Genomic DNA, 106,861 nt, shown 5'->3' on the forward strand with positions numbered 1-106,861 from the left:
TTAATGGTTAATGGTTAATGGTTAATGGTTAATGGTTAATGGTTAATGGTTAATGGTTAATGGTTAATGGTTAATGGTTAATGGTTAATGGTTAATGGTTAATGGTTAATGGTTAATGGTTAATGGTTAATGGTTAATGGTTAATGGTTAGTGAGGAAGGGGGATTTCAACTTTGATAAAGACAGTAATGGAGGTGTGGCGACGAAAAGACGAACAAAAGACGAACAAAAGACGGTGCGAGCCGCACGGGCAGATAGAGAAAAGAGGAACAAAACCTCTCTCTAACCTGCTCCAAAGGGGAAAATAAAGCGACGTAAAGACGAACAAATGACGAAGGGAAAGTGAAGGTAAGTTAAAGCTAAGATAGAGATAAAAAGAAGGTTATTAGTGGATTTCAACATTGCCAAAGGTTTGAAATTTTGGCAATGTTCATACAAACAACGGTGCGAGTGATACGGGCAGATAATGGAACAATGAAGGAGAATAGGTTTTGCGAAGTAATATAAGTGTTGAAATATAGGGAGTAGTTTGTAAGCGATTGATATATAATGTGTAATAAAAAAAGGAGAGACTCTATTGCAATAGGAAAATGATGGATTTATTTTTGGAAATAAATTATAGTACGAAGCTATGTGCTTTGCTTTGTGCATATTAATATAATCTTTCTATTTTATTATTGTGCACTTCATTTTCTATTTCAAATAAATTAATAGCTTGTTATTAATTAAAAGTTTTATTATCATAATTTTTATGCTATGTAGAATTTGTAAAATAAAATATTTTAAATTATTCTTTATGATAGATTTTTGAATGAAATAGAAAATAAAAAGATTGTTTATAGTTGTTTTTTCGAAATAATACGAAAATGCAATACTTTCTGTTTAATTCAAATATGTATGTAAATCAGTATGTTATATCTAAAATCAATATTTCATAAAATTTATATATAAAAAAACTTTATTAAATATTTGGTCATATCATTTTTTATTTGTTATTTTGCCCCGTCGATTAAAGAAGAATAAAAACTAAATCACAATTAAAACTAAGATACTATTTTAATAATGGATTTTAAACAATTAGAAAAACAATATCGCGATGAATTGTTACAAAACGTGATTCCGTTTTGGCTAGAGAAATCGCAAGACAAAGAATATGGTGGTTATTTTACTTGTCTTGACCGCCAAGGAAATGTATTTGATACCGATAAGTTTATTTGGCTACAAGGGCGTGAAGTATGGCTCTTTGCGATGCTTTATAACCGTGTAGAAAAACGACAAGAATGGTTGGACTGTGCTATACAAGGGGCAGAGTTCCTCAAGAAATACGGACACGACGGAAACCTAAACTGGTATTTTTCATTAGACCAACAAGGGAACCCTCTTGTGGAACCTTATAATATTTTCTCTTATACCTTTGCTACGATGGCTTTCGGTCAGTTGAGCATTGCCACAGGCAATCAAGAATATGCCGATATAGCCAAACGCACTTTTGATATTATCCTTTCCAAAAAAGATAATCCTAAGGGAAAATGGAACAAAGCCTACCCAGGCACTCGTTCGCTTAAAAACTTTGCCTTGCCTATGATTCTCTGTAATTTGGCATTGGAGATAGAACCCTTATTGGACGAGGCTTTCATCGAGAAAACGATGGATACTTGTATTCACGAAGTAATGGACGTATTTTTACGCCCTGAACTGGGTGGCATCGTAGTAGAAAATGTAAATGCTGACGGTTCGCTATCTGATACTTTTGAAGGTCGTCAGCTTACCCCCGGTCACGCCATTGAGGCAATGTGGTTTATAATGGACTTAGGCAAGCGTCTCAATCGTCCTGAGCTCATCGAAAAGGCGGTGCAAACTACTCTAAAAATGATTGACTACGGTTGGGATAAAGAGTATGGCGGTATCTACTACTTTATGGATAGAAAAGGCTGTCCGCCCCAACAATTAGAATGGGATCAGAAACTGTGGTGGGTACATATAGAAACGCTTATCTCGCTGATAAAAGGATATCAACTCACTGGTAATAAAGAGTGCTTGCAGTGGTTTGAGAAAGTGCATCATTACACTTGGGAACATTTTAAAGACCCTAAACATCGCGAATGGTGGGGGTACCTCAACCGCCAAGGCGAAGTGCTCTTAGACCTCAAAGGCGGTAAATGGAAGGGCTGTTTCCACGTACCACGTGGCTTATATCAAGTGTGGAAAACAATTGCAATGATTAATGGTTAATTGTTAATGGTTAATGATAAAAGACAAATAATGAACAGAAAAACTTTGATAAAGTCTAAGCTACTTTGCCAAAGTTTCCTGCCCGTGCGGCTCGCACCTTTGGCAAAGTCTGCACTATTCGTTTTATCTCTAATAATATTGACGGCTTGTACAGAAACCCAAAAAGAACAACCTATGAAAATTAATATTACAACACTTACCACCCAAGGCTTGGAAGGCGATTTGCAGAAAGGCGTTTCGGCTTCTTATGCTGCCCTGCTCAACGGTGAATTATTGGTAGCAGGAGGGTGTAACTTCCCTGATAAACTCGGGTTTGAAGGCGGAAAGAAAGTGTTTTATGATGAAATACTTCACTTCAATAAAACGCAAAACCAATGGCAAACAGTGGGCAAACTTCCTGAAGCAGCGGCGTATGGGGTATCGGTAGCGATTCCTGCTGGCTATCTGTGGATAGGAGGACAGACGGCTACACACTCTTTAGCTAATTGCTATAAGGTGCAGTATTCAAAAGAAAAAGGCATTACGCTTACTTCTTTCCCTTCTTTGCCTCAACCACTCGACAACTTTGCAGGTGCGAGTATAGGTAGCAAGGTGTTTGTAGCGGGAGGTAGTGCTTCGGGAAAGCCCTCTAACAAACTGTATTATATCGATACTGCTACTGATAAAGAGTGGCATCGCTTGCCTGATTTTCCCGAAGAGCCCAGTGTACAACCTGTATTAGTAGCGATGGAACAAGAGGGTGATACACACTTATTCTTGTTAGGAGGCTTTTTCGGGGGGGATACTACCCGCGTGCCTACTCTCTCTACTGCTGTGTGGAGGTATAGTGTGCAACAACGGCAATGGCAAAAAGTAGCTACACAAGAAAGTCCTGATAAAGTGCTATTTTCGCTCACAGGAGCTACAGCTTTGGCTATTGATAATCGCTATATTGCTTGTTTTGGAGGTGTAAATGCAACACTTTTCTTAAAAACCATCACCGACCTCTATCATATAGGTCGCGATACTACCCTCACTGATGAGACACGCAAGCAGAAAAACTACGATTATATGTCGCATTATATGACACAGCCTATTGAGTACTATGGTTTCAATAAAGAGTGTTATCTGTTCGATACTCACACGCAACAGTGGTCGGTGCTCGATACACAGACTGATTTCGCTCGAGCAGGTGCTACCTTAGTAGGCTCTCCAGATGAGTTTTACCTCGTGCAAGGAGAACTAAAACCCGGTGTACGTAGCAATAAAACTTTTAAAGTTGTGGTAAAATAGTATATACTTATTTAAGGGAGAGGCTATGTCTCAGAAATCAATCAAAAAAACAAAATCAAACAAACTTTTGTTAATCTGTTAGATTTCCCGACCGTAGGAAGGCTCTTTAACAAACCAATATAACAGTTGATACTATGAAAAACAGTAAAATATACCCTTGGATAGTAGTGGCATTGCTATGGGTGGTGGCACTACTCAATTATTTAGATCGACAAATGCTCTCCACGATGCAGGAGTCGATGAAAATGGATATCAAAGAGCTTGCTGTGGGAGAAAACTTTGGTAGGTTGATGGGAGTGTTCCTTCTTATCTACGGATTGATGAGCCCTGTGGCTGGTATTATTGCTGACCGCGTGAACCGCAAGTGGATGATTGTAGGAAGCCTGTTTGTATGGTCGGCAGTAACTTATGGTATGGGTTATGCGACAACCTTTAATCAGGTGTATTGGCTACGTGCCTTAATGGGACTCAGTGAGGCGCTTTACTTAGCTACTGCTCTTTCTATGATAGCCGATTACCATACTTCAAAAACACGTTCTTTGGCTATAGGTATTCATATGTCGGGGCTTTATGCAGGGCAAGCCTTAGGAGGCTTTGGAGCTACTATTGCCTCTAACTATACTTGGCATACCGTGTTTCACTGGTTTGGTATGGTAGGGATAGTGTATGCTTTCTTCTTGGTATTTACTCTCTTTGATATAGAGTGTAAACCACAAGCAACTACACAAACAACGTCAGCACCGAAAAACTCATTGTTGTCGTCGCTTGCCCTTGTGTTTGGCACTTTCTCTTTCTGGATACTCTTGTTCTACTTTATGGCATCGAGCTTTCCAGGCTGGGGAACTAAGAACTGGTTACCTACGCTCTTTGCTACTAACTTAAATGTACCAATGGCTACCGCAGGACCCATAGCAACAATTTCTATCGCTATATCTTCTTTCTTGGGAGTGCTCATAGGAGGTACATTGTCCGACCGCTGGGTACAGACAAATATCAAAGCGCGCATCTATACTAGTACTATTGGTTTAGGGCTTACCATTCCTGCTTTGATACTCATAGGTTTTGGTGAGTCGTATGTAGCAATGATAGGGGCAACCTTGCTTTTTGGTATTGGTTACGGAATGTTTGATACCAACAATATGCCTATCTTATGCCAAATTATTCCACAACAGCAACGCGCTACGGCTTATGGCATTATGAATATGGGAGGCGTATTTTCGGGCTATGCTGTTACCTTAATGCTTGGTACTTCTACCGATGCGGGCAACTTAGGAGCTGATTTTAGCAAACTCTCGGTGATTATCTTAATAGCCATTGTACTGATGTTGCTATTCTTAAAACCTAAGAGAGAATTGTGTGGAGAATAATAATCCCCAACCCCTCCCAAGGAGGAGCTAATTGAAATAGAATTATTAATAAACACTCTCCTTATTATTGCTTTTGAGGTTCCCCTTCCCCTTCCTTTTTGGGAGGGGAAGAAAGGAGAGGGAGAGGAATAAATAACTAAATAAAATGACATTTGAAAAAATTAATGGGCTAATAGTAGCGCCTTTTACCCCTTTCGACAAGAGAGGAGAAGTAAATTTAGACCCTATTGATCAGTATGCAAAACTCTTGCAAAAAAATGGATTGATAGGGGTATTTATCAACGGTTCGTCAGGTGAAGGCTATATGATGACGGTTGAAGAACGTATGAAGATAGCCGAAAAGTGGGTATCAGTAGCTCCCAAAGGCTTCAAAGTGATTGTACACTGTGGGGCTACTTGCATCAAAGATAGCTACAAAATGGCACAACACGCCCAAGAAATTGGAGCTTTCGGTATAGGGGCAATGGCTTCACCTTTTCCCAAAGCGGGTAGGGTAGAGGAGCTGGTGAAATACTGCGAGGAAATAGCTTGTGGAGCACCTAATCTGCCTTTCTATTTTTACCATATCCCTGCGCTCAATGGGGTGTACCTTCCTATGTTGCCTTTCCTTAAAGCAGCTGATGGACGTATTCCTAACTTAGCGGGTATCAAATACACCTACGAACCACTTTATGAGTACAACCAATGTATGTTGTACAACAATGGTAAATACGATATGCTCTACGGCTTAGACGAGACTATCCTCAATGCTCTTGTAATGGGGGGTGCTCGTGGTGGTATTAGCGGTACTGGTAGCTATATAGGCAAGGTATTGGTAGGTATCATAGATGAATACCACAAGGACAATATTGCCAAAGCTGCTGAGTTGCAAAACTACGCCCAAGACGTGATAAATGTAATTGCTAAATATCGTGGTAACATAGTGTGCGGAAAGCGTATAATGAAGTTGCTTGGTTTAGACTTAGGTATCAACCGTACGCCTTTCCAAAACATTACTGATGAAGAGGAAGCAGTTATTAAGAAAGAATTGGAAAGCATTGATTTCTTTAACAAATGTAACCAAATGTAGTATATATAAAATGTAACTAACCTACCACCCCATTGTATTTATAAAATCAATCAGTAAAAATTTAAAGTAATGAAGCAAAAGTATTTATTTAATGTATTCTTCTTGTTGTTTTTTACCACAATAGGTTGGGCGCAAGAGATAATAGTGAAAGGGACGGTTTCTTCTGATGAAATGCCGTTGCCAGGTGCTGCTGTAGTTGTGAAAGGTACCACACACGGTACCCAGACCGACTTTGAAGGGAACTATACCCTCACTGCAAAGGAGGGTGATATTCTTGTATTTAGCTTTGTGGGGTATACTACCCAAGAGAGAAGAGTAACAGGTAGTCGCCCTATTAATGTGTCGTTAAAGGAAGAAGCGAATGTATTGGAAGAAGTAGTGCTTACTGCTTATGGAGGTACACAAAAGAAAGCAAAAGTAACGAGTTCTATTGCTTCAGTGAAAACAGAAGTATTATCAACCGGTTCTTTTTCTAACCCTGCTCAAGCTCTTTCAGGAGCAGTGGCCGGACTTAGGGTAGCACAGACTTCAGGAAGTCCAGGAGCTGCTCCTACCTTAGTACTTCGTGGAGGTACTAATCTTGATGGTTCAGGCTCACCCCTTGTTATCATAGATGGACAAATCAGAGGGGGATTGAATGACATCAACCCCGATGATATTGAATCAATGGATATATTAAAAGATGCTGGTGCTACTGCTATTTATGGAGCAAGAGCTAGCAATGGGGTAGTATTGGTAACTACTAAAAAAGGTAGATTAGGTGTTTCGTCACTGAATGTAAAATTGAAGCACGGATTTGCTTATATGAATAACCAAGTGGAGTTTCTTAATGCACGTGATTATCTTTATTGGCAACGTACGGCGGTACGTAATAGTGCCCGTGTATGGCAAAATGCTTCAGGTGATTGGAAAGGATTTACTAACGAAGCGAGTTTAAGTGGTGCACAACCTTACGGTACTGGTAATATACACTTCAAAAGTATGACCGATGATACGGTATTAAATCCTAATGAAAGTGCTAATTCATATTGGTCTACTATGTTCTCAGAAAGCCTTTCGCCTTCTCAAAAACAAAAACTTCTTTCAGAAGGATGGCAAACGATGACGGATCCTATTACAGGTAAAGAGCTTATTTTTTATGATTTTGATTTCAAAAAGGCAGCTTTCCGTCCTTTTGCTCTTACTAGAGACTATTCGTTATCAATGACAGGAGGTAATGACAAAGGAAAATATTATGCTGGTTTGGGCTATTATAACCAAGAAGGTTTGCCTATCAAGAGTTGGTATAAGCGACTCACTGGTACTTTGAACGCTGAGTATAAGTTAAAACCTTGGCTTACTTCCACCAGCAACTTCTCAATAGCCTATGCTACTTGGTATAAAAATGTGAATACTTCTGCAGATGATGCCTATTTTGGACGTATGCTTTCAGCTCCTCCCACTCAAAAAGAAAAAGTAAATGGACAGATAGTAATGGGACGTGGTGGTGCTGACGGTAATCCACGTTTTTATGAAAATATATTTCTTCGTGATAATAATACCAATAAAATTAATTTCGGACAAAGCCTCAGGGCTGATTTGTATAAAGGGCTTTCATTAACAGTGAGTGGACAAGTGATGTTTGATGAAGAATATTATGAAAGCTTTAATAAAGACCACCAAACCTCACCAGGTAAAGCTGCTAATAACTGGAGTAGAACTAGAAGTACTTCAGCTAGCTTTAAAAGAACTATACGCCAAACTTATAATAGTATCTTAAACTACAAGTTTGATATAAAATCTCATCACTTTGATGCTATGGCAGGTTATGAGTATTACGACAGCTATACACGCGGGCTTAGTGCTTCAGGCTCAGAAGCACCTACCGATGAGTTCCAAGACTTAGGTTTGACTTCTAACAAAGAAGGTAAACGTGGGATAGATTCATATCATTATGGCAATAGAATCAAATCATATTTTGGACGTTTAAACTATGACTATGCTGATAAGTATTTGTTTTCATTTACTATTCGCCGTGATGGATATTCTCGATTGATTAATAACCGTTGGGGTAACTTCCCAGCAGCCTCTCTGGGTTGGATTATTACTCGTGAAGAGTTTATCCCTGACAATATAAAACGAGTACTTTCGTTTGCAAAACTCAGAACCAGTTTTGGTTTGAATGGTAATGTGCCAGATAAATTTATAGGTGATTATACCTTACAAGGTTCTTATGACACTAATAAGTACAATGGGGCAGTAGGCTATGTCATAGGTACTTTTCCTAATAAAGGACTTCGTTGGGAGAAAACGCGTACCTTTGAAGTTGGATTAGATTTAGGTTTTATCCAAAACCGTATCAATGCTAATTTTACATTGTACGATCGTTTGACAAGTGATAAGATACAGTCAATGACACTTCCACACTCATCAGGAGCTTCTGCTATCAATACTAACAATGGGTCTTTCAGAAACAGAGGAGTGGAGATAGAAACTAACTTCCGGATTATAGATAAGAATGATTTGCATTGGAGTTTAGCAGTAAATGCTGCTTATAACAAAAATACAGTAGTAAAACTACCTCATAACGGTTACCCTAATAACAGGCAAGATGCTATTGAGGTCTACAATCCTACCACAGGTAAAAAAGAATGGGTAGGAGGTTATCAAGAAGGACAAGAGCCTGGTGATATGTATGCTCACGAAGCGTTAGGTATATACCAAAATGAAGAACAAGTAAGACGCTTGGCTGATAATTTGGTTGATGAAACCGGATCTAAAAAACTATACGGACCTGCCGCTTGGGCAAGACTAAGCGATGCTGAAAAAGAAAAAGGACTTCCTATCCAGCCTGGAGATGTAATTTGGAGAGATGTGAATGGAGATGGTAAAATTGATAATTATGATTTAGTGAAAGCTGGTAATATTTACCCTAAATGGACAGGAGGTATCAATACTACCTTAAGTTATAAAAATATCCGATTCTCTGCCCGTATGGACTATGCGCTCAACTTCAAACAGCGCATCTCAATAGGTAACTCATTGCCTTGGTACTTAGGTAATATGCAAGGTACTTTTAACACTGTTAAACAGGTAAATGATACTTGGACACCTGATAATCCTACTGCTAAATATCCTAAATATTATTGGGCTGACCAGCTTGGTAAACGTAATTACTACCGTAGTTCAACAATGTTTATTTATGAAGGAAGTTACTTAGCCTTCCGTGAGATAGCTCTTAGCTATAATTTCCAAAAAGATATAGTTAGTAAAATGGGACTTGATAATTTAGAACTATCTTTGATAGGTCAGAACTTAGGTTACCTTACTAAAGCTGAAACTTATTCTCCTGAGGCTTTAGGGCAATCAAATTCAGGCTATCCATTGCCAAGGACTATTATCTTAGGATTGAATTTAACCTTTTAAAAAATGCAACATATGAAAGTTTTAAAATATACAACAATTATCGCAGGGCTATTGCTTACAGTCTCTTGTAATGATTTAGACCTTGTTCCAAAGGACTATAATGGTAGTGGTAACTTCTGGAAAAATGAAGCTCAAGTAGTAGGAGCTATCGAGGGAGTGCATAACCAATTTAGAAGCAATGATTTTAACTATTGGATAATGGGTGAAGCACGTGGAGGTACTATGGTGCCCGGTGGTACGTCATCATTAGAGCAGAATATATATTATTCCGATATAAAAATACAGAACTTTTCTGCTCAAAATCCTAACAATAGTTCTTGGTTTGACTTTTATGGAAAGATTTTTAATATTAACAATGCTATTAAAAATATTCTAGAAGCCAATTATTTAACTGAAACCAATAAGAATTATTATTTAGGGCAAATGTACGGAATGCGTGCGTGGTACTATTTTTGGCTTTACAGAACCTATGGGGGTGTACCCATTAAAACTGGAACTGAAATATTAGACAAGACGCCTAGTAGTGGTAAAGAATTATTTACGCCTCGTAGTACTCCAAAAGCTACTTTAGATTTCATAAAGACCGATATTAATAACTCTGAAAAATATTTTACAGATTCTAACAGAGTGAATAATTTTGATAGAATACATTGGTCATATTATGCTACCTTGATGCTCAAAGCCGAGATTTACCTTTGGTCAGCCAAAGTCACTACTGGTGACCAAGTTCCTTCAGCCTCTGATTTAGACACTGCTAAGGCAGCATTAGACAAGGTAGCTAGTTCAGGTAAATTTAGCCTTTTGCCTAACTATGCCGATGTATTTGCTTACAATAAAAAGCAAAATAATGAGATTATATTTGCAATGGCTTTTTTAGAAAATGAAGCAAGCACTCCGTTCAACTCATTTATGTATTACCCACCCAATTTTATCAATAAATACGATGAAACTGGGAAAGCTTTTCCTAATAACGACCCCTTGAAGATTCAGTCAGGGTTCTTATTCAATGAGTATAAATTTGAATTGTTTCAGGCTTTTGATGCTACTGATACCCGTAGAGCTACTACATTCCTATCGTTCTACTCTAATGCAGCTAAAACACAAGGGAGAGGGATAGCTCTCATCAAATATATAGGCTTTATAAACACAGCGAACACTCGTGTTTTCTCTGATGATATACCTGTATACCGTTATGCCGATGTACTGTTGATGTATGCTGAGATAGCTAATAAGCAAGGCTCTGACCCCTCTACTTATATCAACCAAATTAGACAGAGGGCTTATGGTTCAAATTATACTTCAGCTAATGCGTATACACATACTAACTTTGCTGATGGTGAGTTAGCTATCTTGAGAGAACGTGATAAAGAGTTTGTAGCCGAATCTAAACGCTGGTTTGATGTTCGCCGTCTACAAGATGCCTCTGGTAAACCTCTTGTATTTTCAAAAGAGGCAAGTTATGGTACAGTGGCAGGCAATGTAGAGCCTATACTGAATCAAAATACAGAAGCGCATAAGCTACTTTGGCCTATCAATTCTGATATTATCAGCAGAGATACACTCGTTACTCAAACACCTGGTTACAAATAAAGATAAAGATTTTTAGCTTTATTGAAGATGAAAACGGGGTTCCTTGTAAAAGGGGCTCTGTTTTCTGTTTTACATATTTCTTTCTCAAAAAAAGTACCTCTGCTTTCAATCATTGAGAGCAGAGGTACTGTCTATTTGCAGACTCTATATAGAGTCTATTTGCAGACTCTATATAGAGTATATAGAATGGTTCACTATTTTAGCTTCAACTCTTCCACTATCTTTTGGATTTTTCCGTCCAAAACCTTTTGAGTTGCTTCAAAAGCGTCTACACTGCTCAAAGGAGTGTTTACACTGAAATAAAACTTAATCTTAGGCTCTGTACCGCTGGGGCGTGCTGCTACGCGGGTACCCTTATCGGTGTGGTAGATGAGCACATTCGATTTAGGAACGTCTATATCTTCTACTTTACCAGTAAGTGGGTGGAAAGCCTTAGACGATTGGTAATCGCAAATCAGCGTTACTTTTTCTCCATTAATTTCCTTCAACGGATTTTCGCGCAAGTCTTTCATCATCTTAGCAATCTCTTCTGAGCCCGAAATACCTTTTTTCACTAAGGAAATGAGGTACTCTTTGTAGAACCCGTATCTGGTATAAGCGTGTAGCAATTCTCTGTAGAAGGAACTGCCTTTAGCTTTAGCAAATGCAGCAATCTCACAAGCCAATAGGGTCGCAGTTACGGCATCTTTATCGCGTACGAAATCACCAACCATATAACCGAAGCTTTCCTCTCCACCGCCTATGAAAGTGAGCTTAGGGAAATCTTTAATCATCTTGGCAATCCATTTAAAGCCTGTGAGTCCTTCTTTGTATTGCACTTTGTATGCATTAGCAATTGTGTGAACCATAGGAGTCGAAACGATAGTAGAAGCTACAAACTCGTTGCCTTTAAAGCCTTTTTTGCTTTGTTGTGCCAAGAGAAAGTCGGTCATCATTACCATTGTTTGGTTACCGTTAAGTAGCACCATTTTGCCGTGGAGGTCGCGAACGGCTATACCTATTCGGTCACAATCGGGGTCGGTACCTATTACGATATCAGCTCCTATTTGGTCTGCTTTTTTGAGTGCCAACGTAAGAGCTTCGGGCTCTTCTGGGTTAGGTGATTTTACGGTAGGGAAGTTGCCATCAGGTACAGCTTGTTCCTCTACGATGTGTACATTGGTAAAGCCAGCGCGTTTGAGCACATCGGGTACCATAGTGATAGACGTTCCGTGCAAAGAAGTAAATACAATTTTTAGCTTGTCTTTCTCAGGAGCATTGAAGTCGCCGTGTTTGATAGAAGCTTCGGCAAAAGCATTGTCAAGTTCTTTGTCGATATAGTGAATAAGACTCTCATCGGCGTTGAATTTGATGTCTTTGAAGTCAAGTGCTTCAATAGCTTTCATAATATCACCGTCTTCGGGTGGTACTGTTTGTCCGCCGTCTTCCCAATACACTTTATAACCGTTGTATTCTGGTGGATTGTGAGAAGCGGTAAGCACGATACCCGCTTGGCAGCCTAAGTAGCGTACTGTAAACGAAAGCTCTGGGGTAGGGCGGAGGTCAGAGAATAGGAATACTTTTATGCCATTAGCTGCAAATACATCGGCTACTATTTTGGCAAACTTCTTAGAGTTATTGCGACAGTCGTGAGCGATAGCCACTTTAATCTCTTGGTTAGGGAAGCATTTTTTGAGGTAGTTGCTCAATCCTTGGGTATTTTTGCCCAAAGTGTATTTGTTGATGCGGTTGGTACCAATTCCCATAATACCACGCATACCACCAGTACCGAACTCTAAGTTCTTGTGAAAGGCTTCGTTGAGCTCATCGGGATTTCCGTCGATGAGGGCTTGAACCTTGTTGCGGGTTTCTGCATCAAAAGTGTCAGAAAGCCACATTTTTGCTGTTTCAATACTTTTCATAAAATTAATTTTATATAGAGGCTGACTCTTGTTATATATTTTATCAGCGTTGTTTTTCGTTAGCAAAGGTACGAATAATTTTTAAATTAGCAAATCTGTCAGTTAGCAAATTCACTAATTTGCAATTTTTTCAATTGATGCCACCATTCGTATAACATAAACTCTAATTGCTTGTTGTCTTTTCGCTCTACAAGCCGGTGTGCTTCGGGTTTTTCCATTACATAGAAAGCCAAGGTGCCTATTTCTTCTTCTGTTAGGTGATGTTCATTTTTGAGGTAGTTGCCCATCTCATTTACGATGTAATGTGCCACCCTTAGGTTCTTTTCATTGATAACTTGTTGTTTGATAATCTTTGCCTTTCCGTTTAGGTGGTTGATAATTGCATTGAAGTTAAAACTCACATTTCCTACTAGTAATTTGTAGAGGGAGAATTTGTCTATTTGAAGAATATCTGTATTAGCGTACTTCCGTTTCTCTTCCCAAGTGCGTTCTTTTGGAGTGTGTTGTAAAATACCCAAACTCTGAGCAGTAATCTTAGGCTTTTCAGTAACACTCACTTCTTCTAATGCAATAGTAATATCAGTCATTTTCAAAACAACCAATCGCTGTAAATCCACTTGTGTAAGGCTGTGGTAAAGTGTTTTCTTGCCTACATACGTAGCTTTTAAGCTCTGTCCTTTGGTAGCGTCTATCGAAAAAGACCCCTCAGCATCGGTAGTAGTATAGTGCTGGTTGTCTATGTTTTGAATATGCACCCCTTCCAAAGGCGCATTGTTGTAGAATATCTTTCCTCTGATACGCGTCATTTCTTGCCCCCTCATCAAAAGCGGACTCATCAGCAATAATATGAAAAACCATAATCTCATTACTAAATTAATTGCCTGTCTGGCTCACACTGCCTGTGCGACTCACACTGCCTGTGCGGCTCGCACCTCGCACCTCGCACCTCGTACCTCTAAATCAATTTCATCTTCTTTGCTTTCTCCATCATAAAGGCTTTGGCAGCCTCGTATTCATTGGGGATTTTACCTTCTAAAATCGCTTCTTTTATCGCTTCTTTTAGCATTCCTACCGGTTGTGAAGGAGGTAAGTTGAACGTCTGCATTATCTCTTCACCGCTTACGGGAGGTTGGAAATTGCGAATGTGGTCTTTCTCTTCTACTTCCACTACCTTTTGGCGTACTATCTGGAAATTGTCGTGATATTTTTTGAATTTCTTAGGGTTTTTAGTAGTAATATCAGCTTCGCAGAGGGTCATTAGGTCTTCAAACTCCTCTCCAGCATCAAATACCAAACGGCGTACAGCCGAATCAGTAACGATATCATCAGCGATGATAATAGGGCGCGAACTCATCTTTACGATTTTCTGCACGTATTTCATCTTGTCGTTCAGAGGCATTCGCAAACGTTTGAAGAGGTGATATACCATTTTGCTCCCCACAAACTCGTGTCCGTGAAATGTCCAACCTATCTTCTTGTCAAAGCGTTTGGTAGGTGCTTTGCCAATGTCGTGTAAGAGCGCTGCCCAGCGTAACCAAAGGTTATCGGTGTTTTCTGATATATTATCCACCACTTCTAAGGTATGCCAAAAGTTATCTTTATGGCGTTGTCCGTCGTGTTCCTCCACCCCTTGCAAGGCGATGAGTTCTGGGAGGATATAGTGCAACAAGCCCGTTTCGTACAGCAATTTCAGTCCAATAGAAGGTTTAGCCGAAGCGAGTATCTTGTTCAGTTCCTCTACAATACGCTCGTTCGAGATGATTTTTAGCCGTTCCTTATTATCAGTAATAGCTTTTAGCGACTGCTTTTCAATCTTAAAATTCAGTTGGGTAGCAAACCTGATAGCACGCATCATACGCAAAGGGTCGTCTGAATAAGTAATATCAGGGTCTAAGGGGGTACGAATGAGCTTTCGTTTTAAGTCGTCTAAGCCGTCAAAAGGGTCGATAAGCTCGCCAAAAGTATCTCTGTTCAGAGAGAAAGCCATTGCGTTGATAGTGAAATCCCTACGATTTTGGTCGTCTTGTAGCGTGCCACTCTCTACATAAGGCTTGCGTGAGTTTGCCTCATAGCTTTCACGGCGTGCCCCTACAAACTCAATATCTAAGCCATCGGCTTTAATCATTGCTGTACCAAAGTTTTTAAATATTGATACTTTAGGAGCATTAGGCAATCGCTCAGCTACTTTTTCAGCCAACGAAATACCACTACCGATTGATACTACATCGATGTCTTTGGGAAGTTTTTTCTCTAATAAATAATCGCGTACAAAGCCCCCAATCACGTAACTTTCAACCGATATCTCAGCTGAAATATCGCTTATGAGTTTAAAAATAGGATTAGAAAGCGCTTCAGTATAGTTCATTAAAATTCGTTAATTGTTTTGCGAATGGCAACCAAACGCGTTAAAAGACCTTCAAGGAGGTCGAGATGTAGCATATTTGCCCCATCACTTTTGGCGTTAGCAGGGTCAAAATGGGTTTCGATAAAAAGTCCGTCGGCATTGTTCACAATAGCAGCGCGGGCAATGGTTTCAATCATATCTGGGCGACCACCTGTTACCCCACTACTTTGGTTAGGCTGTTGTAGCGAGTGGGTAACGTCCATTACTACGGGAGCAAACTTGCGCATCGTCGGAATTCCGCGAAAATCTACTATCAAGTCTTGATAGCCGAACATCGTGCCACGGTCAGTTATCAACGCTTTTTCATTGCCACTATCAAATACTTTTTGCACGGCAAATTGCATACTCTCAGGACTCATAAACTGACCTTTTTTCAAGTTCACTACCTTGCCCGTTTCGGCTGCTGCCACCACCAAATCAGTCTGGCGCACCAAGAAAGCTGGTATTTGCAGTACATCTACATATTCGGCAGCCATCGCCGCATCGCTCACCTGATGAATATCAGTAACAGTAGGAACATTAAAGGTTTGCCCTACTTTTTGGAGTATTTTTAGTGCCTTTTCGTCGCCTATGCCCGTAAACGAATCTACGCGACTCCTATTGGCTTTCTTAAAACTCCCTTTAAAAATGTAGGATATATTCAGTTTATGGGTGATATTCACTATATGTTCAGCAATTTTCATCGCCATATCTTCCCCTTCTATAGCACAAGGTCCCGCTAAGAGAAAGAAATTATCTTCTTTGTTTATCATTTTGTTTAATTGTTAGTTATAATTCTTTGAGGTTAGTAGCTTTTTCGTAATTTTTTATTTGTCGGTGGGGTTCGTACTGTTATTTGTCATTCATCATTGACCAAATAACATCGCCCTAATATTAGTAGTAAACAAGTTTACTGCAATCGCTAAAAGTATAACACCAAAAAGGTTGTGAATTACCGTAATGCCCTGTTTGCCTAAAAACTTCTCTATTTTCTCCGAAGATTTAAGCACTACATACACAATAATCATATTAATGAGGATTGCTACTATAATATTCTCTACATAAAACTTTGCCCTAAGGGAGAGTACAGTAGTGAGTGCCCCTGCTCCTGCCACCATAGGGAAAGCCAAAGGGACAATAGAGGCAGTCTCAGGCGTAGTACCTTTGTAGAGGGTGATACCTAAAATCATCTCTAAGGCGAGAAAAAAGAGAATAAATGCCCCAGCTACAGCAAATGCCTCAACCGTTACTCCAAACAAATTGAGTAATTGCTTGCCTATAAATAAAAACAGAATAAGCAAAATACCGGCTACAATAGCTGTTTTCTCAGATTGTATACGTCCTGCTTTTTTGCGCAGATTAATAATGATAGGTACACTCCCGATAATATCAACTACCGCAAAGAGCACCATAGTAGCAGAGATAATCTCCTTTACATCGAAATTCATAATCTAAAAAATTTGTGCAAAAGTACTAAAATAATTGCGAACGATGAAAAAAAAATCTCTCAATTTGTTAATTAATTGATTTACTAATATTTCAATATAACTAAAAGCTTTATTTCACCTATATCATAATACGATAAAAACGCTTTTTTACAATTATCATAGCCTCATCTTTCCTTCATCATTTGTTCGTCATTTGTTCATTTGCCCGTGTGGCTCGCACCGTCATTTGTTCGTCATTTGTTCGTCATTTGTTCGTTCATTGTTCGTTATTTCATTATCTGCTCTTGTGGCTCGCATTTTCCTTAGGCTTGATTCAGTTTCGCTCTATCTTCAAATAAGTCTTGTCTTTCAGACCGATAGTCTTTACCAATTTCTCTTTAAGGCTTGTCCCCCTTCGGGGGTTCGGGGGCTTCTCACTCGTCTTTTCTCTATCTGACCTTGTACCTTGCACCGTTTTTTGTATGAACTTTGCCCAAGTTTCAAACTTGGGCAAAGTTGAAATCTACTAATAACCTTCTTTTTATCTATCTTTTAGCTTTAACTTAGATTTATCCATCGTTCGTCTTTTGTTCGTTATAGACCCACTGTAGACCCACTGTAGACCCACTGTAGACCCACTGTAGACCCACTGTAGACCCACTGTAGACCCACTGTAGACCCACTGAAAAGCCACTTATTGTTCGATTATCCTGTAAGTTTCCTATAAGTTTTGTATATTCCTCTCCTAATTTCATCATTAATTCATTACCCCAAAATGCTCGTCGTGCTACAATTGCCCGTGCGGCTCGCACTACCTGTCTTTAATAAATAGAATACAGTAATGGTATCAAAAAATCTCAGAAAAATTTTAATATTTAGAAAATACAACGTACCTTTGTAGCGTTTTTAAAAGAAGATTATTTTAACTAATACAAACAAAATGAGTTATAGAATTGAAAAAGACACTTTGGGTGAAGTGAAAGTGCCAGCCGATAAATATTGGGGAGCACAAACAGAGCGTTCACGCAACAACTTTAAAATCGGTGCACCCGCTTCTATGCCGATTGAAATTATCCGTGGTTTTGCTTACCTTAAAAAGGCTGCCGCTTATGCAAACTTCGATTTAGGAGTGCTCTCAGCCGAAAAACGCGATGCTATCGCTCAAGTTTGCGATGAAATTCTCGAAGGCAAACTCAACGACCAATTCCCATTAGTAATTTGGCAAACCGGTTCAGGTACACAATCTAATATGAACGTGAACGAAGTGATTGCCAATCGTGCTCAAGTGTTGGCTGGTAAAAAAATAGGTGAAGGCGACCCCGTACTAAAAGCCAATGACGATGTAAACAAATCACAATCGTCTAATGATACTTTTCCTACCGGTATGCACATCGCTTGCTATAAAATGGTAGTTGAGAAAACTATTCCTGGTGTTCAGAAACTACGCGATACTCTCGCTGCTAAATCCGAAGCTTTTAAAAATGTAGTAAAAATAGGTCGTACGCACCTTATGGACGCTACACCACTTACTTTGGGACAAGAACTTTCTGGCTACGTATCTCAACTCGACCACGGTTTGCGTGCTCTTAAAAACACATTAGCTCACCTTTCAGAATTAGCTTTAGGAGGTACAGCCGTAGGTACAGGGCTCAATACCCCTAAAGGTTACGACGTGAAAGTAGCTGAATACATTGCTAAATTCACCGGTCTACCTTTTGTAACCGCTCCTAATAAGTTTGAAGCTTTGGCTTCTCACGATGCAATTGTCGAAAGCCACGGAGCTCTTAAACAATTAGCCGTATCGCTCAATAAAATTGCAAACGATATTCGTATGATGGCTTCAGGACCTCGCTCAGGTATAGGCGAAATCATCATTCCTGCTAACGAACCTGGTAGCTCTATTATGCCCGGTAAAGTAAACCCTACCCAATGTGAAGCTATGACAATGGTTGCAGCTCAAGTAATGGGTAATGATGTAGCTATTTCAATAGGAGGTACACAAGGTCATTATGAATTAAATGTATTTAAACCATTAATGGCTTCCAACTTCCTTAAATCAGCTGAGTTGATAGGAGATGTTTGTGTATCATTTGAAGAACACTGTGCAAATGGTATAGAGCCTAACTACAAACGCATTAAGGAATTAGTAGATAACTCCTTAATGCTTGTTACAGCTCTTAACACTAAGATTGGTTATTATAAAGCAGCCGAAATAGCGCAAACGGCTCACCGCAATGGCACTACTCTTAAAGAAGAAGCTGTGCGTTTAGGCTATGTAACTCCGGAAGACTTCGACAAATGGGTACGCCCTGAAGATATGGTGGGAAGCCTTAAATAAGTAATATAAAAAGTTTATAATATTTCAAAAAGGGGAAGCTATCTAATTGATAGCTTCCCCTTTTTTATATAAGTAACTGTATACTTGTTCTTATTTGTTAGGAATATGTTGCAATATCGCTAGTAAGAACTTCCAAAACTTCTGTACAGAAGCTATATTTACCCTTTCAGCAGGCGAGTGTGCCCCTTTGATAGTAGGACCAAAGCTCACCATTTCCATTTCGGGGTAATGGGTTCCTAAAATGCCACATTCTAAGCCTGCGTGGCAAGCTACAACATTAGGTGTTTCACCGAAGAGCGTTTTGTATTGTGCTTTTACAATCTTCAAGATTTCAGCATCTACTTTGGGCTCCCAACCTGGGTAACTACCAGTGTATTCTACTTCAAATCCAGCTAACTCAAAACTACTGCGAATCGTATCAGCCAAATCATATTTAGAAGTTTCTGAAGCTGAACGAGTGAGGCAATACACGTTTATTTCGCCGTCTTTAATTTGTACTCTTGCTACGTTATTACTGGTTTCTACAAGGTTAGCAATCGTCTGACTCATTTTGTACACCCCATTGAAGGCTGCGTAAAGAGCGCGTAATACATCTTCTTGTTCTTCTTCTTCCATTACTTTCTCAGGTACCGCAGTAGGTTCAAGTAATACTGTAAGAGTCGGTTCAGTTACTGAATACTCGTGTTGAAGTGCTTGGGTAAGTGTAGCTACTTCTTTTTTAAAAGCCATTTCGTCGTTCTTATTAATAGTTACCACCGCTACGCTTTCTCTCGGAATAGCATTGCGCAAACCGCCTCCATCTACACTTGCAATGTGCAAACCAAATTTCTCAGTACAAGTGAATAATATACGGTTCATCAGTTTGTTTGCATTAGCATAGCCCTTATGGATATCTGTACCACTATGTCCGCCGTGCAATCCTTTTATGGTAAGTGTATAGCCTACTGAATTATCAGGCGTATCTACCATGTCGTACTCTCTAAACGCCGATACATCTACACCACCGGCACATCCTATATCAATTTCGTCGTCTTCCTCAGTATCTAAGTTGAGAAGAAAATCACCAGAGAGCAATCCGCCTTTGAGCCCTTTAGCACCCGTCATTCCTGTTTCTTCGTCAATAGTAAAGAGAGCTTCAAGAGCAGGGTGGGGAATATCCTTACTTTGTAAGATAGTCATAATACTTGCAACCCCAATACCGTTATCGGCTCCCAAAGTTGTACCATCAGCACGTACCCAGTCGCCATCTACTAACATTTTGATACCTTCCGTACTAAAGTCGAACACCGTATCATTGTTCTTTTGGTGTACCATATCGAGGTGTGATTGTAACACTACTGTTTTGCGGTTTTCCATTCCTGCCGTAGCGGGCTTTTTAATGATTACATTGCCCGTTTCGTCTTGATAGGTATCAAGTCCTAAACTTTTGCCAAAAGCCACCATAAAAGCAATGACTTTCTCTTCTTTTTTTGATGGACGAGGCACGGCATTCAAGCTCGCAAAGTTCGCCCATAACTGTTTTGGTTCTAACTCTGTTATTTTCATTATATTTATTAATTATTAGTTTTTAGTTATCAGTTGTTAGTATCTAGTCGCTACGCTTTTACCTTTTACTTTTTATTCACATACCCAGCTCTGAGCCCTCGCTGGCTTTACCTTTTACCTAATCAGAACCAGTACCCTATATTAAACAGCCATATCGCTTGTCGTATTTCAGGTGAGTAAGTGCACTTCAGTTCTATAGGACCTAAAAAGCTCTCAATGCTATATCCTATCCCATACCCCGAATAGTCTGGGTATTTCTTCCACTCGAAACTCTCAAAAAGATTGTTGTCTGCTTTAGCAATATTCGCTAATAATAGCAAGTGTTGTTTCTTAAAGGGTTGGATATCTATTACCAATTCTGATTTTAAGTAGTTTTTAGCACCAATGCTCAAAAAATCATATCCGTAAAAAGGTGAATAGTTCGTAAATACATTCTTGTTATACCCTCCTAAAAAGAAGTCTAATGAGTATATATTAGAGCCTCCTATCGTAACACCACCTTCTAATCCTACTCGTGCGCTCAATCTTGGCAAGATAGGAAAAGCAAATGATAACTCTGTTTTACCCGTTGTAAATTTGTTAAAATCTGAGTAGTTAGAGGCAAGTGCATAAAAATTGAACTGTGTATTGAAGTACACCCCTCTACTGGGGAAAAAGCTATTGTTAAAGCTGTCGTATTTAAGATAAGAATACAAACTGCCTATATGACTCTTTTCCGAATACGAAGTCGCTGAACTTATTGAATGCACTTGCTCAGTATCAAACTGTATTTTGCGGTGCTCTACTCCTAAGCCAAATACAAAACCATTACCCAAAAGTGTTTGCAAATAGAGCTGATTTACCCAGTCGTAAGCCTCTACGTCCATTCGGTTGAGTTCCGACTGCTCTATTCGGTAGTTAGACAAGCGTTTTGTGTTCAGTTTTCGGTCGAATTGCACAAACTTAGACCGCAATCCATAACTGATGTAAAATCCCTTATCCACAAAATAATCAAACTGATAGCGTATGTTATCTCCTACAATAAGGTCGAGAGAAAGAAAATCACTGCTTTGTAAGAAATAGTTCCGAGTATAGTTCATCAAGAACCCTGTTTTTAGCAGATTGTCATAATGTATCCCAAATTTCAAAAAGGTGCGTTGCGGATTCTCTCTTAAATAAAAGTCTATATGTTCCCCTTCAAATGTGTGCCTAATCTGGTGATTGATAGAATGGAAATTGTTAGTAGCCATCAAGTTGTCGATTCCGTCGTTCAGTTGCTCGAACGAAATCTTACGGTTTAGATATTTCAAGTGTAGTTTACCGCGCAAATAACTACGCGAAAAGTGTTCGTTGTTATGAAAATGGACATCTTTTAAGTAAAAGGAATCTATCTTTTGTATTCGTTCTCTTTCCTCTGTATGTTTTTGTTGAGCTGCAATCTCACGCAATCTTGGTAGAAAATGTTCCGCTGCTATTTCGCCATTGTTGATGATTGTCTCTCCTTTATCAAACGAAATAACGTTGAATCCCTCTATATTAGGTTTGATGTACACATCGGTCTCTTTTATTTTTTTTGGCATATTATCTATCATTGGGAAGGTAGTAATCTGCGAAAAAATACTCAAAAAAGAGTTAATCTCCTCTCGTTTTGCTAGCGGACTCTGTACATCTACCCCTATGATAATATCCATTCCTTTTTTCTTAACTTCGTCTACGGGATAATTATCGGCAATACCACCATCGGTAAGCCATTTACCATCTATTTCTACCAAATCGAATAGCGAAGGAAACGAACCGCTTGCTTGTATCGCTTGAGGCAAGAAACCGTTTTCAAGTACTACGCCTTTACCTGTTTCTATATCCGTTGCTACACACAAGAAAGGAATGGGTAACTGCGAAAAATCATAGATTTCATTCACCGGATAGAGTAGTTTCACAAACTCGTTGTAGATGTTTTGTCCTTTTGATACCGCACGAGGCAACCCTACTTTGAAGTTATTGAAAGGTAATGCTACTGCATAACGGTCGTATATATAGCGCTCGTGTAATGATTTAGCACGGCGTGAAGTCTTGTCTTGCAAGAGTTTATCAAAGTCTAACTGACGGAAGATAGAGTCCAACTCATTAGCTGAATAACCCGCCGCATACAAAGCTCCTACCATAGCCCCCATACTCGTACCCCCGATGTAATCGATGCGCACCCCTGCTTCTTCCAACACTTTTAGTACCCCTATATGTGCTAACCCTTTCGCACCTCCACCGCTGAGTACCAATCCCACTTTTAAATCCTTTTTGTGGGTAGTATCTTGCGCACGCAGAAGAGGACTACTAAGTATCAGAAATATGGTTGCTAAGAATATTCTCATCCAATGAATTGCTTTTTAAAACAGGCACAAAGGTATAAAATAATTAACAAATAACAATATAAAAATGAGGATTAATTTTTTAATCACTCTATTTTACTCTCGATATGGTAATACCGTCCCGTATGGGGAGTAGCACTGTCTCTATACGAGGGTCTTCTTTTAGTTTTTCGTTGTAAGCCATTAAGGCTTGGGTATGTTTATCCGAAGGCTTTACTTCTTGCACTACTTTACCACTCCACAACACATTGTCAGAGAGGATAACACCTCCTGAGTTCATTTTCTCTATCACCAAATCAAAATAATGAGCGTAATTCTGTTTGTCAGCATCTATGAAAACAAGGTCGAAAGTAGTGCTGAGAGTAGGGATAATATCGGCTGCCTTGCCTAAGTGTTGCACAATTTGCGCCCCATAGCCACTCCGGTCAAAAAACTCCCTTTGCAGGTCAGTGAGTTCCTCTTTGATGTCGATAGTATGCAAAACACCATCAACTGCCAACCCTTCTGCCAAACAGAGGGTTGCGTAGCCCGTGTAAGTGCCTATTTCTAAAATAGTTTTAGGCTGTATCAATTTAGAGAGCAAACTGAGGAAACGCCCTTGTAAATGACCACTAATCATTCTCGGTTGCAATACAGTAAGGTAAGTGCGCCTACTGAGTTCTTGCAGTAAAGGAGGTTCGTTGTCAGTATGTTCGCAAGCGTAATTTTCTAAATCTTCTGATAAAAAGTGCATTGGTAAAATATTTTTTTGGCAAAGATAGCAATAATATTCAAAAAAGCTGTACCTTTGCCACAAAAGCCAAAGGTAGAGGAGATTGATAGAAATGTAGAAGAAGCGAGGTAAAGTACTTTTTATTTCCAATATAACAATAACTTTACTATACCTTTTCTTCGTTCATTGTTCGTCTTTTGTTCGTTCATTGTTCGTCTTTTGTTCGTTCTTTTGTTCGTCTTTTGTTCGTCTTTTGTTCGTCTTTTGTTCGTCTTTTGTTCGTCTTTTGTTCGTCTTTTGTTCGTCTTTTGTTCGTCAGAAGTCTATAAAAGTAAAACAATATAAAATTATAGAAACTCGCATCGATGGTCTCTATCCTTCCGACCACTTACCTGTATGGGTAGAATTACAACTGAAATAAACTTTTTAAAATAGTATGAAACAGTATTTGTCCGACCGTATCAACGCTATGGAAGTATCGGCTACCTTAGGAATGGCAGCCAAAACACGTGAACTAAAAGCCGAAGGCAAGGACATCATTGGTCTTAGCTTAGGCGAACCCGATTTCGATATCCCTGATTTTATAAAAGAAGCAGCTATCGAGGCAGTACAACAGAACTACAGCAAATATACTCCTATTGATGGTTATTTGGAATTGAGAGAGGCGATTTGCGAAAAGTTCAGGCGCGACAATAACCTTCATTACAAGCCGTCACAAATAGTAGTATCTACGGGAGCTAAACAATGCTTGGCAAATGTAGCCTTGGCGATGCTCAATCCCGGTGACGAGGTGATATTTCCTGCTCCTTATTGGGTGAGTTATAAGGAAATAGCTAAAATGGCAGGAGGCGTTCCCATAGAGGTTCACACAACCATTGAGAACGACTTCAAAATAACTCCTGCTCAGTTGGAGGTGGCTATTACTCCTAAAACTAAAATGGTATGGTTCAATACCCCTTGTAACCCCAGTGGTTCTATATACAGCAAAGAAGAATTAGAAGCTCTAGCCGTAGTGCTTAGAAAACACCCTAACATCTTTATTCTCTCTGATGAGATTTATGAGTATATCAACTTTACCAATGAGAGAGTAACCAGTGTAGCCGAAATCGACGGACTCTATGAACGTACCATCACCGTAAATGGAATGTCCAAAGCCTTTGCAATGACCGGCTGGCGTATAGGCTATATGGGAGCTCCTGAATGGATTGCTAAAGCCTGTACCAAAGTACAAGGACAAATAACCAGTGGTGCTAATGCCATAGCTCAACGCGCTTCTATTGTTGCCCTAAAAGCACCTAAGAGCAAAATACAATATATGGTAGACGAGTTTAAAAGGCGTAGAGATTTGGTATTACAACTCCTAAGTGAGATTGACGGGTTCAAACTCAACGTCCCCGAAGGTGCCTTTTATGTCTTCCCCGATGTATCGTCTTTCTTTGGCAAAACCCTAAGAGGTCGCAATATCCATAACGCAACCGACTTCTCTTTATATCTGTTAGAAGAAGCAATGGTAGCTACTGTTACGGGTGAAGCCTTTGGTGATGCTAATTGTATTCGCTTTTCGTATGCCGCTTCTGAGAAAGACCTACGAGAAGCTATAAGACGTATAAAAGAGAGTTTGCAATAATTAAAAACACTTTTTCAGTTTTGGTTTGCACATTCAATTAAAAATAGTACTTTTGCGCCTAAAAAATAAACGACTAAAGAATCATTGTAAAATTAAAGTAGTGTTATGGCAATAGCAGATAGCAAGACTATTAAATACTTAAAGTCTTTTTACATAAAAGATTATCTTATTATCATCTTAGGGCTTATATCATATGCGATAGGAATTACAGGCTTTATAATGCCTAATGGGATAGTAACGGGAGGTTTGGCAGGTATCTGTCTTATCCTAAATTATAAGTTAGGAGCTGACTTGGCTATTACCTATTGGATTATCAACTTTATACTCTTGGTGATAGGCTTTAAAGCAATGAGTAAGCAATTCACCTACCGAACACTCATCTCTATAACTATTCTATCGGGATTGATTTGGGCTGGGAAAGAGTATTTAATGCCTTATTTTATAGAACACCCTCCTTTGAGAGACGACTTCTTAAACGTAATTATGGGAGGATTGCTATGCGGTACAGGTTTAGGATTGGTCTATTCAGCTAACGGAAGTACAGGAGGCACTGATATAATAGGCTTTGTTATCACCAAGTATTACAGCATCAGTATAGCGCGTATTCTTTTGGTGGTCGACGTGTGTATCGTGCTATCGTCTTTCTTCATTTTGGAACGCCAAGACAATTCACTCGAAAAGACTATTTATGGACTTATCCTCTTACCACTGATGTGGCAGATGGTAGAAATTGTTATCAATGGAGCAAGACAGTCGGTGCAGTTGTTTATCTTCTCTAAACACTATGATGAGATTGCAAACCACATCAATAGTGAACTCAAACGCGGTTGTACTATTATCGATGGGGTAGGTTGGTATTCTAAATCCTCGCAAAAAATAGTGATTGTAATAGCTCGCCGTACAGAGGCTACTTCTATCTTCCGTTTGGTACGAACAATAGATCCTGCTGCCTTTGTAACGAAGACCAACGTAATGGGGGTTTATGGTAATGGTTTTGATAAATTAAAGTAAAATATTTTTCAGGTTTTATAAAAAGTACTATATTTGCACGTTCAAAACAAAAAAGAATGATTCAGAGAATACAAACTATTTATATGCTGTTGGTAGTGATTGTAGCTACCGTCGCCGTCCCGATGCTTTTTAGTATAGATTGGCTTAGGAGTATCTTATTAGGGATAACAGCAATATTGGCTCTATACACCATATTTAAATATAAGAAAAGAAGTGTTCAGCAGTGGCTTAACTGGCTGAACGTCCTTATAAATTTTACTTTACTAGGAATATTTGTATATCGAATGCTAAACTCATCTGGAGAAGGCTTGCTTTCGGAGAAAGGTGTTGGGGTTTTCGTACCCGTGCTTTCTATCGTTTTTTTGTTTTTAGCCAACAAGGCTATCAGACGGGACGAGAAGCTCGTAAAATCAGCAGACCGATTGCGATAGACCTATAATCTTAGTAGTGTTGTGCGTTAAAAAAATCCTAAGTGTTTAAACTTAGGATTTTTTTATTATCTTTGTGCCCTATTTATTAAATAAATCAGATAATGAAAAGAACATATGCAGGTATTCCAACAGAAAATGCAACGCTGGAAAACTCAAAAGTAATGCTAGTAACAGTACCTTATGATGGTACGTCTACTTGGGGCAAAGGAGCTGATAAAGGACCTGAACTGTTTTTAGATGCCTCAGAAAATATGGAACTATACGATATTGAAACAGATACCGAACCTTATCTCAACGGAGTGTTTTTAGCAGGTGAAGTAAGCGAAAACAGTTCGCCAGAGGCAATGACACAAGCGGTTTATGAAAAGACCCAAGAACTATTGAAGCACGAAGATAAGCTCTTTACTCTTTTTGGTGGAGAACACTCAGTGTCTATTGGTTCTATACGTGCCGTAGGTGAAAAGTATGAAAAGCTTACAGTATTGCAGCTTGATGCCCATACTGATTTGCGCCCTGAGTATCACGGTTCGACCTCTAATCACGCTTGTGCCGTATTTGAAGCTAACCAAAAACATAAATTAGTACAAGTAGGTATTCGCTCGATGGATGTAGAAGAAAAGCAATATTTACCAAAAGGACGTGTATTTTTCGCTCACGAAATAGCTAAAAATAAAGAGTGGATTGATGATGTACTCGACAAAGTATCGGGGAATGTATATATCACGATAGATTTAGACGCTTTCGATCCTGCTATCGCACCTTCAACAGGCACTCCTGAACCAGGAGGATTACAATGGTACCCTACTCTTAAACTCTTACGTAAAGTGTTTAAAAAATGCAATGTGGTAGCGTTTGACATTGTAGAACTAATGGATAGTCAGCAGGCTAAGCCTACGGCTTTCTTGGCAGCTAAACTTTATTATAAGATGTTAGCTTATTATTTTAAATATAGAAGTAAGAAAAAAGAAAATAAAGGTATAGAAGAGTTTTTTGCAAAGAAGGGATAAATTAATGATTATAAATAACAAAAGAGGCTATTTGATTTTTCAAATAGCCTCTTTTGTTTATCCTTTTAGTACTTGATGTAAGAATTTATCGAAAATAATCTTAAACCATTCAGTATACCGATGCGGGTGCTTAGCAATATCTTCCTTTATCTTTTCTGGAAGTTCCCAACGCCAATCGGCTACTTCTTCAGGGTTGATAGTAGGGGGGGCGTTATAGTATCCTATGAGAATATGGTCGAGTTCGTGCTCTGTAAGCCCGTTATCAAAAGGGGCTTTGTAGATAAAACTCAATATATCGGTAAGTTCAGTAACAAAACCCATTTCTTCTTGTAAGCGACGCTTGCCTGCTTCAATAGTTGTCTCGCCCTGACGTGGGTGACTGCAACAAGTATTCGTCCACAAGTTAGGCGAATGATATTTGCTCGCAGCTCTTTGTTGTAGCATAATCTCCCCTTTATCGTTGAGTATAAATACCGAGAAAGCCCTATGTAATAAGGCTTTTTGGTGTGCTTCAAGCTTCCCCATTAAGCCTATAGGAGTATCGTGTTCGTTCACTAATATTACTTGTTCTTCCATATTTGCAAATAGGAGTACTTATTTTACTTCCATTCTATCGCCTTTTTCAATTCCCCATTTATCGGACAATCCTCCATTGATTTCTAATACATACATAGCAGGTTTCTCTGACGGTAAAGAAGTTTCGTCGTAAGGGCGAGCGTTTTTAGCTATACTTACCACCTTTTTATCTTTATCTAAATAGATGATATCCAAAGGTATTTCAGTATTTCTCATATAGAAAGAACGAGGAGCTTCTTCTGGAAAAATAAACCACATTCCTTGATGTTCGTCCATTGAAGAGCGGTACATTAGCCCTAAGGCACGTTCCTCATCATTTTTAGCAAATTCAACTTCAATAGTTTGGATAAGAGAGTCGTTTTTAAAGATAGAGACTTCACCGTCCCGAGTAAAATCAATATCCTGAGGAGTGATTTCTATTTCTTGCACTCTATTACTCTCATTAGAGAAGAAACGAGGTAAAATAAGAGCAATAGCTGCTAAGGCTACCAATACTAATGCTACAGTTACAAAGTGTTTTCTAAAAAATTGCATTCTAATTATAAAATTTAAATTTTAACTCTAATTAAGTTCTAAAATGTTCACAAAATTAATATTAATACTTACGTGTTTCGATGCGATTTCTGAATAACAAGTAGAAACCTGCTAAGATAAATGGAATACTGAGCCACTGACCAGTAGAGAGCAAGCCGAGAGAGCTTTCGAAACCTCCTTGACTTTCTTTTACAAATTCCACTGCAAAACGAATACTCCACAAGGCTACTAAAAATAGTCCAAAGATAAAGTAAGGTTGGTCTTTTTTGTCAGTTTTCCAATACACGTACCACAATACCCAAAACAAGCAAAAATAGCCAAAGGCTTCGTATAATTGTGCAGGGTGTTGGTAAGGGATAGAAGCTAAAATATCAGCATAACGGGGGTCGTGAGCAATGAGTTTATAAGCAGTTTGAGGATCGGTTTGTTCAGTAATAGCCATTGCTCGACGGGGAGAGATAGCTCCGCCTTGTACAAATTTCACCCCTAACGGATAAGTATTGCTTACTATTTTGCCGTTGATTTCGGAATTGAAAAAGTTACCAAAACGCACAAACATACCTCCGATAGTGATAGGAATCACCACACGGTCTAATATCCACGATAGGCTAATATCTTTATACTTACGTACATACAGTATCATTGCGATAATAATACCTACGGCAGCTCCGTGACTTGCTAAACCTGAAAAGCCTGTAAGCTCCCAACCGCCACCGGGTTTCTCTTTAATAGGTAAAAAGATTTCGAGCAAGTGGTCTTTAAAATAATCCCAATTGTAAAATAAGCAATCGCCTAAACGTGCGCCTACTAAGGTAGCTATAGCGGTATAAACGAACAAGGTATCCAGCTGTTGTACTGTTTTGCCTTCGTTCAGATATATTTTTTTAGTGAGAAACCACCCCAAGCTAAAAGCCACGATAAACATCAAGCTGTAATAGCGAAGTGAAAAAGTACCTATAAAAGGTAGGTTTAAAGAGGCGAGAATCTCATTAGAATTCCATATAAAATTTAAAGCAATCATTAGTATTTATTTTTGAGATGCAAAAGTACGATTTTTATTTAAAACGACAAGTTATTTATAAAATTAATACCCGGTTAATGCCAATAATACCAATAATACCAAAGTTAATACTAGAAATGCCAATAATACTAATAATGATGATTCAGTGAATAGAATAGGGCGGATTAGGGTTTGAGGTAGTGAGCTAAAATGTACTGAGATTTTTCTGTTAAAGAATATTAAATACCGCAGATTTTTTAAATTTATACCACAAGGTCTTATTTTGAACCTCAAAAATACAAAATATTGATAAAGAACATATTATTTAAATTTTTATCTTTTACTTTTGAGCCATCTCAACCGAAGGAAGAGCGAAGGTAAGGCGAACCTAAACCGAAGCTAAGGCGAAGATAAGCCCTTAGTATGCTGTATATCAACTCATAAAAAACGCTCTTCTTATTATTGAGAAAAAAGTGTTAAAATCGGGTATATTGCGAGGAAAACGCAAAAAAACTTTGCAGTATAGAACAACCATTAGCAAAGTTACTGAATATAAACCAATGACAAATATTTGCTTTTGAGTTTGAATTGCTATATCTTTGCATTTTGGAATTAATTGTTAATCATTTATCAGTAACCATTAAATAAATGCTTAGAATAGAAAATATTAGTAAACAATACGGCGACTATACGGCTTTAGACGATGTGTCGTTACATATCCCTAAGGGGAGTATCTTTGGTCTGCTGGGACCTAATGGGGCGGGAAAAACCTCACTAATACGTATTATCAACCAAATTGTATTGCCCGATGCGGGTAAAGTGTTCTTCGACGGAGAACTGTTACAACCTAAGCATACGGCACAAATAGGCTATTTACCCGAAGAGCGTGGTTTGTACAAAACGATGAAGGTAGGTGAGCAGGCTTTGTATTTAGCACAACTGAAAGGATTGAGTAAGGAAGAAGCTAAGGAGCGACTTAAATTTTGGTTCAACCGCCTTGATATTGGCGATTGGTGGCACAAAAAAGTACAAGAGCTCTCCAAAGGTATGGCACAGAAAATTCAATTTTTGGTAACTGTACTTCACAATCCTAAACTGCTGATATTCGACGAGCCTTTTAGCGGTTTCGACCCCATCAATGCGAATATTATCAAGGACGAAATTCTATACTTACGAGAGCAAGGAGCAACGATTATCTTTTCTACTCACCGAATGGAATCGGTTGAAGAGTTGTGCGACCATATTGCGCTAATCAATAAATCGCGTAAGATATTAGATGGTAAGCTCATCGACATTAAGAGGGCTTATAAAAACAACTTGTATGAAGTAGGTTTAAAAGTTGCTGAAGAGCAGAAAACAGCCCTCTTAGCAGAACTTAAAAGCCAATTTGAAGTGAGTGAGACAAATTTTAAAACGCTATATAACGAGTTAAAATTACATATCCAGAAGAAAGAGGGACAAACGGCTAACGATTTGTTGCAATACCTCACTACACGTGCCGAAGTAACGCACTTTGTAGAATCTATCCCCTCAGTAGATGAGATTTTTATATCGACCATTAATAAATTGAAAGAATAGTATAAGATGTCTGAAGGGTTTTCCGCTATAACGGAGTAAGTGAATAAAGAGAGGAAAGGTTCTTTATTGAATATAGCTTTTTAACCCCCCAAGAGGAGGAGCTGTAGCGACGCAAAATAGACTTTTAGATAGCACATAAATTGACAAATTAAGATGAAATACTTAGGAATTATTACTCGAAGAGAGTACTTGAATAAAATACGTAATAGGTCGTTTGTAATAATGACGTTTGTAAGTCCGTTGATACTTGTTATCTTTGCGCTTGTGATTGGTTTTTTGACCAACGTAAACAATAAGAGCAAGGCTAAGGATATTGTGATTGTAGACGAGAGTGGACTCTATGCCAACACTTTTGAGAATACCGAGACTATTCAGTACGAATATCTCAGCAATGTTTCACTCAAAGATGCCAAAGCCGAAGTGTTAGCAAAAAGCAAATACGGATTGTTGTATATCCCTAATAAAGGCGACCAAAATATTGCTTTTTATAGTGAAGAGTCGCCTTCGTTATCTCTTACCAGTGAGCTTACTAATGCTATGGAGCGGACACTTTTTCAGCATAACCTTACTAAAAAAGGGATTGACAAAAAAGAGATAGATGCCGCTAAAACGCATATAAGCATACAGATGGAAAATTTTACGGGAGAGAAGACCTCGGAGTTGGATAACGTAATGAAAATAACCATTGGAGGCATAGCGGGATATCTTATTTTTATGTTTATCATCATCTATGGTAATATGATAATGCGCAGTGTGATAGAGGAGAAAACCAATCGCATTGTGGAAATCATTATCTCATCAGTTAAGCCTTTTGAACTAATGTTAGGCAAGATATTGGGTACTTCATTAGCAGGTCTTACCCAGTTTGCGATATGGATAGTTATAGGTGGTGTACTGTTGGCATTAGCACCTTCGTTTTTTGAAGTAAATACCTCTGCACAAGCGGTACAAGGAGCGGGAAACGTGTCAGAAATCAACAATATAGTGGCTACCTTGTACCATTTCCCTTTTGCGGAAACCTTTGTGGTGTTCCTATTGTTCTTCATAGGAGGTTATTTGCTATACAGTTCACTCTACGCGATGATTGGTGCAATGGTAGACAACGAAACTGACACACAACAGTTCCTAATGCCTATATTATTACCGCTAATATTAGCCTTTTATGTAGGTATGTTCTCGGTAATTGAAGAGCCTCACGGTACGATTTCGGTAGTATTTTCATACATACCTCTCACTTCGCCCGTAGTAATGTTGATGCGCATACCGTTTGGGGTAGCGTGGTGGGAAGTACTGATTTCCCTCGTTATTTTGTATCTCACTTTCTTTGCGGTCATTAAATTAGCATCTAAGATATACCGCATTGGTATCTTGATGTACGGCAAAAAAGCTAGCTATAGAGAGGTGTGGAAATGGCTCAAAATGAAGTAAAATGAAGCTAAAAAATCAATATATCAACCGCGAATTGAGTTGGCTAAAATTCAATGCACGCGTACTTCAAGAGGCAGCCGATGAGCGAGTGCCTCTATTGGAACGTTTGCGTTTTGCGGGTATCTTCTCGAACAACTTAGATGAGTTCTTTAAAGTGCGTTACGCTACTGTAAAACGAGTGGCGATGAACGAAACCTCAGATAAAGAACTGGGGGTACACGCCAAAGAGCTCTTGGAAGAAATTACCAAAGAGGTAATACAACTACAAGAAGAGAGTTTGAAAATTATTGCCACTATTACCAAGGAATTGGAGAAAGAGCAGATATTTATAGTAGATGAAAAAACGTTATTACCTGAGCACGAAGCCTTTGTAAATACCTATTTCTACGACAAAGTACGCCCCGCCCTCTTTACTATTATCCTTAACGATTTAGAGAAGTTTCCACAACTGAAAGACGATGTGGCGTATTTGGCAGTGAAAATGACCTTAAAAGAAGAAGACGAAAAAGCCTCAGGAGTACAAAAGTTCTTTTCATCACGTGTTTATAAAGAAAAAATACAGTATGCCCTTATTGAGTTGCCTGCTACCCTCGACCGTTTTATAGAGTTGCCTCAAATAGGAGATAAGCATTATATTATTATGCTTGATGATGTGATACGCTTTTGCTTACACAAGATATTTAATATTTTCAATTACGAATCGCTTACGGCAAATATGATTAAAATCACTCGTGATGCCGAGTTGGACATAGATGATGATTTGAGCAAGAGCTTTATAGAGAAACTCTCGACTAGCGTAGAAGACAGACGCAAAGGCGAGCCGGTGCGCTTTGTGTACGACAAGATGATAGACAAGGACACCTTGCAATTCTTGTTTGAGAAGATGGGCATTGTGAATACCGATAGTGTTATCCCAGGAGGGCGCTACCATAACCGTCGCGACTTTATGAACTTCCCCAGCTTAGGACGCAAAGATTTGACATATGCCTCTATACAACCACTGCCTGTACAAGGACTCACCTCAGAAGAGAGTTTGTTAAAGAAAATCGCCGAAAAAGACTATTTGCAATACACTCCTTACCATACTTTTTCTAACATTATATGGTTTTTGAGGGAAGCTGCCCTTGACCCTAAGGTAAAATCGGTGAAAATAACCATTTATCGTTTGGCAAAGAACTCACAAGTAGTAAATTCACTTATCAATGCAGTGAAAAATGGCAAACAAGTAACCGTACAGATAGAATTGCAAGCTCGTTTTGATGAAGAATCGAATATACGATATGCTGAACAGCTAAAAGCAGAAGGTGTAAAAGTCATCTTCGGCGTACGTGGACTGAAAGTACACAGTAAAATATGTGTGATTGAACGTAAAGAAGGTAAAGAACTAAAACGTTATGGATTTATCAGCACTGGTAACTTCAATGAAACTACTGCTAAAATCTATACTGATTATACGCTTTTTACTGCCAATCAAGAGATACTCAAAGAGGTGAACAAAGTGTTCAACTTCTTCGATACCAACTACAATGTGCAAAAATTCAAGCATCTGATAGTGTCTCCACACTATACCAAAAAGCAACTCAAACACCTGATAGACGAAGAAATCAAGAATGCTAAGGCAGGCAAAGAGGCGTATATCAAGCTGAAGATGAATAACATCACCAGCTACAAGATGATAGACAAGCTATACGAAGCCAGCCGTGCAGGAGTAAAAATACAAATGATTGTACGTGGTATTTGCTGTTTAGTGCCAGGAATCGAAGGAATGAGTGAGAATATAGAGGTAATAAGTATAGTTGATAAGTTCTTGGAACATCCACGTTTGTTTATCTTTGCCAACGGAGGCAACCCTAAATTGTATATCTCTTCAGCCGACTGGATGACGCGCAATATTTCATTCAGAGTAGAAGTAGGTTGCCCTATTTACGACAAAACAATACAACAAGAGTTGATAGACACCTTCGAAATAAGTTGGGCAGACAATGTAAAGGCACGTATAATTAACGAGGCACAAGACAATACCTATCGCCCTCATACTACCCCATCTTTGCGCTCACAGGTAGCCTTATACGAGTATTATCAGCATAAAAATAAGCGCACCAAATAGATGAAAAGACCTCAAATAAAATTAGCACAATACGTAATAGAAGCCTGTAAAGCCAAACAATTAAAGCACATTGTTATTTCACCAGGGTCACGCAATGCCCCTCTGACTATTGGCTTTGCCAACGACCCTTATTTTAACTGTTACAGCATCGTAGATGAGCGTTGTGCTGCTTTTTTTGCCTTGGGCATTGCTCAGCAATTACAGCAACCTGTGGCAGTGGAGTGTACATCGGGCTCTGCCTTGCTGAATTACTATCCCGCTTTTTCAGAGGCTTTTTACAGCAATATACCATTGGTGGTTATCTCAGCCGACCGTCCGTCAAGCAAAATAGACATAGGCGATGGGCAAACCATACGTCAGGTGAATGTACTAGCAAACCAAAGTGCCTATAATGCCAATCTATCCGATGAAGCACATAGCGATAAAAGTAATTTTTACGAGCTAAACAAGGCACTGAATACAGCTATAGAGGAGCAATTGCCGGTGCACATCAATGTACCTTTTGAAGAACCCTTATACCTCACTACGGAAGAGCACTATTCTTTTAAGAATATAGCTGCAAAACCACAGAAACCTATTATTAATAAGGGAAGAGTCACTGATTTCGTAAAACATTGGAACGCTTCAGCTAAAAAAATGGTATTAGTAGGAGTATTGACACCTAATAGTGTAGAAGCACAATATGTAGAATGGCTTGCTAAAGATCCTTCGGTATTGGTACTGACAGAAACTACATCTAACTTGCACCACTCCGATTTTATTCCTTATATAGATAAATTACTCACTTATACTGAAAGAGACCCAGCTCTAAAAGAAGCCTTACGACCTGATTTATTACTTACTTTTGGAGGCTTAGTAGTTTCCAAAAAGATAAAACAGTTCTTACGTAGTTATAAACCTACTTATCACTATAATGTAGATTTGCACAAAGGTTATGATTCATATTTCTGTTTAACAGCTCATTTTAAAGCGGATATCAATACTTTTTTGGGGGAGGTAACCCCTAATTTGGTTAATATTTCTTCTACTTATCAACAGCAGTGGTTAGAGGTGAAAAACGAGATACAGCAAATACATTTAGAGTATATCAGCCAAACGCCTTTCTCCGATTTTAAAGTGTACAGTGAGGTATTCAGTAATATTCCTAATGATTATATTATACAGATAAGCAATAGTTCTGCAATTAGGTATGCCCAACTGATAAAAGCCCACCCTTCTTGGAAGGTGTTTTGCAACCGAGGTACTAGCGGTATCGACGGTAGTATGAGCACTGCTATTGGGGCTGCTGTAGGAAGCGCATCGCCCACAGTGTTCATTACAGGTGATTTGAGTTTCTTTTACGACAGCAATGCTCTTTGGAACAAATATATTCCACAAGACTTTAGAGTGATTCTCCTCAATAATCAAGGTGGAGGTATTTTCAGAATACTACCTGGTGATAAAGCTGACCCTAACTTTGAATACTTCTTTGAGACACCTCATAGGCTTACAGCAGAACATTTTTGTAAAATGTATGGCATTAGCTATCAGTTAGCAACTAATCTATCTGATTTACAGAAAGATTTAAGTAATTTCTTCGAAGTATCAGAGAGACCTAAGCTGTTAGAAATCCATACACCAAGAAAAATAAATGATAAAGTTTTGTTAAAATATTTTGAGGTATTGAAAAAATGACTACCTTTACCGCATTAATAATTTTAAATATAAAAAATTATGAGCAAACGTGATGAATTAATTGCTGTGTACACCCAAGATTTGAAAGAAAAATGTGGTGAAAAGAACCCAGATGTAGCGTTCTTAACAAAAGTAACTGTGGGCTTAGGTCCTTCTATCTACAACGCCGATGCTTCTAAAGTATCAGGCTCTGACCAAGCAGAGTTAGACCGTGTAAAACAAAACTTCCTAATCAAAAAATTAGGTTTGAAAGACGGTCCTGAGTTAGACAAGGCTATTGAAGCTGTGTTAGAAAAATACGGTAAATCAAACAGAAATAAGCACCGTGCAGTTGTTTATTATTTGTTGGCTAAACACTTCAAAAAAGAAAGCGTTTACAACAAATAAGAGATTTTTTAAAAGAACAAGAGGCTATCCAATTCAGATAGCCTCTTATTTTTTATGTAAATATTTTTAGAAAGAACATTCATATCTCAAATAAATAGTAATTATTCCACGAAATAACTTACCCGAATAGCACGAAAGTTGCTGATAGCTTGAAAACTAGTTTCAATACGCCTGATATGCTCTTTAATGTGGCGTAAAGAGACTTCGGAGGGGTGTACTTTCACCAAAATATCTTTCAGATATTCATTTCTAATACGCGAAATAGGAGGGAATTCAGGACCTAAGATGTCTATTCCTCTTTGAGAAGCAAAAACTTCACGAAGTGTATTAGCAAACCACTCAGCACTTTCATTTACTTGGTTAAAATTACTGTGTTTGAGAGTTATTTTTATCATTTGTACAAAAGGGGGGTATAAAAAGGATTGGCGTTCCTCTATCTGACTCTGATACATTCCTCTGAAATCGTTTTGTAATACTTGCTGAATTACGGGATGCTGTGGGTTATAGGTTTGTATTAATACTTTTCCTTGTTGGGCACTTCTTCCCGCACGCCCTGATACTTGCAATAATAGTTGAAAACTCCTTTCGTAGGCTCGGTAGTCAGGAGAATGAATGAGAGCATCGGCATTCATTACGCCTACTAGACCTATATTTTCAAAATCTAATCCTTTCGTGATCATTTGGGTGCCTACTAATATTTGCGTTTCTTGTTGCTCGAACTTCGATAATATTTTTTCATATCCATATTTACCATTCGTAGTATCCTGATCCATTCTGTCTATGGCTATTTTTGGGAAAAGCACTTCTAATTCTTTACTAATTTGCTCTGTTCCGAAACCTTTTGTTCTTAAATCAACACTTCCGCAAGCTATACAGGCTTTGGGCATAGGAATCGCATAACCGCAATAATGGCATCGCAACTGATTACTGCTTTGATGAAAAGTGAGACTTACATCGCAATGCGGACATTGGGGCACCGTGCCACATTGCATACACTGCACGATAGGAGCATAACCTCTTCTGTTTTGAAAAAGAAGCACCTGTCTCCCTTGCGATAAAGTATTCGTAATTTCATTTATCAGAATGTCGGAAAAATGCCCGTTCATACGTTTGCGATGGTGCTTATCCTTAATATCGATAAGCTCGATAATAGGAGGAAGGAAATCTGCGTAGCGTTTTGATAAGTATACAAATCCGTACTTTTCAGTCTTCACATTGTGCATACTCTCCAATGAAGGCGTTGCCGAACCCAGCAAAGTTTTAGCTTTGAAAATGTTAGCCAACATAATAGCAGTATCTCGTGCTTGCATTCGAGGGGCTGGTTCAAACTGTCGGTAAGAATTATCGTGCTCCTCATCAATGATTACAAGCCCTAATTGTTTGAAGGGCAAGTAAACTGATGAGCGAACACCCACAACCAATTGCGCTTTGGGATTATTATTTAGTACATTATTCCAAACTTCTACCCGTTCGTTCGTACTATATTTAGAATGATATACTGAGAGGCTCTTGCCAAAGTGATTCTTCAATCGGTTGATAAGATGAACCGTCAAGCCGATTTCAGGAAGAAGATAGAGTACCTGTTTCCCTGCCTTTAAATATTGGTCGATAAGTTCAATGTAAATTTCAGTCTTCCCAGAGGCGGTAACTCCTTGTAAAAGAACTGTGTTTTTAGTCTGAAACTGTTTCTGAATTTGATGAAGAGCTTCTTCTTGTACCTCATTGAGTACCTTTTTTGTCGAAACATCACTATCAGCGAAGCTAACGCGGTCTTTCTGTAAGTAATATTCTTCAAAAATGCCTTTTTCTATTACTGATTTTAGTACTGTTGTCGATACACTGGCTTCTTCTAATAATTTCTCTGCTTTTAAAGGCAGTACTTCTCTGTTGATATAATTAAAATAAGCCATTATCAGCTTCTTTTGCTTTTCCGACCGCTTCAAAAGTTCTAAGGCTTTTTGCAAGCTTTCTTCGGTTTGATATTCAGAAGATAAACGAATGTATTTGATGAGTTTTGGTACATATTTCTCAAATATTCTTTCGGAAATGCGAGCAGCTCCTTTCTCTACCAAGCTCTTCATCACTTTCAGTGCCTTGTTTTTGGAGATTATCTTGCTCACCTCACTACCTTTGAGGGCTGTTTTGTAATGTAAGGCTTCGTATACCTGCCACTCGTCATCGGTAAAGAGTGCTGAATTTAGTTCTTTTTCTGCAATTTCAATTATTGTTTCACTTTCTAATAAAAAAGCCGATGGCAAGGCTGATTTTAGTACTTCCCCTAAAGTGCACATATAGAAATCGGCTATCCATTGCCAATGTTCTATTTGTTGGGGAGTAATAATAGGCGTTTCATCTAAGATATATTCAATGTCTTTAGTGTCATAAGAAGGCTCGACCGTATGTATATGATGTACTATAGCTGTGTATACTTTCGATTTACCGAATGGAACAGCCACGCGCATTCCCATTTGTAAGAAATGTGCTTCGTCTTCATTAATACGATAGGTAAAAAGTTTAGAAAGCGGAAGCGGCAAGATTACATCTACGAAATACATCAGTCGTGTTTTTTAAGTTTCAGAAGCGAAGCATTTAGTTCAAACCCCAATAACAATATGTTGGCATTTAACCATATATAAAGCAGGAAGATAAGCAATGCCCCGATAGACCCATACAGATGGTTGTAGCGAGAAAAATTCTCAATATAAATACCGAACAAATAGGTTGTCACGCCGAACAATAACACTGTAAAGAGCGAACCTGCTGAAAAGAATTTACTTTCCCTGCCTTCAACTGTGCCGAAGTAAAACAGTAGTCCTGTACCGAAGTAGGTAATCAGTGCGACGAAAACTATTTTCGATATTTTAAGTAGCGTTTCGTAATCGGTAATAAAATTGATTTTATCGAGGTAAGGCACTAAATACACTTCGTAATAAATGAATACAACCACAGCAAATAGAACAAGAAGTGCCAAAATAATTGCTACCATTAGGGCGTAAAGATATTGCTTGATATAGGTGCGTGTGATTTGCCGATGGTACGAATACTCAAACCCTCCAAAAATTGCCATAATACCATTGGTCATTAAGAAAATAGAGAGAAAAAACACCGAAGACAACAAGCCGCCACGTTTTTTATCGGCGATATCGAAAAAAATATCTGAAAAGAAATCGTGCGTACCCGGGGGAAGCATATCTTCAATAAAAGCCCAAAAGTCTCCCTGGAAATTTTCGATAGGAATATAAGGGATTAAGTTTAAAATGAACAGCAAAAAAGGAAAGATTGCTAAAAAAAAACTATACGAGATAGCGCTCGCCCGATAGGTAAGTGCACCTCTAATAATCCCTGCGGTATACAGTTCGAGCAAATCATACAATGAAAAAGTATTCTTAGCTAAAGGAATACTTTTCAAAAAGCTTACGAATTGCTTGATAATGGGAAGGTTATATATTTTCTCTTTTAATGTCATCAGTAGTTAGTTTTTTGGGGAAAGCATATTGCTTTTAGTTGATTTTCTTTCTTTTAGTCGCTCTTTTATCGCCCCGATAAACCAATAAGGAATAACCATACATAAAAGGCAGAATAGCCAAAAACCAATTAGGAAAATGACTACAAAAAGGAGAAAACCCAAATATTGCTTAATGCTGAATGATAGATAATAAACGCTCATAACTTTTCCTATCTTAATTACCAGTTTATGGCTTCCTTCCCTACGGATGTAAGATAGGCATTAGCTTTGCTGAAATGTTTGTTGCCAAACCAATAGCCTTTGTTTGCACTTAAAGGAGAGGGGTGCCCTGAGGTAAGAATACAATGTTTTGCCGGGTCGATAAGGCTTGTTTTCTTTTTGGCATAACCACCCCACAACATAAACACTATATTGTTACAATGTGCTGAAACTGCTTTAATAACAGCGTCAGTAAAAGTTTCCCACCCTTTATTTTGGTGGCTACCAGCTTCGTTGGCTCTTACGGTGAGAGTGGCGTTCAGCAGCAAAACTCCTTGCGATGCCCAGCGCTCCAAATTGCCACTGATAGGGTAGGAGGTACCTAAATCTTGCCCTATTTCCCTAAAAATATTAATAAGTGAAGGTGGGTGGGCAATGCCATCGTGTACTGAAAAACACAAACCGTTTGCCTGCCCTTCGCCGTGATAGGGGTCTTGCCCTATGATAACTACTTTCACCCTGTCCAGCGGACAATGGTCGAAAGCCGAAAATATTTGCTTTCCTTTGGGATAACAGATATTTTCGGCATATTCTTTCTTTACAAAATCGGTGAGCTGACTGAAATACGGCTTATTAAATTCTTCTTGTAATACCTGCTTCCAGCTGGGGTGTATGTTCACTTCCATAGTTTATGAGGTAACATTTGTATTCTCTTTGTTTTTGGCAGAAGGGGCATTCGGCTTTCTACGTGCTATCACATCGGCGTAATACTTCCTGCTGTTATTGATGACCTCCAACGTCTTTTTGTAGAACTCATCTTGTTTCACCCCCGAAAGGGTTACAATGTAATTTACCATATTGCGGTAATCATCTGAGAGCTCTTTGCGTAGTGGACGTATATGATAGGCTTCTTTTTGCAAGGTTTGGAACGACCTGTGCGAAAAAAGTTCATCAAACGCTTTATTAGATTTTTCCAACTCACTTACAAACTCCTTAATTTGCAAGGTTTTTACTGCATTTACATAAGGTTCAGCTTTGAGCTGAGTAATGAGGGTTGTAAGGTTGCTGGTTTCTTCCTCATACGTTTCTTTTGAAACATTTTTATAAGGGTCTATAAGCCTTTTTAGCGTTTCAAAAGCCTTTTTCTTATCGTCCGTCTTCGCATATTTATAGGGGCGAATACTCAAACGCAAGGCACGCATATCGGTATCTCTTGCGTGGTCAAGCTCGGCGAGTTTTTTGGTCTCTTCACTAGAACGGATTCTTTCCAATCCCTTTTCATAAGAAGGAATTTTACCTTTTAACTTTTCAAAGAGTACTTTAAAATCGGCATCTGTTTCTAATTTTAAATCAGTCTTGCCGAAATCTTCAAAAAATCGCACTAAAAATTGTTTAAACTCGGCATTATGCAAGCGAGCAAGGTCTAAATTGATTAACTTCTCCTTTTTCATAAGTAGAAAATATTTTTTGAGGTTGTTAAATAATATAATATTATAAATTAGGAATTATCCTAATAACGATAATCCTCGTTTTTATGCGACAAAATTACGAATTCCTTTTTTTATATCCAAAATTATTTTCAAAGTTTTTTATTGATATATGAAAAATCAATATTAGTATATGGTGTTTGTATTATAATTGATTCAACTTTGCCAAAGTTTGAAACTTTGGCAAAGTTAATACTGCAAAAACTACTATTCAAGTGCAATAATAGTCGCAGCATTCCCCTCTTGAGGGAGGCAAGGAGGGTGTTTGCATTATAATCGTAATAATTTACTCAGAAAAGACCTCCCCCGTTCCCCCTCTGAAGGGGGACAATCCTCAAAAGTACACTTTTTTGTAACTTTACAAAGTTAAACTACTCAAAAAGTGGCCTGCTATTGATTTTATAAAGTTCGGCAACACAAAAAGTGACTTTCTATCCACTTTAAAAAGATAAAGAACTTAAAAAGTGATTGTTTTTTGAACAATCACTTTTTTGAAATATTAATAAGGTATCTTTTCAGTAAGTTGAACTTTATCGGATTTTCTGTACGAGCTCCAATTCGTCCAAAGAAACAGAGGTAGTAAACGCCCCGTAATTTACTATGGCTTTGCCTTTTTCAATCTTATCGATACTTCCCACGCTCCGGCTGTCTTTAATGCGCACACGGTCGCCTACTAAAAGGGCGCGTTGTAGCTTTTCCTTTTCGGCGCGTTCTTGGGCAATGCGCTCTTTCTTCTCTTCTTTGCGTTGCTGGCGGATAGCCTCCATTTGCTTATGAACTTCTTCGGTAGTAGTTTTTTTCTCCTCTTTTTGCTTGGTGCGTTCCTCTTTGCTCATTTGTTTGCGCTTGGCGTTTTCCATTTCAATGAGTTTGAGAAATTCAGATACCAAAGGGCGACGCTTACCATCGTAGAAATAACGTTCGGCTATCTGGTCTACCTTACTACCTAAGGTAATCATACGTTGGTTTTGGTCATAGAGTTCTTGATAATTTACGAGCTTGCTTTTTACTTTATCATTGAGTTCCTCCAAACGTTTGGCTTCTTCGCGGGCTTTGGTTTCCTCATCTTTAAGAGTTTCGGCAGTTTTTTCCATTTTGGAGCGTTCTTTCTGCAATTTGGCGATAGTGGCATCAAAACGCACTTTTCCTTTCTCTATTTTTTTCTTAGCCCGATTGATGAGGCTAAACGGAATGCCGTTTTTCTGCGCTACTTCAAAAGTGAAAGAACTTCCCGCTTCGCCTATTATTAGCTTATAGATGGGTTCTAAGGTTTTATCATTGAAAAGCATATTGGCATTGCTGGCGTGGGACAATTCATCTGCCAGCATTTTTAAATTGGTGTAATGGGTGGTAATCACCCCAAAAGCCTTTCGGTGGTAGAACTCTTCTAAGAATATTTCAGCCAAAGCACCTCCTAATTCGGGGTCGCTACCTGTCCCGAACTCATCTATCAAAAACAAGGTGCGGTGGTTGCACTTTTTGAGGAAGTAATTCATATTTTTGAGTCGGTAGCTGTATGTGCTAAGGTGGTTTTCAATAGATTGGTTATCGCCGATATCGGTAAGAATGCGTTCAAACAAACACATTTTAGAACGATGATGCACCGGAACGAGCATTCCACTTTGTAACATTAATTGCAATAAGCCAATGGTTTTAAGCGTAATACTCTTTCCGCCCGCATTAGGTCCCGAGATGACGATAATACGATTTTCATCATTCAGTTCTATGGTTTGAGGGAAGGTAGTAACACCTTTTTTGGCATTGTTTAGATACAGCAAAGGGTGATATGCTTCACGGAGGAATAGTTCGCGCTCCTGAGTGATTTCTGGCAAAAGTGCATTCATTTGGTGAGCGTACTTGGCTTTGGCGCAAATAATATCAACGGCTGTGATGTATCGCTGATAGTCTTTCAGCAGGTCAGCAAACTGACTGATGAAGGCGGTAAGTTCTCTTAATATACGCTGGATTTCCTCTTTTTCTTCATAAAGCAGATTGGAGAGTTCGCGAGAGTAGATTTCGGTTTGTCGCGGTTCTATATACACTATGCTACCCGTTTTTGAGCTCCCCCATACGGTGCCTTGTACTTTTCGGCGGTACATTGCTTTCACTGCCAATACGCGGCGGTTTTCTACTACGGTCTCGCGGATATCATCGAGATAGTCGGCAGTGTTATACTCGGCGAGAGCACGGTTGAAACTTTCGTTGAGTTTTCCTTTCAAGGCGCTCAGCTCGCGACGTATATTGCCAAGCGTAGGAGAGGCTTCGTTTTTTATCTCGCCGTACTTGTCCAACACTTTATCGATAGCGTTCAGCAGTTCGGTAGTATACTCGATACTATTAGACGTTTCGAAAAGGGTAGGGTATAGCGTTTTGAACTTCTTAAAGAAGAGAATTTGAGTGTTTACAACCTCGCTGATACGATGAATCTTCCTAATACTCGACACTTCTAACAAGGCGTTTTCAATAGATAGGAGTTTAATTTCGGAAGTGATAGATTCGCAATAGTGTGAAGGGATTGTGTTGTTATTATCAAAAGACGATAGGTATTCATTGGTTTGATTCAGTGCCAATAACAGGCTCTCGTGATTGTCGAAAGGCTTGATACGTAAGGCGTATTTCTTGCCGAGTTCAGTAAGGCAAAGGTCAGACAAATGAGAGAGTACAATGGGGAACTCTAAGTCTTCAAGTGTTTTTGTATTCATTTAGTTTTTAGGAAATATCTTTTTGTGATATAAAATCATCAGCCCCACTGCTATACATATTGCAGAGTCAGCCACATTGAACACGGGCTCGAAGAAACGAAAGCGTTCGCCTCCCCAAATGGGTACCCAGCTGGGAAGTGTAGTATCGATAATAGGGAAGTAGAACATATCCACCACTTTGCCGTGCAAGAGGGTTCCGTAAGGATTTTCGGCAAATAGGGTAGCAATGTTACCATAACTATGGTCGAAAATTATGCCGTAAAACACCGAATCGATGATATTGCCCAGTGCTCCTGCTAATATTAAAGAAATGCAAATAATAAGTATCTTAGGTTGTTGCTTTCTCACTGCCGATACCAGCCAATAGCCGATACCTATTACCGCTACAATGCGGAAGAGGGTAAGAATCAGTTTGCCGTATTCGCCGGGGATTTTAGTACCCCAAGCTGCACCTTCGTTTTCTACAAAGTAGATTTGAAACCAACTGAAAACGGTTACGGCTTCGTTGAGGATAAAGTGTGTTTTAATGTATATTTTGCTCCATTGGTCGATGATAAGTACCAACAGAATAATAAGGAATGCGTGTTTTAATTTCATATTGTTTTTTTGCTAAATGAGGCGCAAAGATACTAAAATAAAGGTGAATGACAAGCCATAAAGCAACAAATACTATAAGCTGACTTAGTTTTCATTCTTTTCTTTCTCCAAGAATTTTTCTTTGTCTTTGCGAATTTGTACCAATCGGTAGTTTTCAGTGGCTATAACAAAAGCAGATAGTTTGTTTTTCTCCAAGAACTCTTTCAAATCAGTAACAATGCTCTGAGCTGAATAAGCATCGCGGATATTATGAACTACTAACCAAGTTTCATCGGCATTATAGAGGTCTTCTGAAAGGGTAAGTACTTCAGAAATTGCCTTTAATTTCTGAGCAAGTTGTTCTTTTATAGTTGTACGTGTCTCGGAAACCGTACCTGTAATGACTACTTTCCATTTCGTAGCCTTATCGTCAGTAACAAAATCTTCGGTTTCTACATCTTTAAGCTCATCTAATAGATTTTTAGCCTCCTCACTTTCAGCAGTGGCAGGATAGTTAGTCGCTATCTGTTGTAACTGCGCTTGGTAAGGAGCAAGCCCCTCTAAACGTGCCGTTGTTTTGGCTTGCAACAGTGCGATAGCAGGTGCTACTGAAGTTTCACGATACTGCGCCCCTTCTGTTTGTAACTGGTGAGCCGTCTCGATAATTTCACCGCGATTGTATCGAGCTATAAGGGTATCAACAAAAACTTGTGCCTGTTTATTGCGCTCTTGTTGTGAGGTTTCGCTTCCTTGCAATAGTTTTGCATAATCGGTATTAGGATAGTTAGCAAGTAGTCGCCCTTTGATGGTTTCAGCTTTGGGGTTATGAGTATCAGTGTAATTCTTTTGGAGCTCATAAAGTGTAACTACTTCTAAATCGGGAGAAGGATTGTTGGCAAGAACACGTTCTAAACGTTGTATAGCCAATTCATTTTCACTGAATTTAGAGCGATAGAGCACGCCCAACTGGTACAAGGCTTTATTTCTATCGATGTTAAGTTGAGCGATTTCGGCTTCGGTCTTAGGAAGTTGAGAAAGATAAGTATCGGGAGTTTCTACTTCTTTTTCAGCTATTTGTTGTGTAGTAGCTGAGGCAGTGAGGTTTGCCACAGTGGCATTCCCCATACTCGACCAACGCCAGTTATCCTCCAATTTGCGGTCTCCCCAATATTGTTGAAACTGTTGTTTCCCATAAGCTACACTCATCGGATTGTAGAAATAGAACTTGCCACCCTTTTCAGTAGTAGCATCGGGCATCGTTACCCCCATACCTGTGTTGGCAACCTTTTTATTGTGTTGCTTTTGTGTGCGAAGAGCAATTGCTTTCTGTACAGAATCGATATGTTTTTGGTAATACGCACGACGTTCTGTCTCTGGCAAGCGCATAACTTTTAATACGCTATCATTTTTCTTAACAACGTATTCTAACTCAGCAATCTTGGACAAGTTATCTCTTTTTCTGCGAATAAAAAGATGTTCAAAGGTATGTTCAGGGACATAAGTAAGAGTACTATCCAAATGCTGATAAGCTCCCGTATAGTCTTTTTGGTCAAAAAATAATTCAGAGAGACGTGTATGAGCTTTTGCTTTTAACGGATTGTTATTCTTATTGTTGGAAAGAGAACTGCGATAAAAATCGGTAGCCAAACGCTTATCATCGTCTTTTAAAAGTTCGCCGTGAGTGTAGTAAAGCACATCGAGATAGTTTTTGTGCTCATAACGGCGTTCAAGTTTGGTAAGGTAAGCTAAAAAATTAGCTTTTTCTTCAGGGGTAAATGTCTTGTTGCGAGCCTTTCCTGCTTGGGCTTCTACCCATAGCTTACGCGGAATCTTCCAGTTTTGCTTCACAACCTTTTCAAAAGCTACTTCGGCAGAGTCTTTTTGATGCTGTTTTTCATAAAGCTGAGCTGCAATAAAGTAATATCTACCACGTAAAGCCTTATTACGAGTGTATTTACCAGCATTGTAAAGCGCATCGGCAGCCTCAGGATATTGTTCTTGGTTAATATAAGCCTGTCCTAAGGTAGCATAGGCTTCAGCTCTATCATTTTTGCGTAATTTAGGATTCTCTTTTAAAAATTCAGTGAGTTTTTCTATAGCAATTTTATCTTTACCTAAACGGAGATTAGCTTTTTGTGCCCAAACCGCTGCCTCAGGAATACGCTCGCTCGTTCCGTAGTTCGTAAGCAGGTGATTGAAAGCCTCTAAGGCAGGAAAGAAACGCTCATCGTAATAACGGGCTTGACCGAGTAACATATAAGCGTCGTCAATTTTATAGTTGCGTTGTACTCCTTTAAAAACCATAGAGTGTTTCTGAATGGTTTTAATAGCTTTTTCTTCAGCACGTTGAAAATCAGCATTACCTGTACCATCTAATTGCACTTTTCCTGTCATACCGATAGGCTCTACGGGTAGAATTTCACTAAAATTATCTTGATATTTTTCGCGTAGTTCATTAAGACCTTTGGCATATGCTTCCTCCCCATTGAACAGTACATTATACTTGGTAACAATAGGTTGCATCTGACGGTTATAGTAGGTATTAGCATTAGGTGTACAAGCTAAATATAGCAAAAAAACAACTAAAAAACTACTGTATAGTAAAACTCTTTTCATACTTTTTCATAAGTGCTGTTACAGAGTGCGAAAGTACTACTTTTTTTTAAAAGAGCGAAATATTATTTCAAAAAAATAAGTTTTCTCTACCAAAGCACCGCTTTATATACAGTTTAGATATATTTTTACTCTTGTTATCCTTCGTTCATTGTTCGTCTTTACGTCACTGTAATTCCCCCTTTGGAGGGGGTTAGGGGGAGTTTTTCTTCGTCTTTTCTCTATCTGCCCGTGTAACACGCACCGTCATTTGTTCGTCCTTCCTTCGTTCATTGTTCGTCTTTTGTTCGTCTTTTGTTCGTCTTTTGTTCGTTAATTGTTTATCTGCCCGTGTGGCTCGCACTGTCTTTTGTTCGTTTATTGTTTATCTCACTTTTCCGTTACTACACTCCCTATCCTTGGGAGAAGTCTCCGAATGGGAGAGTATGTGACTGGGGAGAGGATATTTTGTTCGTTAATTGTTTATCTGCCTGTCGTGCTACGACCTCGCACCTGCCTGTCGTGCTACGACATCGCACTGTCATTGATTTAGTATTATTGGCATTATTGGCATTGTGGTATTAAAAGACATTTGCTAATCTGCTAATTCTTCAATATCTTTGCACCTTCAATTTAAAAACACTGTTAAATCGATAACACATTAGTATGACAAACATTCAATATATAAAAGCCCAAACACAACTATCTGAAAAAGCTATTGAAAACACACTTTCACTATTAACCGAAGGTTGCACTATCCCCTTCATTGCACGCTATCGAAAAGATAGCACTCAGAATTTAGATGAAGTAGCCATTGAGCATATAGCCAAATCCCAAGCTGATTACGACAATATCTGTAAGCGCAAAGAAACAATTCTCTCTTCTATTGAAGAACAAGGAAAGCTTACAGACGATTTGCGCAAACGTATTGAGAACTCTTTTGAGCTCAATGAATTAGAAGACCTATACTTGCCTTACAAAAAACGACGTAAAACAAAAGCCGATGTAGCCAAAGAAAACGGCTTAGAACCTCTTGCAAAACAGATAATGAGTCAGCGTGTGACCGACTTGGAACTATTAGCAGGGCGTTACCTTTCCGACAAAGTACCTACTGAAGAAGAAGCTTTACAAGGGGCTTCGGATATTATAGCTGAATGGATTAACGAGAATACGTTTATACGTCGCACTCTTCGCCGAATATTCCAGCGCAAAGCAATCATCAGTAGCGAAGTAGCCAAAGGTAAAAACGAAGAGGAAGAAGCTCAGAAATACGCTCAGTATTTCGATTGGGAAGAAGCCCTTAACAAAGCGCCCTCTCACCGTGTATTAGCAATGTTGCGTGCTGAAAAAGAAGGATTTGTAAAACTAAAAGTACAAGTAGATAGTGAAGAAACCTTACCTTTTATGGAAGAAAACATCATAAAGAGTAGGGGAGAAGTAGCCGATTTCTTGAAGAAAACGGTAAAAGACAGCTACAAACGCTTATTAGAGCCTTCTATTTCCAACGAAACACTACAAGAGGCAAAAGATAAAGCTGATGCGAAAGCTATCAGTGTGTTTGCCGAGAACCTCTCACAGTTGTTATTAGCGTCTCCTTTGGGTGAAAAGCGCATTTTGGCTATTGACCCAGGATATCGTACAGGTTGTAAGGTAGTGTGTTTAGATGAAAAAGGCGACCTTTTGCATCACGATGTTATCTACCCTCACGCTCCCCAAAATGATATGACTATGGCTACCAAAAAGCTCAGCACAATGGTCTCTCAATACAATATCCAAGCCATTAGTATAGGCAATGGTACTGCTTCTCGTGAAACAGAGTCGTTTGTAAGAAGTATCGCTTTCCCTAAAAAGGTAGAAGTATTTGTGGTGAGTGAAGCAGGAGCATCGGTCTATTCAGCTTCTAAAATAGCTCGCGATGAGTTCCCCGATTACGATGTAACTGTACGCGGGGCAGTATCTATAGGCAGGCGTCTTGCCGACCCATTAGCTGAATTAGTGAAGATAGACCCTAAGAGCATAGGAGTAGGTCAATACCAACACGATGTAAACCAGTCGTTATTGAAAGAGGAGCTCGATGCAACCGTAGTGCGTTGCGTGAACAAAGTAGGGGTAAACCTCAACACAGCAAGCAAATCACTACTCAGTTATGTATCAGGAATAGGAGAGAAGATGGCTGAAAACATAGTAGCTTACCGCTCGGCTAATGGTGCTTTTAGTAAGCGAGAAGACTTAAAAAAGGTACCTCGTTTGGGTGATAAAGCATACCAGCAGGCAGTAGCTTTCTTACGTGTACATAATAGTGAGAATCCGCTCGACAATTCAGCAGTACACCCCGAAGCCTATCCTATCATCAAACAAATGGCGAAGGACACGGGTATCTCAGTTGCACAACTTATAGGTAACAAGCAAGCTATTGCCTCTATTGATATTCAAAAGTACAAAACAGATAAGGTGGGTGAACTTTATTTGAAGGACGTATTAAAGGAATTAGAAAAACCAGGGCTCGACCCTCGTACTACTGCTAAAGCCTTTGCCTTCGACCCTAATGTAAAAACCTTTGATGATGTACGTATAGGAATGATATTGCCTGGTATAGTAAATAATATTACTGCCTTTGGTTGCTTTGTGGATATAGGTGTGAAAGAAAGTGGATTGGTACACATCTCTCAACTAAAAGAAGGTTATGTTTCTGATGTAAATGAAGTAGTTAAACTCCACCAACAAGTGCAAGTAAAAGTGATTGAAAAAGACGAAGTACGCAAACGTATTTCACTAAGTATGGTGTGGTAATGATTAACAAAGAGAACACTCACAATTTGCAGTAGATACAAACGCTATAAAGTAGCTCATCAAACACGGTTCGTATTATCAGAATAAAATAAGCCTGTATGAAAAACTTTTCATACAAGCTTATTTTAAGTTGCTATTCTGCTCTATATATGTTACTTTTCAGCTGAAAGAAGTGCGTCTAAACGGCGTAGTGTATCCTCTTTGCCAATCACTTCTATAATATCGAATACGTGAGGTCCTTTGAGTTCACCTACTAAGGCTAAACGCAATGGAGGCATCACTTGTCCGAAGCCTAAGCTTTTAGCTTCCATATATTGTTTTACTGCTTCTTCTAAAACTACTGAGGTAAAATTAGATGTGTTTTTAAGTACCTCACTTACTTCTTTTACGATTTCAGGAGTTTGCTCTTTCCATTGTTTTTTGAGTGCCTTTTCGTCGTACTGAGCAGGAGCTTCAAAAAAGAATTTGCTAAGTTCCCAAAAATCACTCACAAAGGTAGCACGCTCTTTGATAAGACCAACTACTTTCTCTATCGTAGCCATCGGAACTGTAACGCCTCTTTGGGTAAGGTCTTTTTGGAAAAGGATAGCTAATTCTGCATTAGGCTTCATTTGTAGGTATTGGTGGTTGAACCACTTTATCTTTTCAGGGTCAAAGCGAGCCCCTGCCTTATGTACTTTTTCCAAATCGAAGAGTTGCACGAGTTGCTCGATAGTGAAGATTTCTTCATCGGTACCAGGATTCCAACCCAAGAGTGCTAAAAAGTTGATAAGTGCTTCGGGGAAATACCCTTCTCCACTAAAACCTTTGAGGGTTTCGCCATTCTCTGTCCAATCCATTGGGAAGACAGGGAAGCCTAATTTGATACCGTCACGCTTGCTGAGCTTACCATTACCCACCGGTTTGAGGATAAGAGGTAAGTGTGCAAAAGCAGGGGCTTCCCAACCAAAAGCGCGATAGAGCAAAAGGTGCAATGCCATAGAAGGCAACCACTCTTCACCGCGTATCACGTGAGTGATTTCCATTAAGTGATCGTCTACGATATTTGCCAAGTGGTAAGTAGGCATTCCGTCGCTTTTAAAGAGCACTTTATCGTCTAAGGTACTCGTATCAATAGTTACTTCACCACGAATCATATCGTTCATTTTTAGCTGTTCGTTATGTGGCATTTTAAAGCGAATCACATACTCATCACCACGCTCTAAGCGTTGTTGTACTTCTTCTTTGCTAAGTGAAAGTGAGTTTTGCAATGCATTACGTGTAGCCCAATTGTATATAAAGGTCTCTCCTTTGGCTTCTGCTTCCTTGCGAGCTGTATCTAATGCCTCAGCAGTATCGAAAGCGTAGTATGCCCAACCGTTATCGATAAGGGTATCGGCATATTGTTTGTATAACGGTTTGCGCTCACTTTGGCGATAAGGGGCGTGTTTGCCTTCTTTGCCTACTCCCTCGTCGTAAGTAAGACCTAACCAATTGAGGGAATTTATGATGTACTGTTCTGCGCCTTCAACATAGCGATTTTGGTCGGTATCTTCTATGCGAAGTAAAAAATCACCGCCGTGCTTTTTGGCGAACAAATAATTAAATAGGGCGGTACGTACGCCTCCGATATGCAATGCTCCCGTAGGACTGGGAGCAAATCTAACTCTAACCATTTATTTTTATAATAATTTTAAATCTTTAATTACTTTGAAAGCTATATCGATGTGGTTTTCGGGGATTACGATAGTAAATTCGTTGGCGGTAGAAATCACCTCGTTCATATTCACTCCCTCCCAAGCCAAACGTTGAAATATAAAATAATAAATGCCCGATACTGAGACGTTTTCTTCCGGAAGTTTTACACTGATAGCTCCTAAATCGGTGAATTTGTGCAAAATGCGTTCCTTCTTAAAGATATTCTCAACAATAGACTCCATTGAGTTACTGACAATAATATTTGCTTCATTTACCCCACGAGTAGTAGCGTAGAAGATATCTCTATTATTTTTGATTTTATTGAGTAGCTGAGCCTGAGCATTCATAAAGGTTTCAGAGGTTAAGAAAGTATAGTCGGTTAAATTTGAACGAACAATAATATCACCTATATTCTTCAATACTTTTACAATACGATGAGTAGAGCGAAACTCCATATCTACTGAAAGACGTTTGAGAGCCATAACAATAGCCCCATTGCGCACTTCACGCTGAGTAGTTTCAGCTTGTATATCCTTACGTATGATACGAGCCAAAGAAGTAAGGTTAATAATCCCTTCTGAAAGAGCGGTTTGTAAGAAAGGTTTTGATTTGATATAGTGCTCGACGGCTGATGCTATTGTTTTCATTTGTATTGGATATTATAAATTTATTAAAAAGTAATTGGGGGCATAAATCATTAAAAAGGATAAAAAGCGTCTTCTATGTAGTTTAAGCTAAATTCTGCATTGTTTTTTACGATGGATATAATATCGAATTGTATTTCTACATCTAAGTCTTTTTTCTTTATATAAAAATCGGTAGCTTTCACTAATAGTTCTATCTTTTGCTGATTTACAAAGCTCTCGGGTTCACCATAAGCACTTGAACTACGTGTTTTTACTTCTGTGATATGCAAAATATTACCTTTTTGCGAAATGATATCAATCTCGGCGTGCCCAAACCTAAAATTGCGTTCTAAAATAGTATGACCATTTTCTATTAGGAAGTTTACGGCATCTTGTTCTCCTTCATTTCCTAAATCGTTGTGCATTGCCATAATAAGCGTTGGTTTTATAATTTAACGCCAAAAGTACAAAATATTAATAAATGTAACAAAAAAATATTAGTTTTTTTTCATTTCTATAAGTTGAGAGGGACTAAGCTATTTGATATCACAATACTAATTATATAGGTAAAAGGTAAAAGGTAAAACAATGCGAGGTCGTAGCACGACAGGCAGATAGTGTGAGCCGCACAGGCAGTCGTAGCACGACGGGCAAATAAACAAAAGACGGTGCGAGCCGCACGAGCAGATAAACAAAAGATAAACAAAGACGAACAAAGAACGAACAAAGAACGAACAAAGAACGAACAAAGAACGAACAAAGAACGAACAAAGAACGAACAAAGAACGAACAAAGAACGAACAAAGAACGGTGCGAGTTACACGGGCAGATAAAGAAAAAACGAACGGTGGTTAAAGGAATAGCGGAGGTAAGGTGGGTAAATTAGGGTAGAAAAAAAGCCCGTAATACGCAGTATTACGGGCTTTTTTAATTTAATTAATTATGAACACAAATTTTATTCCTGAGTATTTAAAGGTTCATTATCATTAGTAGGAGCTTCTTCAGTGCTCTCATCGTCATCTTCTTTCATTACCTTAGTAACGGCGGCAATAGAGTCTTTACCTTTGATATTGATGAGTTTTACGCCTTGAGTAGCACGTCCTAAAATACGAAGGGTATCGATTGATAAACGAATAGCAATACCTGATTTATTGATAATCATCAAATCTTCACCTTCTAAAACGCTTTTAATGGCTACTAACTGACCTGTTTTCTCGGTAATAGAAATGGTTTTTACCCCTTTACCACCACGGTTAGTAATACGATATACGGCTTCGTGTGTTTCGGGGTCATCAATATAGGAACGTTTACCATAACCGTTTTCTGATACTACCAATACAGTCTCTTCGCGTGGGTTTTCAATAGCAATCATACCTACTACCTCATCGTTTTCAGTATCTAAGTCGATACCACGAACCCCTTGCGAATTACGCCCTACGGAACGCACTTTCTCTTCGGCAAAACGAATCGCACGACCTGATTTCACGGCTAACATCAACTGGCTACTACCAGAGGTAAGTTTTGCTTCGATAAGTTCGTCACCTTCTTTAATAGTGATGGCATTGATACCATTCTGGCGTGGACGAGAGTATTCTTTGAGAAGCGTTTTCTTAACAATACCCTTTTTAGTAGCCATAATAAGGTAATTGTTGCTGATGTAGTCTTCATCTTTGAGGTTTTGTACACTCACGAAAGCCTTAATCTTATCATCGGATTCGATATTGATAAGGTTTTGTATAGCACGACCTTTGGCAGTTTTGCTACCTTCTGGTATTTCGTATACACGCATCCAGAAACACTTACCTTTTTGAGTAAAGAATAATAAATATTGGTGATTAGAACTTACAAAGAGGTGTTCTAAGAAATCTTGGTCGCGTGTGGTAGAGGCTTTTTGTCCTACACCGCCACGGCTTTGGGTCTTATATTCACTAAGCTGAGTGCGTTTGATATAGCCTGCGTGTGAAATGGTAATTACCATTTTATCATCAGGAATCATATCTTCTACACTGAATTCGCCCCCTGCGTATTCAATAGTAGAACGACGCTCATCGCCATACTTCTCTTTTATTTCTAGTAGTTCTTCCTTAATAATTTCGGTACGACGTTCTTTGCGAGCTAAGATATCTTCTAAATTGCGTATTTCAGCCAGCTTTTCTTCGTATTCTTCTTTTGTTTGTTGGATAAGAACCTTATTGATACGACGTAGTGCTAACGCCAAGATAGCTTCGGCTTGTACATCGGTAAGGTCGAATTCGGCAATTAAATCTTCTTTAGGTTTATCGTGGAAACGGATAATCTCAATAGCTTTACCCATAGTGTCCTCGGTTGCCATCACCTTCATATACCCTTCTAAAATATGAATACGCTCTTTGGCTTTGCGAAGTTCATAGTCGGTACGCCTATACACTACGTCATAACGGTGTTCTACGAAGTGAAAAATAAGGTCTTTAAGGTTTAACAACTGAGGGCGCCCTTTTACTAAGGCGATGTTATTAACACTAAATGAGGTTTGTAGCTCGGTATGCTTAAAGAGATTGTTGAGCACTACATTAGGCACTGCATCGCGTTTGAGAATATAAACGATACGTATTTTACCACGAGCTGATTCATCGCGTACATCGGTGATACCCTCTAACCTACCTTCTTTTACGAGGTCAGATGTTTTTTTCAAAAGGACAGATGTATCGACTTGATAAGGGACTTCGGTTACTACAATACAATCTTTACCTTTTATTTCTTGAAACTCAGCTTTGGCACGAATAATTACTCGTCCGCGTCCTGTTTTGAAGGCTTCTTTTACGCCTTCATAGCCATAGATAATACCTCCCGTAGGAAAATCAGGAGCTTTGATGTATTTAATGAGTTCATCGATTTCAATATCGTTATTGTCGATATAAGCAATAGTTCCATCGATAACTTCATTAAGGTTATGAGGAGCCATATTAGTAGCCATACCTACTGCGATACCTGCTGAACCGTTCACCAGTAGGTTAGGGATGCGTGTAGGGAGTACGATAGGCTCTTCACGAGAGTCGTCATAAGTAAGTTGGTGGTCAACTGTCTCCTTGTCGATATCTGAGAGCATTTCTTCGGAGAATTTACGCATACGGGCTTCGGTATAACGCATTGCGGCAGGGGGGTCACCACCCATTGAACCGAAGTTACCTTGTCCGTCTACAAGCATATAGCGTAAACTCCAATATTGTGCCATACGCACCATAGTATCGTAAACAGCTGTATCGCCGTGAGGGTGGTATTTACCGAGAACCTCACCCACAATAGCAGCCGACTTTTTATAAGGGCGATTGCTGAGCACTCCCATATCGTACATACCGTAAAGTACACGGCGGTGTACAGGTTTCAAACCATCACGAACATCGGGCAATGCACGTGAAACGATTACCGACATCGAATAATCGATATAGGCAGATTTCATTTCATCGCTGATGTCTACAGGAATCAGTTTTTCTCCTTCTGTCATAATATATTAATAGGTATCTGTTATATAAATTAGCGTGCTAAGATACAACCTTTTTTTATATTGGCAATAAAAAAATGTTTGTTTTTTCATCATTAAACTGTAAGTGTTTGATAGTAAGTGTAAAAATAACTTATAAAAAATTAATAGAAAAGAAGAAAAATAGTGCTATAGATTAAGTAAAAGAGCCTCTGATAGGTGAAAATGCGGTGTTATTATCTATGAAATTGTATTTTAAAGTGATTAACCTTATATCATTCATATAAACAAGTTATATGGTGATAAAAATGAATTTATTTGCTACATTTATTGGTATTCATTATTAATTTATTACTTTTGCACTTCAAATTGTTATAAGATGCAAATATCAATCGTTATACCGCTTCTCAACGAACAAGAATCGCTACCTGAACTTTATCAGTGGCTACACAAAGTACTCACTGAACACCGTTATTCTTATGAAATTATCTTTGTAGACGATGGTAGTACTGATAATTCTTGGCAGGTAATCAAAGAGTTATCGGGTAAAGATACTAATGTACAGGGTATTCGTTTTTTGCGTAATTACGGCAAATCACAAGCACTGCACGCAGGATTCAAACAAGCACAAGGTGAAGTGGTGATTACTATGGACGCCGACCTGCAAGACAGTCCAGATGAGATACCTGCTCTTTATAATATGATTACCCAAGAGGGGTATGACCTTGTATCGGGTTGGAAGAAAAAACGTTACGATTCGGTATTGGCAAAAAATCTACCTTCTAAACTCTTCAACTGGGCAGCGCGCAAAACCTCAGGTCTCACCCTCCACGATTTCAATTGCGGACTTAAAGCCTACAAACAAGAGGTTGTAAAGAATGTTGAAGTATCAGGTGAGATGCATCGCTATATTCCTGTATTGGCAAAGAACGCTGGTTTCAACCGCATTACCGAGAAAGTTGTACAACACCAAGCCCGCAAATACGGTGTGACTAAATTCGGTATGAATAGGTTTATCAATGGTTTTTTAGACCTTATCACCATTAGTTTTCTATCCCATTTCGGTAAACGCCCGATGCACTTCTTTGGAGCATTGGGAGTACTGATGTTTTTTATAGGTTTTTTGTTTTCGGCTTACCTTGGTATTGATAAATTATTTATCAATCCACACGGTCGCCTTATTGCTGATAGACCTCAGTTTTACCTTGCCCTTACCACTATGATTATCGGCACACAACTATTTATTGCAGGCTTTCTGGGAGAAATTATTTTAAAGACTAAAAGTAACGAAGAGAGATATAAAATTAGGGAATTAACAAATTAGTAAATTAGCAAATTAGTAGATAATATAACAGTAATGGAACATCAATTAAAAATATTTAATTCCTTAACAGGAGAAAAAGAAGTGTTTGTACCCTTACACGAAAACAATGTAGGAATGTACGTATGTGGCCCTACTGTATACAGCAATGTGCATTTAGGCAATGTGCGCACCTTTATGTCGTTTGATTTTGTGTATCGTGCGCTTAAATTCTTAGGTTACAAAGTGCGCTATGTACGCAATATTACCGATGCAGGTCACCTTACCGATGACGGTGATGTGAACAACGACCGCTTTGTAAAACAATCACGTCTCGAAAAACTCGAACCTATGGAAATTGTACAGAAATACACTGTAGATTTTCACAAAGTATTAGAAATATTTAACTTACTGCCTCCTACTATTGAGCCTACCGCTACAGGGCATATATTGGAGCAAATACAGCTTACCGAAAAACTCTTAAAAGACGGATTCGCTTATGAAAGCAATGGTTCTGTGTACTTCGATGTACTTGAATACAACAAACGCGGACTCAATTATGGGGAGCTCTCTCGACGCAATATAGAAGAACTCTTTGCCAATACTCGTGATTTAGATGGGCAAGGCGAAAAACGCAATCCTCAGGACTTTGCGCTCTGGAAGAAAGCTTCTCCTGCCCACATTATGCGTTGGGCATCACCTTGGGGCGACGGCTTTCCAGGTTGGCACTTAGAATGTACGGTGATGAGTACCAAATACCTCGGTAACCAATTTGACATTCACGGAGGCGGTATGGACTTAAAGTTCCCGCACCACGAATGTGAAATTGCACAAGGTAAAGCGGGTCACGGAGAAAGTCCCGTACGATACTGGATGCACGCTAATATGCTCACAATGAACGGGCAACGTATGAGTAAATCTACTGGTAACTATATATTGCCTATGGAACTCATCAGCGGAGAGAATACTTTTTTTGAGAAACCTTTTGCTCCTGCTGTTATTCGCTTTTGCTTTATGCAAGCACACTATCGTAGTGTACTTGACATTTCTAACGAAGCAATGCTCGCTGCCGAAAAAGGCTTTAACAGACTTATGGAAGCGATGAAGATATTAAATGAACTTACTACTGATACAGAGCTCCCAACTTCGCTCCCTATAGCCGAATGGAAACAAAAATGCTATGATGCACTGTTAGACGATTTCAATTCACCTATACTCATAGCTCATCTCTTTGAAGCTGTAAAGTGGATATTTCAAGTAAAAAATGATGAAGAGAGAATTTCGGTAACAGAGCTCAAGGAGTTGAAAGGACTGATGAATGCTTTTGTTTTTGATGTATTGGGGTTACAAAGTGAGCAACAAACGGTTAATAACAGTGACAAACTCGACGGCGTGCTCCAGTTGCTTATCAATATGCGAATGGAAGCTCGTGCCAATAAAGATTGGGCACTTTCCGACAAGATTAGAGATGAACTCCTTGCATTGGGTATTCAGCTCAAAGACAGTAAGGAAGGAACGAGTTATAGTGTAATTTAAAATAACTGTTGCGGTTGAAAACAATGAACTCAGTAGTAGCTCTAAAGTTTAAAAGTAAATTACATTCAAATAGGAGCTAAAGAGAAAGATATGGAATATAAATATGAAGTAACATTATCTTTTGCAGGAGAAGATAGAGAATATGTAGAAGAAGTTGCGAAAGTTTTAAAAGAAAACAATTTATCTGTTTTTTATGATAAATTTGAAGAGGTAAATTTATGGGGAGAGGACTTAGCTATTTATTTTGAGAGACTTTTTCAAAGAGAATCTAAATATGTAGTTATTTTTATTTCTCAGTATTATCGGCATAAAGAATGGACTAATTATGAGGTTAAAAATGCTTTTTCAAGACAAATAAATGATAAAACAGAAGGATATATTCTCCCTGTAAGATTTGATGACACACAATTAGAAGGACTTAGAAATACAATTGGATATTTAGATGCAAGAAAATTATCTCCAATAAAATTAGCACAAAAGATTTTAGAAAAAGTAAGACGGAAGCATATAACTTCTAGCACTAATAACGAAACAAATAAAGAGAATGAAAAATCTAAAGAACATCATCTGTATAGCACTATTAGCTCAGAGAATGTAGAGATTCGCCTTTATGGTGATTATTAGGTGTTTAATAATTTAATTTATGAACCAAATTATCTATGCTTTAAATTCTTAGAATGCTGTATAAAAAGATACTATAAAGAAATGTTAAATTTATTTGTGTAATTTATAAAAAAGAAATACTTTTGCAGGGTCAAAACTGAAATTATAATAATTATTCATTAACAAAAATGAGAACACATATCAGAAAAGAAGTTTCATCAATTGCTCATCAGCCTGCTGGCTCCGTTGAAGAAACTCGTTTCGAGAAAATCTACAACGTTGTTTTCTCGAACTCAGTAACCGCTTCAATTAGTGTCGCACACGAAATCGCCGACCTTATCAAAAAGAAACAAGCCGAAGGCAAAAAATGCATATTAGGCTTAGCCACTGGCTCCTCTCCAGTAAAAGTTTACGACGAACTCGTGCGTATGCACAAAGAAGAAGGTCTTAGCTTCAAAAACGTAATTACCTTCAACTTAGACGAGTATTATCCAATGGAAAAACAGGATATACAAAGTTATTGGTACTTTATGCACGAGCACCTCTTCAACCATATTGATATTCCTAAGGAAAATATCAATATCCCTGACGGAACAGTACCTCACGACGGATTAGAAGCTTATTGTGCTAATTACGACAAAAAAATCGAAGAATGTGGCGGACTCGATTTCCAACTCCTTGGTATCGGTCGCACCGGTCATATCGGCTTCAACGAACCTGGTTCTAACCGCAATTCTGGTACCCGCATCATCACTCTCGACCACATCACCCGTTCCGATGCTGCCGAAACCTTCCACGGTATCGACAATGTGCCTCGTCAAGCCATTACAATGGGTATCCGCACCGTGTTAAAAGCTCACCGCATCGTATTGCTCGCTTGGGGTAGCAGCAAAGCCTCTATCGTAGCCAAAGCTGTAGAAGGCGATATCACTGCCGAAGTACCTTCAAGCTATCTTCAACTTCACGAAAACACTACTTTTGTATTAGACGAAGAGGCTTCTGCCGATCTTACTCGTATTAAAACCCCTTGGCTCGTTACCGATGTACAATGGAATGAAGATCTCAAAGCTAAAGCTATTGTTTGGCTTTGCGAACATCTTAATAAAACAATCCTCAAACTCACCGATTCCGATTACAACGAGTACGGTATGTCAAAACTCTTGGCTGAATCAGGTCCTGCTTACGATTTGAACATCGCTATGTTCAACCGATTGCAACACACCATTACCGGCTGGCCAGGAGGTAAACCTAATGCCGATGATACCAACCGCCCTGAACGCGAACATCCTCACAAAAAACGCGTGATTATCTTCAGCCCTCACCCCGATGACGACGTGATTTCTATGGGAGGTACTTTCGACCGCTTAGTTTCTCAAGGTCACGAAGTACACATAGCTTACCAAACTTCCGGTAACTTTGCCGTATCCGACCACGAAGCGCTTAAATTCGCCGAAGTATTCAAAGATATAGCTAAAGAAAACAAAACCGAAGTAGCCGTAATCAACGAGATTATTAGCAACATCACCAACAAAAAATCTAACGAAATCGATAGTCTCCTCGTGCGCCAACTCAAAGGTAATATCCGTCGCCACGAATCGTTGGCTGCTACACGTTATGAAGGAGTCCCTGATAACCAAGTACACTTCCTCAACTTGCCTTTCTACGAAACAGGGGGTGTGAAAAAGAACCCTATAGGTGAAGCCGATATCAAAATCATTATGGATTTGATTGAAGAAGTAAAACCTCACCAAATCTATGCTGCTGGTGACCTCGCCGACCCTCACGGTACTCACAAAGTATGTCTTGATGCTATCTTTGCTGCTTTGAAGAATTTGAAACACAAAGATTATATGAAAGACTGCTGGGTATGGTTGTACCGCGGCGCTTGGCACGAATGGGATATCCACGAAATAGAAATGGCTGTACCTATGAGCCCTGCACAAGTACTCAAAAAACGTCAAGCCATCTTCTTCCACCAATCTCAAAAAGACGGTGCTATGTTCCAAGGAGACGACTTGCGTGAGTTCTGGCAACGCGCCGAAGCTCGTAACAGCGAAACCGCTCGTCGTTACCGCAATTTAGGCTTTGCTGACTATGCCGCTATCGAGGCTTTCAAACGTTACTTCTTCTAAGAATTTGATAGGTTTTTATTATAGAAGTAACTTTTCTATAAAGTTTTAAAAGATTGTTTATCAATCTAAAAAAATAATGAGGTTATCTATTATTAGATAGCCTCATTTTATTTAGTGTTTTACCACGAATATTGTCCATTATGTTTTGATAGAATAAACCTTTTGGTTTTTCAGAATCTAATGCTTTTTTGTCTTTGTTCGTTTATCCTATAAACTTTCTATAAGCTAACCCTATTTTTACCATTAATCATCCGACTATTATCATTGCAACAAACTAATAAATGTAGTTAAAATAAAAGCATTAATGAAGTCGATAAAGAAAGCTCCTACCATTGGCACTATCAAGAAGGCTTTGTGTGAAGGTCCAAAACGCTCGGTTACCGACTGCATATTGGCGACTGCCGTAGGGGTGGCACCCATACCAAAACCGCAGTGTCCTGCTGAGAGTACAGCAGCATCGTAGTTGCTACCCATCAGGCGAAAGGTAACAAAATAGGCATAAGAGCACATCACAAAGGTTTGCACTGCCAAAATAATGAGCATCGGGAGGGCTAAATCAAGCAATTGCCAGAGTTTGAGGTTTAAGAGGGCAATGCCTAAAAACAAACTCAGAGAAGCGTTGCCAAACACATCGATAGCGCGGTCGAACATATTTACACTGAAGCCTCTGGTGAGCACATTGCGCAAGAGTACCCCAAAGAACAATGCCCATACAAACTGAGGAATAGTGAATCTCTCTGGGAAAAAGGCAGTTACTGTGGGTGATACCATTATAGCTGAAAACGATAGGCAAGCGGCAAATAGTGCCATAGTTTCTATCGCTGATTTAGAAGTGATGAGGCGTTGTTTAATTGCATTTTCAAAAACTTCTACTACGTTATCGGCTACGGTGTCAGTACTTTGTTTTTCAGTAATAGGCTTTTTTCCTATATTGTTCACTAACTTGTGCGCTATGGGACCACCAATAAGTCCGCCGAGTACCAACCCGAAGGTAGCCGAAGCCATTCCCAGGTCAGTAGCTCCCTTTATACCGTAGTCGGTTTCTAATATTTTACCCCAAGCACCTGCCGTTCCGTGTCCGCCTGTAAGTGTGATAGAGCCCGTGATGAGTCCCATAACAGGGTTTTGCCCCAAAGCACTTGCTAAGCCCACCCCCACAGAGTTCTGTACTACAATAAATAGGGCGACCACCCCTAGGAAAATAATCAGCCCTCTACCACCAGCTTTTAGTCGAGAAAAATCGGCACTCAAACCTATGGACGAAAAGAAAAATAGCATAAAAGCATCTTGCAAGCTGGTATTGAACTCTAAGGAAATGCCCGTGGCAGTATACAGCAGATAGATAAATACTGCTGCTAACAATCCGCCCGCTACAGGTTCGGGTATATTGAAGTTTCTTAAAAATTTAATCTTATGCACTAATAGTCGCCCTACGAGCAACACTATCGTAGCGACTATCAGGGTGTAATAAGGGTCGATGATAATGGTTTTCATATCCATAATAAGCGAGATATAGATTTAATGAGGGGCTAAAAGTACAAAAGATTATTTTACTGAAGAAATAAATAAACAAAAAAAACTGTAAGTAATGAATGTTTACTATCTTTACTCTTAATTTAAAACGATAGCTTGTGATAGAACTAATTAGTTTTCTTCTTATACTTATAGAGGCGTTTCTGCTATTCATTTATTTTGTTTATGTAGAAATAGAAAGTTTTGTTAGCAAGAAAAGATAAAAAGTATTACTTTTGTCGCTCAAAAAGAATAACACTCATTTACCGATGAAAAAATATATTGATACAGGAAAAAAAGACACCCGAAGTGGTTTCGGGGCAGGACTTGCTGAGTTAGGACGTAAGAACCCTAATGTAGTTGCTCTTTGTGCCGATTTGATTGGCTCATTGAAGATGGAAAAATTTATCGAGGAGAACCCTACGCGCTTCTTTCAAATAGGTATTGCTGAGGCAAATATGATGGGTATTGCTGCTGGGCTTGCTATTGGGGGTAAAATACCTTTTACAGGCACCTTTGCAGCTTTCTCTACAGGGCGTGTGTATGACCAAATACGCCAGTCGATAGCTTATTCAAATAAAAACGTAAAAATTTGTGCCTCTCACGCTGGGCTTACTCTCGGAGAAGATGGAGCTACCCATCAAATATTAGAAGATATTGGTTTGATGAAAATGCTTCCTAATATGGTAGTTATCAATCCTTGTGATTACAATCAAACGAAAGCTGCTACTATTGCCATTGCTGATTATGTAGGTCCTGTTTACCTGCGTTTCGGTCGTCCTACGGTAGCAAATTTTACTCCTGAAGACCAAACCTTTGAAATAGGAAAAGGTATTTTGTTAAACGAAGGGAAGGACGTTACTATTATCGCTACAGGGCATTTGGTATGGGAAGCTCTTTTGGCTTGTGAGGAATTGGAGCAAAAAGGTATTTCAGCAGAAGTTATCGATATCCACACTATTAAACCGTTAGACGAAGAGCTTATTCTTACTTCAGTAAAGAAAACTAAAGCAGTAGTAACTTGTGAAGAGCATAATTACTATGGTGGATTAGGTGAGAGCATAGCTCGTGTGCTTACACAGCGTTATCCTGTTCCACAGGAATTTGTGGCTGTAAACGACACCTTTGGTGAAAGTGGAACTCCTGCTCAGCTAATGCAAAAGTACGGTTTAGATAAAGAAGGTATTTTGAAAGCTGTTGAGAAAGTACTCAAAAGAAAAACTACCCATTAAGGAAAGATGAAATAACTACTATTTTATTTGTAAAACAGATAAAAAGCAAATTGTTTATGATAGATTATTTACAAACCAAGAATCCTTATTTTAATACCTCTGGACTTACCTCATCAGAGGCTAACTATGTGTGTGAACGTATCAAAGAACGACTCAAACCCATTCAAGACCTTGTTAATACTATTGAAACTCATACTTCCAGTATTGATGGGGAGCCTTTGGATAACTTTGTGAAAGTAGATGATATCGGAGGTAAGCTCACTGAAATAGGGTCGCTATATGCAATCTCAGCTTATTTGCGTACGGCAATTAAGGAAAAGGAAGCCCGATTAGATACGCTAACAAAAAAGCTAACTAATATACAGCTTGAAGCAGAAGCTGAAGTAAAACCAATTGACTATGAACAGCTCAATCGCCTTAAAGAGGTTACCATAGAGGATTACCTCAAAACTTTATCACTTGAAGAGGTAGTACGATATAAGGAGGCTGAAGCTAAAGCTGCCCACATCGGGAAGTATATTCATAATTTTGATGAGGTGCGCACAAATCTCAGTAAGAAAGAACTTATTACCTTAAAGCAAGTAGGTGAGCAGGTATTTAAAGTAAAGAATGTACCTCTGTATGACCTCGCTGAGCTACAAAAACTGCAAGAACAGCTATTAGCTCAGCATCGTGAGGTTGAAAGTGAAGTAAACTTTTATAAGGCTCAGTTCCGTACGTTCCAGAATAACGCTCAATTGCAATATGAACAAGAACTTCAAAGGTTGCAACAAGAACGTCAGAAAAAGGTAACTGCTCTGGTAGTAGAAAGAACAGCCGAATTGATGAAAATAAAGGAAACGGTTGCAGGTTTTAGAATCGTAGTGCCTAACAGTTATAAAAATACTATTGAGCACCTTTTAAAAAAATAGGGTTTGGTGCGGTGTAAAATAGTTGACCTATAACAGATTTACATCATACCAATTTAGAAAGCTACAAAACGGATTTTTCATAAGATAGCAAACACACTCATTGACATTTCGCTCTATACCCAAACAGTTTTTAATAAGGGGAATGTGTGTTACTCCCGCTGATGTTTATCACATCATAATTAAAACTTTGCTATAGTCTTTGCCTTTGTGGGTATAGAGGTCTTGAACTTAAACATTGCCATCGACTGCGTTCCGTTTTGTAGCTTTCACTTTTATAAAAGGATAATAAGTAGCTTATGTTCTGATAAAACCATATAATTCACAATACAATATGATAGAAGTAACACAACAAAAGATTGAAGAACTCGCTCCTAATGCCGAAGCAGCTAAAAAAGGGCGAGATTTACAAAAGAAAGGAAAATTTACTAATCTAAAAATCAATGCTGAAAAGAACCTTATATGGGGTGAATGTGCAGGAAGTGGTAAAAATCCTTATTATTGCTCAGCTGACTATATAGATAGCCATAACCCAGTGTTTCGTTGCAATTGCCCTAGCCGTCAGTTTCCTTGCAAACACGCTATTGGTTTATTGTATTGCTTTGAGGCAGATAAGAGTCAATTTAGTGAAGGTGAGGTGCCAGAAGATATTACTACTAAGCGTGAAAAGATAGAGAAAAGACAGGAAAAGAAAACTCAAGAAAAAGAGTCTATCAAAGAGAAAGCTGAGAAACCTAAGAAGGTAAATAAAGTGGCTTTTGTTAAGAAAATAGACACTCAGCTTATAGGTATTGATACAGCTCAGAAACTTTTGCGCGATATAGTCAGTACAGGACTTTCTTCAATAGATGCAAAATTACGCGCCACCCTTAGAACTCAAATAAAAGAATTAGGCAACTACTATATAGGCGGTATACAAACGGCTTTCAATAACCTGCTTTTGTCACTTGAAGAAGTAGAAGAGGAAGAATATACAGAGGTAGTAAATAACTTAAATTATCTTTCAGCTTTACTGAAAAAAGCCTCTGAATATCTAAGAGCCCGCAAAGAGGATCCAGAAGGGTTACCTGAACTATCCTCAGCTATTGAAGAGCAAATAGGCTATGTATGGAAGTTAGTAGAGCTAATGCAATATGGACTTTATGAGGAAAATGCAAGCCTTGTACAGCTTTCGTTCAACAGTTATGACAATGAAGCGCGCAAAGAATATGTAGACGAAGGATTATGGCTTAACCTAACTACAGGCAAGATATTCAAGACGATGAATTATCGTCCTTACAAGGCAGCAAAGTACATCAAGGAAGAGAACACTATGTTTGGTGTTTTACAACTGAAAGACTTATATATTTACCCTGGCGATACCAATCCTCGTATTCGTTGGGAAGCTGACAGTATAACGGAACGTCCTCTACAAAAAACAGACCTTACTACCATTAAGCAATGGGCATCGACTCAGTTTGCTGATACTATCAAGAGTGTAAAGAACACTATAAAAAATCCACTGATGGACAAGCATCCAGTAGTACTTTTGGCACTGCATAAAGCTTATAGAGTAGGGGAGGATTTGGTTGTAGAAGATGCCAATGGTTTTGCTATCACCTTGAAAGATATAGGAGAAGGGGCTGTATCGCCAACGGGCAATCTGAAAGCTTTTTTGCCCTCCAACGCCGAAGGGCTCACCCTCACAGCAATGATGCATAATGATGTAGCTAGTGGACTTTTGTCTGCTCAGCCAATGTCGCTCATTACCCCTGATAAAATTATCCGTTTATTATATTAGCATATTAGATATGAAACCTTTATACGATTTACAACAAGAACTTAACCGCCTGTTTATAGCAGGAAGTAAGTTTGCTAAAAATGACCCTCGCTTGCAGAAGTACATTCCTATACTGAAGAAATTGGGAGAAAAGGCTCCGGTATTTAATAAATTAGCCCAAGAAATAGAAGCATTGCTACAAGTTGAAAGCCAGCAATCTGCCGAAAAGCTATTAAATGTTTCTACTTTGCTCTATTCGGTGCTCTATACACAAGGCGTTACTATACAAGCAGAAGCTACCAAAGCCCTACAAGAACCCAATGTATCTATAGCCGATGTAAATACAACCTATTCGTATTTACAACTGAAACCTGTATTGCAAGCTCTTACCCATAGTAACTCAGGACGTTTAGAAGTACTTAAAGACGCTTTTGAACGTGGTATATTTAAAGATTCTCGTACCTTTGGTTATTTGAGCTATGCCTTGGCTGATAAGTATACTGAACTCGCCGATTATGTACTCCAAACTATTATTCCCACTTGTGGTCAAGCAATGCTCCCTTTCCTGCTATCGGATTTTCGTTTAGAGGATAGGACTGAAAACGTACGCCGTTTGCGATTATTATACCAGCTAAAGTATACCGAAACCGATAGCTTGATAGATAAAGTATTTGCTGAGGACTTGCCAAATCTTCAAGCTGAAGCCATTGATATTTTGGCTGAGAAGAAAAATGAAAAGACAGAAGACTTTATCATCAGTTTAGCAAGCGATAAGAATAAAGTGGTACGAGGAGCAGCTTATAAGGCATTGGCTAAACTCGGTACGAAACGCAGTATTGATAAGCTTTACGAATTGTACAGCACTAACAAACAGAGAGGAAATGCGGAACTCTTAGCAAATGCTATTGCTACAGTTCCGCTACCCTCGCACTATCAACCATTCGTTCAAAAAGTACGTGAACGTTTTGAAGCATTACTTGCAATGGATGAAACTGATGAGAAAGCAGTAGTAGCCGTATTTGACCGATTGCCTATAGAGTTAGAAGTGTTAAAGTACAAAGATTATCCTGAGACTTATGTACTTTTGGGAGATATTTTGAGCAATAAGCAATTTAACACGATGGCAAAGAAGCGTTCGGCAAGCAATTACTTCATTTCTCCTAGTTTAAATGAAGTACTGAATACTTTCGATAATAACAAGGTTTTAGCTTTCTACGAACAACACGCTACTGATATTTTTACGAATACTTGGACATCAGTACTTGCTACGGACTATTTCTATCGGACTTTAGATAGCAAGGGACACTTTAGCAAGGAGAAAATATACGAGGTTTTTGCTCCACAGTTTAATAAAGCTATCATAGCAGATAATATAATAGAAGCGCTAGCAGGTACAGCTTATAGCTATAACAACTATGGTGAGAGGTATTTTGATAGAGAGGCTCTTACAAAAGAAGAGCTAGATCCTCGTTGGGCTGATTTGCTTTGCAATTATTTGGCAAGTTTAAAAGAAGACACCACCTACAATATAGATGCACTCGATATTCTCGACCGTATAGAAGAAGATAGTGAACGTGTAAATTACCTAATTACTAAAGCTCTTGTTAAAAAAACAGCGTACGCCATAGAACGAATCTACCGCTTAATCATAAAGCGCAATATACCAAACAAGTTTGATGTGCTATATGAGTCGTTGGCAAAATTGCCTAAGAACAATCAGTATTACTATCGCAATATAGTAGAAGATAAAGAGTTTTGGAAGCTTTTTCCCAAAGAATACGCTTCGAAATTCCGTGAATTACACGAAAAAACAAAATTCGATATCTTTACAGAAATAGCAGAAGAGATAGAAAGAGGATAACAAAAAGGGTGTGATAAAAACACAAATGAATGATTAATGGTTAATGATTAATGGTTAATGGTTAGTGATTAGTAGTGAATTAGAAAGATTTTTATGCAAAGCTTATAAGATAGACGGTGCGAGTTACACGGTCAGTCGTAGCACGACAGGCAGATAATGAAATGACGAACAAATGACGAACAAATGACGAACAAATGACGAACAAATGACGAACAAATGACGGTGCGAGCCGCACGGGCAGATAAATAAATGACGAAGGAAAGACAAACAAATGACGGTGCGAGCCGCACAGGCAGATAAATAAATGACGAAGGAAAGACAAACAAATGACGGTGCGAGCCGCACGGGCAAACGAACATATGATGAACAATAAATATATCTAAGATCAACTTAGACTCTATCTAAGATGAAATTTAGTTATTATTTTAGTTATATATAATTTTCTTTAATTGAAAAGTTGTATCTTTGCTAAAACTTTAAATGAAATGAGAACACTCTTTTTACTTGCTTCAACACTCCTTTTTCTCACAGTTGAAGCACAACGCCCTAATATAGTAGTTTTTATAGTAGACGATATGGGATGGGAAGACACTTCTTTGCCTTTTTGGAGTGAACGTGTTCCTAATAACGATATTTATCACACGCCTAATATGGAGCGATTGGCTTCGCGAGGGGTGCAGCTTACGCAAGGTTATGCGGCGTCAATTTGTTCGCCCAGCAGAGTGAGTTTGCTTACCGGTAGCAATGCGGCGCGTCACCGTGTTACTAACTGGACGTTGCACTACAATACCCCTACCGATGTGGAAGATACCGTGCTCACACCACCCGATTGGAATGTGAATGGTATTTCACCCATACCTAATGTACCTCACGCTTATTATGCTAAAACGCTTCCTCAGTTATTAAAAGAAGCTGGTTACTACACTATTTGCATAGGAAAAGCACACTTTGGGGCAACTCAAACCTTAGGGGCTAATCCGTTGAATTTAGGATTTGAGAAGAATATTGCAGGGCACGCAGGAGGAGGACCTGCAAGCTATTCAGGGCTTACTAATTTTGGTAATCGTACTGATGGACAACCTTCGTCGGCTTTTGCGATTCCTGACCTCGAAAAATATTGGGGGAAAGATATTTCGGTAACTGAAGCACTTACGTTAGAAGCACTTGAAACATTAGATAACCGACCTAAAGACCGTCCGTTTTTTCTCTATCTCTCACATTATGCAGTGCATATTCCTATTGAGGAAGATAAGCGTTTCAGTGCTAAATATCAGCATTTAAACCCTATTGAAACACGTTATGCCTCGATGATAGAAGCTATGGACAAGAGTTTGGGTGATGTGTTGGATTACCTCAAAGCACATCAGTTAGAAAATGATACTTTTATTTTGTTTCTATCGGACAACGGAGGGCTGAGTGCCGTAGGTCGTGGTGGGAAGCCTAATACACATAATTATCCGCTACAAGCAGGTAAAGGCTCGGCTTATGAAGGAGGTGTGCGTATTCCTATGATAGCCTCTTGGCAAGGGCAACTACCCACAAATAAGCGCACGGAGCAACCTCTAATTATAGAAGATGTATTTCCGACGCTTTTGGAAGTGGCGAAGATAAGAGACTATAAAGTACCTCAAAAGGTAGATGGGAAAAGTTTTTTGGCGACCTTAAAAGGTAAAAGAGTAGGAGAGGAGCACCGTTGCTTTTATTGGCATTGTCCTAACAATTGGTATACAGTAGAAGGCTATGGTTATGGAGCTTCGAGTGCTATAAGGCAAGGCGATTGGAAATTAGTATATATGCACAAAACAGGTGAAAAACAGTTGTTCAATATTAAAGAAGATATAAGCGAAGCTCATAACTTAATTAAGCAGTACCCTCGTAAGACAAAGCAACTCACAAAAAAATTGCGCCATTACCTCAAAGAAGTAAAGGCGCAGATGCCTATGAATAAAGAGACAGGGAAAATAGTTCCCTTACCTTAATCTTCGTCCTCTAAACCGAGTTCTCTCGCTGATATTTCACGCATTTCTACCTTGCGTATTTTACCCGAGATAGTCATCGGGAACTCTTCTACAAATTTCCAATAACGAGGCACTTTATAATGAGCAATACGCCCTTTGCAGAAGTCGTGGAGTTCTTCTTCGGTGAGGGTAACCCCTTCTTTAGGTTTAATCCAAGCCATAACTTCTTCGCCGTATTTTTTGCTAGGGACACCAATTACTTGCGCGTCCATTACTCCTTTATAGGTATAGAGGAAGTCTTCTATTTCTTTAGGAGAGATATTCTCACCTCCGCGAATAATCAAATCTTTAATGCGACCTGAGATATGAATATAGCCATCCTCGTCCATCATAGCCAAATCGCCAGAGTGCATCCAGCGTTGTTCGTCTATCACCTGCTGTGTAGCCTGCGGACTGTTCCAATACTTCAACATTACTGAATAGCCACGGGTGCATAGCTCACCGTTCTCACCTCGTTTGACGATAGCTTTGGTCTCAGGATTGATAATCTTAATCTCTAAGTGGTCGTGAATAGTTCCTACCGAGTAGATTTGTTTCTCGAAAGGTGCTCCTATTTTAGTTTGTGTAGAGACAGGTGAAGTTTCTGTCATACCGTAGCAAATAGTTATTTCGTGCATATTCATTTGCTCTTTTACACGTTTCATAATTTCAGGAGGACACAAAGCTCCTGCCATTACCCCTGTACGCAGACTTGATAAATCATAAGGTTGTTTGTCTAATACATACAGTTCTGAGATGAACATCGTAGGCACACCATAAAGCGAAGTACATTTTTCTTTCTCTACAGCTTCAAGTGTTTTAGTAGCATCGAAACTATCATTAGGGATTACCATAGTAGCACCGTGCGTTGTGCAGGCAATATTGCCGATTACCATTCCGAAACAGTGGTAAAAAGGTACAGGAATACACACTCTATCTTTTTCGGTATAATTCATTCGGATACCTATAAAATAACCGTTATTGAGGATATTGTGGTGAGAAAGTGTAACGCCTTTGGGGTTGCCCGTAGTTCCTGAAGTATATTGTATATTTACGGGGTCATCAAACTGCACTCTCTCTTCAAAAGAAAGTAGTTTCTCGTCAGTGACTTTTTCACCGTGTGCTAAGAAATGTTGCCAGCCCTCTCCCCAATACACTTCTTTACGCAAAGTTTCAGTGAACTCACGCGCATCATCTATCATCTTTTTATAATTACTACTTTTAAACTGAGGGGCAGCAAAGATGTATGATATCCCTGATTGATTGATTACATAAATCAGTTCGCTGGTACGATAAGCAGGATTGATATTCACCATTATCGCTCCTATTTTGGCTGTGGCATACTGCAAGAGCGTCCACTCATAGCAATTAGGCGACCAAATACCTACCCTATCGCCTTGTTTCACACCTAAGGCGATAAGCCCTTTGGCTACAGCCGTTACTTGTGCATAAAACTCGGTATAAGTAACTCGGTAGTCCTGGTGTACGGATATAAGCGCTTCCTTATTAGGGTATTTTTCCACTGTTTTACGAAGGTTTTGGTCGATAGTCTCCCCTATAAGAGAGATATTGGAAGCTCCGTAGGTGTAAGCTAAGTTTTTATTCATAAGGATTATTTTAAGTTATTCTTTTGTTATTTCAGTAAGTCAGGTCGTTTGGCTTTGGTATGCTCATAAGCCATATTTTCCCGCCATTGTTCTATTTTAGGGGTATTGCCACTGGTAAGAATTTCGGGTACTTCCCAACCCTTGTAGTTAGCAGGACGTGTATAGACTGGTGGAGCCAACAAATTGTCTTGAAACGAATCGGTAAGGGCTGAAGTTTCATCGGAGAGGACACCAGGGATGAGGCGAATAATTGCATCGCAGAGCACCGCTGCACCTAATTCTCCACCTGAAAGCACATAGTCACCTATCGATATTTCTTTGGTGATAAAGTGGTCGCGTACGCGCTGGTCTACCCCTTTAAAGTGCCCACACAAGATGATAAGATTTTTAGCCAATGAGAGTTGGTTGGCAATTTTTTGTTGTAGTGTATCGCCATCAGGGGTGAGGAATATCACCTCGTCATAATCTCTTTCAGCTTTAAGAGTTGAAATACACTTATCGATAGGCTCTATCATCAGCACCATACCTGCCCCTCCCCCAAACTGATAGTCATCTACTTGTCGGTAGGCATTATTGGCATAGTCGTGCAGGTTGTGAAAATGTACTTCTACTAATTTTTTATCAATCGCACGCTTTATAATAGAGTAGCCAAAAGGACTCTCCATTAGTTCAGGAACAACCGATATAATATCAATACGCATCAGTCTAACGATGTTTGTTTATTTCGTCTTGCAACTGGCGACGCACTTTCTGTTCGCGTTCAATAGCTGCTTTGCGATAGCTCTCGTATTCCTCTTGTAATTCTGATAATTGATGAAGAGACTTTCTTGTAACAATATTTCCGTTAGAGTATTTGTAAATATACAGCACTAATAGAACTCCTAAAGCAATAATAATTCCCCACATAATGGTATTGTATAAGCCTTTGGATAACAAAGCTCCAAACAGATTCATACTATCTTTCTCATTGCGGGTCTGGTCTAAGGTAGTTTGTAAAGAGGCTATATTATCATTTAGTGTCTTAATAGTTTCTTCGTGAGTTTTTACTTTTCCCTTTTCAGCCGCGAGGCGTGATTTTATATTATTCACACTGTCTGCCATACTGCGTTGAAAGCTGGCAAGCTTAACTTTGTCAAACATTTTGTAGTTTTGCCAAGACCCTGCTCTGTCTATCATACGTTGGAACTGTTCGGGTAGGCTGGTAGGCTTTGGTTCTTCAGGTTGTACTTCTACAGTAGTTGAAGCAGTTTTCTGTGAACTAAATGAAGTTGTTGTCGCATCTTGTGCTTTAATTGATACACCAGAAAAGGCACTAAGTGCCATCATTATTATTAGTTTTTTCATATAACTTATATTTTAAATTAATAATTGAGGTTACAATGTTTTCATTATCTTCATAAAATCGTCTACAATGGTGGCTCCTTTGTCCTGGTTGTACCATTTTTGTAGTTCTTCTTTGAATTCAGGGGTTAGTTTACCATTCTTAGCCTTCTCTTCTTCTACCATTTTAGTAGCTACTGACGGACGAGAGCCCCAATGTGCTAATACCTTATCTTCTAAGTCTAAAAACACTACTACAGGAATGGCTTTGCCTCCATTGGTAAGAAAAAGATTCATCAGCTCTTCATTCTCATCTCTAAAAACAAGTTTCATAGTGATTTTAGGGTTGAGGGTCGCTATTTTATGTACTACGGGTACAATTTGAGCCGCATCAGCACACCAACTTTCGATAATCACTAATAAACAAACACTCTTAGGGTAGTTTACAAAGAATTGAGCCTTATCTTCAGGTATTTCTATGGTCTTATCTAAGCGTTTGTAGCGTTTTTGGTTTAAAGCAGTGTAATATATGCGTTCTTCGGTTTGTTCTTCTCCGCTCGATTTTCCTTCTGTTGCATACTTGTCTATCAGGTTGCGATAGGTCTCGTAAGAAATAGCTTTTAGGAGACTATTGCGAATGATTTGTGTTGTATCCATATTCAATTAATTAACAATTAAAAGGTAAGGCACGAGCGACAAGCCCGCACCTGCCTTTATAATTTAAGAAGCTATTTGCAAAGCTGATTTGTTCAGTTTTTCCTCAGCGTATTCTTTGGTTATTGTCAGTTCTTTTACGCCTGAATTAGGAAGCTCAAACATCGCATCAGTGAGTATATTCTCGCATAGCGAACGCAAACCACGTGCGCCGAGTTTATACTCTAAGGCTTTCTCAACGATAAAGTCGAGCGCTTCTTCTGTTATATCAAATTTAATGCCATCCATCTCAAAGAGTTTTTTATACTGTTTGATGATGGCATTCTTAGGTTCGGTAAGAATCATACGCAAAGTGTGTTTATCTAATGGATTCATATAGGTAAGCACCGGCAAACGACCTATAATCTCGGGTATCAAACCGAAGTCTTTTAGGTCTTTGGGTATGATGTATTGCACCAAGTTTTTCCTATCTACTTGTGTATTTTTAGACGAGTTGTAACCCACCGCTTGCATATTCAGGCGTTTAGAAATAACACGCTCAATGCCATCGAAAGCTCCTCCGGCAATAAACAAGATGTGTTCGGTGTTTACTTCTATATACTTCTGATCGGGGTGCTTGCGTCCGCCCTTAGGAGGTACGTTCACCACAGAGCCTTCGAGGAGTTTTAGCAGTGCTTGTTGTACCCCTTCGCCCGATACGTCACGAGTGATAGAGGGATTGTCGCTCTTGCGAGCAATCTTGTCGATTTCGTCTATGAACACGATACCTCTTTCAGCTTTTTCCACATCGTAGTCAGCAGCTTGTAACAGGCGTGAGAGAATACTCTCTACATCTTCACCTACATAGCCTGCCTCAGTGAGTACTGTAGCGTCTACAATGGCAATAGGCACATTTAGCATCTTAGCAATGGTGCGTGCTACTAAGGTTTTACCTGTACCCGTTTCGCCTACCATTATCACGTTACTCTTTTGTATTTCCACTTCATCGTCAGCATCGGGTTGTTGCAAACGCTTGTAGTGATTGTATACCGCCACCGAGAGTATTTTTTTAGTAAAGTCCTGACCTATTACATACTGGTCGAGGAATTTTTTAATCTCTTGTGGGGTTTTCAGGGTCATATCACCCGATACTACAGGCTTCCCTTTTTGAGCTTTAGCACCGAATGCCTCTTCTATAATGATATTAGCTTGTTCAACGCAATAGTTGCATATATTACCAGCCATACCGCGAATTAGCATCTCGGTTTCGGGTTCTGCACGACCGCAGAATGAACAATATTCTACTTCTTTTTTAGCCATTATTTTCTTTCTAACACTTCGTCTATCATACCATACTCTTTAGCTTCGCGTGCTATCATCCAGTAGTCGCGTTCTGAGTCTTTATACACTTTAGCAAAAGGTTGCTTAGAGTGCTTGGCAATGATTTCGTAGAGTTCGTTTTTGAGTTTCAACATTTCTTTTAGATTTATTTCCATATCGCTGGCTACCCCTTGTGCTCCTCCCGAAGGTTGGTGAATCATCACACGAGAGTGTGGCAATGCCGAGCGTTTGCCCTCAGTTCCAGCACATAGCAATACGGCAGCCATCGAAGCAGCAATACCGGTGCAGATAGTAGCCACATCAGGTTTTATAAACTGCATCGTATCGTAAATGCCTAAGCCGGCATACACGCTACCCCCTGGCGAATTGATATAGATTTGAATATCTTTAGCGCTATCCACACTTTCCAAGAAAAGCAATTGCGCAGTAACAATATTCGCTATTTGGTCATTTACATCGGTGCCCAAGAAGATGATTCTATCCATCATCAAGCGCGAAAATACGTCCATTTGGGCTACATTCAGCTGGCGTTCCTCCATAATGTAAGGGGTCATACTGCCGATAATCTTATCGTAGTAAAGGCTATTTACACCGTGCTGTTTAGTAGCATATTTTTTAAATTCGTCTGATAAATTCACTTTTTTAATGATTAATTGTTAATAACTAAAGGTTATCTTTTTAGGAAGTATGGTTAGATAATGATTAACAGACTTCTACAAAATATCAAACTTTGTCTAAGTGTAGCTGTTTTTACCTTTTATCTCTTACCTTTTACCTAAAAAGGGTAGTCCAAAATTGCCAAAGTAAGATACAGAAATGGTATTTATCATTAGCAATTTTGGACTGGTTTTTTATGTTTTTTGTAAAGTTCTATTCAGGGAAAGCTAACTTTACAAATTCATCGAAAGTAACTTTCTTTACATCAGTATTTACATTTTCTTTGTAAAACTCAATGAGTTTCTTAAATACCAATTGTTGCTGAATGCGTTGTACTTCTTCTCGGTTTTGCAACACACGGTCTACAATGCCGTCTACATAACTATCGTCATCGGTAGGCATACCGTATTGAGATAACTGTGCTTTGATATAAGTGCGCGCAAAGTCTTTTAACTCTTCAAATTTAGGGTGCAAGTTATTATCTTCCATTACCTTGCCTTCGATAAGCTGATAACGCAATCCTTTTTCTGAATGCTCATATTCTTTTTCAGCTTCTTGCTCAGTAAGTTCTTTTTCACCAGCGGTGCGCAACCATTTTTTAAGGAAAGCAACAGGGAGGTCAAACTGAGTATTGTCTACCAAATAATCGGTAACGGTGTTTAAGAAATGCTGGTCGGCTTGCTCATTGTATTGTTGTTGAGCACCTTCTCTTATCTTGTTGCGCAATTGCTCTTCGGTGGTAACAGAACCATCAGGGAAGAGTTTATTAAACAACTCTTGGTTTAAAGTAGCTTTTTCACGTTCATTCACTTCTTCCAGCGTAAAAGTAACTTCTACATCTAAGTGATGAGCTTCGTCGTGCGATACTTTTAAGTAGTGCATTAAGCTGTGTGCATCTTTGAACAACCCTTTGGTTTGCAACTGAAATTGGTCACCTATCTTTTTGCCTACAAACTCTTTGCGAACAGCATTGCTGAGTTCTTCTAAGGTGAAAGTAGCTTGTGAGTCAATACCTTTTTCCTCGTTAAAGAAAGTACCAGTCACTTCAAGACTGTCATCATCTATAACTTCGCCTTTGGCAACGAGTTTACCAAATTGTTTCTGAATGCGTTCTACTTGTTTGTCGATTTGGTCATCAGTAACGGTAATTTCGTAGCGAACGATTCCTTTTTTAGGTTGCAAGTTTACTTCGATAGCAGGAGCCAAGCCTATTTCAAACTCAAAAGTAAAGTCATCGGCATCTAAGTCGATGTCTTTTTTCTCTTTGGGGAGTGGGTTACCTAAAATATTGAGTTTTTCATCGCCTATGTATTTGTACAACGAGTCTTGTAACACTCGGTTTATTTCGTCAAACTTCACAGCTTTGCCATACTGTCTTTTAATCATACCAGCAGGTACGTGACCCTTTCTAAATCCAGGAATAGAAGCAGTTTTTCTGTAATCGTTTAGTACTTTCTCTACTTTATCGGCGTAGTCGTTTTTTTCAATAGCTATCTTAATGACAGCATTCAAAGCATCTACTTGCTCTCTGTTTATATTCATTTTTTAAAAAATATTAATCCAAATTTTTCAGTTTGCAAAAGTAGTACATTTTTTTTATATAGCAAAACTTTATGCTAATTCTTATATTTTAAAAGCATCAATTTTACTTTTTTCTTCCCCTTAAAATTTTAATCATTCTCATCTCATTATGTTCTTTTCGTCGCTACATTCCTCAAAGAGGAAGTTTGCAACAGCTCAGTATGTGAATAAGGAGAGGTTTCTTTCTCCTTATCTTCATTCGTTGTTCGTTATTTGTTCATCTGCCCTTGCGACTCGCACCGTCTTTTGTTCATTGTTTGTTCGTTCATTGTTCGTTCATTGTTCGTCTTTTCTTCGTTCATTATTCGTCTTTTCTTCGTTCATTGTTTATCTTCTTGTGCGACTCGCACCGTCTTTTGTTCGTTCATTTTTTGTCTCACCTTTCCGTTACTACACTCCCTCTCCCAAGGAGAGGGCTGGGGAGAGGATATTTTCTTCGTCTTTTCTTTATCTGCCTGTGCGGATCGCACCGTCATTTGTTCGTCTACCCGTGTGGCTTGCACCGTCTTTTTATTACCCGTACATAGTGCTATGATTGCCTCTCGTGCTACGACTGTCTGTGTAGCTCGCACTATGATATTAACAGTGGATTTGCTAATTTGCCAATAATCTCTTACTTTTGCATCAAAAATATTCCTTATGAATAAAGATAACAAACTAATGCCTCCACAGTGGATTAAATATCCTGAACTTTCTGAATTTACGATGGGCTGGCGTATGGGCTATGGCGAAGAGTACCGTTACCATTTTGGGGATTGGTACGACACGCTTACATCTAAACAGCAGCAAGAGTATCAAAAGCTTTTTCCTTATCCTGTTTTTTGGCATCACAACAATTGGAAAATGATTAATAATGACGGTAAATTATCTCAAGATATTGTTGATAATGAAGAGGATTATTACTTTGGAAGTATTTCCTTTTGGCAACCTAAGGGAATGTGTAAATATTCCAAAGAAACCTTTCTTAACTCTCCTAAAAAACTCAAGTTTCTCTTCTTTTGGAAACCTAATGCCGATGCCATAGATGAATCCTGTTTTTCACAATGGCAACTTTCGCCTTTTAATGTAAATGCCGATGAATATTCGTGTACTGAGCAGTATATGATGGCTGAAAAAGCACGTTTGTTTGACGATGAAGAAGTAGAAAAGGAAATAATGAATACTACCGATCCTAAGCTGATGAAAGCTTTAGGTAGAAAGGTACGCAATTTCGACCCTGCCGTATGGGATAAGGTGAAATACAGTATTGTACTTAATGGCAATTACTATAAATTTACCCAAAACCAAGCAATGATGGATTTTCTTTTATCTACGGGTGATAAGATATTAGTAGAAGCCAGTCCGTTAGACACCATTTGGGGTATTGGTTTAGGTAAAGATAACGAAAAAGCGTTCAACATCGCTTCGTGGCGTGGTAAGAATCTCTTGGGGTTTGCCCTAATGGAAGTACGAGATGAACTGCGCAAACTTTATAAGAACGCACACTTGTTGCTATAGTATGTAAAGACCAATCACTAAAAGAACTTCTCATTGACGATTTTTAAGTTTTACTTTGTCAATTGAGTAGTATTTTATATTTTTGCGCCAAAATACATCAAAGATGCTTATCATAGGAATTACAGGAGGAACAGGTTGTGGTAAAACAACTGTTGTTAATCAAATTATTAAAGAACTCTCAGGTGAGGAAGTTACCGTTATTTCACAAGATTCTTACTATAAAGATTTGAGTTATCTTAGCTTTTCTGACCGCACCAAAATCAATTTCGACCATCCCAACTCTATCGATTTTGATTTGCTTAAAGAACATTTATTGGCATTAAGAGAAGGAAAAGATATTCAAAGTCCTACTTATTCATTCGTAGAACACAATCGTACTAACGAAACCGTTTTAGTTAAACCTACCAAAGTGGTAATTGTAGAAGGTATTCTTATCTTTGCACACCCCGATATCCGTGAGCTTTTTGATATTAAAATATTTGTACACGCCGATTCTGATGAACGACTTATACGTCGTATCAAACGCGATACAACCGAGAGAGGTCGTGATGTGAATGAAGTACTCAATCGCTATCAAACCACCTTAAAACCTATGCATTTAGAGTTTATTGAACCTGCTAAAGAATTCGCCGATATCATTATTCCTAATAATAAGCGCAATAAAGTAGCTATTGATATCATTAAAACAATAGTGCATAACCGTATATTTCAAAAATAATGAAAAAGTTACTTGAATATCTATCTTTATTGAAGGGCTATAAACTATATCTCGCCATATTATTCTTTTTTATAATATGGATGACTTTCTTTGATGCTAATTCTATATTAACTCATCACGAACTCAATAAAGAAAGAGAAAAACTCAATAAGCAAAAACAGTTCCTTAAAAGGGAGATTGAAAAAGATAAAAAAGAACTTCAATCTCTTTACACCGAAGAAGGTAAAGAGAAGTTAGGACGTGAAATATACTATCTCAAACACGACGACGAAGAAGTGTTTATCATCGAATACGATAGCATTAATTAAAACAATAAACTAACTTTTTTTTAAATTAGCTATGAACAAACGATATGAGAATATTAGCAAGATGAACGACATTCTTGCTAAATTAGAAAATACTCTTACCAAAGCTCAAGAAGTATTGGAAGAATGGAAAGCAATTCAACCGGAGTATGACCAGTTGGTAACTTATTACGATAGTAAACAGTGGCGCCAAGACTATTTTGATAGCAATGATGGTAAAATACCTGACGAAGTACCGCAATGGGTACTCACACAAGATGCTATTTTTGATGCTATTGGCACTCAGTTTTATTTAGCTGATGAATATCGCACTTTATTAGATAAAATTAAAGCAAAAGAAATGAATCCTTAGGAAATCACCGCTTATACTTTTGTAAACTCTTAAAGTTTTTACCAAATCATATGAATAAAGAAACCTTGCAACAACTGTGGGAAACACTACCTCCTAATAATTTAATGCGTGATTGGCAAATGGAAATTGCTGAAATTACTGAAAGTACTATTACTCTTAGTATGCCAGTTACCGAACGCGTTACTCAGATAGATGGGGTTCTTCACGGAGGGGCTACACTTGCGCTGGCAGAAACTGCAGGGAGTTTAGGAGCTTATTTGCTCTATCGAGAAGAAGGAGAGCAGATACGAGGTATAGAACTAAGTGCTAATCACGTGCGAGCAGGTAGGGTAGGAGATACACTCTATGCTAAGGCAATATGTGTGAATGCAGGTAGAATGCTTCAGTTATGGGAAATAAAAGTAACAAATCAAGACGAAAAGCTTATCTCTTACTGCAAATTTACCACTATACGAATTAATTACTAACTGTTAATCATTGAAAAATGGCTGAGTTTATAAAACTATATAACGAAAATCCCAATGAAAAAGATATAAGTAAGGTAGTAGAAGTCCTTCGCTGTGGAGGATTGATTATTTATCCTACCGACACAGTTTACGGATTAGGCTGTGATATTACTAACACTAAAGCTCTTGAAAAGATTGCACGTATCAAAGGGGTAAAGCTCGAAAAAGCAAACTTCTCTTTTGTATGTTCTGATTTAAAGAACCTATCAGATTACGTAAAACAAATAGATACAAGTACTTTTAAGTTGTTGAAACGTACGTTACCTGGTCCTTATACTTTCATTATGCAAGGTAATAATAATTTACCTAAAGATTTTAAGAAGAAAAAAACAGTGGGTATTCGTGTCCCCGATAATTTAATAGCTCGTACAATTGTAGAGAAATTAGGGAACCCTATTGTATCTACCTCTATTTATGATGAAGATGATGTGATAGAATATACCACCGATCCAGAACTTATTTTCGAAAAATGGCAAAACAAAGTAGATTTGGTGATTGACGGCGGTTATGGTGATAATGTAGCTTCCACAGTTATAGACCTTTCAGGAGATGCTCCTAAAGTATTGCGTGAAGGCAAAGGAGACATATCGATTATTTAATATTAGCCGTTAGTGGTTAGAAACTAACGACTAACGGCTAATATAGCTTTTTAGTGCCTCTACATATCGCTCAAAAGCTAAAAGACCTTCTTTGGTGAGCTGAACTTTGGTATTGGGGTAGTTGTCTTTAAAAGATTTTTTGACAGTGATATAACCAGCAGTCTCTAACTTCTGGATTTGCACAGAAATATTACCAGAGGTAGCTTTGGTTATTTCCTTAATATGGGCAAAATCAGCCTTTTCTTCTGAAACCAATAGAGAGACGATAGCCAAACGAAGCTGTGAGTGCAAAATAGGGTCTAAATCAGCGAACATTACTTCTCTTTTTATATTTGTTATGAAATTGAATACCAGGCACTAAGAACAATAAGGCTGCTAATACTACACATAGTAAAGGCAAATAGATTTCATAACTAAAAGGCACAAATATACCTGTATAAATTAACAACAAAGCTACTAACGATGTTGCTATCCAGAGTTTCATTTTCATTTGTAATGCCATTGCTAAAGCTACAAAAGCAAAAGGCAGATAAATGACCAAAATGGCTATTTGAAATTTTCCAAAAGGGCTCAAAGGTACTAAAAAAGCAAAAATTGCATTAATGCCTGCAGCTGCCCATATCCAATCTAACCAATCGACGTAGTTTTTCTGTGTAGCAACTTTCTTTTCTTTGTATTTGATAATGAAGTTCACCACAAAGCCAAGAGGCATTAATATCAACCATACAAATCCTGATTGTTTGGGATAATAGTTGGTGATAAGCATCGCAAACTGCAGTACGCCTGCAAGCATAATGAGCACACTCCAAAAGATGAGGAAGAAACCGTTCTCTTCGTACTTTTGTTTTCGTTGATTGATGACAGACTGAATGATTTTCAAGCTGTCGGATACTTGTAAGTCCATAATGTTAAAATGTTTAATGTTATAAATTCGCTGCAAATATAAGTTAGTTTATAATATAAACCAAATTTTTAGCAATTATTTTTATATCATAAGATATGTTTTTTTTTATATAAACCTGTAATTCAATTAATTATAAAAGTTTAATTTTACAGTTTACAAGTGCGTGCGAGCCAAAATTTGTTTACTTGGTATTATTTTTATATTTTTGCACTTATAATAATGAGAATCTTTAATGATTTCATTTACTATTCATTTTTTACTTTTCACTAAACTATGGCTGACGATAAAAAGATAATCTTTTCAATGAATAAGGTAAGCAAAACCTATTCATCTACTAATAAACAGGTACTCAAAGATATTTACCTAAGTTTCTTCTATGGAGCTAAAATCGGTATTTTAGGGCTTAATGGCTCTGGTAAATCCTCTCTGCTAAAAATTATTGCAGGAATAGATAAAAACTATCAAGGAGAAGTAGTATTTGCTCCTAATTATACCATAGGCTATCTCGAACAAGAACCTCATCTTGATGATGATAAAACTGTTATTGAAGTAGTACGCGAAGGAGTAGCCGAAACAGTAAAACTCTTAGAGGAATTCAATCATATCAACGATCTTTTTGGGCTCGAGGAAAACTATTCTGACCCCGATAAGATGCAAAAGCTGATGGATAAGCAAGCCGAGTTACAAGACAAGATAGATGCCTTGAATGCTTGGGAACTCGACAATCAGTTAGAAGTAGCGATGGAAGCCCTCCGTACCCCTGAACCCGATACGCCTATCAAAGTGCTTTCGGGAGGAGAACGCCGTAGGGTGGCACTCTGCCGTCTACTCTTGCAACAACCCGATGTTTTGTTACTCGACGAGCCAACTAACCACCTCGATGCAGAATCGGTATTGTGGTTAGAACAGCATTTGCAACAGTATGCAGGTACAGTCATAGCCGTTACTCACGACCGTTATTTTTTAGACAATGTAGCGGGTTGGATATTAGAGCTCGATCGTGGAGAAGGTATTCCTTGGAAAGGCAATTACTCTTCTTGGCTCGAACAAAAAGCTAAACGTTTGGCTCAAGAACAGAAAACTGAAAACAAACGTCAGAAAGTATTGGAGCGTGAGCTCGAATGGGTACGTCAAGGAGCTAAAGGACGTCAAGCCAAACAAAAAGCACGTTTGCAGAATTATGATCGTCTGCTCAATGAAGACCAAAAACAATTAGAAGAAAAGTTGGAAATATATATTCCCAACGGACCTCGTTTAGGAACTAATGTAATAGAAGCACGTCACGTAGCCAAAGCTTTTGGTGATAAGCTACTCTATGATGATTTAAACTTTGTGCTTCCTCAAGCAGGAATAGTGGGAGTGATAGGACCTAATGGAGCAGGTAAATCTACTATCTTCCGTATGATAATGGGTGAGGAACAGCCCGATAGTGGTGAGTTTCTGGTAGGTGACACCGTAAAGATAGCTTATGTAGATCAAACTCACAAACAAATAGACCCCGAGAAGTCTATATGGGAGAATTTCTCTGGTGGACAAGACCTCATTATGATGGGAGGTAGACAAGTGAACTCTCGTGCTTATCTCAGTAGATTTAACTTTGGAGGTAGCGAACAAAATAAAAAAGTAGCCACTCTTTCAGGTGGAGAACGTAACCGTTTACACTTGGCAATGACTCTTAAAGAAGAGGGTAACGTATTACTGTTAGACGAGCCTACCAACGATTTAGACGTAAATACTCTTCGCGCCTTAGAAGAAGGTTTAGAGAACTTTGCAGGTTGTGCAGTAGTAATTTCACACGACCGTTGGTTTTTAGACCGTATTTGTACTCATATCTTAGCTTTTGAAGGTGACTCACAAGTGTATTTCTTTGAAGGTAGCTTTTCAGAGTATGAAGAGAATAAGAAAAAACGACTTGGCAAAGAAGTAACACCTACTCGTATTAAGTATAAGAAGTTAGTACGGTAAGAATAATAAATATGAAAACTTTTTGATAAATATTTGTTGTTTTTCCAATTAGGTTTTGTACTTTTGTGCCAAAATAAAAAAATAATATGAAGTCTTTTTTACCAACTATGTTTTATTACGGGTTTCCTGTAGTACTTCTTACTACTACCGATAAAGATGGAAACGCCGATGTAACGCCTATTTCAAGCACCTTTACTTTAGGTGCGAATGCTGTGATAGCCCTTGTAAAACTAAACAAGGCTTATCATAATGTGATGGAAGTGCCCGAGGTAGTTTTTAACCTCCCTACGGCAGCTATGTGGAAAAAAGTAGAGGCAATTGCCCCTTATACCGCTCAAAACCCTGTGCCTCCTCAAAAAATGGGTAAATACACTTATACTGACGACAAGTTTAGTATTGGAGGATTTACCCAATTACCTTCAGAAAAAGTACGCCCTCCGCGTATTGCCGAATGCCCTATTCAGGCAGAAGCTAAAGTGAAAAACGTGAATGACCGCGATGCTTATGTACTTGTAGAATTGGAATTTGTGCAAGTACACGCTGAAGACCATTTGGTAATGGAAGGTAATAAAATCAATCCATTAGAGTGGGAACCACTTATCTATAACTTTAAACATTATTACGGATTGGGAGAACACAAAGGTTTGAATTTCAGTATTAAGTAATGGCTTATCTAAGATAAGAAAAAAAAAAGCTTTGCTAAAACTTGTAAGAGTTTTAGCAAAGCTTTTTTTATATTCTTTATTGTTAATTGCTAATTATTTTTTACCTTTGCTTCATTAAACAAAAACATTATACAAGATGATGAGAAAAACAGTAAAAACCGCACTGTTGTTTTCGTCGGCAGCACTCATTGTTGCTTGTGGCGGGAAAATGCAATGACAGACAAAAATGCAGACAAGGGGATTGCTCTTGCTGAAATGGACACTACGGTGCGTCCGCAAGATGATTTCTACAATTATGTGAACGGCACTTGGGCTAAAACTGCCAAAATACCAGCCGATAAACCTACGTGGGGCTCTTTCCATATCCTACGCGAGAAAACCGATGAGAATTGCTTGCTTATCTTGGATAATCTCCTCAAGGAAAACTTTGCTCAAGGTACTGAAGGTCAGAAAATAAAGGACCTCTACGAATCATTTATCGATTGGAAAAAGCGTGATGCCGAAGGGCTTAAACCTATTGAAGGTTATTTGAATAAGATTGAGGCTATTAAAAACCTCACAGACCTTCAAAAGTATTTGGAAGAGGTAACTCGAGAGGGCGAAAACCCAATCTGTGCTTGGGGGGTATATGCCGATATGAAGGATTCTAATATGAATACTGTGTATCTCGGCAACTTTAGCATCGGTATGGGGCGCGATTACTATCAAAAAGACAACAAGGAGAATACTGAGGCTTTACAAAAGTATCAAGATTATGTAAAGGCTATCTTCAAAGTGCTTAAAGACGATAAAGCTGCTGAGAAAGCTAAACAAATGGTAGATTTTGAACGCTCGATAGCCAAATTGATGCTCACCAATGAGGAAGATCGCAATCCTAACCTTAGCTACAACCCTCAAACAATTGCTGAGCTCAGCAAGTTGGTGAAGAACCTCAATCTACCTCAGTTTCTTAAAAACGTAGGGGTGAACACTGATAAAGTAGTTGTTTCTGAAATTCGTTTGTACAAACAATACGATAAGTTTATCAACGAAAAGAACTTGCCTCTTATCAAAGATTACCTCAAATATCAATTAGTAGCCGATAATGCGAGCAACCTTACCAAAGAACTCGATGAGCTTTCTTTTAACTTCTACAACAAGGAGTTGCAAGGACAACAAGAACAACGTCCGATGAACAAACGTGCGCTAAGTGTGATCAATGGTATTTTGGGTGAAGCCTTTGGTAAATTGTATGTAGAAAAGTATTTTCCACCTAAAGCTAAAGAAGAAATGGTTACTTTGGTAGATTATCTCAAAAAGAGCTTTGCACAACATATCAAAGATGTAACTTGGATGTCAGACGCTACTAAGGAAAAGGCTTTGGCTAAACTTAATAAATTTACTGTGAAGGTAGGTTACCCTGATAAGTGGGAAGATTACTCTAAACTAACCATTGAACCGGCTGCTAAAACGGTGTATTTTGCTAACTTGCAACGCGTGAGTGAATGGGCTTACCAAAAGAGTTTGGAAAAAGTAGGCAAGCCTGTAGATAAAACTAAATGGGGTATGTCGCCTCAAACAGTGAATGCGTATTACAATCCATTGTATAATGAAATCGTTTTCCCTGCGGCTATCTTACAACCTCCTTTCTTCAATTTCGAAGCCGACCCTGCGGTGAACTTCGGTGGTATTGGTGCTGTAATAGGTCACGAAATGACACACGGATTTGACGATAGTGGCGCTGAATTTGACGGCGATGGTAATCTAAAAAATTGGTGGACTCCTGAAGATAAAAAGAACTTTGAGAACGCTACCAAAGCCCTTGCTAAACAATACGACCAATACGAACCTGTAAAAGGTGTATTCGTAAATGGTACTTTCACCAGTGGTGAGAACATAGCTGACCTCGGTGGGGTGAACATCGCTTTTGATGCTTTGCAAATGTACTTAAAAGATAAAGGTAATGTAGGTAAGATAAGCAATTTCACTCAAGAACAACGTTTCTTTATCTCTTGGGGTACCGTATGGCGTACGCTTTCGACTGATAAATACCTTACAAATCAAGTAAAAACCGACCCTCATAGCCCAGGATATTTCCGTTCATTCGGTCCGCTTGTGAATGTAGACGCTTGGTATAAAGCCTTTGATGTAAAAGAAGGTGATAAACTTTATAAAAAACCTGAAGACCGCATCAAAATTTGGTAGGTGAGCACCGCACTGATAGTAACTCCTACTAATCCGTGCATTGCAACACTCTGCCCTGTAACATACAAATTCTTGATGTGAGTTTGTGGCATAAAAACGCTTTCCATTATATGGTTAGCGTTTTTTTTGTAGCCGTACAATGCTCCCGTGGGGTTGCCTATATAATCGCGGTAAGTAAGCGGTGTAGAGGTGTAGTAATGAGCAATAGCACTTTTGAGTGTAGGAAATTGTTGAGCAACTACATCTAATAAATCCATAGCGCGCTGACTTTTGAAAACTTCATACTGGTTGCCTCTTGGGTTGCCCTCGGTGTTGGTCGTAAAACTATTTTGCCAGCGTTGCAGTTCATCAGTGTTCATATAGGTGAGGATAGTAACATTATCAGTATACTCCCTGCTGTCTTTTGGTGGATTCATAGAGAGCATATATGAAAGCGGAAAGTCGTTATTAGGGTAATTAGTAGCGTGGTAAACACTGTTATTATCCTTAAACCAATATACATTATAAGGCAAGTAGCGAAAAGAATTTGGCTTGAGTACCAAATGCAATGAAAAGGCAGCAACCGTAGGTTGTAAGCCCTGCACGCGTTTGCAAAAAGAAGGCTTAAAAGGCGTTTTGCCTGTGATGTTGAGTAGTTGCTTTACATCTATAGCCGAGATGATTTGTTTTGCAATAAACCGCTCTCCTTGCTTGGTGAGTACTGTACTGATGGTATTACCCTCACTGTATTCAAACCCTATGACCTCCCTTTGGTTGAAAAGGTCAGCACCGTATTGGCGCAATTTTTCAATAAGCAAGTTGGTGATTTGGCTACCTCCTTGTGTGAGTCGCCAAGTACTTTCTATATAAGAATTAACCGAAAGTGCGTGTACGTATAAAGGTGTCTGTTCGTCAGTACCTCCATAGAGAAAGTTAGAGCCCAATAGCACGGCTTTGAGTCGTTCATTATTGGTAATACTATTAAGGAAATCTAAGAGTTTTAAAGAAAGCGTATGCACATCGTAATCGGCTACTGCTTGCTTATGGCGGTAGAGTGGAAACTTATCGCAAATAGATTGCATTGTGTGAGCATACTCTTCTAAGGCTTTCTTTTCATTGGGGAAGTAGAAGAGGAGTTGTTGCACGAAGTTCTCATAACCCTGAGCGTGAGGATACATTACGTTAGGTGTATCGCCAAAACAAATACGGTCGTAGCCGTTTATATCAAGGCGTTCTACCGAAAGATGAGTGGCAATACCTACATCTTTAAAATATTCGTATAACACCTGACCTTCTGCGAGACTTCCTATGTAATGCACTCCTGTATCAAACAGCGTATTATTGCGCACAAAAGTTTGCAAGTTACCCCCATACTGCTCATTTTTCTCCAATATACATACTTTCTTTCCTGCTTTTGCCAAGAGCAAAGCTGAAAAGAGCCCCGAGAGTCCGCTACCTATCACCAAAACATCGTATTGCTTCATTGTCTATATTCCAAAACTCGTCAAAAACTTATCGATATACAGCTGTTTTTCTTTTGATTTATACTGTTGGATAAAGCGAGGGTGCTCTAATACTACCATTTCACCAAATAAAGTAGCTTCTTTATTTAATTTTTGTAAGAAAGTAGCGTTCTTTTTGCCTAATACGAACACCTTTTGAGTATCTACTCCTAAGGCGATATGCTTTTTTAAAGTTTCTATCATATAGTCTTTTAGTGATTTGAAGAGTGCCTCTTCATCGTAATAATTAGCATTGAGCCATTTGCCGTCAGAGGCTTTTCGCACAATAGCCAAAGGAAAAGGAGAATTGATATAAAAATCATTGTAGAACTTAGTAACTCCACCGTATGCTTTTATCATATCATACATAAAAACAGATGATACTTCGTGAGTATGTGCCGACTTCATTACAATACCACACTCGCTTTTTAATCGCTTGGTATCAGTAAAAGGAACGCCTGTAACTCCTGCCCCGTGTCGGCTGGGATTGATACCTATAATGAATTTCCGCTGGCGGTTATCGTTGTAGAATTTGTGATAAAAAGCACGCATTACCTCCATAGTTTCAGGGTTATCCATATAAGGATTCAGCACATCAAAACCCTTAGGCAAGGATTGGTTGTACTCTAAATGTGTGTTGAAGTTGATAATTCTATCGGCGAAAGTACTCATTAGGCTTGTTTTTTGAATTTTACTGCTACCCAGTTGTTGCGTTCTAAGTTCTTGATGTATTGCAAACCGTATGCTTGCGCTTTTTTGCGGATAAGAGGTATATCTTCCTTGTAAAAACCACTGAGCAAGAGAGTGCCTCCTGCTTTGAGGACTGGCACATACTGCGGTATATCGTTTAAGAGAATATTACGGTTGATATTGGCAATAATAAGGTCGAAGTCTTTTTCATTAGCCAGTGAGGAAGCATCTCCCAACTGTACTTTGATGTGCTTACAACCATTGCGTTCTACGTTTTCTGTGGAGTTCTCTACACACCATTCGTCTACATCAATGGCAAGTACCTCAGTAGCACCGCGTTTGGCTGCCATAATAGCAAGTACGCTTGTGCCACAACCCATATCGAGCACCTTTTTGCCTTTGAGTTCTTCCTTTAAAAGGAATTGCAACATCATATAAGTAGTTTCGTGATGACCAGTACCAAAACTCATCTTAGGGTCGATAACAATTTCATAAGGGGTATGTGCTTCGGGGTGGAAGGTAGCACGCACGGTACACTCATCGTCTACGGTGATAGGCTCGAAGTGTTTTTCCCATTCCTCATTCCAGTTCACCTGTTCAATAGTTTGATGTGTGTAGGTAATTTGAAACTCCTCGCTGTGAAGTATCTGTATGTCAGAGAGTATATTAGCATTCCAAAAGGGTTCTTGTATATAAGCCTGCAAACCGGTTTCGGTATCTACAAAGCTCTCGAAGCCTACTTCGGCGAGTTCGGCAACTAATATTTCAGAAGCAACCCCCATAGGGGCAATGGTAAAAGTGTATTCTATGTAATTCATTAAATATAATTGATTATCAGTATTATTTATTTAAGTGGAGTACTGATTAGAAAACTGAGAAAAAAATGTTAAAATATATAAAAACCGTGCATTTTCTTCAAAAAAAATTGATTAAAACACTTCTTTATCTTTATTGCTATGAAAAATATTAAATATTTATTAATCAGTTAAATAAGAGTTACAGCTACTCTGCCGTTTAGATAGTGTTAGAGCGAAGCTAAGACGAAGGAAAGACGAACCTAAGACGAAGGTAAGCCGAAGCTAACGTCTTATTAAGCTGTATTTCAATTGGTAAAAACTTCAATTTTCGACATTGAAAAAAAAATGTTAAAATTGCCGATATGCCAAAAAAAATGCAATAGTTATTAAAGTTTTAATGTCAGAGGGCAAAAGTAGTAAAAAAATAGGGAAGACCAAGAATTATGGTTGAAAAATATTTATTGTGCGTTGCAATTTGTTAATTCTTTCGTATCTTTGCACCCTAAAATAATTGCATACAATGTTTCACAAGGAAGGTTTTAAGATTATTCTCATTACGCTATTCGCCGTGATAGGTATATCGCTTATAGCGCATTATTTTGTTGATATACCGTGGCTTAAGAAGCTTATACAGATAGTAGCTTTTTTATTTTTGATAGCTATATTGCAGTTCTTTAGAAATCCTAAACGCATTACGCCTAAAAATGACCAGCATATTATCGCTCCCGTAGATGGTAAGGTGGTGGTGATAGAAGAAGTGTTTGAGAAAGAATATTTTAAAGATAAACGTTTACAGGTATCGATTTTTATGTCGCCTGTGAATGTGCACGTAACTCGTTATGCTTTAGGCGGAAAGGTTACTTATAGCGAGTATCACCCGGGGAAGTATTTGGTAGCGTGGCACCCTAAGGCTTCGGAAGAGAATGAACGTACTACCATAGTGGTAGATAATCCTGTGTTCGGTGAAGTGTTATACCGACAAATAGCGGGAGCATTGGCTAAACGCATTGTGAATTATGCCAAAGTGGGAGAAACAGTGGTACAAGGCGAAGATGCTGGATTTATCAAATTCGGGTCGCGTGTAGACGTGTATTTGCCTTTGGGGACGAAAATAAATGTACAACTCAATCAGACCGTAAAAGGAGGAATTGATGTGATTGCTGAAAAATAAAGGATAAGATGCAGAGAATCTTATTGTTAATAGCATTAAGTTTTAGTGGATATGCTACAGCTCAAATAGATAGTCTGGTGCATACTACTGTTGATACCTTACTCGTTCGTACCAAAGATACGCTTACCATAGTAGCCGTTGGCGATGTGATGATAGGCTCCGGTTTCCCTGCTGGTTATTTGCCTAAGGACGATGCGGTGAACAGTTTTAAATACGTAAAACCCTATCTGAAAGGTGATATTGTGTTCGGAAATTTAGAAGGAGTGATACTCGATAGTGGCGATTCGGAGAAGTGCAAGAGTGGCGATTTGGAGAAGTGCAAGGATACAGAAGAGAGTCCTTGCTATGTTTTCCGTATGCCCAACCGCTATGGGAAAATCATTAAGGAAGCAGGTTTTAACCTGATGAGTACCGCTAATAATCACGCCAATGACTTTGGTGAAAAAGGACGGCGCAATACGGCTAAGATACTCGATAAGGTAGGTATATACCACGCAGGGCCAGTAGAAAAAAAGTCGGTTGTATTTGAGAAAGAAGGCATAAAGTACGGTTTTTGTGCTTTTTCGCCCAATAGCAATATGCTATCGATAAATAACATAGAACAAGCAACCGATTTGGTAAAGGAATTGCGCCCACAGGCGGATATCCTCATTGTTTCTTTCCACGGAGGCGCTGAAGGCTCTAAAAATACACACGTGCCGAGAGCTGATGAGTTTTTCTTCGGTGAAAATAGGGGGAATGTGTATAAGTTTGCGCACTCGGTAATAGACGCAGGTGCTGATATTGTATTGGGGCACGGGCCTCACGTTACCCGCGCGGTGGAAGTGTACAATAGGAAGTTTATCGCTTATAGTATGGGAAATTTCAATACTTATGGGCATTTTAATCTGCAAGGAGTTAATGGTATTGCTCCTTTGCTTGATATTAAGATTGACCGCAAAGGCAATTTTCTTTATGCCAATGTGATTTCAGTGAAACAGACGAAAGTGAAAGGATTAAAACTCGATAATGATTGCAAGGTGTTTAATGAGATGAAACGCCTTACTCATCTTGACTTTCCTGAGACACCTTTACACTTTGTGAATAACCAAATTTTGATTAAAACAACAGAACAGACAGATAACAAACTAATAACTAATAACTAAAATAAAAATGGGAAGAGCATTTGAATTTAGAAAAGCCCGTAAATTTAAACGTTGGGCAGCAATGGCAAAAACATTTACCCGTTTAGGGAAAGATATTGTAATGGCAGTGAAAGAGGGAGGTCCTCACCCTGAGAGTAACTCACGTTTGCGTGCCGTGATACAGAATGCCAAAGCCGCCAATATGCCCAAGGAAAATATTGAGCGCGCCATCAAAAAAGCAAGTGAAAAAGATACTGCAAACTATAAAGAAGTCCTTTTTGAAGGTTATGCTCCTCACGGTATTGCTGTACTCATAGAAACGGCAACCGACAATAACAACCGTACCGTAGCTAATATTCGCAGTTATTTTAACAAGTGTAATGGTACATTAGGCACATCGGGGTCAGTGGAGTTTATGTTCGACCACACTTGTAACTTCCGTATTAATGGCAATGGGATAGACCCCGAAGAGTTGGAACTCGAAATGATAGACTTCGGCGCAGAAGAAGTGTTTGTAGACGAAGACGGTATCCTCATCTATGCGCCTTTTGAGAGCTTTGGTGCTATCCAAAAAGAGTTAGAAAGCCGTAACATAGAAATCTTATCGTCAGGCTTTGAGCGTATTCCACAAGTAACGAAAGAACTTACCCCTGAAGAACAAGCCGATGTGGAGAAACTTCTCGAGAAGATAGAGGAAGATGAGGACGTGCAACAGGTGTACCACACAATGAAAGAAACGGAAGAATAATTAATGAGTTTATCCTTTACCCAAGAAGTTATGAACGAGGTAATGCAGAGTTTAACAGTGAGGGAAACTGTTCAATAAAAAGGTTAATCTTTATGAGAATAATATCAGGGAAGAATAAAGGAAAACAGCTTATAGCACCTAATAAATTGCCAGTTCGCCCTACTACCGATTTTGCGAAGGAAGCTCTTTTTAATATACTCAATAACTATTATTATTTTGAAGAACTTTCTGTACTCGACCTTTTTGCAGGAACAGGAAATATTAGCTATGAGTTTGCAAGTAGAGGTTGCCCCTCAGTATTATCAGTTGATAACCATAACGGTTGTGTGCAATTTATCAATAAAATAGCACGTGAATTAGTCTACCCTATTACAGCACTTAAAGCCGATGTATATGAATATTTAAAACGTACTACTCAGCAGTTTGATGTTATCTTTGCTGATCCTCCGTATGATTTCCCGATTGAAAAGTTTGTTACTATTGCCGATATTGTCTTCAATCAAAACTTACTTACTGAAAATGGGATGCTCATTATTGAACATTCGTCTAAAACAGATTTATCAGAACAGCCATTTTTCTCACAAGCGAAGAAATATGGAGGGAGTGTATTTAGTTTTTTTGAAAGAGAAGAACAAGATTAGAGTTTAAACTGCAACAAATATTTCTTAGTATCTTCGGAAATACGACGGCTTTCTCTTGCTTTTTGTATACTTTTATTTTGTACAAAAGGAGAAAGTGTTTTTGATTCTATGTAAGGGATTGTTGCTTCATATTGTTTTGTTAAAGCAGTGGCAAAGTACCACGCTATCATCATATTTATGTAATATTCATCTGAGGTAATTTTTGCTACCCAGGTTAAGTATTCTTCCTTAAAAAGAGCATCTAAATAATTAGACAATAACACCCCAATTCCGTAACGTACTGTATAGATTTTTTTGCTTGTAATCCATTGTTTAATGTGTTTTAATGTCTCTTCGGGGTATTTCAAGAAGATTTTAGGGGCAAAGGTATCACACGTAGCCCAATTATCAATATAAGGGAGGAACCGCTCTGTATATTGCATCGCTTTATCAAAATCTTTTAGCTGTTCAATGATAAAACCGTGTAGATTATTCTCCTCATAATAATAATGAGGTAACTCTTCTAAAAAAGACATTGCCTCAGTAGGGTAATGCTTTATTAATTCTTTAGCCAACGCTCGCATTGCAGGTGTTCTACCCCCTATAATACGAGATTTCTCCACAGTGGGAATCAAATTCGCTGTAAAATCTCTATAAGGAGAGTCTTCTAATGCCCATAACCGGTCTAAAATAATTTCTTTACTCATAATTTCTTTAAGAAGATTGTCAATCGTTAGGCATTAATCTCACATAACGGATATATCCTTTACCTTCAATTTTAGTGTTAAGGTTCTCGGTTTTAAATTCCACTTCAGCATCTTTAGCATAGTAATATTCATCTTCAACGGCAGTCTCAAAACGTATTTTGTAGCCCTTGTTCAGTTTACTATCATCAATTGTAAGTATCTTTACAGCGCGTTCTCCTCCGCTAATGGTAGCTCCCGTAATCCCATCAATTGTCTGGCGTTTGCCATAAAACTTCCACCATTGAGTAAGATCGTCGTACCATTCAGGGTCATCTCCAAGTATTTGTAGTGTTTGCTCATATTTACCTTCGGGATTGATGAGAGAAACTACTATGTAGGCTCCTTCACCCTTGTAATTGGTGAGTTGTATGAGGCATTTGTATTTTTTAACAGTTGCTTGCTGTACAAATGAAAGAGTAAGTAAAGCAATTATTCCTACGGCTAATGTTTTTAAAAAGTGCTTTTTTATCATCTTTATTACAAGTTTTAAAATACTACTATTTAGAATAAACTGATGCAAAGATAGGCAATAATTACTATCTGACAATTTATATACTCAACTTTTTTATTTTTCTCACTTTTCTTCGTACCTTTGCGCCTGAAAAACTGATAATTTATGAACAGTTCCAAGCTCCAAAAACTACAGCACCACAAGAATATAGCTACGGGGCTCTTTGTTTTAATGCTCATCATTTATATGGCAATGGTGGTATGGCATAAAAAAGCTCCCGAACTCACTTTTATAGGTTATATAAAGGCTTTTTCCGAAGCCGCTATGGTAGGAGCGCTTGCCGATTGGTTTGCAGTAACAGCACTCTTTCACAAACCATTAGGATTAAACATTCCACATACCAACCTCATTGAGGAAAGAAAGAATGACATCGGGGAGAATTTAGGTGATTTCGTCGTGGAGAACTTCCTTAAACCTAAACAGATACGTCCTTACATCACCGATATCAAAGTATCATCATTTATAGTTGAGTGGCTCTCGAAAGAAAGTACTCCTCACCAGATAGAAACTTTTGTAAGAAAAATACCTCTCAATGCAAAAGCAAGCGAAGTTCTCACCTCTTTTTTAGACGAGAATAAACATCAGAAATTCCTTCGGAAAGCTTTTGAAAAGGTAGCTACTTATCTCGCCGAACATCAAGAGCTGGTGCAACACGAAATTGACAGCCAATTTCCTCCTCTTGTTCCATCGTTTATTAAAGATACAATTACTCGGAAGGTAAGCAATGGGCTCTATCAGTTAATTGTAAAAGCATCGGAAGATGAAACACACCCTATCAGGGCTGAAATTACAGCGCAATTGTATGAATTTGCTGAAAAACTTAATACTCCTGAGTGGGAACAACACCTTGCAAAGCTATTGCGCACCGCTACGGAGCGCCTCACCGATGAACTCCGCCAAAATGCCCAGCTACAACACCAAATAGACGCTTGGGTACAGAAAACTGCCTATCAGTTTGTGCTAAAAAACAAAGAAGAAGTGGGGAAACTCATCAGTCATACGGTGGAGAACTGGGAGGGACGCGAATTGAGCGAAAAACTTGAATTGGAAGTAGGTAAAGACCTTCAATTTATCCGTATCAATGGCACTTTGGTAGGCGGATTAGTCGGTTTGGCTATTTACGCCCTTACTCAGTTATTCTGAAAGAGATATTAGCCTATTTGCTAACTTTTCTAATTTGCTAATTTGCTAATTCTTCCCTACCTTTGCGCCCGAAAATGTTTCAACTATGGATTTTGAAATACTAAAAACAGACGAACATACTAAAGCACGTGCTGGGAAGATTACTACCAGCCACGGCGTGATTGAAACCCCCATTTTTATGCCTGTGGGAACGGTGGGAAGCGTGAAAGGAGTGCACCAACGCGAACTGAAAGACGATATTAATGCCGATATCATCTTGGGAAACACCTATCACCTCTATTTGCGACCTCAAACAACCATTTTGGAAAAAGCAGGGGGCTTACATAAGTTTATTAATTGGGATAGAAACATACTTACCGATAGCGGTGGTTATCAAGTATATTCATTGGCTGCCAACCGAAAGATAAAAGAAGAAGGTGTAAAGTTCAAAAGTCATATCGATGGCTCTTTTCACGTTTTTTCACCCGAAAAAGTAATGGAAATAGAGCGTAGTATAGGTGCTGATATTATGATGGCTTTTGATGAATGCACGCCTTACCCTTGTGAATACGGTTATGCAAAACGTTCAATGCATCTCACGCATAGGTGGCTCGATAGATGCATTGCTCACCTCGAAAAAGTACCTCCTAAATACGGTTATCATCAAAGTTTATTCCCGATAGTACAAGGGTCAGTATATAAAGACCTTCGTACACAGTCTGCCGAATATATTGCAAGCAAAAATGCCGACGGAAACGCTATCGGGGGGCTATCAGTAGGTGAACCCGTAGAACAAATGTATGAAATAACCGAACTTGTATGCGATATTCTCCCCAAAGACAAGCCCCGATACCTTATGGGAGTGGGTACACCCGTTAATATATTGGAAAATATTGCTTTGGGAGTGGATATGATGGATTGTGTAATGCCCACACGCAATGCTCGCAACGGAATGCTCTTTACTGCAAAAGGAATTATCAATATTAAAAACAAAAAATGGGAAGATGATTTCTCGTCCATAGACCCTGACGGACATACTTACGTAGATACCTATTACACGAAAGCCTATTTACGTCATTTATTCGCTGCTAACGAGTTTTTGGGCAAACAAATCGCTTCAATTCACAATCTTGGTTTCTATTTATGGCTTGTGAGGGAAGCTCGCCGACAAATTGTAGCGGGTACTTTCCTTACGTGGAAGACAAAAATGGTTACTGATATGTCAAATCGTCTTTAAACAAATTAAATTAATTAATATACTTCTGATAAAAACGCTTTTGCGTCGCTAATTCCCCCTTTGGAGGGGGATAGGGGGAGGTCTAAAAAACAAAAAAATGAAAATACTCGACTGGTACATCTTAAAACGCTATCTTCTTACCTTCTTTATGATGATAATTCTCTTTATTCCTATCGGAATTATCGTAGATTTATCTGAAAAAGTAGACAAGATGATACAAAAGGGCGCTCCGATGAACGAAATACTGTGGTATTACCTCAGTTTTATCGTTTATTTTGCCAATATATTATTTCCCATCTTGCTATTCCTCTCTATCATCTGGTTTACATCAAAGTTAGCCAATAATACCGAGATAATCGCTATCCAGAGCTCAGGTGTATCGTATATGCGCTTTTTGCGTCCGTATATCGTGGGTGCGAGTATCATTTCGGTGATAGTGTTTTTTATGGGAATGTTTATTGTACCCGCTGCCAGCACTGTGTATAATGATTTTTGGAATAAGTATATACGTTCTTCGAAGGTGGAAAGCGTTTCAGACCTTTACAATCAGTTTTCTGACAATGATTACCTTTATGTAAGCTCGTTTAACTATCAAGACAAACGCGGGTATAACTTTTCAGTAGAACATTTTAATGGTATTAAGATGACGGAAAAGATAAATGCCGAAACGATTCAGTGGATAGACAGCACGAAAACCTATCGGCTTACCAATTACTCCAAAAGAAAGATAGGGGAGGGCGACGATGTGATAGTGAAACGCGACCAGTTAGACACGATATTCAATTTCAAGCCTGATGACCTAATGCCTATGGAATATACAGCGGAAAATAAGAACTTGTTTGAACTAAACAAGTTCATTGAACGCGAAAAGATGAAAGGTTCGCCCAATTTAAATATGTATCTATTGGTAAAATACCGTCGTTGGGGTGCAATAAGTACTGCCTTTATTCTTACGCTTATCGGCGTGGCTGTTTCATCGGTGAAAAAGCGCGGAGGAATGGGAATCAACCTAATGGTGGGAGTAGTCGTAGGGTTTAGCTTTGTATTCTTCGACCGTGTGTTTGGAACCCTTGCTCAAACCTCAGGAGGCTTATCACCTTTGATGGCTGTCCTTTTGCCTAACCTTATTTTCCTTATCTTAGCTATCTTGTTACTCCGGAAAGTAAGAAACTGATAGAGCATTTTACCCATTTGTAACACCAAAAGAAAGTGTTGCAACTGCAAAACAAAAGAAAGTAAATTTAAAAGATAATAAAGTAATAAGATAACAAAACTAAATAATAAGTAAAAAGCGTATTGTAATGCCAAAATAACTCACTGTAACTACAAACGAAAGTAATGTAGTAGCTTATAGTCTTATTTTAAATCGATATGAGAAGTTTACAAAGAATACTTTTTTACCAGCAAAAACAATAACTTACAAAGTACTATTTGGCAGGATTTTTGCGGTATAAAAATGAATGCAAATCATAATGATTTAACATTTTTCAACTAATTTATAGACCTTTTAAAATATGTAATATTATGAAGGAAAAGAGCACAGAATTAAAAACACTTGAAAACAGGCGTCTGTTATTTACCAATTACAGTGAAATAGCCGAATTGAAAGCTCAGTTAGAGGAATATCAATACAATGAAGAGGCTATGAAAGTAGGTAAAGCGCTTTATGACAAAGCACAAACCGCTTATAACGACAATTTGGCAAAAACAAGCCAAACGGTAGAGAAAAGAGCCTTGTTTGAAAAGGCTTATAAAGCAATGAACGACAAATATAAAGAGCATCGTAAGGTTGCAAAAGTAGCGTTAAAAGCATCTCCCGAAGCGCTGGTATCATTTGGATTAAAAGGAACGATGTCGCGCGATTATCTGGAAGGTTTAGCCACCACGAAAAAGCTTTATGAGGGCATTAAAATCACTACTACCCAGCGGGCAGCGCTCGACAGGTTCAAACTTACCGAAGCCGTCGCCGATGAACAGCTTTCAGCCATTGCGAAAGTGGAAGAACTCCGTGCGCAATACGTGAAATTGCGCGGTATCGACCAACAAGCCACTCAGGATAAGAACAAAGCCTTTGAGGCGATGAACAAATGGGTGAAGGAATTTTACGAAGTAGCCAAGATAGCCCTTTCTGACCGTCCGCAACTACTTGAAAGCATTGGTAAACTCGTAAAGAGTTAGTTGTAACGCAATAATATAAACATTTTAGCACAGAAGCCCACCCGCCACCAAAGTTAAGAATTTGTTCTTTTTCTTGTTTATAAATTTTTATTAGATTTTAGGGTGTAGCTTCTGTGTATTTTTAAATTGCACAAAAGAATAATATTATGAAAACAACTATAGAATTTAAAGAAACACAATTTTCTTATATATTACTGTCCATTTTAGCCCTTTTTATAGGGATTATAGCTTTTTCGGGCTATCAAAACAAAGGAGGTTGGGTAATAATTCTATTATTAGTGGCTATTTTAGTAGCTGTATTCTATAAACTCACTACTGTAATTGATGATTATGGTATTGCAGCTTCATTTGGTATCGGTTTTTTGAGTAGACGAATGAATTTTCAAGAAATGGACGTCTCTACTATTCAACTCATTGATGTTCCTTGGTATTATGGCATTGGAATACGGTATACTTCGGAAGGTATCATCTATAATACGAAACATAATAAGGCAATCAGGATAGTGTCTAAGGACAGAAAGAAAGTGTTTTTGGTAGGAACTGACCATTATGAGGAAATAAGGTCGATACTTCTGCAAAAGAACAACTAAAAGCCTCGCTGAAAGGTATATAAATGGAATTAGTAAAAGCAAAAAAGCATTTAGGGCAACATTTCTTAAAAGATTTGAACATTGCACAGAAAATAGCTGATACATTATCGCTAAAAAACTATAAAAAAGTAGTAGAAATAGGAGCTGGAATGGGCGTGCTTACTCAGTTTTTGCTCAAAAAAGATGTTGATGTGCACATAGTGGAAATCGATAAGGAATCGGTAGCTTATTTGGAGGCAAATTATCCTGCATTAATAGGAAAAATAATTGCCGATGACTTTTTGAAATATGATGTAGCGGGTTATTTAGCCGAACCATTTGCCATTATAGGTAATTTTCCTTATAATATATCCACTCAAATCGTTTTTAAACTACTTGAACTGCGAAAATACGTTCCTGAGTTTAGTGGAATGTTTCAGAAAGAGGTTGCCGAACGTATATGCGAGCACGAAGGCAGTAAAACGTATGGAATTTTATCAGTTTTAGTACAGGCTTTTTATGAAACGAGCTACTTATTCACAGTTTCGGAGAGTGTTTTTAATCCTCCGCCCAAAGTAAAGAGCGGTGTAATACGATTAGTACGAAAAGCTGACTTCCATTTAGATTGTGATGAAGGATTATTCTTTACCGTAGTGAAAACGGCTTTCAATCAACGGCGAAAAACCCTTCGCAACAGCCTAAAACCACTACTTACAGATGAGAATTTAAAACAAGACCCTATATTTGATAAACGTCCAGAGCAATTGCCTTGGCAAGAGTTTGTTTTTATTACTAAAAAAATCAGTAATCAAGTTTGATAGCTAACGATTTGACGTCTTAAAACTATGACAACTTTTAAAATAACAGATGAACTCATTGAGAAAATCCATAAACTCATTGAGGAAAAACAAAATAAAGAACTTACAACTCTCTTAAATGATTTACACTATGCCGATATAGCTGAAATCATTCACGAATTGGATATTGAAGAGGGGGTATACATCATTCGTTTAATTGATGCTGAGAAAACATCAGATGTACTCACAGAATTAGACGATGATTACCGTGAGAATATCTTAAAAAACCTTTCTGCAAAAGAAATTGCTGATGAAATCATCGAGTTGGACACCGATGATGCGGTGGATATCATCTCTGAATTGCCCGAAGATAGAAAAACAGAGGTTATTTCGCATATCTCGGACGTAGAACACGCCAAAGACATCGTAGAATTACTTCGTTATGGCGAAGATACTGCGGGAGGACTAATGGCGAAGGAACTTGTAAAGGTAAATGAGAACTGGAATGTACTAAAATGCGTAAAAGAAATGCGCGAACAGGCGGCTCACGTTACTCGTGTGCATTCTATTTATGTAGTAGATGATAATGATGTGCTTAAAGGACGACTTTCACTTAAAGACTTGCTTACTACTTCCACACGCTCAGAAGTGAAAGATATTTATATTCCAAAAGTAGACTATGTATACGTTACTGATACTGCCGAAGAGGTAGCTCACATAATGAGTAAGTATGACTTAGAGGCAATTCCTGTAGTTGATGAAATGAAACGTCTTGTGGGACGCATCACTATTGATGATGTGGTGGACGTGATAAAAGAAGAAGCTGAAAAAGACTATCAGTTGGCAGCAGGTATTACCAATGATGTAGAGGCAAGCGATAGTGTATGGAAACTTACCAAAGCACGTTTGCCTTGGTTACTTATTGGAATGTTCGGAGGATTAGGTGCAGCGAGTATTATCAATGGTTTTCAGGATACGATGATGATTTACCCTATATTATTGATATTTATTCCGCTTATTCAAGCTACTGCGGGAAATGTGGGAGTACAATCATCGGCGATAATAGTACAAGGATTAGCAAATAATTCTATCGACGGCGAACTTATCAAGCGGTTATTCAAAGAATTTCTATTAGGACTCATCAACGGAGGAACTATTGCAGGAATAGTGATATTAGTAAGCCATTTTGCTTTTCAAGCTGAGTATTTGGTAAGTATTACAGTAGCAATAGCACTCATTACAGTGATTGTAAATGCTGCTGTGATAGGTACTTTTATCCCGATACTTCTCCACAAGCGCGGTATTGACCCAGCGGTTGCTACGGGTCCGTTTATCACTACCAGCAACGATGTTTTAGGTATCTTGATTTACTTTTTTATCGCAAAAATGATATTAGGGTTTTAAAACAACCTTCATTTGCTTTTCAGCATTCACTTTTTGTTATTTTACAACACTTCCGCAACTACAAACGTGCTTCCTCCAACAAAGATAAAGTCAGTGGGAAGTGCTTGTGCTTTAGCAGCATTTAAGGCTTCTGCTACTGAAGAATATGCGTCCCCTTGGAGTCCTTTTGCAGTGGCAATTTCCTTTAATGTATCTACGTTAAGTCCTCTTGCAATAGCAGGACTGCAAAAATAATAGGTAGCTTCTTTTGGGAAAAGCTCTAAAACACTATTTACATCTTTTTCTTTTACAAAACCCACTACAATATGAAGATGTGTATAGGTTTGCTTTTTGAGTTGTTCCATCACATAAGTAAGTCCGCCCACATTATGTCCTGTATCACATACGATAGTAGGGTAGGAGCCAAGGGTTTGCCAACGACCTTTCAGGTTTGTATTGTGCACCACGTGTAAAAGCCCTTGTGCAATATTCTCCGGAGTAATATTCCACCCCTGGTGGATAAGCAAATCGGTAACAGCTATTACTCCTTTGATGTTTTTCTTTTGATAAGCACCTTGAAGGTCGGTTGTAAGAGAAGTTTCTATGTGATTGGCAAAAATAATAGGAGCATTTATTTCTTTAGCTTTTGCTGTGAAGACGGGAGCAGTTTCCTCTTGATATTCACTGATTACTACAGGCACATTTCGTTTGATAATACCAGCTTTTTCAAAAGCTATTTTAGGTAAAGTATCTCCTAAAATATCAGTATGGTCTTTGGAGATATTGGTAATAAGAGAAACTTCGGGAGTGATAATGTTAGTGGAGTCAAAACGCCCTCCTAAGCCTACTTCTATCACAGCGATATCTACTTTTTTATTCTCGAAATAGCTGAACGCCATTCCTACTGTCATTTCGAAGAATGAGAGGTGATATTCTTCCAAAAAGGGTTTGTTTTTAGCTATAAAACTTACCACATAGTCTTCAGGTATTTCCTTCCCATCAATTTTGATACGTTCGCGGAAGTCTTTGAGGTGTGGAGAGGTGTACAATCCTACCTTATATCCTGCCTCTTGTAGGATAGATGCGAGCATACTGCTGGAAGAACCCTTTCCATTAGTCCCTGCGATATGCAAACTTTTGAATTTTGTTTGAGGATTTCCTAACACCGAAGTAAAGGCAAGGATATTATCTAATTTGTTGTTCAAAGCGGTTTTACCTTGTGTCTGAAATATTGGCAAGCGGTTGAACATCCACGAAAGTGTTTCTTGATAATTCAATGTTAAAGATAGTTTTTAGTTGTTGTACAATCAAAAATGAGATAATCAGTTATACTATAACCATTATCTCATCTTGTTAATTATCAATTATTAATTGATTTCTTATTCTCCGAGTTTAAAGTTGATAACAATAAAACCTACTTGACGTGCAGGGGCATTATCATCCGCGTTCCAGCGATGCATAGCAGCTGTTTTTCGAGCAGCTTCCAGCAAACACTGAGCAGAGTTAGTAGTTCCTTTCACACCAGCAGTAGCTTTTACTACTTTACCACTACGGTCTACTTCTATTTGTACTACTACGCGTCCTTCCTCATTGCAGTTTTGAGGTACTTTACCTTGTGAAGCAATAGTACGACCTTTCAGTCCCCAACCTTTGCCAGTACCATTACCACTTCCTGAGCCATAATAAGAATTAGCGTACTGGCTACCATCTATCTGTCCTTGATAACCAGGTTGGTTGCCATCTCCTTGTCCTGAGGTACCACTACCACCTGCATTGGCAGCTCCCAATATATTTGATAACGCATCCGAAGTTTCCCGTGAAGGCTTAGGAGCGGGTTTGGGACTCTCTTTTGGAGGGTCTTTTTTAGGTGTTTCTTTCTTCTTTTCTTTCTTTTTAGGTACTTCGGGTACAGAAACTTCTTCGTTGTTATCTTGAGCCAAAAGGTTTTCCTTTACTTCCTGTGAAGTACTCTGTTCTGGCTGTGTTTGGGGAGGCGTTTTAGTTTCTTCCTGTTTAGTAGCACTTGGCGGAGGAGTGCGCTCGCCTATTCCTACCAAATCTACTCCATAGATGACCTCTATACCTTTTTCCGGCGGTGGGTCTAAGTACTTCATTCCTGCAAAAAACAGTATGAAGATTACTAAACACATCACAGCCGTAGTGAGTGCTAATGATTTACGTTTATGTTCTGTATCGAATAAATTCATATACCTTTCTATTTTGGACGGACAGCCAAAATCACCTTAAATTGGTTTTGGTTTGCCACATCCATCACCGTTACCGCATTTTCAATAGGAACACTTTCCTCTACACGCAAAATAATAGTAGGATTTTCTACTCCATTGAGTGCTGATTTGAGCTCTGTATCGAGATTATCTACTGAAATAGGTTTCTTGTCAAGAAAATAGTTTAAATCTTTATCAATGCTTACTGAAACGTTTTGTGTATTGGTGCTTTTACCTTTAGCTTTAGGCAATAACAAATCGAGTGCATTGGGGCTGTTGGCAGTAATCATAAAGAATATTAGCAACAGGAACACAATGTCCGTCATAGACGACATACTGAACTCAGGACTTATCTTATTTCTACCTTTTAATTTCATAATTAGATGAGAGTAGTTTTTTAAGACCTATAGAGGTTCGTTTAACAAGTCTAAGAATTCAACAGCATTGGCTTCCATTAAGTGTACCACCTTATCAGTTTTTACTACTAAGTGATTGTAGCCTACATAAGCAATAATTCCTACTATAAGCCCTGCTACGGTAGTTGCCATTGCAGTGTAGATACCACTTGCTAATGACCCCATCTCTGCCTGACCGCCTGCTGAAGCCATTTCGTGGAATGACATAATCATACCAACAACTGTACCTAAGAAACCAATCATAGGTCCTGCTCCTGCAATAGTAGCGAGAATAGCTGTGTTCTTTTCAAGATTGTAGACCTCTAAAGTGCCTGCATTTTCAATAGCTTTATTAATATCTTCAAGAGGTTTACCTATACGAGAGACCCCTTTTTCAATAAGGCGTGCTACAGGAGTATTCGATTGTACACAAAGCATTTTAGCGGCATCTAAGCGCCCAGCTGAGATACAATCACGTATTTTATACATAAAAGTTTTATCCATCTTAGAAGCTGCCTTAATAGCAAAAAGGCGTTCAAAATAGAGGAAAAGAGCTACAGCGAGCATCACAAATAAAATACCAATAATAATGATACTGCCCATACCACCATCTAGAATCAGTTCCATTATAGAAAGGGTTTTCTCTTGTACTGCGACGGGAGCAGTGTCAGTTGCAGTAGTTGCAACGTCTACAGAAGTTTGTAATCCTAACATATTATTTTTGTTTTTCTGTTTAAAAATATCGCAAAAGTAAGAAATAATTATCAATAGACAATAATTAATTAATAATTAACAATTTATAAAATTATAAATACTTGATAATCATTTGTTATTTAAATGAATAATTAACAAAAATACCTCTATTTCATTATCTGCTCTT

At 38.6% G+C, this 106,861-nt stretch carries 89 protein-coding genes and 1 pseudogene; 47 read left to right on the top strand and 43 right to left on the bottom strand.

What is annotated here, in order from left to right:
• Positions 1–1,061 precede the first annotated feature (1,061 nt).
• The 6 genes from HMPREF1321_RS07925 to HMPREF1321_RS07950 all read left to right on the top strand — a co-directional run bounded on the left by HMPREF1321_RS07925 (position 1,062) and on the right by HMPREF1321_RS07950 (position 10,934).
• The gene (locus tag HMPREF1321_RS07925) at positions 1,062–2,231 is read left to right on the top strand and encodes an AGE family epimerase/isomerase (RefSeq protein WP_009422130.1); all 1,170 of its coding nucleotides are present in this window, start codon (positions 1,062–1,064) and stop codon (positions 2,229–2,231) included.
• A gap of 6 nt (positions 2,232–2,237) precedes the next feature.
• Positions 2,238–3,503 (top strand): cyclically-permuted mutarotase family protein, encoded by a 1,266-nt coding sequence (locus HMPREF1321_RS07930; protein WP_034575919.1) that lies wholly within the window; start codon positions 2,238–2,240, stop codon positions 3,501–3,503.
• Between the two features lie 134 nt (positions 3,504–3,637).
• Positions 3,638–4,870 carry an MFS transporter gene (locus tag HMPREF1321_RS07935; RefSeq protein ID WP_009422148.1) on the top strand — a complete coding sequence of 411 codons (1,233 nt, stop codon included), beginning with the start codon at positions 3,638–3,640 and terminating at the stop codon, positions 4,868–4,870.
• A 145-nt stretch (positions 4,871–5,015) separates the two neighbouring features.
• Complete coding sequence (locus HMPREF1321_RS07940; protein ID WP_009422151.1) at positions 5,016–5,939, top strand: dihydrodipicolinate synthase family protein; 924 nt, start codon at positions 5,016–5,018, stop codon at positions 5,937–5,939.
• 69 nt (positions 5,940–6,008) lie between these two features.
• Positions 6,009–9,344: a SusC/RagA family TonB-linked outer membrane protein gene (locus tag HMPREF1321_RS07945; RefSeq protein WP_009422144.1), complete on the top strand. Its 3,336-nt coding sequence runs from the start codon at positions 6,009–6,011 to the stop codon at positions 9,342–9,344.
• A 12-nt stretch (positions 9,345–9,356) separates the two neighbouring features.
• Positions 9,357–10,934 (top strand): RagB/SusD family nutrient uptake outer membrane protein, encoded by a 1,578-nt coding sequence (locus HMPREF1321_RS07950; protein WP_009422199.1) that lies wholly within the window; start codon positions 9,357–9,359, stop codon positions 10,932–10,934.
• Positions 10,935–11,128: 194 nt separating this feature from the next.
• Here HMPREF1321_RS07950 and HMPREF1321_RS07955 read toward each other — a convergent pair whose 3' ends face one another.
• The 5 genes from HMPREF1321_RS07955 to HMPREF1321_RS07975 form a co-directional block, all read right to left on the bottom strand.
• Positions 11,129–12,835: a phospho-sugar mutase gene (locus HMPREF1321_RS07955; protein WP_009422180.1), complete on the bottom strand. Its 1,707-nt coding sequence runs from the start codon at positions 12,833–12,835 to the stop codon at positions 11,129–11,131.
• A 98-nt stretch (positions 12,836–12,933) separates the two neighbouring features.
• Complete coding sequence (locus tag HMPREF1321_RS07960) at positions 12,934–13,701, bottom strand: carboxypeptidase-like regulatory domain-containing protein (protein WP_009422156.1); 768 nt, start codon at positions 13,699–13,701, stop codon at positions 12,934–12,936.
• An 89-nt stretch (positions 13,702–13,790) separates the two neighbouring features.
• The gene (locus HMPREF1321_RS07965; RefSeq protein ID WP_009422140.1) at positions 13,791–15,200 is read right to left on the bottom strand and encodes a CCA tRNA nucleotidyltransferase; all 1,410 of its coding nucleotides are present in this window, start codon (positions 15,198–15,200) and stop codon (positions 13,791–13,793) included.
• Positions 15,200–15,991 carry a 3-deoxy-8-phosphooctulonate synthase gene (kdsA, locus tag HMPREF1321_RS07970; RefSeq protein ID WP_002672353.1) on the bottom strand — a complete coding sequence of 264 codons (792 nt, stop codon included), beginning with the start codon at positions 15,989–15,991 and terminating at the stop codon, positions 15,200–15,202. Before kdsA ends, HMPREF1321_RS07965 begins: the two co-directional genes overlap by 1 nt.
• Before the next feature lie 93 nt (positions 15,992–16,084).
• Positions 16,085–16,666: a MarC family protein gene (locus HMPREF1321_RS07975; RefSeq protein WP_009422166.1), complete on the bottom strand. Its 582-nt coding sequence runs from the start codon at positions 16,664–16,666 to the stop codon at positions 16,085–16,087.
• Between the two features lie 919 nt (positions 16,667–17,585).
• On the opposite strand from HMPREF1321_RS07975, the gene fumC reads away from it, so the two are divergent.
• Positions 17,586–18,983, top strand: coding sequence for a class II fumarate hydratase (fumC, locus tag HMPREF1321_RS07985; RefSeq protein WP_009422175.1), 1,398 nt, complete (start codon positions 17,586–17,588; stop codon positions 18,981–18,983).
• Positions 18,984–19,073: 90 nt separating this feature from the next.
• On the opposite strand, the gene HMPREF1321_RS07990 is transcribed toward fumC, so the two are convergent.
• The 4 genes from HMPREF1321_RS07990 to HMPREF1321_RS12445 form a co-directional block, all read right to left on the bottom strand.
• The gene (locus HMPREF1321_RS07990) at positions 19,074–20,528 is read right to left on the bottom strand and encodes an aminoacyl-histidine dipeptidase (RefSeq protein WP_009422178.1); all 1,455 of its coding nucleotides are present in this window, start codon (positions 20,526–20,528) and stop codon (positions 19,074–19,076) included.
• Positions 20,529–20,650: 122 nt separating this feature from the next.
• Entirely contained in the window at positions 20,651–22,873 is a 2,223-nt protein-coding gene (locus tag HMPREF1321_RS07995; protein WP_009422186.1) for a patatin-like phospholipase family protein, read from the bottom strand.
• 88 nt (positions 22,874–22,961) lie between these two features.
• Positions 22,962–23,603 carry an O-methyltransferase gene (locus tag HMPREF1321_RS08000; RefSeq protein WP_034575925.1) on the bottom strand — a complete coding sequence of 214 codons (642 nt, stop codon included), beginning with the start codon at positions 23,601–23,603 and terminating at the stop codon, positions 22,962–22,964.
• Between the two features lie 184 nt (positions 23,604–23,787).
• The gene (locus tag HMPREF1321_RS12445; RefSeq protein ID WP_198003463.1) at positions 23,788–23,970 is read right to left on the bottom strand and encodes a hypothetical protein; all 183 of its coding nucleotides are present in this window, start codon (positions 23,968–23,970) and stop codon (positions 23,788–23,790) included.
• A 48-nt stretch (positions 23,971–24,018) separates the two neighbouring features.
• Here HMPREF1321_RS12445 and HMPREF1321_RS08005 point away from each other — a divergent pair, with 48 nt between their 5' ends.
• The 4 genes from HMPREF1321_RS08005 to speB all read left to right on the top strand — a co-directional run bounded on the left by HMPREF1321_RS08005 (position 24,019) and on the right by speB (position 27,658).
• The gene (locus tag HMPREF1321_RS08005; RefSeq protein WP_009422163.1) at positions 24,019–25,209 is read left to right on the top strand and encodes a pyridoxal phosphate-dependent aminotransferase; all 1,191 of its coding nucleotides are present in this window, start codon (positions 24,019–24,021) and stop codon (positions 25,207–25,209) included.
• 105 nt (positions 25,210–25,314) lie between these two features.
• The gene (locus tag HMPREF1321_RS08010) at positions 25,315–26,220 is read left to right on the top strand and encodes a YitT family protein (protein WP_002672327.1); all 906 of its coding nucleotides are present in this window, start codon (positions 25,315–25,317) and stop codon (positions 26,218–26,220) included.
• Positions 26,221–26,276: 56 nt separating this feature from the next.
• The gene (locus tag HMPREF1321_RS08015) at positions 26,277–26,651 is read left to right on the top strand and encodes a DUF4293 domain-containing protein (protein ID WP_002672326.1); all 375 of its coding nucleotides are present in this window, start codon (positions 26,277–26,279) and stop codon (positions 26,649–26,651) included.
• 101 nt (positions 26,652–26,752) lie between these two features.
• A complete protein-coding gene (gene speB, locus HMPREF1321_RS08020) occupies positions 26,753–27,658 on the top strand; it encodes an agmatinase (protein ID WP_009422142.1) in 906 nt (301 codons plus the stop codon).
• Between the two features lie 57 nt (positions 27,659–27,715).
• On the opposite strand, the gene idi is transcribed toward speB, so the two are convergent.
• From idi to lgt, 3 genes are all read right to left on the bottom strand, one after another.
• Positions 27,716–28,234, bottom strand: coding sequence for an isopentenyl-diphosphate Delta-isomerase (gene idi / locus HMPREF1321_RS08025; protein WP_002672319.1), 519 nt, complete (start codon positions 28,232–28,234; stop codon positions 27,716–27,718).
• An 18-nt stretch (positions 28,235–28,252) separates the two neighbouring features.
• Complete coding sequence (locus HMPREF1321_RS08030) at positions 28,253–28,768, bottom strand: DUF192 domain-containing protein (protein WP_009419960.1); 516 nt, start codon at positions 28,766–28,768, stop codon at positions 28,253–28,255.
• A 61-nt stretch (positions 28,769–28,829) separates the two neighbouring features.
• Entirely contained in the window at positions 28,830–29,789 is a 960-nt protein-coding gene (lgt, locus tag HMPREF1321_RS08035) for a prolipoprotein diacylglyceryl transferase (RefSeq protein WP_009411110.1), read from the bottom strand.
• Between the two features lie 627 nt (positions 29,790–30,416).
• On the opposite strand from lgt, the gene HMPREF1321_RS08040 reads away from it, so the two are divergent.
• From HMPREF1321_RS08040 to HMPREF1321_RS08060, 5 genes are all read left to right on the top strand, one after another.
• Positions 30,417–31,346 carry an ABC transporter ATP-binding protein gene (locus HMPREF1321_RS08040; protein ID WP_009422173.1) on the top strand — a complete coding sequence of 310 codons (930 nt, stop codon included), beginning with the start codon at positions 30,417–30,419 and terminating at the stop codon, positions 31,344–31,346.
• A 153-nt stretch (positions 31,347–31,499) separates the two neighbouring features.
• Positions 31,500–32,774, top strand: coding sequence for an ABC transporter permease (locus HMPREF1321_RS08045; protein WP_009422189.1), 1,275 nt, complete (start codon positions 31,500–31,502; stop codon positions 32,772–32,774).
• A 1-nt stretch (position 32,775) separates the two neighbouring features.
• A complete protein-coding gene (gene ppk1 / locus HMPREF1321_RS08050; protein WP_009422155.1) occupies positions 32,776–34,881 on the top strand; it encodes a polyphosphate kinase 1 in 2,106 nt (701 codons plus the stop codon).
• Positions 34,882–36,555 carry a 2-succinyl-5-enolpyruvyl-6-hydroxy-3-cyclohexene-1-carboxylic-acid synthase gene (gene menD, locus HMPREF1321_RS08055; RefSeq protein WP_009422164.1) on the top strand — a complete coding sequence of 558 codons (1,674 nt, stop codon included), beginning with the start codon at positions 34,882–34,884 and terminating at the stop codon, positions 36,553–36,555.
• A gap of 39 nt (positions 36,556–36,594) precedes the next feature.
• Positions 36,595–36,942: a DUF2853 family protein gene (locus tag HMPREF1321_RS08060; RefSeq protein WP_009419954.1), complete on the top strand. Its 348-nt coding sequence runs from the start codon at positions 36,595–36,597 to the stop codon at positions 36,940–36,942.
• 101 nt (positions 36,943–37,043) lie between these two features.
• On the opposite strand, the gene priA is transcribed toward HMPREF1321_RS08060, so the two are convergent.
• The 7 genes from priA to HMPREF1321_RS08095 all read right to left on the bottom strand — a co-directional run bounded on the left by priA (position 37,044) and on the right by HMPREF1321_RS08095 (position 47,987).
• A complete protein-coding gene (gene priA, locus HMPREF1321_RS08065; protein WP_009422134.1) occupies positions 37,044–39,497 on the bottom strand; it encodes a primosomal protein N' in 2,454 nt (817 codons plus the stop codon).
• Positions 39,497–40,408: a YihY/virulence factor BrkB family protein gene (locus HMPREF1321_RS08070; RefSeq protein WP_009422188.1), complete on the bottom strand. Its 912-nt coding sequence runs from the start codon at positions 40,406–40,408 to the stop codon at positions 39,497–39,499. The genes priA and HMPREF1321_RS08070 overlap by 1 nt, the downstream gene beginning before the upstream one ends.
• Before the next feature lie 218 nt (positions 40,409–40,626).
• Positions 40,627–41,292, bottom strand: coding sequence for a uracil-DNA glycosylase (ung, locus tag HMPREF1321_RS08075; RefSeq protein ID WP_009422150.1), 666 nt, complete (start codon positions 41,290–41,292; stop codon positions 40,627–40,629).
• 3 nt (positions 41,293–41,295) lie between these two features.
• On the bottom strand, positions 41,296–42,057 hold the full coding sequence (locus HMPREF1321_RS08080) for a DUF6261 family protein (protein ID WP_009422143.1): 762 nt from the start codon (positions 42,055–42,057) through the stop codon (positions 41,296–41,298).
• Between the two features lie 566 nt (positions 42,058–42,623).
• Entirely contained in the window at positions 42,624–44,795 is a 2,172-nt protein-coding gene (locus tag HMPREF1321_RS08085; RefSeq protein ID WP_009422131.1) for an endonuclease MutS2, read from the bottom strand.
• Positions 44,796–45,392, bottom strand: coding sequence for a lipoprotein signal peptidase (locus HMPREF1321_RS11895; RefSeq protein ID WP_009411097.1), 597 nt, complete (start codon positions 45,390–45,392; stop codon positions 44,796–44,798).
• A gap of 84 nt (positions 45,393–45,476) precedes the next feature.
• Positions 45,477–47,987: a tetratricopeptide repeat protein gene (locus HMPREF1321_RS08095; RefSeq protein WP_009422195.1), complete on the bottom strand. Its 2,511-nt coding sequence runs from the start codon at positions 47,985–47,987 to the stop codon at positions 45,477–45,479.
• A gap of 642 nt (positions 47,988–48,629) precedes the next feature.
• On the opposite strand from HMPREF1321_RS08095, the gene HMPREF1321_RS08100 reads away from it, so the two are divergent.
• A complete protein-coding gene (locus HMPREF1321_RS08100) occupies positions 48,630–50,753 on the top strand; it encodes a Tex family protein (RefSeq protein WP_009422146.1) in 2,124 nt (707 codons plus the stop codon).
• Between the two features lie 152 nt (positions 50,754–50,905).
• Here the strand turns inward: HMPREF1321_RS08100 and gltX are convergent, their stop codons facing one another.
• From gltX to HMPREF1321_RS08115, 3 genes are read right to left on the bottom strand one after another with little or no spacing between them, the layout of a single operon-like run.
• Entirely contained in the window at positions 50,906–52,408 is a 1,503-nt protein-coding gene (gene gltX / locus HMPREF1321_RS08105; protein WP_009422158.1) for a glutamate--tRNA ligase, read from the bottom strand.
• A gap of 6 nt (positions 52,409–52,414) precedes the next feature.
• Complete coding sequence (locus HMPREF1321_RS08110) at positions 52,415–53,077, bottom strand: hypothetical protein (RefSeq protein ID WP_009411092.1); 663 nt, start codon at positions 53,075–53,077, stop codon at positions 52,415–52,417.
• Between the two features lie 50 nt (positions 53,078–53,127).
• Positions 53,128–53,487 (bottom strand): YraN family protein, encoded by a 360-nt coding sequence (locus HMPREF1321_RS08115; RefSeq protein WP_009422124.1) that lies wholly within the window; start codon positions 53,485–53,487, stop codon positions 53,128–53,130.
• 237 nt (positions 53,488–53,724) lie between these two features.
• Between HMPREF1321_RS08115 and HMPREF1321_RS11900 the strand changes: the two genes are divergently transcribed.
• Entirely contained in the window at positions 53,725–53,889 is a 165-nt protein-coding gene (locus HMPREF1321_RS11900) for a hypothetical protein (protein WP_157461809.1), read from the top strand.
• A 122-nt stretch (positions 53,890–54,011) separates the two neighbouring features.
• Here the strand turns inward: HMPREF1321_RS11900 and gyrA are convergent, their stop codons facing one another.
• Positions 54,012–56,537 (bottom strand): DNA gyrase subunit A, encoded by a 2,526-nt coding sequence (gene gyrA / locus HMPREF1321_RS08120; RefSeq protein ID WP_009422154.1) that lies wholly within the window; start codon positions 56,535–56,537, stop codon positions 54,012–54,014.
• Between the two features lie 355 nt (positions 56,538–56,892).
• Here gyrA and HMPREF1321_RS08125 point away from each other — a divergent pair, with 355 nt between their 5' ends.
• The 4 genes from HMPREF1321_RS08125 (at position 56,893) to nagB (ending at position 62,084) form a co-directional block, all read left to right on the top strand.
• Complete coding sequence (locus tag HMPREF1321_RS08125) at positions 56,893–57,837, top strand: glycosyltransferase family 2 protein (protein WP_009411090.1); 945 nt, start codon at positions 56,893–56,895, stop codon at positions 57,835–57,837.
• Between the two features lie 33 nt (positions 57,838–57,870).
• Positions 57,871–59,349 carry a cysteine--tRNA ligase gene (gene cysS / locus HMPREF1321_RS08130; RefSeq protein WP_009422168.1) on the top strand — a complete coding sequence of 493 codons (1,479 nt, stop codon included), beginning with the start codon at positions 57,871–57,873 and terminating at the stop codon, positions 59,347–59,349.
• A 90-nt stretch (positions 59,350–59,439) separates the two neighbouring features.
• Positions 59,440–59,973, top strand: a complete 534-nt coding sequence (locus tag HMPREF1321_RS08135) for a TIR domain-containing protein (RefSeq protein WP_009422157.1) — start codon at positions 59,440–59,442, stop codon at positions 59,971–59,973.
• Between the two features lie 167 nt (positions 59,974–60,140).
• Positions 60,141–62,084 (top strand): glucosamine-6-phosphate deaminase, encoded by a 1,944-nt coding sequence (gene nagB / locus HMPREF1321_RS08140; RefSeq protein ID WP_009422187.1) that lies wholly within the window; start codon positions 60,141–60,143, stop codon positions 62,082–62,084.
• Positions 62,085–62,345: 261 nt separating this feature from the next.
• Here nagB and gltS read toward each other — a convergent pair whose 3' ends face one another.
• Positions 62,346–63,584, bottom strand: coding sequence for a sodium/glutamate symporter (gene gltS, locus HMPREF1321_RS08145; protein WP_009422176.1), 1,239 nt, complete (start codon positions 63,582–63,584; stop codon positions 62,346–62,348).
• 281 nt (positions 63,585–63,865) lie between these two features.
• On the opposite strand from gltS, the gene HMPREF1321_RS08150 reads away from it, so the two are divergent.
• The 5 genes from HMPREF1321_RS08150 (at position 63,866) to HMPREF1321_RS08170 (ending at position 71,335) form a co-directional block, all read left to right on the top strand.
• Positions 63,866–64,828: a transketolase family protein gene (locus HMPREF1321_RS08150; RefSeq protein WP_034553797.1), complete on the top strand. Its 963-nt coding sequence runs from the start codon at positions 63,866–63,868 to the stop codon at positions 64,826–64,828.
• 56 nt (positions 64,829–64,884) lie between these two features.
• A complete protein-coding gene (locus HMPREF1321_RS08155) occupies positions 64,885–65,739 on the top strand; it encodes a hypothetical protein (RefSeq protein ID WP_009422200.1) in 855 nt (284 codons plus the stop codon).
• Positions 65,740–66,070: 331 nt separating this feature from the next.
• Entirely contained in the window at positions 66,071–67,516 is a 1,446-nt protein-coding gene (locus tag HMPREF1321_RS08160; RefSeq protein ID WP_009422170.1) for an SWIM zinc finger family protein, read from the top strand.
• A 10-nt stretch (positions 67,517–67,526) separates the two neighbouring features.
• Positions 67,527–69,356, top strand: a complete 1,830-nt coding sequence (locus tag HMPREF1321_RS08165) for a HEAT repeat domain-containing protein (protein WP_009422149.1) — start codon at positions 67,527–67,529, stop codon at positions 69,354–69,356.
• A gap of 485 nt (positions 69,357–69,841) precedes the next feature.
• Complete coding sequence (locus HMPREF1321_RS08170) at positions 69,842–71,335, top strand: sulfatase (protein WP_009422190.1); 1,494 nt, start codon at positions 69,842–69,844, stop codon at positions 71,333–71,335.
• Here the strand turns inward: HMPREF1321_RS08170 and HMPREF1321_RS08175 are convergent.
• The 8 genes from HMPREF1321_RS08175 to HMPREF1321_RS11905 all read right to left on the bottom strand — a co-directional run bounded on the left by HMPREF1321_RS08175 (position 71,332) and on the right by HMPREF1321_RS11905 (position 79,148).
• Positions 71,332–72,960 carry an AMP-binding protein gene (locus HMPREF1321_RS08175; protein ID WP_009422193.1) on the bottom strand — a complete coding sequence of 543 codons (1,629 nt, stop codon included), beginning with the start codon at positions 72,958–72,960 and terminating at the stop codon, positions 71,332–71,334. The genes HMPREF1321_RS08170 and HMPREF1321_RS08175 overlap by 4 nt on opposite strands.
• A gap of 26 nt (positions 72,961–72,986) precedes the next feature.
• On the bottom strand, positions 72,987–73,661 hold the full coding sequence (gene trmD, locus HMPREF1321_RS08180; protein ID WP_009422138.1) for a tRNA (guanosine(37)-N1)-methyltransferase TrmD: 675 nt from the start codon (positions 73,659–73,661) through the stop codon (positions 72,987–72,989).
• 4 nt (positions 73,662–73,665) lie between these two features.
• Entirely contained in the window at positions 73,666–74,304 is a 639-nt protein-coding gene (locus HMPREF1321_RS08185) for a hypothetical protein (RefSeq protein ID WP_002672221.1), read from the bottom strand.
• 30 nt (positions 74,305–74,334) lie between these two features.
• Complete coding sequence (locus tag HMPREF1321_RS08190) at positions 74,335–74,937, bottom strand: thioredoxin family protein (RefSeq protein WP_009422161.1); 603 nt, start codon at positions 74,935–74,937, stop codon at positions 74,335–74,337.
• Between the two features lie 63 nt (positions 74,938–75,000).
• Complete coding sequence (gene clpX, locus HMPREF1321_RS08195) at positions 75,001–76,233, bottom strand: ATP-dependent Clp protease ATP-binding subunit ClpX (RefSeq protein WP_009422127.1); 1,233 nt, start codon at positions 76,231–76,233, stop codon at positions 75,001–75,003.
• Positions 76,233–76,892 carry an ATP-dependent Clp endopeptidase proteolytic subunit ClpP gene (gene clpP, locus HMPREF1321_RS08200; RefSeq protein WP_009422162.1) on the bottom strand — a complete coding sequence of 220 codons (660 nt, stop codon included), beginning with the start codon at positions 76,890–76,892 and terminating at the stop codon, positions 76,233–76,235. The genes clpX and clpP overlap by 1 nt, the downstream gene beginning before the upstream one ends.
• A gap of 232 nt (positions 76,893–77,124) precedes the next feature.
• Complete coding sequence (gene tig / locus HMPREF1321_RS08205) at positions 77,125–78,453, bottom strand: trigger factor (protein ID WP_009422171.1); 1,329 nt, start codon at positions 78,451–78,453, stop codon at positions 77,125–77,127.
• 359 nt (positions 78,454–78,812) lie between these two features.
• On the bottom strand, positions 78,813–79,148 hold the full coding sequence (locus HMPREF1321_RS11905; RefSeq protein ID WP_034575930.1) for a hypothetical protein: 336 nt from the start codon (positions 79,146–79,148) through the stop codon (positions 78,813–78,815).
• Here HMPREF1321_RS11905 and HMPREF1321_RS08215 point away from each other — a divergent pair.
• The 6 genes from HMPREF1321_RS08215 to HMPREF1321_RS08240 all read left to right on the top strand — a co-directional run bounded on the left by HMPREF1321_RS08215 (position 79,132) and on the right by HMPREF1321_RS08240 (position 82,469).
• On the top strand, positions 79,132–79,989 hold the full coding sequence (locus HMPREF1321_RS08215; RefSeq protein WP_009422159.1) for an NADAR family protein: 858 nt from the start codon (positions 79,132–79,134) through the stop codon (positions 79,987–79,989). The two genes, HMPREF1321_RS11905 and HMPREF1321_RS08215, sit on opposite strands and share 17 nt — an antisense overlap.
• A gap of 103 nt (positions 79,990–80,092) precedes the next feature.
• Positions 80,093–80,707 carry a uridine kinase gene (gene udk / locus HMPREF1321_RS08220; protein ID WP_009422179.1) on the top strand — a complete coding sequence of 205 codons (615 nt, stop codon included), beginning with the start codon at positions 80,093–80,095 and terminating at the stop codon, positions 80,705–80,707.
• Complete coding sequence (locus HMPREF1321_RS08225; RefSeq protein WP_002672207.1) at positions 80,707–81,015, top strand: septum formation initiator family protein; 309 nt, start codon at positions 80,707–80,709, stop codon at positions 81,013–81,015. Before udk ends, HMPREF1321_RS08225 begins: the two co-directional genes overlap by 1 nt.
• Before the next feature lie 31 nt (positions 81,016–81,046).
• Complete coding sequence (locus tag HMPREF1321_RS08230) at positions 81,047–81,364, top strand: DUF4298 domain-containing protein (protein ID WP_009422172.1); 318 nt, start codon at positions 81,047–81,049, stop codon at positions 81,362–81,364.
• 50 nt (positions 81,365–81,414) lie between these two features.
• On the top strand, positions 81,415–81,831 hold the full coding sequence (locus HMPREF1321_RS08235) for a PaaI family thioesterase (RefSeq protein ID WP_009422177.1): 417 nt from the start codon (positions 81,415–81,417) through the stop codon (positions 81,829–81,831).
• 17 nt (positions 81,832–81,848) lie between these two features.
• Positions 81,849–82,469, top strand: a complete 621-nt coding sequence (locus tag HMPREF1321_RS08240) for an L-threonylcarbamoyladenylate synthase (protein WP_009422182.1) — start codon at positions 81,849–81,851, stop codon at positions 82,467–82,469.
• 30 nt (positions 82,470–82,499) lie between these two features.
• On the opposite strand, the gene HMPREF1321_RS08245 is transcribed toward HMPREF1321_RS08240, so the two are convergent.
• Positions 82,500–82,784, bottom strand: a complete 285-nt coding sequence (locus HMPREF1321_RS08245) for a winged helix-turn-helix domain-containing protein (protein ID WP_009422184.1) — start codon at positions 82,782–82,784, stop codon at positions 82,500–82,502.
• A complete protein-coding gene (locus HMPREF1321_RS08250) occupies positions 82,774–83,373 on the bottom strand; it encodes a hypothetical protein (protein WP_009422133.1) in 600 nt (199 codons plus the stop codon). Before HMPREF1321_RS08250 ends, HMPREF1321_RS08245 begins: the two co-directional genes overlap by 11 nt.
• Positions 83,374–83,646: 273 nt before the next feature.
• Here HMPREF1321_RS08250 and ettA point away from each other — a divergent pair, with 273 nt between their 5' ends.
• The 3 genes and pseudogenes from ettA (at position 83,647) to HMPREF1321_RS08265 (ending at position 88,187) form a co-directional block, all read left to right on the top strand.
• Entirely contained in the window at positions 83,647–85,338 is a 1,692-nt protein-coding gene (ettA, locus tag HMPREF1321_RS08255) for an energy-dependent translational throttle protein EttA (RefSeq protein ID WP_009422147.1), read from the top strand.
• Between the two features lie 86 nt (positions 85,339–85,424).
• Positions 85,425–86,003, top strand: a complete 579-nt coding sequence (locus tag HMPREF1321_RS08260; protein WP_009422129.1) for a flavin reductase family protein — start codon at positions 85,425–85,427, stop codon at positions 86,001–86,003.
• A gap of 136 nt (positions 86,004–86,139) precedes the next feature.
• Positions 86,140–88,187, top strand: a pseudogene (locus tag HMPREF1321_RS08265) (M13 family metallopeptidase).
• On the opposite strand, the gene HMPREF1321_RS08270 reads toward HMPREF1321_RS08265, so the two are convergent.
• The 3 genes from HMPREF1321_RS08270 to prmA are packed head-to-tail and all read right to left on the bottom strand — an operon-like array spanning position 88,151 to position 91,176.
• The gene (locus tag HMPREF1321_RS08270) at positions 88,151–89,650 is read right to left on the bottom strand and encodes a phytoene desaturase family protein (RefSeq protein ID WP_009422135.1); all 1,500 of its coding nucleotides are present in this window, start codon (positions 89,648–89,650) and stop codon (positions 88,151–88,153) included. The pseudogene HMPREF1321_RS08265 and the gene HMPREF1321_RS08270 overlap by 37 nt on opposite strands.
• A gap of 3 nt (positions 89,651–89,653) precedes the next feature.
• Positions 89,654–90,340: an SMUG2 DNA glycosylase family protein gene (locus HMPREF1321_RS08275; RefSeq protein ID WP_009422194.1), complete on the bottom strand. Its 687-nt coding sequence runs from the start codon at positions 90,338–90,340 to the stop codon at positions 89,654–89,656.
• Entirely contained in the window at positions 90,340–91,176 is an 837-nt protein-coding gene (gene prmA, locus HMPREF1321_RS08280; RefSeq protein ID WP_009422196.1) for a 50S ribosomal protein L11 methyltransferase, read from the bottom strand. Before prmA ends, HMPREF1321_RS08275 begins: the two co-directional genes overlap by 1 nt.
• Before the next feature lie 499 nt (positions 91,177–91,675).
• Here prmA and HMPREF1321_RS08285 point away from each other — a divergent pair, with 499 nt between their 5' ends.
• From HMPREF1321_RS08285 to HMPREF1321_RS08300, 4 genes are all read left to right on the top strand, one after another.
• Complete coding sequence (locus HMPREF1321_RS08285; protein ID WP_009422183.1) at positions 91,676–92,326, top strand: phosphatidylserine decarboxylase family protein; 651 nt, start codon at positions 91,676–91,678, stop codon at positions 92,324–92,326.
• An 8-nt stretch (positions 92,327–92,334) separates the two neighbouring features.
• Positions 92,335–93,471: a CapA family protein gene (locus tag HMPREF1321_RS08290; RefSeq protein ID WP_009422123.1), complete on the top strand. Its 1,137-nt coding sequence runs from the start codon at positions 92,335–92,337 to the stop codon at positions 93,469–93,471.
• A 7-nt stretch (positions 93,472–93,478) separates the two neighbouring features.
• Positions 93,479–94,198, top strand: a complete 720-nt coding sequence (locus tag HMPREF1321_RS08295) for a YebC/PmpR family DNA-binding transcriptional regulator (RefSeq protein ID WP_009422128.1) — start codon at positions 93,479–93,481, stop codon at positions 94,196–94,198.
• 92 nt (positions 94,199–94,290) lie between these two features.
• Entirely contained in the window at positions 94,291–94,839 is a 549-nt protein-coding gene (locus HMPREF1321_RS08300) for an RsmD family RNA methyltransferase (protein WP_009422191.1), read from the top strand.
• Here HMPREF1321_RS08300 and HMPREF1321_RS08305 read toward each other — a convergent pair.
• Together HMPREF1321_RS08305 and HMPREF1321_RS08310 are read right to left on the bottom strand one after the other, a co-directional pair.
• A complete protein-coding gene (locus HMPREF1321_RS08305) occupies positions 94,836–95,525 on the bottom strand; it encodes a DNA alkylation repair protein (RefSeq protein ID WP_009422167.1) in 690 nt (229 codons plus the stop codon). The genes HMPREF1321_RS08300 and HMPREF1321_RS08305 overlap by 4 nt on opposite strands.
• A 19-nt stretch (positions 95,526–95,544) precedes the next feature.
• Positions 95,545–96,036, bottom strand: a complete 492-nt coding sequence (locus HMPREF1321_RS08310; RefSeq protein WP_009422197.1) for a DUF2271 domain-containing protein — start codon at positions 96,034–96,036, stop codon at positions 95,545–95,547.
• A 144-nt stretch (positions 96,037–96,180) separates the two neighbouring features.
• Here HMPREF1321_RS08310 and HMPREF1321_RS08315 point away from each other — a divergent pair, with 144 nt between their 5' ends.
• The 7 genes from HMPREF1321_RS08315 to mgtE all read left to right on the top strand — a co-directional run bounded on the left by HMPREF1321_RS08315 (position 96,181) and on the right by mgtE (position 103,382).
• Entirely contained in the window at positions 96,181–97,218 is a 1,038-nt protein-coding gene (locus tag HMPREF1321_RS08315) for a DUF445 domain-containing protein (RefSeq protein ID WP_009422136.1), read from the top strand.
• Between the two features lie 85 nt (positions 97,219–97,303).
• On the top strand, positions 97,304–98,434 hold the full coding sequence (gene tgt / locus HMPREF1321_RS08320; protein ID WP_009422126.1) for a tRNA guanosine(34) transglycosylase Tgt: 1,131 nt from the start codon (positions 97,304–97,306) through the stop codon (positions 98,432–98,434).
• Positions 98,435–98,531: 97 nt separating this feature from the next.
• Complete coding sequence (locus tag HMPREF1321_RS08325) at positions 98,532–99,608, top strand: LptF/LptG family permease (RefSeq protein WP_009422125.1); 1,077 nt, start codon at positions 98,532–98,534, stop codon at positions 99,606–99,608.
• Positions 99,609–99,958: 350 nt separating this feature from the next.
• Positions 99,959–100,612, top strand: coding sequence for a hypothetical protein (locus HMPREF1321_RS08330; protein ID WP_009422185.1), 654 nt, complete (start codon positions 99,959–99,961; stop codon positions 100,610–100,612).
• Positions 100,613–100,758: 146 nt separating this feature from the next.
• Entirely contained in the window at positions 100,759–101,202 is a 444-nt protein-coding gene (locus tag HMPREF1321_RS08335) for a hypothetical protein (protein WP_009422192.1), read from the top strand.
• A gap of 23 nt (positions 101,203–101,225) precedes the next feature.
• Complete coding sequence (gene rsmA, locus HMPREF1321_RS08340) at positions 101,226–101,999, top strand: 16S rRNA (adenine(1518)-N(6)/adenine(1519)-N(6))-dimethyltransferase RsmA (RefSeq protein ID WP_009422152.1); 774 nt, start codon at positions 101,226–101,228, stop codon at positions 101,997–101,999.
• Positions 102,000–102,026: 27 nt separating this feature from the next.
• On the top strand, positions 102,027–103,382 hold the full coding sequence (mgtE, locus tag HMPREF1321_RS08345) for a magnesium transporter (RefSeq protein ID WP_009422153.1): 1,356 nt from the start codon (positions 102,027–102,029) through the stop codon (positions 103,380–103,382).
• Positions 103,383–103,423: 41 nt separating this feature from the next.
• Here the strand turns inward: mgtE and HMPREF1321_RS08350 are convergent, their stop codons facing one another.
• The 4 genes from HMPREF1321_RS08350 to HMPREF1321_RS08365 all read right to left on the bottom strand — a co-directional run bounded on the left by HMPREF1321_RS08350 (position 103,424) and on the right by HMPREF1321_RS08365 (position 106,695).
• Positions 103,424–104,638 (bottom strand): bifunctional folylpolyglutamate synthase/dihydrofolate synthase, encoded by a 1,215-nt coding sequence (locus HMPREF1321_RS08350; RefSeq protein ID WP_009422145.1) that lies wholly within the window; start codon positions 104,636–104,638, stop codon positions 103,424–103,426.
• A gap of 102 nt (positions 104,639–104,740) precedes the next feature.
• Positions 104,741–105,568 (bottom strand): energy transducer TonB, encoded by an 828-nt coding sequence (locus HMPREF1321_RS08355; RefSeq protein ID WP_009422160.1) that lies wholly within the window; start codon positions 105,566–105,568, stop codon positions 104,741–104,743.
• Positions 105,569–105,576: 8 nt separating this feature from the next.
• Positions 105,577–105,963 (bottom strand): ExbD/TolR family protein, encoded by a 387-nt coding sequence (locus tag HMPREF1321_RS08360; protein WP_015782974.1) that lies wholly within the window; start codon positions 105,961–105,963, stop codon positions 105,577–105,579.
• 27 nt (positions 105,964–105,990) lie between these two features.
• Positions 105,991–106,695 carry a MotA/TolQ/ExbB proton channel family protein gene (locus HMPREF1321_RS08365; protein ID WP_009422165.1) on the bottom strand — a complete coding sequence of 235 codons (705 nt, stop codon included), beginning with the start codon at positions 106,693–106,695 and terminating at the stop codon, positions 105,991–105,993.
• Between the last annotated feature and the right edge of the window lie 166 nt (positions 106,696–106,861).

Origin of the sequence: Capnocytophaga sp. oral taxon 412 str. F0487, assembly GCF_000271925.1 — a bacterium.
In the GTDB taxonomy this organism is placed as follows: domain Bacteria; phylum Bacteroidota; class Bacteroidia; order Flavobacteriales; family Flavobacteriaceae; genus Capnocytophaga; species Capnocytophaga ochracea.

Bases quoted from the DNA above. Each gene is read 5' to 3' on its own strand.
- HMPREF1321_RS08185 (WP_002672221.1), bottom strand. From the start codon at position 74,304: ATGAAAAAACTAATAATAATGATGGCACTTAGTGCCTTTTCTGGTGTA.
- HMPREF1321_RS07995 (WP_009422186.1), bottom strand. From the start codon at position 22,873: ATGAGAATATTCTTAGCAACCATATTTCTGATACTTAGTAGTCCTCTT.
- HMPREF1321_RS08230 (WP_009422172.1), top strand. From the start codon at position 81,047: ATGAACAAACGATATGAGAATATTAGCAAGATGAACGACATTCTTGCT.
- prmA (WP_009422196.1), bottom strand. From the start codon at position 91,176: ATGAATTACATAGAATACACTTTTACCATTGCCCCTATGGGGGTTGCT.
- HMPREF1321_RS08260 (WP_009422129.1), top strand. From the start codon at position 85,425: ATGAAGTCTTTTTTACCAACTATGTTTTATTACGGGTTTCCTGTAGTA.
- HMPREF1321_RS08330 (WP_009422185.1), top strand. From the start codon at position 99,959: ATGAAGGAAAAGAGCACAGAATTAAAAACACTTGAAAACAGGCGTCTG.
- HMPREF1321_RS08325 (WP_009422125.1), top strand. From the start codon at position 98,532: ATGAAAATACTCGACTGGTACATCTTAAAACGCTATCTTCTTACCTTC.
- trmD (WP_009422138.1), bottom strand. From the start codon at position 73,661: ATGCGTATTGATATTATATCGGTTGTTCCTGAACTAATGGAGAGTCCT.
- HMPREF1321_RS07990 (WP_009422178.1), bottom strand. From the start codon at position 20,528: ATGAAAATAACAGAGTTAGAACCAAAACAGTTATGGGCGAACTTTGCG.
- HMPREF1321_RS08170 (WP_009422190.1), top strand. From the start codon at position 69,842: ATGAGAACACTCTTTTTACTTGCTTCAACACTCCTTTTTCTCACAGTT.
- HMPREF1321_RS08165 (WP_009422149.1), top strand. From the start codon at position 67,527: ATGAAACCTTTATACGATTTACAACAAGAACTTAACCGCCTGTTTATA.
- HMPREF1321_RS08305 (WP_009422167.1), bottom strand. From the start codon at position 95,525: ATGAGTAAAGAAATTATTTTAGACCGGTTATGGGCATTAGAAGACTCT.
- HMPREF1321_RS08175 (WP_009422193.1), bottom strand. From the start codon at position 72,960: ATGAATAAAAACTTAGCTTACACCTACGGAGCTTCCAATATCTCTCTT.
- HMPREF1321_RS08360 (WP_015782974.1), bottom strand. From the start codon at position 105,963: ATGAAATTAAAAGGTAGAAATAAGATAAGTCCTGAGTTCAGTATGTCG.
- nagB (WP_009422187.1), top strand. From the start codon at position 60,141: ATGAGAACACATATCAGAAAAGAAGTTTCATCAATTGCTCATCAGCCT.
- HMPREF1321_RS08355 (WP_009422160.1), bottom strand. From the start codon at position 105,568: ATGAATTTATTCGATACAGAACATAAACGTAAATCATTAGCACTCACT.
- HMPREF1321_RS11895 (WP_009411097.1), bottom strand. From the start codon at position 45,392: ATGAAATTAAAACACGCATTCCTTATTATTCTGTTGGTACTTATCATC.
- speB (WP_009422142.1), top strand. From the start codon at position 26,753: ATGAAAAGAACATATGCAGGTATTCCAACAGAAAATGCAACGCTGGAA.
- HMPREF1321_RS08070 (WP_009422188.1), bottom strand. From the start codon at position 40,408: ATGACATTAAAAGAGAAAATATATAACCTTCCCATTATCAAGCAATTC.
- HMPREF1321_RS08315 (WP_009422136.1), top strand. From the start codon at position 96,181: ATGAACAGTTCCAAGCTCCAAAAACTACAGCACCACAAGAATATAGCT.
- gyrA (WP_009422154.1), bottom strand. From the start codon at position 56,537: ATGACAGAAGGAGAAAAACTGATTCCTGTAGACATCAGCGATGAAATG.
- HMPREF1321_RS08335 (WP_009422192.1), top strand. From the start codon at position 100,759: ATGAAAACAACTATAGAATTTAAAGAAACACAATTTTCTTATATATTA.
- HMPREF1321_RS08080 (WP_009422143.1), bottom strand. From the start codon at position 42,057: ATGAAAAAGGAGAAGTTAATCAATTTAGACCTTGCTCGCTTGCATAAT.
- HMPREF1321_RS08150 (WP_034553797.1), top strand. From the start codon at position 63,866: ATGAAAAAATATATTGATACAGGAAAAAAAGACACCCGAAGTGGTTTC.
- HMPREF1321_RS08095 (WP_009422195.1), bottom strand. From the start codon at position 47,987: ATGAAAAGAGTTTTACTATACAGTAGTTTTTTAGTTGTTTTTTTGCTA.
- HMPREF1321_RS07960 (WP_009422156.1), bottom strand. From the start codon at position 13,701: ATGAGATTATGGTTTTTCATATTATTGCTGATGAGTCCGCTTTTGATG.
- ppk1 (WP_009422155.1), top strand. From the start codon at position 32,776: ATGAAGCTAAAAAATCAATATATCAACCGCGAATTGAGTTGGCTAAAA.
- HMPREF1321_RS08005 (WP_009422163.1), top strand. From the start codon at position 24,019: ATGAAACAGTATTTGTCCGACCGTATCAACGCTATGGAAGTATCGGCT.
- gltX (WP_009422158.1), bottom strand. From the start codon at position 52,408: ATGGTTAGAGTTAGATTTGCTCCCAGTCCTACGGGAGCATTGCATATC.
- HMPREF1321_RS08270 (WP_009422135.1), bottom strand. From the start codon at position 89,650: ATGAAGCAATACGATGTTTTGGTGATAGGTAGCGGACTCTCGGGGCTC.
- fumC (WP_009422175.1), top strand. From the start codon at position 17,586: ATGAGTTATAGAATTGAAAAAGACACTTTGGGTGAAGTGAAAGTGCCA.
- HMPREF1321_RS08240 (WP_009422182.1), top strand. From the start codon at position 81,849: ATGGCTGAGTTTATAAAACTATATAACGAAAATCCCAATGAAAAAGAT.
- HMPREF1321_RS08115 (WP_009422124.1), bottom strand. From the start codon at position 53,487: ATGGCAATGCACAACGATTTAGGAAATGAAGGAGAACAAGATGCCGTA.
- HMPREF1321_RS08295 (WP_009422128.1), top strand. From the start codon at position 93,479: ATGGGAAGAGCATTTGAATTTAGAAAAGCCCGTAAATTTAAACGTTGG.
- idi (WP_002672319.1), bottom strand. From the start codon at position 28,234: ATGGAAGAACAAGTAATATTAGTGAACGAACACGATACTCCTATAGGC.
- HMPREF1321_RS08015 (WP_002672326.1), top strand. From the start codon at position 26,277: ATGATTCAGAGAATACAAACTATTTATATGCTGTTGGTAGTGATTGTA.
- HMPREF1321_RS08040 (WP_009422173.1), top strand. From the start codon at position 30,417: ATGCTTAGAATAGAAAATATTAGTAAACAATACGGCGACTATACGGCT.
- HMPREF1321_RS08300 (WP_009422191.1), top strand. From the start codon at position 94,291: ATGAGAATAATATCAGGGAAGAATAAAGGAAAACAGCTTATAGCACCT.
- HMPREF1321_RS08365 (WP_009422165.1), bottom strand. From the start codon at position 106,695: ATGTTAGGATTACAAACTTCTGTAGACGTTGCAACTACTGCAACTGAC.
- HMPREF1321_RS08290 (WP_009422123.1), top strand. From the start codon at position 92,335: ATGCAGAGAATCTTATTGTTAATAGCATTAAGTTTTAGTGGATATGCT.
- HMPREF1321_RS07975 (WP_009422166.1), bottom strand. From the start codon at position 16,666: ATGAATTTCGATGTAAAGGAGATTATCTCTGCTACTATGGTGCTCTTT.
- menD (WP_009422164.1), top strand. From the start codon at position 34,882: ATGAAAAGACCTCAAATAAAATTAGCACAATACGTAATAGAAGCCTGT.
- HMPREF1321_RS07965 (WP_009422140.1), bottom strand. From the start codon at position 15,200: ATGAACTATACTGAAGCGCTTTCTAATCCTATTTTTAAACTCATAAGC.
- HMPREF1321_RS08000 (WP_034575925.1), bottom strand. From the start codon at position 23,603: ATGCACTTTTTATCAGAAGATTTAGAAAATTACGCTTGCGAACATACT.
- HMPREF1321_RS08100 (WP_009422146.1), top strand. From the start codon at position 48,630: ATGACAAACATTCAATATATAAAAGCCCAAACACAACTATCTGAAAAA.
- HMPREF1321_RS08085 (WP_009422131.1), bottom strand. From the start codon at position 44,795: ATGAATACAAAAACACTTGAAGACTTAGAGTTCCCCATTGTACTCTCT.
- HMPREF1321_RS08190 (WP_009422161.1), bottom strand. From the start codon at position 74,937: ATGGATACAACACAAATCATTCGCAATAGTCTCCTAAAAGCTATTTCT.
- priA (WP_009422134.1), bottom strand. From the start codon at position 39,497: ATGTATTTCGTAGATGTAATCTTGCCGCTTCCGCTTTCTAAACTTTTT.
- kdsA (WP_002672353.1), bottom strand. From the start codon at position 15,991: ATGATAAACAAAGAAGATAATTTCTTTCTCTTAGCGGGACCTTGTGCT.
- HMPREF1321_RS08235 (WP_009422177.1), top strand. From the start codon at position 81,415: ATGAATAAAGAAACCTTGCAACAACTGTGGGAAACACTACCTCCTAAT.
- HMPREF1321_RS08045 (WP_009422189.1), top strand. From the start codon at position 31,500: ATGAAATACTTAGGAATTATTACTCGAAGAGAGTACTTGAATAAAATA.
- lgt (WP_009411110.1), bottom strand. From the start codon at position 29,789: ATGATTGCTTTAAATTTTATATGGAATTCTAATGAGATTCTCGCCTCT.
- HMPREF1321_RS07935 (WP_009422148.1), top strand. From the start codon at position 3,638: ATGAAAAACAGTAAAATATACCCTTGGATAGTAGTGGCATTGCTATGG.
- HMPREF1321_RS08245 (WP_009422184.1), bottom strand. From the start codon at position 82,784: ATGTTCGCTGATTTAGACCCTATTTTGCACTCACAGCTTCGTTTGGCT.
- ettA (WP_009422147.1), top strand. From the start codon at position 83,647: ATGGCTGACGATAAAAAGATAATCTTTTCAATGAATAAGGTAAGCAAA.
- HMPREF1321_RS08310 (WP_009422197.1), bottom strand. From the start codon at position 96,036: ATGATAAAAAAGCACTTTTTAAAAACATTAGCCGTAGGAATAATTGCT.
- HMPREF1321_RS08155 (WP_009422200.1), top strand. From the start codon at position 64,885: ATGATAGATTATTTACAAACCAAGAATCCTTATTTTAATACCTCTGGA.
- HMPREF1321_RS08285 (WP_009422183.1), top strand. From the start codon at position 91,676: ATGTTTCACAAGGAAGGTTTTAAGATTATTCTCATTACGCTATTCGCC.
- HMPREF1321_RS07945 (WP_009422144.1), top strand. From the start codon at position 6,009: ATGAAGCAAAAGTATTTATTTAATGTATTCTTCTTGTTGTTTTTTACC.
- HMPREF1321_RS08250 (WP_009422133.1), bottom strand. From the start codon at position 83,373: ATGGACTTACAAGTATCCGACAGCTTGAAAATCATTCAGTCTGTCATC.
- HMPREF1321_RS07950 (WP_009422199.1), top strand. From the start codon at position 9,357: ATGAAAGTTTTAAAATATACAACAATTATCGCAGGGCTATTGCTTACA.
- tgt (WP_009422126.1), top strand. From the start codon at position 97,304: ATGGATTTTGAAATACTAAAAACAGACGAACATACTAAAGCACGTGCT.
- HMPREF1321_RS08110 (WP_009411092.1), bottom strand. From the start codon at position 53,077: ATGAAAACAATAGCATCAGCCGTCGAGCACTATATCAAATCAAAACCT.
- HMPREF1321_RS08160 (WP_009422170.1), top strand. From the start codon at position 66,071: ATGATAGAAGTAACACAACAAAAGATTGAAGAACTCGCTCCTAATGCC.
- tig (WP_009422171.1), bottom strand. From the start codon at position 78,453: ATGAATATAAACAGAGAGCAAGTAGATGCTTTGAATGCTGTCATTAAG.
- HMPREF1321_RS07925 (WP_009422130.1), top strand. From the start codon at position 1,062: ATGGATTTTAAACAATTAGAAAAACAATATCGCGATGAATTGTTACAA.
- gltS (WP_009422176.1), bottom strand. From the start codon at position 63,584: ATGGATATGAAAACCATTATCATCGACCCTTATTACACCCTGATAGTC.
- HMPREF1321_RS08215 (WP_009422159.1), top strand. From the start codon at position 79,132: ATGAATAAAGATAACAAACTAATGCCTCCACAGTGGATTAAATATCCT.
- HMPREF1321_RS08125 (WP_009411090.1), top strand. From the start codon at position 56,893: ATGCAAATATCAATCGTTATACCGCTTCTCAACGAACAAGAATCGCTA.
- mgtE (WP_009422153.1), top strand. From the start codon at position 102,027: ATGACAACTTTTAAAATAACAGATGAACTCATTGAGAAAATCCATAAA.
- HMPREF1321_RS08010 (WP_002672327.1), top strand. From the start codon at position 25,315: ATGGCAATAGCAGATAGCAAGACTATTAAATACTTAAAGTCTTTTTAC.
- rsmA (WP_009422152.1), top strand. From the start codon at position 101,226: ATGGAATTAGTAAAAGCAAAAAAGCATTTAGGGCAACATTTCTTAAAA.
- HMPREF1321_RS07940 (WP_009422151.1), top strand. From the start codon at position 5,016: ATGACATTTGAAAAAATTAATGGGCTAATAGTAGCGCCTTTTACCCCT.
- HMPREF1321_RS08030 (WP_009419960.1), bottom strand. From the start codon at position 28,768: ATGCAATTTTTTAGAAAACACTTTGTAACTGTAGCATTAGTATTGGTA.
- HMPREF1321_RS07930 (WP_034575919.1), top strand. From the start codon at position 2,238: ATGGTTAATGATAAAAGACAAATAATGAACAGAAAAACTTTGATAAAG.
- udk (WP_009422179.1), top strand. From the start codon at position 80,093: ATGCTTATCATAGGAATTACAGGAGGAACAGGTTGTGGTAAAACAACT.
- HMPREF1321_RS08135 (WP_009422157.1), top strand. From the start codon at position 59,440: ATGGAATATAAATATGAAGTAACATTATCTTTTGCAGGAGAAGATAGA.
- HMPREF1321_RS08275 (WP_009422194.1), bottom strand. From the start codon at position 90,340: ATGAGTACTTTCGCCGATAGAATTATCAACTTCAACACACATTTAGAG.
- ung (WP_009422150.1), bottom strand. From the start codon at position 41,292: ATGGAAGTGAACATACACCCCAGCTGGAAGCAGGTATTACAAGAAGAA.
- HMPREF1321_RS08225 (WP_002672207.1), top strand. From the start codon at position 80,707: ATGAAAAAGTTACTTGAATATCTATCTTTATTGAAGGGCTATAAACTA.
- clpX (WP_009422127.1), bottom strand. From the start codon at position 76,233: ATGGCTAAAAAAGAAGTAGAATATTGTTCATTCTGCGGTCGTGCAGAA.
- cysS (WP_009422168.1), top strand. From the start codon at position 57,871: ATGGAACATCAATTAAAAATATTTAATTCCTTAACAGGAGAAAAAGAA.
- HMPREF1321_RS07955 (WP_009422180.1), bottom strand. From the start codon at position 12,835: ATGAAAAGTATTGAAACAGCAAAAATGTGGCTTTCTGACACTTTTGAT.
- HMPREF1321_RS08060 (WP_009419954.1), top strand. From the start codon at position 36,595: ATGAGCAAACGTGATGAATTAATTGCTGTGTACACCCAAGATTTGAAA.